This window comes from Vibrio crassostreae (assembly GCF_024347415.1).
GTDB lineage: Bacteria > Pseudomonadota > Gammaproteobacteria > Enterobacterales > Vibrionaceae > Vibrio > Vibrio crassostreae.
In genome coordinates, this window is record NZ_AP025477.1 from 173,015 (window position 1) to 288,357 (window position 115,343).

General features: G+C 42.7%; 96 protein-coding genes and 6 pseudogenes. 72 read left to right on the plus strand and 30 right to left on the minus strand.

Translation table 11 applies throughout. The annotated features are described in order from the left end of the window. Nucleotides 1-86 precede the first annotated feature (86 nt). The 11 genes from OC193_RS16550 to gntR all read left to right on the plus strand — a co-directional run bounded on the left by OC193_RS16550 (nucleotide 87) and on the right by gntR (nucleotide 12,801). Complete coding sequence (locus tag OC193_RS16550) at nucleotides 87-1,508, plus strand: FAD-dependent oxidoreductase (protein ID WP_048659105.1); 1,422 nt, start codon at nucleotides 87-89, stop codon at nucleotides 1,506-1,508. 227 nt (nucleotides 1,509-1,735) lie between these two features. Further along, the gene (locus tag OC193_RS16555; protein WP_048659106.1) at nucleotides 1,736-2,845 is read left to right on the plus strand and encodes a putative 2-aminoethylphosphonate ABC transporter ATP-binding protein; all 1,110 of its coding nucleotides are present in this window, start codon (nucleotides 1,736-1,738) and stop codon (nucleotides 2,843-2,845) included. Between the two features lie 20 nt (nucleotides 2,846-2,865). Further along, nucleotides 2,866-4,575: a putative 2-aminoethylphosphonate ABC transporter permease subunit gene (locus OC193_RS16560; protein ID WP_196299409.1), complete on the plus strand. Its 1,710-nt coding sequence runs from the start codon at nucleotides 2,866-2,868 to the stop codon at nucleotides 4,573-4,575. A 68-nt stretch (nucleotides 4,576-4,643) separates the two neighbouring features. Continuing rightward, a complete protein-coding gene (gene phnR / locus OC193_RS16565; protein ID WP_048663351.1) occupies nucleotides 4,644-5,348 on the plus strand; it encodes a phosphonate utilization transcriptional regulator PhnR in 705 nt (234 codons plus the stop codon). A 135-nt stretch (nucleotides 5,349-5,483) separates the two neighbouring features. Next, nucleotides 5,484-6,386 (plus strand): EamA family transporter, encoded by a 903-nt coding sequence (locus OC193_RS16570; RefSeq protein ID WP_048663352.1) that lies wholly within the window; start codon nucleotides 5,484-5,486, stop codon nucleotides 6,384-6,386. A gap of 200 nt (nucleotides 6,387-6,586) precedes the next feature. Next, nucleotides 6,587-7,603: a TRAP transporter substrate-binding protein gene (locus OC193_RS16575; RefSeq protein ID WP_019820432.1), complete on the plus strand. Its 1,017-nt coding sequence runs from the start codon at nucleotides 6,587-6,589 to the stop codon at nucleotides 7,601-7,603. A 64-nt stretch (nucleotides 7,604-7,667) separates the two neighbouring features. Continuing rightward, nucleotides 7,668-8,225 (plus strand): TRAP transporter small permease subunit, encoded by a 558-nt coding sequence (locus tag OC193_RS16580; RefSeq protein ID WP_017058622.1) that lies wholly within the window; start codon nucleotides 7,668-7,670, stop codon nucleotides 8,223-8,225. Beyond that, nucleotides 8,218-9,540, plus strand: a complete 1,323-nt coding sequence (locus OC193_RS16585; protein WP_048663353.1) for a TRAP transporter large permease — start codon at nucleotides 8,218-8,220, stop codon at nucleotides 9,538-9,540. Before OC193_RS16580 ends, OC193_RS16585 begins: the two co-directional genes overlap by 8 nt. 117 nt (nucleotides 9,541-9,657) lie before the next feature. Beyond that, a complete protein-coding gene (locus tag OC193_RS16590) occupies nucleotides 9,658-10,155 on the plus strand; it encodes a gluconokinase (protein ID WP_048663354.1) in 498 nt (165 codons plus the stop codon). A gap of 2 nt (nucleotides 10,156-10,157) precedes the next feature. After that, on the plus strand, nucleotides 10,158-11,660 hold the full coding sequence (gene gndA, locus OC193_RS16595) for an NADP-dependent phosphogluconate dehydrogenase (protein WP_048663355.1): 1,503 nt from the start codon (nucleotides 10,158-10,160) through the stop codon (nucleotides 11,658-11,660). Nucleotides 11,661-11,799: 139 nt separating this feature from the next. Further along, nucleotides 11,800-12,801, plus strand: a complete 1,002-nt coding sequence (gene gntR / locus OC193_RS16600) for a gluconate operon transcriptional repressor GntR (protein WP_080967371.1) — start codon at nucleotides 11,800-11,802, stop codon at nucleotides 12,799-12,801. Nucleotides 12,802-12,925: 124 nt separating this feature from the next. Here gntR and OC193_RS16605 read toward each other — a convergent pair whose 3' ends face one another. From OC193_RS16605 to OC193_RS16615, 3 genes are all read right to left on the minus strand, one after another. Then, nucleotides 12,926-13,708, minus strand: a complete 783-nt coding sequence (locus tag OC193_RS16605) for a siderophore-interacting protein (protein ID WP_048663357.1) — start codon at nucleotides 13,706-13,708, stop codon at nucleotides 12,926-12,928. Between the two features lie 203 nt (nucleotides 13,709-13,911). Further along, on the minus strand, nucleotides 13,912-15,390 hold the full coding sequence (locus tag OC193_RS16610; RefSeq protein WP_048669525.1) for a peptide MFS transporter: 1,479 nt from the start codon (nucleotides 15,388-15,390) through the stop codon (nucleotides 13,912-13,914). Nucleotides 15,391-15,805: 415 nt separating this feature from the next. After that, nucleotides 15,806-17,176: an L-serine ammonia-lyase gene (locus OC193_RS16615; RefSeq protein ID WP_017631269.1), complete on the minus strand. Its 1,371-nt coding sequence runs from the start codon at nucleotides 17,174-17,176 to the stop codon at nucleotides 15,806-15,808. Nucleotides 17,177-17,512: 336 nt separating this feature from the next. Between OC193_RS16615 and OC193_RS16620 the strand changes: the two genes are divergently transcribed. Beyond that, entirely contained in the window at nucleotides 17,513-18,391 is an 879-nt protein-coding gene (locus OC193_RS16620; RefSeq protein WP_048663516.1) for a YdcF family protein, read from the plus strand. 4 nt (nucleotides 18,392-18,395) lie between these two features. Here OC193_RS16620 and OC193_RS16625 read toward each other — a convergent pair whose 3' ends face one another. Together OC193_RS16625 and OC193_RS16630 are read right to left on the minus strand one after the other, a co-directional pair. After that, the gene (locus tag OC193_RS16625) at nucleotides 18,396-19,073 is read right to left on the minus strand and encodes a hypothetical protein (protein WP_048663358.1); all 678 of its coding nucleotides are present in this window, start codon (nucleotides 19,071-19,073) and stop codon (nucleotides 18,396-18,398) included. Nucleotides 19,074-19,284: 211 nt separating this feature from the next. Further along, entirely contained in the window at nucleotides 19,285-19,539 is a 255-nt protein-coding gene (locus tag OC193_RS16630; RefSeq protein WP_017079683.1) for a putative hemolysin, read from the minus strand. 302 nt (nucleotides 19,540-19,841) lie between these two features. Here OC193_RS16630 and OC193_RS16635 point away from each other — a divergent pair, with 302 nt between their 5' ends. The 5 genes from OC193_RS16635 (at nucleotide 19,842) to OC193_RS16655 (ending at nucleotide 25,112) form a co-directional block, all read left to right on the plus strand. Further along, a complete protein-coding gene (locus OC193_RS16635) occupies nucleotides 19,842-20,360 on the plus strand; it encodes an NUDIX hydrolase (RefSeq protein WP_048659118.1) in 519 nt (172 codons plus the stop codon). Between the two features lie 228 nt (nucleotides 20,361-20,588). Further along, nucleotides 20,589-22,352, plus strand: a complete 1,764-nt coding sequence (locus OC193_RS16640; protein WP_048663359.1) for an ABC transporter ATP-binding protein — start codon at nucleotides 20,589-20,591, stop codon at nucleotides 22,350-22,352. After that, entirely contained in the window at nucleotides 22,346-24,130 is a 1,785-nt protein-coding gene (locus OC193_RS16645; RefSeq protein WP_048663360.1) for an ABC transporter ATP-binding protein, read from the plus strand. The genes OC193_RS16640 and OC193_RS16645 overlap by 7 nt, the downstream gene beginning before the upstream one ends. A gap of 233 nt (nucleotides 24,131-24,363) precedes the next feature. Next, a complete protein-coding gene (locus OC193_RS16650; RefSeq protein ID WP_048659121.1) occupies nucleotides 24,364-24,630 on the plus strand; it encodes a hypothetical protein in 267 nt (88 codons plus the stop codon). Nucleotides 24,631-24,677: 47 nt separating this feature from the next. Next, entirely contained in the window at nucleotides 24,678-25,112 is a 435-nt protein-coding gene (locus OC193_RS16655) for a hypothetical protein (protein WP_048659122.1), read from the plus strand. Between the two features lie 77 nt (nucleotides 25,113-25,189). On the opposite strand, the gene OC193_RS16660 is transcribed toward OC193_RS16655, so the two are convergent. Then, nucleotides 25,190-25,705, minus strand: a complete 516-nt coding sequence (locus OC193_RS16660; RefSeq protein ID WP_080967372.1) for a cytochrome b — start codon at nucleotides 25,703-25,705, stop codon at nucleotides 25,190-25,192. Nucleotides 25,706-25,981: 276 nt separating this feature from the next. Here OC193_RS16660 and OC193_RS16665 point away from each other — a divergent pair, with 276 nt between their 5' ends. Together OC193_RS16665 and OC193_RS16670 are read left to right on the plus strand one after the other, a co-directional pair. After that, nucleotides 25,982-26,821, plus strand: coding sequence for a tetratricopeptide repeat protein (locus tag OC193_RS16665; protein WP_048657743.1), 840 nt, complete (start codon nucleotides 25,982-25,984; stop codon nucleotides 26,819-26,821). A 161-nt stretch (nucleotides 26,822-26,982) separates the two neighbouring features. Further along, nucleotides 26,983-28,239 carry a peptidoglycan DD-metalloendopeptidase family protein gene (locus OC193_RS16670; RefSeq protein ID WP_048663363.1) on the plus strand — a complete coding sequence of 419 codons (1,257 nt, stop codon included), beginning with the start codon at nucleotides 26,983-26,985 and terminating at the stop codon, nucleotides 28,237-28,239. Nucleotides 28,240-28,347: 108 nt separating this feature from the next. On the opposite strand, the gene OC193_RS16675 is transcribed toward OC193_RS16670, so the two are convergent. Together OC193_RS16675 and OC193_RS16680 are read right to left on the minus strand one after the other, a co-directional pair. Then, nucleotides 28,348-28,668: a heavy metal-binding domain-containing protein gene (locus OC193_RS16675; protein ID WP_004730185.1), complete on the minus strand. Its 321-nt coding sequence runs from the start codon at nucleotides 28,666-28,668 to the stop codon at nucleotides 28,348-28,350. A 71-nt stretch (nucleotides 28,669-28,739) separates the two neighbouring features. Continuing rightward, the gene (locus OC193_RS16680; RefSeq protein ID WP_048663364.1) at nucleotides 28,740-29,666 is read right to left on the minus strand and encodes a LysR substrate-binding domain-containing protein; all 927 of its coding nucleotides are present in this window, start codon (nucleotides 29,664-29,666) and stop codon (nucleotides 28,740-28,742) included. A gap of 91 nt (nucleotides 29,667-29,757) precedes the next feature. On the opposite strand from OC193_RS16680, the gene OC193_RS16685 reads away from it, so the two are divergent. Continuing rightward, a complete protein-coding gene (locus OC193_RS16685; RefSeq protein WP_048663365.1) occupies nucleotides 29,758-30,774 on the plus strand; it encodes a DMT family transporter in 1,017 nt (338 codons plus the stop codon). Between the two features lie 52 nt (nucleotides 30,775-30,826). On the opposite strand, the gene OC193_RS16690 is transcribed toward OC193_RS16685, so the two are convergent. Then, nucleotides 30,827-33,841 carry an HD domain-containing phosphohydrolase gene (locus OC193_RS16690; protein ID WP_048663366.1) on the minus strand — a complete coding sequence of 1,005 codons (3,015 nt, stop codon included), beginning with the start codon at nucleotides 33,839-33,841 and terminating at the stop codon, nucleotides 30,827-30,829. A gap of 247 nt (nucleotides 33,842-34,088) precedes the next feature. Here OC193_RS16690 and OC193_RS16695 point away from each other — a divergent pair, with 247 nt between their 5' ends. From OC193_RS16695 to OC193_RS16710, 4 genes are all read left to right on the plus strand, one after another. Beyond that, nucleotides 34,089-34,835 carry a phosphatase gene (locus tag OC193_RS16695; RefSeq protein ID WP_048663367.1) on the plus strand — a complete coding sequence of 249 codons (747 nt, stop codon included), beginning with the start codon at nucleotides 34,089-34,091 and terminating at the stop codon, nucleotides 34,833-34,835. 144 nt (nucleotides 34,836-34,979) lie between these two features. Next, nucleotides 34,980-35,375, plus strand: a complete 396-nt coding sequence (locus tag OC193_RS16700) for a cytochrome b562 (RefSeq protein WP_017100642.1) — start codon at nucleotides 34,980-34,982, stop codon at nucleotides 35,373-35,375. A 350-nt stretch (nucleotides 35,376-35,725) separates the two neighbouring features. Beyond that, nucleotides 35,726-36,076, plus strand: coding sequence for a hypothetical protein (locus tag OC193_RS16705; protein WP_048663368.1), 351 nt, complete (start codon nucleotides 35,726-35,728; stop codon nucleotides 36,074-36,076). 111 nt (nucleotides 36,077-36,187) lie between these two features. Continuing rightward, nucleotides 36,188-37,723, plus strand: a complete 1,536-nt coding sequence (locus tag OC193_RS16710) for a PepSY-associated TM helix domain-containing protein (protein ID WP_048663369.1) — start codon at nucleotides 36,188-36,190, stop codon at nucleotides 37,721-37,723. 113 nt (nucleotides 37,724-37,836) lie between these two features. Here the strand turns inward: OC193_RS16710 and gloA2 are convergent, their stop codons facing one another. Beyond that, nucleotides 37,837-38,220, minus strand: coding sequence for an SMU1112c/YaeR family gloxylase I-like metalloprotein (gene gloA2, locus OC193_RS16715; protein ID WP_048663370.1), 384 nt, complete (start codon nucleotides 38,218-38,220; stop codon nucleotides 37,837-37,839). Next, nucleotides 38,220-39,152, minus strand: coding sequence for a LysR family transcriptional regulator (locus OC193_RS16720; RefSeq protein ID WP_048663372.1), 933 nt, complete (start codon nucleotides 39,150-39,152; stop codon nucleotides 38,220-38,222). The genes gloA2 and OC193_RS16720 overlap by 1 nt, the downstream gene beginning before the upstream one ends. 430 nt (nucleotides 39,153-39,582) lie before the next feature. Between OC193_RS16720 and OC193_RS16725 the strand changes: the two genes are divergently transcribed. The 3 genes and pseudogenes from OC193_RS16725 to OC193_RS16735 form a co-directional block, all read left to right on the plus strand. After that, nucleotides 39,583-40,776 carry a glycine C-acetyltransferase gene (locus tag OC193_RS16725; RefSeq protein ID WP_048663373.1) on the plus strand — a complete coding sequence of 398 codons (1,194 nt, stop codon included), beginning with the start codon at nucleotides 39,583-39,585 and terminating at the stop codon, nucleotides 40,774-40,776. 110 nt (nucleotides 40,777-40,886) lie between these two features. Then, nucleotides 40,887-41,918 (plus strand): L-threonine 3-dehydrogenase, encoded by a 1,032-nt coding sequence (gene tdh / locus OC193_RS16730; RefSeq protein ID WP_017059546.1) that lies wholly within the window; start codon nucleotides 40,887-40,889, stop codon nucleotides 41,916-41,918. A gap of 117 nt (nucleotides 41,919-42,035) precedes the next feature. Continuing rightward, nucleotides 42,036-42,176 (plus strand): annotated as a pseudogene (locus OC193_RS16735) (L-threonine 3-dehydrogenase); the annotation flags it as partial. 110 nt (nucleotides 42,177-42,286) lie between these two features. On the opposite strand, the gene OC193_RS16740 reads toward OC193_RS16735, so the two are convergent. Then, entirely contained in the window at nucleotides 42,287-43,324 is a 1,038-nt protein-coding gene (locus OC193_RS16740; RefSeq protein ID WP_048657773.1) for a phage integrase, read from the minus strand. A gap of 133 nt (nucleotides 43,325-43,457) precedes the next feature. On the opposite strand from OC193_RS16740, the gene OC193_RS16745 reads away from it, so the two are divergent. Then, complete coding sequence (locus OC193_RS16745; RefSeq protein WP_048657759.1) at nucleotides 43,458-43,838, plus strand: hypothetical protein; 381 nt, start codon at nucleotides 43,458-43,460, stop codon at nucleotides 43,836-43,838. Between the two features lie 234 nt (nucleotides 43,839-44,072). Here the strand turns inward: OC193_RS16745 and OC193_RS16750 are convergent, their stop codons facing one another. Next, nucleotides 44,073-44,699, minus strand: a complete 627-nt coding sequence (locus OC193_RS16750; protein ID WP_048657760.1) for a phage repressor protein CI — start codon at nucleotides 44,697-44,699, stop codon at nucleotides 44,073-44,075. 90 nt (nucleotides 44,700-44,789) lie between these two features. Here OC193_RS16750 and OC193_RS16755 point away from each other — a divergent pair, with 90 nt between their 5' ends. The 5 genes from OC193_RS16755 to OC193_RS16775 all read left to right on the plus strand — a co-directional run bounded on the left by OC193_RS16755 (nucleotide 44,790) and on the right by OC193_RS16775 (nucleotide 47,892). Beyond that, nucleotides 44,790-45,002, plus strand: coding sequence for a hypothetical protein (locus OC193_RS16755; RefSeq protein WP_048657761.1), 213 nt, complete (start codon nucleotides 44,790-44,792; stop codon nucleotides 45,000-45,002). Between the two features lie 115 nt (nucleotides 45,003-45,117). Further along, nucleotides 45,118-45,666, plus strand: a complete 549-nt coding sequence (locus OC193_RS16760) for a phage regulatory CII family protein (protein ID WP_048657762.1) — start codon at nucleotides 45,118-45,120, stop codon at nucleotides 45,664-45,666. Between the two features lie 335 nt (nucleotides 45,667-46,001). Then, nucleotides 46,002-46,319, plus strand: a complete 318-nt coding sequence (locus tag OC193_RS16765; protein ID WP_048657763.1) for a hypothetical protein — start codon at nucleotides 46,002-46,004, stop codon at nucleotides 46,317-46,319. Beyond that, nucleotides 46,316-47,482, plus strand: a complete 1,167-nt coding sequence (locus OC193_RS16770; protein WP_048657764.1) for a replication initiation protein — start codon at nucleotides 46,316-46,318, stop codon at nucleotides 47,480-47,482. The genes OC193_RS16765 and OC193_RS16770 overlap by 4 nt, the downstream gene beginning before the upstream one ends. Nucleotides 47,483-47,655: 173 nt before the next feature. After that, entirely contained in the window at nucleotides 47,656-47,892 is a 237-nt protein-coding gene (locus OC193_RS16775; RefSeq protein WP_048657765.1) for a hypothetical protein, read from the plus strand. A gap of 11 nt (nucleotides 47,893-47,903) precedes the next feature. On the opposite strand, the gene OC193_RS16780 is transcribed toward OC193_RS16775, so the two are convergent. Further along, the gene (locus OC193_RS16780) at nucleotides 47,904-48,476 is read right to left on the minus strand and encodes a DUF2913 family protein (RefSeq protein ID WP_048657766.1); all 573 of its coding nucleotides are present in this window, start codon (nucleotides 48,474-48,476) and stop codon (nucleotides 47,904-47,906) included. A gap of 412 nt (nucleotides 48,477-48,888) precedes the next feature. Between OC193_RS16780 and OC193_RS16785 the strand changes: the two genes are divergently transcribed. The 4 genes from OC193_RS16785 to OC193_RS16800 all read left to right on the plus strand — a co-directional run bounded on the left by OC193_RS16785 (nucleotide 48,889) and on the right by OC193_RS16800 (nucleotide 51,306). Then, a complete protein-coding gene (locus OC193_RS16785) occupies nucleotides 48,889-49,662 on the plus strand; it encodes a ParA family protein (RefSeq protein ID WP_048657767.1) in 774 nt (257 codons plus the stop codon). A 16-nt stretch (nucleotides 49,663-49,678) separates the two neighbouring features. Beyond that, a complete protein-coding gene (locus OC193_RS16790) occupies nucleotides 49,679-49,978 on the plus strand; it encodes a hypothetical protein (protein ID WP_048657768.1) in 300 nt (99 codons plus the stop codon). 492 nt (nucleotides 49,979-50,470) lie between these two features. After that, nucleotides 50,471-50,980, plus strand: coding sequence for a hypothetical protein (locus OC193_RS16795; RefSeq protein WP_048657769.1), 510 nt, complete (start codon nucleotides 50,471-50,473; stop codon nucleotides 50,978-50,980). Between the two features lie 8 nt (nucleotides 50,981-50,988). Next, a complete protein-coding gene (locus OC193_RS16800; RefSeq protein WP_048657770.1) occupies nucleotides 50,989-51,306 on the plus strand; it encodes a hypothetical protein in 318 nt (105 codons plus the stop codon). A 21-nt stretch (nucleotides 51,307-51,327) separates the two neighbouring features. Here OC193_RS16800 and OC193_RS16805 read toward each other — a convergent pair whose 3' ends face one another. Beyond that, nucleotides 51,328-51,711 carry a hypothetical protein gene (locus tag OC193_RS16805; RefSeq protein ID WP_048657771.1) on the minus strand — a complete coding sequence of 128 codons (384 nt, stop codon included), beginning with the start codon at nucleotides 51,709-51,711 and terminating at the stop codon, nucleotides 51,328-51,330. A 231-nt stretch (nucleotides 51,712-51,942) separates the two neighbouring features. Here OC193_RS16805 and OC193_RS26065 point away from each other — a divergent pair, with 231 nt between their 5' ends. Beyond that, nucleotides 51,943-52,095 carry a JAB domain-containing protein gene (locus tag OC193_RS26065; RefSeq protein WP_376740319.1) on the plus strand — a complete coding sequence of 51 codons (153 nt, stop codon included), beginning with the start codon at nucleotides 51,943-51,945 and terminating at the stop codon, nucleotides 52,093-52,095. Nucleotides 52,096-52,338: 243 nt separating this feature from the next. On the opposite strand, the gene OC193_RS16815 is transcribed toward OC193_RS26065, so the two are convergent. Then, nucleotides 52,339-53,715, minus strand: coding sequence for an IS4 family transposase (locus OC193_RS16815; protein ID WP_048667530.1), 1,377 nt, complete (start codon nucleotides 53,713-53,715; stop codon nucleotides 52,339-52,341). A 528-nt stretch (nucleotides 53,716-54,243) separates the two neighbouring features. On the opposite strand from OC193_RS16815, the gene ltrA reads away from it, so the two are divergent. Together ltrA and OC193_RS16825 are read left to right on the plus strand one after the other, a co-directional pair. Continuing rightward, a complete protein-coding gene (gene ltrA, locus OC193_RS16820; protein WP_080967988.1) occupies nucleotides 54,244-55,887 on the plus strand; it encodes a group II intron reverse transcriptase/maturase in 1,644 nt (547 codons plus the stop codon). 46 nt (nucleotides 55,888-55,933) lie between these two features. Continuing rightward, nucleotides 55,934-56,071 (plus strand): annotated as a pseudogene (locus OC193_RS16825) (JAB domain-containing protein); the annotation flags it as partial. A 132-nt stretch (nucleotides 56,072-56,203) separates the two neighbouring features. On the opposite strand, the gene OC193_RS16830 reads toward OC193_RS16825, so the two are convergent. Together OC193_RS16830 and OC193_RS16835 are read right to left on the minus strand one after the other, a co-directional pair. After that, complete coding sequence (locus OC193_RS16830) at nucleotides 56,204-57,724, minus strand: ISNCY family transposase (protein WP_080967740.1); 1,521 nt, start codon at nucleotides 57,722-57,724, stop codon at nucleotides 56,204-56,206. A gap of 332 nt (nucleotides 57,725-58,056) precedes the next feature. Then, nucleotides 58,057-58,896 carry a DUF2971 domain-containing protein gene (locus tag OC193_RS16835; protein ID WP_048661531.1) on the minus strand — a complete coding sequence of 280 codons (840 nt, stop codon included), beginning with the start codon at nucleotides 58,894-58,896 and terminating at the stop codon, nucleotides 58,057-58,059. Nucleotides 58,897-59,381: 485 nt separating this feature from the next. Between OC193_RS16835 and OC193_RS16840 the strand changes: the two genes are divergently transcribed. The 4 genes from OC193_RS16840 to OC193_RS16855 all read left to right on the plus strand — a co-directional run bounded on the left by OC193_RS16840 (nucleotide 59,382) and on the right by OC193_RS16855 (nucleotide 61,303). Further along, a complete protein-coding gene (locus OC193_RS16840) occupies nucleotides 59,382-60,053 on the plus strand; it encodes a tyrosine-type recombinase/integrase (protein WP_048661532.1) in 672 nt (223 codons plus the stop codon). A gap of 58 nt (nucleotides 60,054-60,111) precedes the next feature. Beyond that, complete coding sequence (locus OC193_RS16845; protein WP_162200905.1) at nucleotides 60,112-60,501, plus strand: type II toxin-antitoxin system RelE/ParE family toxin; 390 nt, start codon at nucleotides 60,112-60,114, stop codon at nucleotides 60,499-60,501. Continuing rightward, the gene (locus OC193_RS16850; protein ID WP_048661534.1) at nucleotides 60,491-60,799 is read left to right on the plus strand and encodes a helix-turn-helix domain-containing protein; all 309 of its coding nucleotides are present in this window, start codon (nucleotides 60,491-60,493) and stop codon (nucleotides 60,797-60,799) included. The genes OC193_RS16845 and OC193_RS16850 overlap by 11 nt, the downstream gene beginning before the upstream one ends. Before the next feature lie 114 nt (nucleotides 60,800-60,913). Continuing rightward, complete coding sequence (locus tag OC193_RS16855) at nucleotides 60,914-61,303, plus strand: hypothetical protein (protein ID WP_048661535.1); 390 nt, start codon at nucleotides 60,914-60,916, stop codon at nucleotides 61,301-61,303. A gap of 17 nt (nucleotides 61,304-61,320) precedes the next feature. Here OC193_RS16855 and OC193_RS16860 read toward each other — a convergent pair whose 3' ends face one another. After that, entirely contained in the window at nucleotides 61,321-62,301 is a 981-nt protein-coding gene (locus OC193_RS16860) for an IS5 family transposase (protein WP_048660763.1), read from the minus strand. 292 nt (nucleotides 62,302-62,593) lie between these two features. Between OC193_RS16860 and OC193_RS16865 the strand changes: the two genes are divergently transcribed. After that, nucleotides 62,594-63,850 (plus strand): lipopolysaccharide biosynthesis protein, encoded by a 1,257-nt coding sequence (locus OC193_RS16865; protein ID WP_048659337.1) that lies wholly within the window; start codon nucleotides 62,594-62,596, stop codon nucleotides 63,848-63,850. Further along, nucleotides 63,843-64,205: pseudogene (locus tag OC193_RS16870) on the plus strand (outer membrane protein); the annotation flags it as partial. The gene OC193_RS16865 and the pseudogene OC193_RS16870, both read left to right, overlap by 8 nt. 657 nt (nucleotides 64,206-64,862) lie before the next feature. Here OC193_RS16870 and OC193_RS16875 read toward each other — a convergent pair. Continuing rightward, nucleotides 64,863-65,603 carry a hypothetical protein gene (locus OC193_RS16875; RefSeq protein WP_048659336.1) on the minus strand — a complete coding sequence of 247 codons (741 nt, stop codon included), beginning with the start codon at nucleotides 65,601-65,603 and terminating at the stop codon, nucleotides 64,863-64,865. Between the two features lie 361 nt (nucleotides 65,604-65,964). Here OC193_RS16875 and OC193_RS16880 point away from each other — a divergent pair, with 361 nt between their 5' ends. From OC193_RS16880 to OC193_RS16920, 9 genes and pseudogenes are all read left to right on the plus strand, one after another. After that, the gene (locus OC193_RS16880; protein ID WP_080967725.1) at nucleotides 65,965-66,897 is read left to right on the plus strand and encodes an IS5 family transposase; all 933 of its coding nucleotides are present in this window, start codon (nucleotides 65,965-65,967) and stop codon (nucleotides 66,895-66,897) included. 49 nt (nucleotides 66,898-66,946) lie between these two features. Then, nucleotides 66,947-67,084: pseudogene (locus OC193_RS16885) on the plus strand (JAB domain-containing protein); the annotation flags it as partial. A 103-nt stretch (nucleotides 67,085-67,187) separates the two neighbouring features. Beyond that, nucleotides 67,188-67,439 (plus strand): hypothetical protein, encoded by a 252-nt coding sequence (locus OC193_RS16890; protein WP_048659855.1) that lies wholly within the window; start codon nucleotides 67,188-67,190, stop codon nucleotides 67,437-67,439. Nucleotides 67,440-68,157: 718 nt separating this feature from the next. Next, nucleotides 68,158-68,541: a hypothetical protein gene (locus OC193_RS16895; RefSeq protein WP_048659854.1), complete on the plus strand. Its 384-nt coding sequence runs from the start codon at nucleotides 68,158-68,160 to the stop codon at nucleotides 68,539-68,541. 43 nt (nucleotides 68,542-68,584) lie between these two features. Continuing rightward, the gene (locus OC193_RS16900) at nucleotides 68,585-68,971 is read left to right on the plus strand and encodes a DUF7659 family protein (RefSeq protein ID WP_048659853.1); all 387 of its coding nucleotides are present in this window, start codon (nucleotides 68,585-68,587) and stop codon (nucleotides 68,969-68,971) included. 78 nt (nucleotides 68,972-69,049) lie between these two features. Further along, a complete protein-coding gene (locus tag OC193_RS16905) occupies nucleotides 69,050-69,385 on the plus strand; it encodes a hypothetical protein (protein WP_048659852.1) in 336 nt (111 codons plus the stop codon). A 55-nt stretch (nucleotides 69,386-69,440) separates the two neighbouring features. Then, nucleotides 69,441-69,884, plus strand: coding sequence for a lytic transglycosylase domain-containing protein (locus OC193_RS16910; protein WP_029203027.1), 444 nt, complete (start codon nucleotides 69,441-69,443; stop codon nucleotides 69,882-69,884). 352 nt (nucleotides 69,885-70,236) lie between these two features. After that, complete coding sequence (locus tag OC193_RS16915; protein ID WP_048666163.1) at nucleotides 70,237-71,364, plus strand: tyrosine-type recombinase/integrase; 1,128 nt, start codon at nucleotides 70,237-70,239, stop codon at nucleotides 71,362-71,364. Further along, on the plus strand, nucleotides 71,361-72,665 hold the full coding sequence (locus tag OC193_RS16920; RefSeq protein WP_048666162.1) for a tyrosine-type recombinase/integrase: 1,305 nt from the start codon (nucleotides 71,361-71,363) through the stop codon (nucleotides 72,663-72,665). Before OC193_RS16915 ends, OC193_RS16920 begins: the two co-directional genes overlap by 4 nt. Nucleotides 72,666-72,862: 197 nt before the next feature. Here OC193_RS16920 and OC193_RS16925 read toward each other — a convergent pair. Next, a pseudogene (locus OC193_RS16925) lies at nucleotides 72,863-73,320 on the minus strand (group II intron maturase-specific domain-containing protein); the annotation flags it as partial. A gap of 373 nt (nucleotides 73,321-73,693) precedes the next feature. Between OC193_RS16925 and dptF the strand changes: the two are divergent. The 5 genes from dptF (at nucleotide 73,694) to OC193_RS16950 (ending at nucleotide 83,743) form a co-directional block, all read left to right on the plus strand. After that, entirely contained in the window at nucleotides 73,694-75,283 is a 1,590-nt protein-coding gene (gene dptF / locus OC193_RS16930) for a DNA phosphorothioation-dependent restriction protein DptF (RefSeq protein WP_048666166.1), read from the plus strand. Next, nucleotides 75,280-76,692, plus strand: a complete 1,413-nt coding sequence (gene dptG, locus OC193_RS16935; protein ID WP_048666160.1) for a DNA phosphorothioation-dependent restriction protein DptG — start codon at nucleotides 75,280-75,282, stop codon at nucleotides 76,690-76,692. The genes dptF and dptG overlap by 4 nt, the downstream gene beginning before the upstream one ends. After that, a complete protein-coding gene (gene dptH / locus OC193_RS16940; RefSeq protein ID WP_048666159.1) occupies nucleotides 76,673-81,727 on the plus strand; it encodes a DNA phosphorothioation-dependent restriction protein DptH in 5,055 nt (1,684 codons plus the stop codon). The genes dptG and dptH overlap by 20 nt, the downstream gene beginning before the upstream one ends. Nucleotides 81,728-82,033: 306 nt before the next feature. Further along, nucleotides 82,034-82,576 carry a hypothetical protein gene (locus OC193_RS16945; RefSeq protein WP_048666158.1) on the plus strand — a complete coding sequence of 181 codons (543 nt, stop codon included), beginning with the start codon at nucleotides 82,034-82,036 and terminating at the stop codon, nucleotides 82,574-82,576. A 3-nt stretch (nucleotides 82,577-82,579) separates the two neighbouring features. Beyond that, nucleotides 82,580-83,743: a DGQHR domain-containing protein gene (locus OC193_RS16950; protein ID WP_048666157.1), complete on the plus strand. Its 1,164-nt coding sequence runs from the start codon at nucleotides 82,580-82,582 to the stop codon at nucleotides 83,741-83,743. A gap of 191 nt (nucleotides 83,744-83,934) precedes the next feature. On the opposite strand, the gene dndE is transcribed toward OC193_RS16950, so the two are convergent. The 5 genes from dndE to OC193_RS16975 all read right to left on the minus strand — a co-directional run bounded on the left by dndE (nucleotide 83,935) and on the right by OC193_RS16975 (nucleotide 91,402). Continuing rightward, complete coding sequence (dndE, locus tag OC193_RS16955) at nucleotides 83,935-84,282, minus strand: DNA sulfur modification protein DndE (RefSeq protein WP_048666156.1); 348 nt, start codon at nucleotides 84,280-84,282, stop codon at nucleotides 83,935-83,937. Next, complete coding sequence (gene dndD, locus OC193_RS16960; protein ID WP_048666155.1) at nucleotides 84,282-86,300, minus strand: DNA sulfur modification protein DndD; 2,019 nt, start codon at nucleotides 86,298-86,300, stop codon at nucleotides 84,282-84,284. Before dndD ends, dndE begins: the two co-directional genes overlap by 1 nt. 8 nt (nucleotides 86,301-86,308) lie before the next feature. Then, a complete protein-coding gene (locus OC193_RS16965) occupies nucleotides 86,309-88,114 on the minus strand; it encodes a DNA phosphorothioation system sulfurtransferase DndC (protein WP_017104391.1) in 1,806 nt (601 codons plus the stop codon). Then, complete coding sequence (dndB, locus tag OC193_RS16970) at nucleotides 88,111-89,190, minus strand: DNA sulfur modification protein DndB (RefSeq protein WP_048666154.1); 1,080 nt, start codon at nucleotides 89,188-89,190, stop codon at nucleotides 88,111-88,113. Before dndB ends, OC193_RS16965 begins: the two co-directional genes overlap by 4 nt. Nucleotides 89,191-89,374: 184 nt before the next feature. Then, nucleotides 89,375-91,402, minus strand: coding sequence for a DNA phosphorothioation-associated putative methyltransferase (locus OC193_RS16975; RefSeq protein WP_048666153.1), 2,028 nt, complete (start codon nucleotides 91,400-91,402; stop codon nucleotides 89,375-89,377). 685 nt (nucleotides 91,403-92,087) lie between these two features. Here OC193_RS16975 and leuA point away from each other — a divergent pair. The 7 genes from leuA to OC193_RS17010 are packed head-to-tail and all read left to right on the plus strand — an operon-like array spanning nucleotide 92,088 to nucleotide 100,104. Further along, nucleotides 92,088-93,779: a 2-isopropylmalate synthase gene (gene leuA, locus OC193_RS16980; protein ID WP_048666152.1), complete on the plus strand. Its 1,692-nt coding sequence runs from the start codon at nucleotides 92,088-92,090 to the stop codon at nucleotides 93,777-93,779. A gap of 39 nt (nucleotides 93,780-93,818) precedes the next feature. Beyond that, nucleotides 93,819-94,169: a cupin domain-containing protein gene (locus OC193_RS16985; RefSeq protein WP_048666151.1), complete on the plus strand. Its 351-nt coding sequence runs from the start codon at nucleotides 93,819-93,821 to the stop codon at nucleotides 94,167-94,169. Between the two features lie 38 nt (nucleotides 94,170-94,207). Then, entirely contained in the window at nucleotides 94,208-95,125 is a 918-nt protein-coding gene (locus OC193_RS16990; RefSeq protein WP_048666150.1) for a diiron oxygenase, read from the plus strand. 14 nt (nucleotides 95,126-95,139) lie between these two features. Then, a complete protein-coding gene (locus OC193_RS16995) occupies nucleotides 95,140-98,586 on the plus strand; it encodes a non-ribosomal peptide synthetase (protein ID WP_048666149.1) in 3,447 nt (1,148 codons plus the stop codon). A gap of 59 nt (nucleotides 98,587-98,645) precedes the next feature. Next, nucleotides 98,646-99,128 (plus strand): SRPBCC family protein, encoded by a 483-nt coding sequence (locus OC193_RS17000; protein ID WP_080968033.1) that lies wholly within the window; start codon nucleotides 98,646-98,648, stop codon nucleotides 99,126-99,128. Nucleotides 99,129-99,184: 56 nt separating this feature from the next. Then, nucleotides 99,185-99,673, plus strand: a complete 489-nt coding sequence (locus OC193_RS17005; RefSeq protein WP_048666148.1) for an SRPBCC family protein — start codon at nucleotides 99,185-99,187, stop codon at nucleotides 99,671-99,673. Then, nucleotides 99,670-100,104 (plus strand): 2Fe-2S iron-sulfur cluster-binding protein, encoded by a 435-nt coding sequence (locus OC193_RS17010; RefSeq protein ID WP_057620393.1) that lies wholly within the window; start codon nucleotides 99,670-99,672, stop codon nucleotides 100,102-100,104. Before OC193_RS17005 ends, OC193_RS17010 begins: the two co-directional genes overlap by 4 nt. On the opposite strand, the gene OC193_RS17015 is transcribed toward OC193_RS17010, so the two are convergent. Beyond that, the gene (locus OC193_RS17015; protein WP_080968032.1) at nucleotides 100,056-100,868 is read right to left on the minus strand and encodes an AraC family transcriptional regulator; all 813 of its coding nucleotides are present in this window, start codon (nucleotides 100,866-100,868) and stop codon (nucleotides 100,056-100,058) included. The genes OC193_RS17010 and OC193_RS17015 overlap by 49 nt on opposite strands. A 100-nt stretch (nucleotides 100,869-100,968) precedes the next feature. On the opposite strand from OC193_RS17015, the gene OC193_RS17020 reads away from it, so the two are divergent. Further along, nucleotides 100,969-101,688: a 4'-phosphopantetheinyl transferase family protein gene (locus OC193_RS17020; RefSeq protein ID WP_048666147.1), complete on the plus strand. Its 720-nt coding sequence runs from the start codon at nucleotides 100,969-100,971 to the stop codon at nucleotides 101,686-101,688. A gap of 663 nt (nucleotides 101,689-102,351) precedes the next feature. Here the strand turns inward: OC193_RS17020 and OC193_RS17025 are convergent. Continuing rightward, nucleotides 102,352-102,577, minus strand: a pseudogene (locus tag OC193_RS17025) (ISL3 family transposase); the annotation flags it as partial. 1,027 nt (nucleotides 102,578-103,604) lie between these two features. On the opposite strand from OC193_RS17025, the gene OC193_RS17030 reads away from it, so the two are divergent. Next, complete coding sequence (locus OC193_RS17030; RefSeq protein ID WP_048659851.1) at nucleotides 103,605-103,964, plus strand: hypothetical protein; 360 nt, start codon at nucleotides 103,605-103,607, stop codon at nucleotides 103,962-103,964. An 18-nt stretch (nucleotides 103,965-103,982) separates the two neighbouring features. Here OC193_RS17030 and traI read toward each other — a convergent pair whose 3' ends face one another. Continuing rightward, nucleotides 103,983-109,757 carry a conjugative transfer relaxase/helicase TraI gene (gene traI / locus OC193_RS17035; protein WP_048659850.1) on the minus strand — a complete coding sequence of 1,925 codons (5,775 nt, stop codon included), beginning with the start codon at nucleotides 109,755-109,757 and terminating at the stop codon, nucleotides 103,983-103,985. 154 nt (nucleotides 109,758-109,911) lie between these two features. Between traI and OC193_RS17040 the strand changes: the two genes are divergently transcribed. Beyond that, entirely contained in the window at nucleotides 109,912-110,628 is a 717-nt protein-coding gene (locus OC193_RS17040) for a hypothetical protein (protein WP_048659849.1), read from the plus strand. 737 nt (nucleotides 110,629-111,365) lie between these two features. On the opposite strand, the gene traD is transcribed toward OC193_RS17040, so the two are convergent. Then, the gene (traD, locus tag OC193_RS17045; protein ID WP_048659848.1) at nucleotides 111,366-113,471 is read right to left on the minus strand and encodes a type IV conjugative transfer system coupling protein TraD; all 2,106 of its coding nucleotides are present in this window, start codon (nucleotides 113,469-113,471) and stop codon (nucleotides 111,366-111,368) included. A gap of 561 nt (nucleotides 113,472-114,032) precedes the next feature. On the opposite strand from traD, the gene OC193_RS17050 reads away from it, so the two are divergent. Together OC193_RS17050 and OC193_RS17055 are read left to right on the plus strand one after the other, a co-directional pair. After that, on the plus strand, nucleotides 114,033-114,305 hold the full coding sequence (locus tag OC193_RS17050) for a helix-turn-helix domain-containing protein (RefSeq protein ID WP_048659846.1): 273 nt from the start codon (nucleotides 114,033-114,035) through the stop codon (nucleotides 114,303-114,305). A 413-nt stretch (nucleotides 114,306-114,718) separates the two neighbouring features. Next, the gene (locus tag OC193_RS17055; RefSeq protein WP_243657235.1) at nucleotides 114,719-115,306 is read left to right on the plus strand and encodes an ECs1377 family protein; all 588 of its coding nucleotides are present in this window, start codon (nucleotides 114,719-114,721) and stop codon (nucleotides 115,304-115,306) included. The last annotated feature ends 37 nt before the right edge of the window (nucleotides 115,307-115,343 follow it).

Genomic DNA, 115,343 nt, shown 5'->3' on the forward strand with positions numbered 1-115,343 from the left:
CCACTAGAAGTAAGAAATCAGCAAAGGAAGGCTTCGGTCTTCCTTTTTTAGTTTTACGCCTTTAGGTTTTAAGTAAGGTACAACAAATGACAAAGCACTACTCATATTGGTTCAAGCAAGCATTGGAACAGGAATTTGGTAGCATAAATGCGGGGCTAAAATCCGCTACACCGCTTCAAAAAGACGTTAACTGTGATATCGCCATTGTCGGCGGTGGTTACACTGGTTTATGGACGGCGATTTTAATCAAACAACAACAGCCCGAAAAACATGTTGTCGTGATTGAAAAAGGCTTGTGTGGCAGCGGTGCTTCTGGTGCGAACGGCGGGTGTATGCTGACTTGGTCAACCAAATATCCAACCTTGAAAAAGCTCTATGGAAAAGAGCAAGCCAAATGGCTGGTTAAGGAATCGGAAAAGGTTATATACGAGATCGAAGCCTTCTGTAACGAACACAAGATTGACGCGCATCTTTATCGAAGCGGTACTTACTACACGGCGACCAATGAAGCGCAAAAGGGGGGAATGGAACCTGTTGTGAATGAGTTGGTCAAGCAAGGCATAAATAGTTGGAAGAAGTGTGATAACTCTTTGGCTGAGAAAGCGGGATCGGAGCGTCATATTGAAGGTTATTACTCAGAAGCCGCGGGCAGTGTGCAGCCAGCGTTATTGGCGAGAGGCTTACGCCGAGTCGCTCTCGAACTGGGTGTCGAAATTCACGAAAACACAGAGATGACATCACTTGATTATGGAGCCCCGGCTCGAATCCAAACCAAAGGTGGCTCTGTTTTTGCCGACAAAGTGATTTTGGCACTCAATGCATGGATGCTCGATCACTTTAAAGAGTTCAAACGCAGTATAGTGGTTGTTTCTTCAGATATGGTAGTGACCAAGCCTATTCCTGAAAAGCTCAAGCAATTTGGCCCAGAGAAAGGGGCGGCGGTGGTGGATTCGCGTATCTTTGTCCACTACTACCGAGATACCCAGGACGGACGACTCATGTTGGGCAAAGGTGGTAATAAGTTCTCGTTTGCCAATCAAGTTGAAAGCATGTTCAACCAAACGACCAACTACCTGCCGATTCTCAATCAATCCTTTCAAAAACTGTTCCCTAAATTGCAACAAAGTGAATTCGATTACAATTGGTCTGGCGGCTCAGACCGTTCGGTCACCGGATTGCCATTTTTCGGTAATCTAAAACGCCAAAACAACATCTATTATGGGCTCGGTTACTCAGGTAATGGTGTTGCTCAAACTCGTATGGGCGGAAAGATTCTCTCATCTATGGTACTTGGAGCTGATAACGCTTGGACCTGTTGCGGATTAACCAACGGACCGCTTGGGCATTTCCCGCCAGAGCCATTTCGTTGGGTAGGTGCGATGATGGTGCGTGACGCGGTACGAAGAAAAGAGAACGCGGAAGATTCTGGTAAAACGCCATTGTGGCTGGATAAGCAATTGGCAAAGCTGGCTGGTGCGGCGGGCAAAGCCGACAAGGTTAAATCATAGATTAATCTAGCGTTTAAATTAGAAGTTTACATTTGGGCTCTCAGTGATCTTTGGGCAAGTCATTGAGGGCTTTCAACGTTGAATTAAGTTTCAATGCTGAACAAATAATGATCTTTAATGCTTATTATATCTGCAATATAACTGTCATTTAGCTTCTATAAATTTGTCACTTAACTGCAATGTTCTCAGTTTAAATTTGGTATATACCATATGGAGAGTGCTGTAGTATGAGCAACCAAACTTATTTGAATATTGAAAACGTTGTAAAGCAATTTGGCCAATTCACAGCGTTAAAAGACATTTCCCTATCGATAGATAAAGGCGAGTTCGTCTGCTTCCTTGGCCCATCTGGCTGTGGAAAAACCACCTTATTACGTGCGATTGCAGGTTTAGATTTACCTACTTCAGGTTCTATTGAGCAGAACGGTAAGGATACGACCTTCTTACCACCAGAAAAGCGCGACTTTGGCATTGTGTTCCAGTCTTACGCTTTGTTCCCGAACCTGACTGTGGAAGAAAACATTGCGATTGGCCTTAAAAACCAAGGCATGTCGACCAAAGAAGCTCTTGAGACGGTTGAGTCTTGGTTAGAGACCATCGGCTTACCGACGTCTGGTCAGAAATTCCCAAATCAATTGTCTGGTGGGCAGCAGCAGCGTGTGGCTTTGGCTCGTGCTTTGGCTTTGTCTCCAGGTTTGCTACTCCTTGATGAACCGCTTTCTGCATTGGATGCAAAAGTAAGAACACACCTGCGCGACGAGATCTGTCAATTGCAGCGTAAATTGGGCATCACCACGATTATGGTGACGCACGATCAAGATGAAGCTTTGACCATGGCTGACCGCATTGTGGTAATGAATCACGGTATTATCGAGCAAGTGGGTGCTCCGCAAGAAATCTATCAAAATCCAGTTAGCCGCTTTGTCGCTGAATTTGTTGGCAGCATGAATTTCATTCAAGCTTCTGTTGCTGCGAAAGGCAAAATGCGCATTGCAGAGTCGATGTTAGCGTTGCCAGTTTTAGATAATTTGACACCAAAGCATGGTGATCGTTTTGATATCGCGGTGCGTCCAGAACAAATTCAGTTTGTTGATCGCTTTAACGAGTCTTTACCCGTCAGAATCGTATCTAGCGAGTTCCTAGGGGCGTTCTATCGAGTTGAGTGTGAGCTGCAACATGACTCAACGGCTAAAGAGATCATCGTTGATGTGTCAGTCAAAGAGTTTAATCGATTGAAACTGCGTCGCAGCGATATTCGTTACGTAACGTTTGATGAAGAAGGTCTTAGAGCTTACCCATCTGAAAGCCTGCAAGTGATGAAAGACGAGGCGGCGTAACAATCATGGAATCGACTCAAATGATGCAATCTAAGCTGCTAATTCAACGACGAGTAACGCCTTTTCTTGCTCGGCTAAGTAAAGACAACGTAATCCTATTCGGGCTTCTGGCTTTTTTGTCAGTGGTCATGACGCTATTCATCCTGATGCCACTGTGGGCAATGTTGAAAAAGAGTGTTCAGAGCGCAGATGGTGAATTTGTAGGATTACAGCATTTCGCAACGTATTTTGCTTCGCAGAGCCTCTGGCAGTCGGTAGGTAACACGTTTACGCTTGGGCTGTTAGTCACGGTTGTCGTGGGTGTATTAGCGTTTGGTTATGCCTATGCGTTGACTCGCTCATGTATGCCTTTCAAGGGGCTTTTTCAGGTGTTGGGTTCAGCGCCGATTCTAGCTCCGTCGTTGCTTCCTGCGATCAGCTTGATCTTCCTATTTGGTAATCAAGGTATCGCCAAAGAAGTCTTGGGCGGCAACTCGGTATACGGCTTGATTGGTATCTCACTCGGCTTGATATTCTGGACTTTCCCACATGCCTTGATGATTCTAACCACTTCACTCAGAACTTCTGATGCTCGTCTTTATGAGGCTGCCCGTGCTCTAAATACTTCCTCGATTAAAACCTTCTTCATGGTGACCTTACCTGCAGCCAAATATGGCTTGATCAGTACTCTGATCGTTGTGTTTACGTTGGTGGTATGTGACTTTGGTGTACCAAAGGTCATTGGCGGTAGCTACAACGTTTTATCTACAGATATCTTTAAGCAGGTGGTTGGTCAGCAGAACTTTTCGATGGGTGCTGTAACCAGTATCTTGTTGCTATTGCCTGCGCTACTTGCGTTTACAGTGGATCGCTGGGTACAAAAGAAACAGAAGAGCTTGTTTGATACCCGTTCTGTCGCGTACCAACCAGAGCCAAATACCATGCGTGATGGATTGTGTTTCCTTTACTGCACGGTCATTTCGGCTGCTGTCGTTATCGTGTTGGGCATGGCGATATACGGTTCTATGGTCACCTTCTGGCCTTGGAACAAAGCGCTCACCCTGAATAACTACAACTTTGCTGAGATGAGTACCTATGGTTGGACACCGTTCTTCAACTCTCTGACGCTTGGTGCATGGACTGCCATTATCGGTACCGTATTGATTTTCTTAGGTGCGTATTGTATTGAGAAGGGCAGAGCATTTGCTCCTGTTCGTCAGGCGATGCAGATGCTCAGTGTTGTGCCGATGGCCGTTCCGGGTATGGTTCTGGGTTTGGGGTATATCTTCTACTTCAATGACTTGAGTAACCCACTTAACTTCCTGTATGGCACGATGGCGTTCTTGGTGATTAATACGGTGGTTCACTACTACACAGTAGGGCACATGACGGCGTTAACGGCATTGAAACAGCTACCTTCGGAAATTGAAGCCACGGCGGCCTCGGTTAACCTACCGCAATACAAGCTGTTTTTTAAGGTGACGGTGCCCGTTTGTTTGCCTGCGATTTTAGATATTGCGACATACCTGTTTATTAATGCACTTACCACGACATCTGCGGTAGTATTCTTGTATTCTACCGATACGATACCTGCGTCAGTTTCAGTGTTGAATATGGACGATGCGGGGCAAACCGGTGCAGCAGCAGCCATGGCGGTAATGATCATGATATCTGCAGCGAGTGCGAAGTTGATTCATATGCTAATCAACAAGTTTTTCGAGAAGCGCACCCAAGCTTGGCGCAAACGCTAGCGAACCATTTTATATTGCAGTTGGCCAAGGAGTGGCTGACGACAAGAACAAGAATGAAAGGAAATTAAGTGCAGTACGTAAAAATCAAAGATGTCATTGTAGAGCAGATAGAGTCGGGGATGTTAACGCCACGACAGAAGTTGCCTGCAGAACGTAAGCTGGCTGAATCGTTTGATACAACACGAGTTACCTTACGTGAAGCTTTGTCTTCGCTTGAAGCGGAAGGGCGTATTTACCGAGAAGATCGTCGCGGTTGGTTTATCTCACCAGCGCCGCTTCGTTACGATCCAACACAAACATTGAACTTCACTAATATGGCTTTGGCGCAGAATCGTAAGCCGAAAACTGAGTTAGTGGAGGCAAAAGGGATGTTGGCAACCAAGGAGGCGACTAAGCTTCTTGAGTTACAACCGTTTTCCGATGTTTATCGAGTCGACAGAGTTCGCTACCTTGAAGACAGACCGGTTGTGTATGTGACGAACTACATTCGACCAGAGTTGTTTCCTAACTTACTCGATTATGACCTGTCTAAATCACTGACCGACATCTACCGTGAGCACTTTGGTGTGGTGTATCAGAAGATTCGTTACCGTGTGAGTACAACGTCTTTGCTGGGTGAAACCGCGCAAGCATTGCGTGCGACTTCTGGCTCTCCTGCAATGGTGGTAGAGCGTGTTAACTACAATCAAAATGGCGATTTGATTGACTGTGATATTGAGTATTGGCGTCATGACGCGATCAGTATAGAGTCGATCGCGCAGTTAGAGCGTTAGTCGTACATTAGAACGCTGGCACATCTCACTTTAGGGATTTGCCCAACTGGAATGATCAAAGGTCTCTTATCTGGAGGCCTTTTTTATCCCCTGTTTTCAGCGACTGCTTTTATCAGTCAATAAGTTAGGAATGAAATGGAATTCTCTGCCATCATCATCGTGATTATTTCGGCTCTGCTTCATGCAGGTTGGAATGTCCTAGGTAAATCAAATCAAGGCTCAGGCTCATCTTTCTTCTTAGCGTCTGGCTTTGCCGCTGCCGCGATTCTTACTCCCTATTTGATTTGGTATGTTTACAGTGTCGGCTTTGTAAATATAACGATTCCATTCTGGCAGTTGCTCTTCTTGAGTGGCATTTGCCAAATCATCTATTTAATCGGCTTAGGCATCGCCTATAAACAGGCTGATATTGGTGTTATCTACCCGATGGCACGAGCACTGCCTGTGTTAATGGTTGGTTTGGGGACCGTATTGATTGGCTATGAGTTGTCACTGAATCAATGGGTTGGTTTTGCACTGATCACATTAGGCTGTTTGTTTGTTCCATTGAAACAGTTCTCTGAGCTGAGGCTCAAGGCTTACCTGAACCTTGGCGTGTTGTGGGCTCTCATCGCCGCTATTGGTACTACGGGTTACTCCATTATTGATAAAGAAGCGCTTTTGTTATTGGAGCCATTAAGCACGCCTACCATTACTAATAAACACACGGCTATTTTCTACCTAGGCATTCAATTTTGGGCGATCGTAATTCCGCTGAGTATTTGGTTATTGGTGACTAATCAAAGAGTCGAGTTTACCAACGCATGGACACTACGTAAGAAAGCCACGGTTGCAGGCATTATGATGGCATCGACCTATGGTTTGGTGTTGTTTGCGATGACCATGACAGAGAACGTCAGTTTGGTTGTGGCACTTAGGCAAGTAAGCATCATCTTCGGCTTAGTGATGGGGATCTACTTTTTAAAGGAAAAGTGGCACATGACTCGCGGTGTAGGCGTCGTTTTCATCATTGCCGGTTTAGTTATCTCACTGACTTAAAAAGAAATTAAATCATACCTCCAACCTATAATGTGACTTTCCAGTCACATTTCTCTTATTGATAGCAAACGTTTTACTAATGTTAAAGATGTGATCCTTCTCATAGACAAGGCTGTGAAGTTACCGGTAACATCCACCCCAACGTTACCGGTAACATATAACAACAAACCGGACTCTGTGAAACTCATAAGGATACCCAAATGAAAGCTCTGACTAAAACGCTGATTGCTGCTTCCCTCACTGGCCTATTTGCTACTTCAGCAATGGCTGCAGACTTTAAACTTAAGATTCAATCTTCAGATCCATCTGGTGATTTGAACTTCAAGGTTCAGCAGAAGTGGGCTGAGCGTGTAGAGACGATGTCTAACGGACGTATCGACATCGACCTTCTGCCTGTAGGTGCTGTGGTTAAACACACTGAAACGCTAGGCGCGATCAAGATGGGCATCCTTGATGGTCATATCACAGCAACAGGTTACTTCTCTGGTAAAGATCCAGCATTTGGTCTTATCGGTAACATGGTTGGTGCATGGTCAGACACAACACAACTGCTTCAGTACATGAACTACGGTGGCGGTAACGAGCTAATGACTGAGCTTTACAAGCCTTACGGTGTTCAGTTTGTTGGTGCTTCAACAACAGGTGTTGAGTCTTTCATTTCTAAAAAGCCAATTGACGGTGTCGCGGATCTTAAAGGTCTTAAATTACGTGCACCTGAAGGTCTAGTACAACAAGTGTTCGCAGCAGCGGGTGCGACTCCAGTAAACCTTCCGGGCTCTGAAGTATTTACCGGTCTAAGCAAGGGCGTAATTGATGCTGCGGACTACACAGTATTCTCTACAAACCAAAAAGCGGGCATGAACGATATTGCGACACACCCAGTTCAACCGGGTTTCCACTCGTTGCCACTTATCGACATCTCTGTTTCTCAGAAGAAATGGGACAAGATGCCTGCTGATCTACAAACAATCTTACAAACATCAGTGCGTGACTTCTCTTACGACATGACAACTCAGTTAAAAATGGCTGACCAAGCAGCAGTTAAAGAAGCGCAAGCGAACCCAGAAATCACGATTCATGACTGGTCTCAAGAAGAGCGTAAGAAGTTCCGTGAGATCGCAAAAGGTCAATGGAAAGTATTTGCAGAGCGCTCTGATAACGCACAGAAAGTTTACACCTCAGTTACCGTGTTCCTAGAAGAGAACGGCTTACTGTAATTCAAACTTAGCTTATTGATGGGGGAGGGCATTGCTCTCCCGTTTTCTCCCAGGAAATTTGGCCATGACAGACAAAATCCCTCACGCACCAGCTGAAAACGATGAAAAGCCAAGAAACGGGCTTGATCGTCTTATCATAAAATTCAGCAACTTAGTTAGCTGGTTGTTTATCTTCACTGTATTGATTTCATTTTACGAAGTTGTGATGCGCTATGCATTTGACGCCCCAACCACTTGGGTGCACGAGACGGCTTCATTTATCGGTGGTTCATTATTCATTATCGGCGGCATCTACGCTTTCGCGGCTGATAAACATGTACGTGTTGTTCTTATCTACGATTCAGTGTCTAACCAAACACGTAAGTATCTTAATCTTGTTCACCACATTGTTGGTTTAGCCTTTGCGGGCATGCTTGCTTACGCGGCTTACTTCACTGCAGAAGAAGCGTGGTTTGCACCTTGGGGTGAATTTCGTCTTGAGACATCAGGCTCAGTGTTAAACGCGCCTTATCCTGCGCTGCTTAAAGGTCTGATCTTTGTCGTTTTGTGTGTTCTTGTTGTCCAGTTTGTATTGCACCTAATCCAAGAGTTGATGGGTCTAAGGAAGAATGACGATGTTTGATTTATCTTCTATTGGTATCGCATGGGGCAGTTTACTCATGCTGGTTATGATGATTGGTTTGCTACTCACTGGTATGCAGCTGGCCTTCGTAACAGGCTTTGTCGCGATTTTCTTCACCCTGTGTTGGTTTGGCCCTGATGCCTTGCCTTTGATTGCGAGCCGCACCTACAGCTTTGCTTCTGGTTATGTATTCCTCGCCGTCCCAATGTTCGTATTGATGGCAGCGCTCTTAGACCGTTCTGGTATCGCACGAGACCTGTTCGATGCCATGAAATCGGTTGGCCGTAAGGTTCGCGGCGGTGTTGCGGTACAAACTTTATTGGTAGCCGTGTTATTGGCGTCAATGTCAGGTGTTATCGGTGGTGAAACCGTACTACTTGGTATTCTTGCTCTGCCTCAAATGCTTCGCTTGGGTTATGACCGTAAGCTTGCTATCGGTACAACCTGTGCGGGTGGCGCGCTAGGCACCATGCTTCCGCCAAGTATCGTACTGATCATCTATGGCATGACAGCCAGCGTATCAATCGGTGATTTGTTCAAAGCGTCTTTCTTACCAGCCTTTATCCTAGCGGGTTGTTACATCGGCTACGTATTGATTCGTTGTAAGCTAAACCCTTCTCTTGCACCGATTCCAAGTGATGATGAGACAGAAGAAGACATCGCTAATCAACCTAGCTACTTCAAGGCTCTGTTCTTCCCGCTGCTTTCAGTAGCAACCGTTCTAGGTAGTATCTACACAGGTATCGCTTCAGTAACCGAAGCTTCTGCTTTGGGTGTGGTTGGTATTATGATCAGTGCACTAATCCGTGGTGAGCTGAACTACAACATGCTGAAAGAGAGTGCCATCGCAACGATGCGTACCTGCGGCATGATCATGTGGATTGGTATCGGGGCAAGTGCTCTGGTTGGTATCTACAACTTGATGGGCGGTATTGATTTTGTTGAAGAAACCATCCTTGCGCTAAGTGGCGGCAATGCGACAGTTACGTTGTTAATCATGATGGCTATCTTGTTGGTACTTGGTATGTTCCTTGATTGGGTCGGTGTAGCACTTTTAACAATGCCAATCTTCGTTCCAATTATTACTGGCCTTGGCTTCGACCCAGTTTGGTTTGGTGTTGTGTTCTGTCTAAACATGCAGGTGTCTTTCTTGTCACCACCATTTGGCCCAGCGGCTTTCTATCTGAAATCAGTAGCGCCAAAAGACATCAGCTTGGGCGAGATTTTCACGTCACTGCTGCCGTTCATTGCACTTCAAGTCCTAGTTTTAGGCTTAGTTATCGTCTTCCCGCAACTCGCGCTTTGGTGGCAATAACAGCACAGGTTCCTGACCGGATTTAGCGTCAGGAACCGAACCGCAACAACACAAGTTTAACTATTAGATTCGATTGTCAGCCTCAGTTTTGGTTGGGGCTTAGGGAAGGCTTGCCTTATGAAAAGCAAAAAAATACTCGTGATGGGCGTATCTGGATGCGGAAAAAGCCTGATTGGTAGCCGTATCGCAGAAGCATTAATGCTCCAGTTTTTTGATGGAGATGACTTCCATCCGCAAAGCAATGTAGAAAAGATGCGTCAAGGTATTCCACTGACAGACGAAGATCGTCAAGGATGGCTGGAAACACTGAATAAGCAATATATCGAACAACCAAGCGCAGTGATCGCTTGCTCGGCTCTAAAGCCGCAATACCGCGATATTCTGCGTAACAACAATGAAGACTTGGTGATTGTGTACCTACAGGGCAGTTTCGATACGATTTGGAATCGTCACAAAGCGCGTGAAAATCATTATTTTAATGGTCAAGAGATGTTGAAAAGCCAGTTTGAAACCTTGGTTGAACCGGAGCTAGATGAAGCGTTATTTGTCGATATCTCGCAAGATGTCGAGCAAGTCGTAGAAAGTGCACTTAAACAAATTAAGCAGATAGGTTAACCATGACTCAGATAAAAAATGACATTGCGATGATTGGTTTAGGTGTGATGGGCAAAAGCTTAGCGCTGAACCTACTCGACAATGGATTCAATGTTTCGGGTTTCGATTTAAACGCTGACAACATTGAACGCGCAAATTCAGAAGCGAAACAGCTTAATGAATCTTTTGAAGGTAAAGGTCAGTTCACTAAAGGCACTAGCCTTGAACATGTGCTTCAGAGCTTAGCAAAACCGCGTGTTATTGCGTTATCGGTTCCTGCAGGAAAACCTGTCGATATCGTCGTAAATAATCTGCTTGATGCAGGTTTGGAGAGCGACGATATTGTTATCGATACGGGTAACAGCTTGTGGACTGATACCGAGACTCGTGAGTTGAACTATAAGGGCAAGCTTCGTTTCTTCAGTACTGCGGTTTCTGGCGGTGAAGAGGGAGCGCGTGTTGGCCCTGCGCTCATGGCGAGTGGTGATCAGTCTGCTTGGCAATATGTGAAGCCAATGTGGGAAGCGATTGCTGCAAAAGTGGATGCGAACGGATTACCTGTTGCTCAATTTGAAGCGGGTGAGGCGTGTGCTGCGTATGTTGGCCCTTCTGGCACTGGTCATTACGTTAAGATGGTGCACAACGGCATTGAATACGCCGATATGCAGCTCATCTGCGAAGTGTATCATTTCATGCGTGATGTTCTGGACATGCCAACTCAAGAGATTGGTCAAGTCTTTGAACAGTGGAATAACGGTGTTCTTAATAGCTACTTAATGGAGATCAGCGCCGACATTCTTCAGCAAGACGATATTGTTACCGGGAAGCCTTTTGTTGATGTTGTGCTGGATAAAGCCGGGCAGAAAGGTACTGGATTGTGGACAGCGGTGAATAGTCTACAAGAGGGTTGTCCAACGCCAACCATTGCACAGGCGGTCTATGCTCGTGCGATGAGCGGTCAAAAATCACAACGTATTCAAGGGAATCAGCTTCTAAAAGGCAATATTGCGGATGCCAGCCAGTTGGACAAAGCGGAGGTTGTCTCTGAGCTTCATGACGCACTCTACTGCGCCAAGCTGTCTGTTTATGCTCAAGGCTTTGACTTGTTGAAAACAGCGTCAGACAAAGAAGGCTGGAACCTAGACTTCACTCAAATAGCTAAGATCTGGCGAGCGGGTTGTATTATCCGTGCTGCTTTCTTGCAAAGTATCACGTCGGCTTACCAACAAAATAGTGAGTTGGCGAACTTGTTGTTTGATGAGACTTTCATCAAACAAGTAGAAGAGCGTGAGTTGGCTTGGCGTATTGCTGTGGCTAATTCGGCCTTATATGGTGTGCCGATGCCGGGGATCAGTTCAGCATTAAGTTACTTTGATTCGTTGCGCTGTGAAGTATTGCCAGCGAACTTACTGCAAGCGCAACGGGATTACTTTGGTTCCCACACTTATTCGCGAGTCGATAGAGACGAGGCTGAAAAGTTTCACGTGACTTGGAGTCAGTCTCCAAGAACGGAAGTTAACGCTTAAACAATGTATAACGCCCTCGCTATGAGGGCGTTTGTAATTGTGATGCTATATCAACCTTTTAGTAAATTAGGCTTCAAATTCCAAGTCAGTTGGATACACTGTTACCAGTAACATAACTCAAAAATAATAATTATTAATTATGTCGAATAAGAAAAAACGTCCCACATTACAAGATGTTGCCAACTTAGTTGGTGTCACCAAGATGACCGTGAGTCGCTGTCTGAGAGATTCTTCTCAAGTATCAGAAGCGCTACGAGACAAGATCAACGCCGCAGTCGATGAACTGGGCTATATCCCTAACCGTGCACCAGACATTCTTTCCAATGCAAAGAGTAATGCAATAGGTGTGTTGGTTCCCTCGCTAACTAACCAAGTTTTTGCTGAAGTTATTCGTGGTATCGAGCAAGTCACCGCACCAGCAGGCTATCAAACCATGATTGCCCACTACGGCTATAGCGCAGAACTGGAAGAACAGAGTATTGCTTCGCTGCTCTCATACAATGTGGATGCGATTATTCTGTCTGAAAATGTGCATACCGATAGAGCGCGTAAGATGCTACAGACCGCGTCGATTCCTGTGATTGAGATTATGGACTCGGTATCGCCAAGAATTGAACAAGCTGTTGGCTTTGATAACTTCGAAGCGGCTAGGGCTATGACTAAAACCATGCTCGAACGAGGGCGTACCAATATTGCTTATTTAGCAGCACGTATGGACGAGCGAACTCGCTTAAAAATGGCGGGCTACGAACATGCGATGCAAGAAGCCGACAAATCGCCCGTGACACTGCAAACGGAAGACGCTTCCTCGTTTACTCTTGGTGCAAAACTGATTGGCGAGTTACTAGAGAAGCACCCACAAGTGAATGGCATTTTCTGTACTAACGATGACTTAGCGATTGGTGCTTTCTACGAATGTGTGAGACGCGGTATTCAAGTACCAGAGCAGATGGCGATTGCCGGTTTCCACGGACACGACATCACAGTGGCGATGACACCTCGTTTAGCGACTGTAGTAACACCGAGGGAGCAGATCGGTAAAGTTGCGGCAGAACAAGTTGTGGCGCGTTTAAAAGGTAATAAAGAGTGGATTGCGAAGTTGGATCTTGGCTATGAGATTGAAGTAGGCGAGAGTATTTAATTTTTAGTCCGGTTTTGCTCTTTATCGGATTCAAACTAAAACGCCCTTAACGATATGAAGTCGTTAAGGGTGTTTCTATTTGTCTTTAATGCTTTTAGCTCAAGTGCTTGTGTCGCAAGGCTCTTCAGTTCGCTAAAGCTTGAGCATCTTGTTGTTTCAGAACTTTGTGGCCATCTTCAGTGACGCCACGTTTCCAGTAGCTACTGATGTAGATGTTCTCTTTGGCTACTTCTTTTTCGTTACGGAAGTACTGTCTTAGCTCACGCATGCTTTCAAATTCACACGCTGTCCATACTGAAATCTGACCGTCTAACCATTCAATGCTGCGAACGGTTTGTGATAGTGTTTCTTCTGTTTCATCTTCAATCAACCAAGTGATTTTGATGCCTTCAGGTGCTTCAAGCGCTTGCTTGTCTGCTACTGAATTGATTTGAACCACAGCGTGGCCTGTCGCGTGCTCTGGAAGTGATTTTACTTTTGCGGAAAGCGCAGGGAGTGAAGTCATGTCTGCGACTAAGAAGAACCAATCTGACTCAAGGTTGAGTCCTTGAATCAAACCTGGGCCTGCCACTGAAATAGTATCACCCACTTGTGCGCTCATTGCCCATCTTGCAGCAAAACCACATTGCAAATCTTTAGTGATGTGGCGAACGAAATCGACTTCGATAAATTGCTCTACTGGGTTGTACTGACGAATAGTGTAAGTGCGCATGGTAGGACGCTCACCTTCATTCAATTGGCTCAAATCTGTGGTGCCGAGTGGCGAGAATAAAAGCTTGATGTAGCCGCCGGCACATTCTGTCGGGTATTTACTTAATCCCTCACCGCTAAGCGTTATACGCTGCATGTTTGGAGTAATGGTTAAGGTTTGAGTAACGGTTAATGTGATAGGGCTAGGCTTGCTCATATAAGGCTCTCTTGGATTTTGATTTCGACATCATAATCCTGAACCAGAAAACTCTCAATACTAATAATTATCATTTACTATAATTTACATAAATGCAATCTAACCAGAACTCCTCGATCTGTGTGGGTTAAACTCATTGACAAAAAAAGCCCTTTAGAAAACTAAAGGGCTTGATGTGTTAGAGCGGTTGAACGTGAGAGTAATCAGCTGTTAGCTTGCTCTAGTTCAATTGTTTCATCAGCGGCTTTCGCAGCTTCTAGCATTTTACGAATAATGAACGATGCTGCCATCGCGATACCTACCATCACGACTGCAAGAACAGTCAGCATTTGGAAGTAATCACCGTAAACCGTTTGCACGATCTCTTGTGTGATCTCTTGGCCTTTCTCTAGTGCAATAGACGTTGAGAATACGGCACCAACAATGCCCGATAGCGCGATAGCAACAGAGAACAAGCTTACTGAGAAGTTCTCGATGTGCTTAGGTGCAACTGACAGGATGAAGGCTACAACCATAGAGCCAACAATTACTTCACCAAATGCTAGGAAGAAGTGAATCGCTAGGAATACTTCAGGGCGAATCAGAACGTCATCACCAACTGTGGTCACTGCCATTGTTAGGATACCGAAAGCGATAGCCGTTAGAATGAATGAGAAACCGACTTTCGTTGCCGTAGAGAAGTTAATGTTTTTCTTTTCTAGGTTAGAGAAGATACCCGCGATGATAGGGCCCGCAACCATACACCATAGTGGGTTCATCGCCATTGACGCTTCTGGTGCAACAGGAATGAAGCCAAATAGGTCACCACGCATGGTGTTGATTGCTACCATAGTCATCGACGTCATCATCTGGCCGTAGTACACGAAGAAACAGGTCGTCAGGAATGTGATGATTAAGATAGTGCCCATTTTCAGCATGTCTGACTTCTTCGATTTCATCATCAAAGAGACAAAGTAGATGATCGCTGCACCGCCAATTGCGTATACGATGTTTTGGCCAATATCCATGTTAGAGAACATGAAGAATACCAAGCCAATCATAGCGGCAGAAAGGCCAAGGAAGGCTGCCCAGTTTTTAGTGCTTACTGGTTGTTGATCGATTTCAGCACTTGCTTCAACAAGGCCCTTGCGAACAAAGATCATCATTAGAAGCGCAGCGCCTGCTAGAACAGCAGAAAGAAGGAAACCACCGTGGAAACCAACAACAAGCACTAGCATTGGGAACAGGTATTGACCTAGTAGAGCGCCAATGTTGTTTACTGAGTAGTTGATTGGGTAGCAGTTCTCAAAATCTTCTTGAGTTTTGAACGTGCGTTTGTAAAGACTTGGGTAAGAAGGAGACATCAAACCACGTGCATAACTTGCTAACGCAATACCACATAATGCCATCGGAACATTGGTTGCTGCTGCACCAAGTACCAGTAGAACGTAACCACTTGCGAACCCTAGGAAGGCAATGGTTAAAGATCGGTAAGCGCCTAAAAATTTGTCGGCGATAAAGCCACCTGCGATAGCAAATAGCGGTCCGATTGCAGAGAAAGCACCAACAACCATCATGGTGTCGGCTTCATTGTAGTTCAGATCTTCAAGGAAGAAACGAGTCAAGATCACCATGACGCCATAGAACGAAAGTCCGAACATCATTTGGCAGAACATCATTGATTTGTTTAATCTATTCCACATTATTTTATTCTCACATTTGTATTGATATGTAGTGTAATTACCCGATTATAATATCATTACTAGTAATACATAAACTGAAACATCTATCCCAAACAGGACTTTGCTCGATATATCTTTTCTTATGAGTGCATTCATATTTCTCATGAATGAAATTTGCAATGTTAGATTTTGCTAGTGGATGCGTGACTGTGTAAAAATTAGCCGTCTTGGTTTGTGGCTAAGTAATGAACTATTAAAGAGAAAGTTAGCGAGATTCATTCGGTAAATGTTTTTAAGTGAGTACCACTTTCAATTGGCGGTTGGGTTCTCGCCAACAAAAAAGCCAGCTTGGCGGCTGGCTTTGTTTTGATATTGAAAACTAAGTTTACAAGAATGCCGTCTCTAAAGGGGCTCTCTGTACTAGTCTTTTTGTCTGTTATTCACACGGTGGTGCCATGTGAATCACCGCCAAGCCGCCTAAAGACGTTTCACGGTACTTCTTGTTCATGTCTTTACCTGTTTGGTACATGGTTTCAATAACCTTGTCTAACGAGATAAGACACTTGCTGGTGCGCTTCAATGCCATACGTGATGCATTGATGGCTTTCATCGCACCCATGGCATTACGTTCAATACACGGTACCTGTACTAGCCCGCCGATTGGGTCGCATGTCATGCCCAGAGAGTGTTCCATTGCAATCTCAGCCGCAATACAGATTTGCTCGTTACTGCCGCCGCGTAGGGCGGTTAAGCCAGCCGCAGCCATCGAAGAAGAAACGCCAACCTCACCCTGACAACCCACTTCAGCGCCAGAAATAGAAGCATTGGTTTTGTACAGGATACCGATAGCACCAGACACAGCTAAGAAGTCTTTCAGTTGTTTGGTATCCAGTTCTTTGATGAAACGATGGTAGTACATTAATACTGCAGGAATAACGCCAGCCGCACCATTCGTCGGTGAAGTCACGACTTGACCACCCGCTGCATTCTCTTCGCTCACCGCAAAGGCAAACAGGTTAATCCAATCCATGATCTCCATTGGATCGTTTTCAATAGAGGCATTCGCTTCGAGCTTTTTCAAAAGCGCAGGAGCTCGACGTGTGACTTCTAGGCCACCATCAAGGATACCTTCGGTGTCAAAGCCACGCTGCATACACAGAGACATCACCTTCCAAATTTGGTCGGCTTTCTGGTCGATCACATCCATGCCTTGGAATGACACTTCGTTGCGTAGGACTAAACCACCAAGGCTCAGCCCATTTTGGTCGGACAGTTCAAGCAATTGATCGGCAGAAGAGAAGGGGAATTCAACTTGTGTTTCTGACTCTTGCTTGCCATTCTGAAGTTCATCAGCAGTTGCGATAAAACCACCGCCAATCGAGTAGTAGGTTTCCATGTCCAGAAGGCTGCCACTTTCATCAAAGGCAGAGATAGTCATGCCGTTTTCATGAAGGGGTAGGTTGGTTTTGTGGAAGAGCAGGTCGCTCTCTACATCGAAATGAATTTCATGGTTGCCACTCACCATTAAAGATTTATCTTCAATCGCTTTACGCATGGCTGCATTAGCGCTGGTTATTTTGATCGTATCAGGGCGGTTGCCAAGCAGGCCTAACAAGGTTGCACGGTCGGTGTGGTGACCAATACCTGTCAGTGACAATGAGCCGTATAAGTCAATTTGAATACGGGTAACTTGACCAAGTACAGATTCAATCTTTTGGGTAAAATTGAATCCAGCGATCATTGGTCCGTTGGTATGGGAGCTGGAAGGCCCGACCCCGATTTTGTAAATGTCAAAAATAGACAGCATAGTAACTTCCTGTGAAGACGGTTCGATGTACGAACTCTGTGTAAAATTTGTATTTTGTTCGTTTCACTTTTTATGAAACATTTTTAGTCGAGCTTGTTCTGTGCTTGAAACGTCTCTTTTATTGAAACTTGTGTTATCAAGCTCAGAGCAATGAAATGCAAGAGCGTGTTATTTTAGCTTTAAAGCGTCACGTCTATTCCCGCATTGCCTTAGGTGTTGTCATCAATAGTGAGCATTATTGCGAGCAACCTAAGAGAATTTAAAAATACTTTTGTTACTGGATATTGTATACATAATTCACTCTATCTAATCATCAAAACGAGACTTGAACATAAAATGAGCATTAATCACCTCCTTATTGTGCTGGGTAAGCGACTTAATGAGAATAAATTGACTGATGGAGGAATCAGTCGAGTTGATGCTTTAGTTGGGTATCTGGCGGAGCTTTTGGTCGAAGAGTCGAATCAGCAAACGGCCGTTGCATTTTGTGGCGGGGTAACAAAGGGGCAAACTCTCTCTGAAGCGGATGCAATGCACCAGTATTTTCGAGAACTTGAAGCTCAGCGCGAACATCCATTTAACTTAGGTGCAATCTTACTTGAGCAACGCTCAACAAATACGGTGGAGAACATTCAGAATTTGGCTTCTGAAATGATCGAGAGCGGGTTGTTTACTCGCGGGCAGAGTGTGAAAGTAACGTTTGTTTCTAACGATTATCACTTGCAACGTATCTTTGAGATTCAAGCGTTGATGGACGAGCAAGGCCTGCTTAAGGTGCTTATCGAAAAGTGTTCAGCACTTGGAGTCGATTTGCAGATAGATTGCCTGTTAGAGGCTCATGTTGCAGTGCCATACCCACATCAAAGTGCTCAAGGGCAATTGTTTCTGTTAATGGATGTACTGACGACCTATCGAGTTTATCTTGAAGGTGTTTGTGCGGGCGTATTTAAGCGAGATTTGGAGTTGGTGAGGCGGGAGCCAGAAAGACTGTCTTTGGAAGCACTGATAGCCGTAAAGGAACTCGTTGGGTGTTCATCTCACTTTGACATTGTGGCCGGTTTACTCCCCGTATTGGGGCGCTGTATCCAGCAGACTTCAGTGGATGCCGACATAAAAAAAGTCAGGGAATACCTAGCTCTACTAGATACTAACCTGACTTTATTGAATCGTTATTTAGATCCAGAATCCGATCACACACATCGCTGGTGGCGATAGGTGATCATTTCTTTCTCGTGATGCCAATAACGGTCTTTAAACTAGCAAAGGCAATCAGACAGTAAGCTAGAAGCTCAGTGCCTTCTTCAGCGATATTTTTAACCGCTCGAACGTAATCATCGCCCATAACATTGTGCCAGAAGCTGCCCATGCCAAATAGGCGCGAGAACACCAACAGAAGCATCACGCCAGTCACTAGCAAATTCATGTGTGGGGAAGCAAGAATAAGCGCAAGTTGATCAATGGTTCGTTTACCATTTTTAATCGCATAGAAGATTGCGCTACCAGCAACCAATAGGGCAGGAACAACCCAAGCGCCATGTACAATCTTGTCGAACCAAAAGTCCATTTCACGAATAAACATCACACCGAAAAATGCACTGATGAGCATAGCTGCATGCTTAACTTCGCGCTTCTCTCTTGCTAGATAAGCAAAGGACCCAGACGAGATAATAAGCAGTAACTGCTGCAGCATCTCGGTCACCGAGATCTCACCAACATTGCCATTCAACAATACGAAATCAATTCGAAGCGCAAGGTTTGCGACAATACCAATCGCTAAAACAATGAGAGCGGTTTGGCAGCGTTTGTAGATCACTTGAGATGTCGACTGAGAAAGGGTGAACTCTGGCAGTTCAAATGACATTTGAGTTTGTTCTTTCGTTTTTGATTGGCTTTTCATAATAATTCTATGTGTAAAATTTTGTAACAGGCGGGCATTCTATCGGTGTAGGTTAGGCTAATGTCAGAGCTGCGTCAGAAATAAAACAGTGTTCAATTGGTGTGTGTGTACGGTAAACCGCTGCCTTATGGCAGACAGTCTACGTAACATAATTGAGTTTTTAGGGGGAGGATTTTACAGCTTTGAGATTGGAAACTTGTAATAGAAGTGATTACTTTTCAGTTTCTTGCTCATGGTTATTGCGGTAGTACTCCCACTGTTCAATGCGCTCGCCGTCATCGAATACACAGTAAGTTGTACGCTGATTGTTTTCAGTAACCGTATCTAATTCACCGTCCTGTTGAACACAATAAACCGCTGCTGGGTTAGCGACTGAAACACGTTGGCCTTCGCTATATTCTGCATAGTCGTTTGCACAACCGCCTAATACAACGGCACATACAGCCATCAAACCAATTTTCTTCATGCTTATCTCCTACGTGATAACTCTATAATTGAATGTGTTAAGTTCTACAGAACCAAATGAGAAGCTCTATGAAATGAGTATATTTTAGATTTCAGAAAAGGTTGTCCTAATTTGGTCAAGATATTGAAATAGGTTGATATTTCTTCATGTTTAACGACTTTTTGAGTGTTAGATCAAGCTAAGTGGATTCAAGTTACCGTTGGAATATCCCCGTCCGATCAGTTCTTGTTGGCGGTTGTGAGCCTCGAATCTATTGATGATTATGATATGATGCCGCCAAATTCAGTAGAGCAGTCAGAATCATGAGACACCTAAAAACAACCATTCACCCTGATATCGACCATCTAGACAATAAAACGGTCTATAAGCGCAATGCTGCCCGTGCCATTGTGTTAGATGGTGAAGACATTCTGATGCTGTATACAGAGCGTTATCACGACTACACCATTCCTGGTGGTGGTTTGGATGAAGGGGAAGATGTGATCGCAGGTATGGTTCGTGAGCTCGAAGAAGAGACTGGCGCGAAGAATATCCATAGCATCAAGCCGTTCGGTATTTTTGAAGAGTTTCGTCCTTGGTACAAAGACGATGCAGACATGATGCACATGATTTCTTACTGCTATTCATGCAAGATTGATCGTGATCTTGGTGAAACAGCTTACGAAGATTATGAAGTGAAAAACGGGATGAAACCGGTGTGGATGAATATTCATGAAGCGATCGCTCATAACGAAAAGACCATGGCAGAGAGCCCTAAGAAAGGCATGAGTATTGAACGTGAAACCTTTTTGCTGCATTTGATTGCCAAAGAGATGCTTTAGTCGTTATCAATACAAGCCTGTTAAGCTCTTTCTTTGCCGCCACTTTTGGCGGCAAAGTTGTTTTTAGCAATGCTAAAATTTAATAACGTAAACTAATTATTGAATATGGTTGATATTGTCAACTAAGTATTTTTGATGTATCTTTACCTCAGCGATGGCCTTATCTAGCTTAACTGCCCGGTTATATCGTTAAATCTCGCTGTGATCCTGCCCTAAACAAAGAATACTATGAATAAAAGACAGTTTATTGCCCATTATCTGCGCATGAATCGCACCTCGTACTTATTGGCGATTGTGTTCATCTTTCTCGTTAACTGGTTACAAGTAGAGATCCCTCGTTATATCCAATTGGCGATAGATTTGATTGATGATGCCTCTTCAACTGGCCACCAACAGCTTCAAACCTATGTTTGGATTGTGGTCGGTATGTCGGTTGCCATGGTGGTGGTGAGAATTTTATCTCGTATTTATGCGTTGAACCCGGGGCGAATTACGGAGGCCGCACTCAAAAGTACCCTTTTACAAAAGCTGAACCGCTTACCAAGCAGCTTTCACGAACGCTTTGCTTCTGGTCGCTTGATCTCAATAATCAACAATGACCTGAGCGGCATTCGTTTAATGTTTGGTGTCGGCTTCCTGCAGTTCTTTAATGCGTTGCTAGCCCTTTCGCTGACTCCTCTGTATATGTGGCGTATTTCACCTGAATTAACGCTTTATTCGATTATTCCTATCTCAATCGCTTTTGTGATTTTCCGTGTGGGCTTCAAGCGTATGAAAACGCTGCATTTAGAGCACATGAAGCGTCTACAAAACCTGTCTGCTCAGCTAATGAGTTACCTGTCTGGGATTGACTTGATTAAGAGCCAGCAGATGTCACCTTGGGTGAAGGCTGAAACCGAAAAGCTCAATCAACTGTTGCTTGAATGTCGTCTTAAGATCACTCGTATTCAAGTCTTCTTCATGCCGGTGCTCGATTACGCTAATGACCTGATGAAAATCATCATTCTTGGTCTGGGTGGTTTCATGTTGATGAGACAGGAGCTCACACTTGGTGAGATAACCGCTTTCCTAACTTACTCAGTTTTGCTCGCCATGCCGCTGATGCAACTTGGTCGAATCGCGACGATCTATCAGCGTGGTATGGTTGGCATTCAGAGCGCGCAAACCATTCTTAACGCCAAAGTGCCAGAGCTAGATGAAGAAAAGCTCTCTGAGTTAGATGTTGAATCGCTCAAGGGAGAAACGTTTTCTATTCGCAATCTTAGCTTTAGTTACACGGGTGAAGAACGCTTGATCCTTGATGACATCAGTTTTGATATTCCAGCAGGTAAGAAAGTGGGTGTGCTAGGCGGAATCGGAGCGGGCAAAACGACATTAGTGAACTGTTTGAATCATCACCTAGACGTTCCAAAAGGTTCAGTGTTTCTTGGTGAAAAAGATGTCACTGGTTTCTCGCGCAGTGATTTACGTCGTTATGTGAAAACCGTGACTCAAGACCCTTACCTGTTCTCAGCGACTGTCGAAGATAATATCCGTTTTGGTAGCTTGGATACCGATTTGGCCAAGAGTCAGGTTGATGAAGTATTAGAGCTCAGCCAATTGGCGAGTGATGTGACTCGCTTTGAACATGGCGACCAAACCTTAGTTGGAGAGAAGGGCATCATGTTGTCTGGTGGTCAGAAGCAACGCCTGAGTATTGCACGCGCTTTGTTGCAGCCAACCGACTTAATTATCATGGATAATGTACTGTCTGCGGTCGATTATGAAACGGAAAGAAAGATCTTAGAAGGCTTGTTTAAGCGACTGGTAAATCAGTCGGTTCTGGTGGTGTCACATCGCGTGAATGCCCTTGAATATATGGATGAAATTATTGTGTTGAATGAAGGCAAGGTGATTGCCAAGGGCGACCATGCCACGCTACTCAAAACTTGTCCTTACTACTATGAGACATGGCAGCTACAGCAGAATGAAACGGAGGCTACAGCATGTTAAAGGGTGTTGATCTCAAGTACCTCAAGCACTTTTTTAAGTTTGCTAAGAAATACAAAGGCTCTGCCATTCTGGGTATTGCGATGCTTCCGCTGTCGGTCATCACGAGCTTGTTGTTTCCTTGGCTGATCATTCAAGTGATCGACGTCCATCTAAGTCATGGTGATATGGATGGTCTGCTCGAATACGTCTTCTATCTCGTTGCCGTGCTGGTGGCGAGCTACGTGGTGGATACCACCTATTCGTACAACCTGCGTAAAACGGGTCAATACACCATAACTGACATGCGCTCTGTGTTGTTTGCTCGCGTACTTAAACTGCCGCGCAGCTATTTTGACAATACGCCAATAGGTGTCACGCTTTCGCGCCTGACGAGTGATTTAGAGACCATCGGCGAGACCTTTGTTCAATCGGTTGTCGGTTTAGTGAAAGACAGTATCAACACCATTGCTTTGTTGGTGATGATGTTCTTCATTGATTGGCAGCTGACGTTGATTGTATTGATCATCATGCCACCCGTGATGTACTTAACGGTGTACGTGCGAAACCGACTTCGTGCTCTGTATAAAGTCACGCGTTCTTCACTCGCTCGTGGAATTGGCTTTTTACAAGAAGTTCTGTTTGGCATGAAAACGGTTCAGATGTACCGAGCAGAAGAGCAAGTCGAGCAGCGTTACCAAGGTTTTACCGATGAGTTTTTGAAAGCGCAGAAAAAGATCAATAAGTATGATGCGATTCTGTTTTCGTTTATCTCTGGCATTACCTCAATCACTATCGCGATCATGATTTGGTACGGTTCTGGGCAAGTGATCGAAGGGGCACTCACCTTGGGTGTGCTGATTGCGTTCATCAACACGTTAGAAAAGGTATTTGTTCCGATTCGAGACTTCACATCGCAGATCGCTTCGATTCAGAGCTCATTTGCAGCGTTTGACCATATTGAAGAGCTGTTTGTTGAGCCAACTGAAGAGGAAGGGCGTAACCTTTTGCCATCTAACAAGGTAGAAAAACAGCTCGAAAAGTTTGTGAGCCTTGAGTTTAAAAACGTGAGTTTCCGTTACAAAGACGACTCTCCATATGTACTAAAGAATGTCTCGTTTGTATTGGAGAAAGGGCATCAAATCGCGCTTGTGGGTTCGACGGGCTCGGGTAAGTCGACGATTCTGCGTCTGATCTCTAAAACCTACCAAGACTATGAAGGCAACATTTTGTTGAATGGAATAGAGCTCTCGCAGATCTCAAGCGAAGACTCTGCTCATTTGTTCTCAATGATGATGCAGGATGTGCATCTATTTGAGGAGACGATTTCGTTCAATATTGCGCTTGGGAAAGAACACCTATCAAACACCGTGGTTGAGCAGGCGGCGCGTTATGTTTATGCCGATAAGTTTATTGAACAACTCCCTCAAGGTTATGACTTCCACTTGGAAAAGAACGGCTCCAATTTGTCTGTCGGGCAAACGCAGCTTATTTCGTTCGCTCGGGCGGTTGCACAGGGTGGTCAATTGATGATGCTGGATGAGGCGACCAGTTCGGTAGATTCCATTACCGAAGACCTGATCCAAAAAGCCATGCAACGTCTGTTCAAAGAGAAAACCGTGATAGCGATTGCACACCGTTTGAGTACCGTTCGTCACTCAGACACCATTCTGGTGTTGGAAAAGGGTGAAATTGTTGAACAAGGTAATCATCAACAGCTGGTGGCGCACAATGGTATTTATGCTGGCTTGTTACAAGAATCGATTGTCGAAGCGGTCGATTCTCAAGCTACGATAGCCTGACTGCCTCAAATCAGACTGTTGCTTTCGATAAGACGAATTGGTCTTGTCTATGCTTCACCAGTTTCTATTGTTTTCTAATATTCCCAATAGGTTAGGGAAATTAAACATATTTTTCGATTATTAATATGTTATGATCCCCCTACTACTAAAGGGGTGTCTTCGGGCATCGGGATGTATGCGAGCAAAACGTAAGTGCTTGTGTCAGTCACTTTCTGGCGAATATGGAATCGAAAATGTTGTTGGAAGAAGTTGTAGAAATTATTGAATTAACCGACTCAGACCATTTATCTCAAGCAATGGAACTGTTTAACGAGCATGGCTTTGTTGACGCAGAGCACTTACCTTTTATGACGGTTGTTTTTGAAACAGCGCCAGAGCACCTTGCGAAAAAGTTGTCGCAAATAGGCTTTAAAGGTTTAGTAAAAGTAGAGAAGAGCGAAGACGCAACTGGTTTTATGATTGTTGATGCTGAACAAATCCAGTTTAGCAAAAGCGCGTAATTGGAATCGCTCCCTAACATCCATTATGACTATTTGAGGTTAACACAGTGACAACAGCTACCGTTTCATCAACAGAACAACACGTATCCAATGAACATGCACTTTTGGGTGCGTCGTTATTAGCATCACAAAAAGTAGAACTGGCGCTGTTTACTGTGATCTCTAAATTAACTAAAGCATTATCAAAAGAGCAGCAACAGTCATTAGGTTTGGACCTGGATACCTTTTTAAGGGAGACCTCAAGTGAACAAGCCTCTACGTTGAGCCTATACGAACAGACGTTTGGTGAGCAGCTTCCTTTGAAGACAAATGAACTTAACGATTTTATTTATCATCGAAACTTGGTAACTCGAGGCTTTTGGCGAGTGACTGGCGCCGATGTTAAAGGCGGCGAGAAGCTTGCTAACCCAGAACTTTATTTAAAAGAGTTCTTGGCAAAATGTGAATACTGGCAAGTGATGCTTGATACCCAAACCAAGTAAGCGAATTGAAATAAGAAAGCCATAGCGAACATGCTATGGCTTTTTTGTTTGTGTAAACCGTCCTGAGTTCTCTGATTCTAGAGCATCATCTTCAATACATAGTTCTTAGAGACAAAGTGGTGTTTAAGGGCGGCACTGATATGCAGCACAATTAAACAGGCGAGGGCAATACAACTGGCACGATGTAGATAGAAAAAGAAGCCGTTGATTGCAGAGTTGGTAATTAGGTTATTTACGCCCACTAGCCAAAATAAAGAGTACGGCTCCTTTAGCATTAAGTAACCGGTGCTGAAAACCATAAACATCACAAGGTACATCAAAGAATGTGCAAGCTTAGCTACACATTTTTGCCCTTCAGGCACAGAGGTTGGCATGTTTGGCGATGAGCGAAAGTGGCTCCAGATATAACGCACCACGAGCAGCGGTGTCGCAACGGTCGCCAATGACATGTTGAGCACTGACAAAAAAGAAAACAGCTCTGGATGGCTGGTGACATAGTGCATCACATACCCTGCTATTGTTGCGTAGATGATTACAGAAGCCATTACCCAGTGCAGTACACGGCTTAATAAATCGTATCGTGGATTATTCAAATTAACCTCGCTCTGATCGTTATTAATATAAGATTCATCTCGATGCAATAAATCAATTTTTGGTATATTCGCATCGCGAATTAATTATATAGAACAGTATTACGCGGTATTTTTATAATTTAGAAATTAATGATGTTGCTTCAGGTGTTTTATAATTATCAATGATGTTTTAGAGTGTTAATTCCAATATGGACATGGCAAAATTGTCGACTTCCTAGCTTGTATGCTTATTACGAGATACAGTTAGTCTAAAGATAAATATATAAGGAATGTATAATGCTTCGAATCTTATTGATTGCAGTTATCTCGGTGTTCAGCGCGATGAGTTTTGCAAGCGAAGAGGTTAAGTACTCTGAACAAGAGTATTTGGATAGACCGCTGATGGAGCGCTATATCTTGGATGAGCTGAAGCAACTACGAATGGAGCAGCAGGATCTTGAAAGGCGTCTCACAATCCAGATGACAGATCGTGAATTGTCAGTAGCGGATAAATCGCTGAACTATGCCAATGTGACTGTGACGTATTTTTTCTACATTATTGCTGGTGTAGCTTCTCTTATTGCATTGGTGGGTTGGCAATCACTCAAAGAGTTGAAACACACCACCAAAGAGATGGCTGACAGACGACTCAACGACATAGCCCAAGATTATGAGAAGAAGTTTAACGTTCTTGAAAGGGATCTTAAGCGTAAGACTCGAATCATCTCAGAGAACAACAGAGAAATCGAAATCATCAATGAAATTCATAATTTATGGTTGAGGGCTCAGAATGCTCAAACCGCCGAGCAGAAAATTGAAATCTACGATGAGATCTTAAAAGTTCGCCCGGGTGATTTGGAAGCACTAACTTACAAAGCCGATGCAGCAATGGACATGCAGGAATACCACTGGGCGATGAGCTTATGTAATCGCGTGTTGGAAGTGGACGATCAAAATGCTCACGCCTTGTATCAACGTGCTTGTGCCTACGCAAGGTTAGGTGCTGAAGGCCAAGCGATCGATGACTTAGAGCGCTCTATCGAAGCCAGTGGTTCAATGCGAGAGCTATTGGCTGATGAACCTGACTTTGAGATGCTGCGTGGCTTAGAACGCTTCGAAGCACTTCGTGAAGAATAATGCTAGATAAAGAGTAGTGTTAACTAAGATGGTGGGCCTTGCATGCCCACCATATTTTCACGCCTATCGCGCTGCGGTTTCTTACATTTCATTTATTTCTTTGAATGAATTGTTATGTTATAACACTTTCTAAGTTCCTCGTTATAACCGCTAAGTATTTTATGAAGTTCCTCCGTATTGGCCTGATCGTTATTGCTATCAGCGCATTTTCCCTTGCTGCTTTGCTCTCTTTTCATCCTGAACCAGAAAAAGAAATCTCGATAAAAGTCACGCCTTATCAAGAACTGCACACGGACGGTGAGGAACAGGCGCCGCCACAAACCAATTCGAACTCAATGATCAAAATTCACTACTTTGTGAAGGTTGGGGATACCCTCAGTAATATATTCGAATCGTGGAATCTGCCTTATGAAACGGTTCACAAGGTCATGGAAGCGGATCTTGAATCTTTGAAACTCGACACAATAAAGCCTGGTGACCATCTAGAGTTGCTATTGGATAGTGACTCTAAACAACTCGTAGAGCTCATTTTCCATGAAAGTCTCGTAGAACAAGCTGTCTTTACGAAAAATGATGATGGAAGCTTTAACTACCAATTTCATGAAATGCCTGGTGAATGGAAAGAAAAACTCTACGCGGGCAGTGTTCATGGTAGCTTTTCAACATCTGCATACAAAGCGGGGCTTACGACAGCTCAGATAGCCAATATTACTCGCACGTTGAAAGATAAAGTTAACTTCGCTCGTGAACTAAGAGCAGGTGACAGCTTTAATGTACTGGTCAAAGAGCAGTACACGAATGATCATTTAACGGGCAAAACAGAAGTTCAAGGTATCTCAATTCAATTAAGAAACCGAGAAGTGGCGGCGTTTCTTGCGCCTGACGGTCTTTTCTACGACAGAGAGGGTAATAGCCTAGAGCAAGCTTTCGATAGATACCCTGTAGACAGAAAATTCCGAAGAATTACCTCATCGTTCAACCCTAAACGAAGACACCCAGTGACAGGGCGTATTTCGCCACACAATGGTACTGACTTTGCGACGCCTGTGGGCGCCCCCGTATACTCAACGGGTGATGGCCGTGTTGTGGCGCTTCGTGACCACCCTTATGCCGGGAAATACTTGGTGATTGAACATAACAGCGTATACACGACACGTTATCTTCACTTGAGCCGCTTCCTCGTTAAGAAAGGTCAGCAAATTAAGCGAGGTCAGAAAATCGCATTATCGGGTGCAACTGGCCGTATCACAGGTCCTCATTTGCACTTTGAGGTATTGGTTCGTGGTCGAGCAGTCGATGCGATGAAGGCTAACTTACCGATGGCAAGCTCAATTATGCCTAAAGATAGGAAAGAATTTTTGGCTCGAATGGCCTCTTTTGATGCCATGATCTCTGAGCCAGCAGGTCGTGCAAGTTAGAGCTATTCAAGCCTAAGTTGTCCAACGAATACAATAACGCCCCTTAGCTAACGATTTAGCTAAGGGGCGTTTTTTCTAGGTAATCACACGATTTAGCGAGTGATTCAACTAAGCCACAACCACTGCTGTGCCGCTTGCTGAAACCATCAGCATACCATTGCCTGTGCCAAGTACTTCGTAATCAATATCTACGCCTACCACTGCGTTGGCACCCGCTTCAATCGCTTTCTGCTCTAACTCTTTGAATGCGTAGTTACGTGCTTTTTCCAGTTCTTTCTCGTAGGTACCAGAACGTCCACCCACAAAGTCACGAATACCCGAAAACATATCTTTGAACACGTTCACCCCTAGGATAGCTTCTCCGGCAATAACCCCTTTGTAATCGACAATGCGTTTGCCTTCGACAGATTGTGTAGTGGTAATAATCATAATGGCCTCTGTAAGTTAGATGCGTTGTAACTAGCTGAATAACGGCTAGCTGTATTTGGGCTAGAGCAGTTTTATTCCTGAATATCACCGCTGATTATTGTCTCTGAGCGTGTGAATTCATGTCTCAACCATGTTCTCAGTTTTAGCACACTTTCTTGTTTTAATTTGTTTTTCGGGCAAACAAAGTAGAAATCTTGGTGCGGGTTAGCTACTGGATCGCCAAGCTCTACCAGCATGCCGTGGCTAATATCATCTTTCACAAACAAGCGATGCGTTACTAATACGCCTAATGAGCGAATTGCAGCTTGCACGGCTTGAATGGAGACATCGAATGTTAGATTGCTATGGAATGTGGGCAGTGGGATTTGGTAATTGTCGCACCATACCTGCCAGTCGTGTTGTCGCCTTAGGTTAAAAACACCAATGGTCGGGTTTTGTTTGACGAGTTGTTGAACGCTTAACTCACTCTGGTTTTTTAGCAGAGTTGGACTGCATACCAAGACCAGATCATCATCGCCAAGCTTTTCGCTGTAATACTGATCCCATTCATTCGGTTTGCCGTGCACAAGGGCAATATCGACACCTTCCTGCTCTAGATCAAAAGGGCCAGTTAACGTGGAAATACGGATATCAAGTGAGGGAGCAAAAGCTTGGAAATCGGGGACGCGGGGAATCCACCAGTGCATCGCGAGTGAATTGACCATGTTAAGGGTAATGCGGTGCTCGTTAGGTGTTCTGGCAAGCTCTTCGGTAGCCTCTATCACTTGCTCAAGTGCGGGAGCGACTTTTCGGTAATATCGCTTACCTGCAGCATTAAGCACAACACGACGACCGACTCGTTGAAACAACGGTTTGTTGACCAGTTGCTCCAGGGACTTGATAGCTTGGCTTACCGCAGAGTGGCTAACATACAACACCCGAGCGGCGTCGGTCATGCTGCCAGTTTCAGCTACAGCAATGAAAGCATAAACGGATTTAAGCGGAACGAGTTTTTTCATTGGTAAGTTTTCCTTACAGTTATAGTTAATATTACTCGCTATTTTTCATCACGTCACGCCTCTAAAATAAATGTTATAGGAGGTGATAATTATGTCTGATATTACCAAGGCGACGACTTTCATGTTGTTGTCGACGTTTAGTTTGTCTTTAAGTGGCTTAATGGCCAAATATCTATCTGAAGTGATGCCCACTTCGTTACTCAGTTTTGTGCGGTTTTTGTTACCCAGCCTGTTTTTATTTCTTTTTCTGACCTTTTATAAGATCAGTAAGCCGACACGAGAAATGTGGAAACCTTTAGTGATGCGGGCGATCTTTATGGTGGCGTGTCAGTGGTGTTTCCTTACTTCACTACAAACTTTAACTCTCGTTGAAGGGGTAGTGTTGTTCAGCACTGGTCCTCTGTTTATCCCATTGTTAGAAAAATTAATATTTGGCACCAAGATTCATACAACGACGATAGTGTGTTTAGCTGTCACCTTTGTTGGCGTAGTGATGATGGCGGGGGATTGGTCGCAGTTTGAGTTAGGTTCGGAGTTCTTTAGACCTGCGCTTCTGCTTGGGCTTCTCGCGGGGGTATTTAATTCTGGCTCGCAAGTCAGCTTATACAGAGCATCCAAGACGAGCCTTTCGCCAGCAGAGCTTAACGCGTGGACCTTTTTAGTCGCGGCAATCATTGTGATTCCAATGGTGGTGTTTACTTCAGTTTCTGCGGTTCCCGAGGTACGTGAAAGTGCTGAAAAAGGCTTCCTGTCGGCGTTGTTGTCTTTTGACGATTTACGTTGGATTGTTCTCGGAGCTTTCGGCCTTGCACTGTTTACCATCAATACCCAAATCTTCCGTTCCAAAGCGTATAAGCTGGCAGATAGCGGTTCCCAGTTGGCCCCTCTGATTTTTACAAACATGTTGTTTAGCGCGTTATGGCAGGGGTTATTCTTTGATGATGTGTTTTCTACTCAGCAGATGATTGGCATTAACCTCATTGTCGTGGCGAGCATCACCAATACATTGCTGGCAAAAAGACACAGCAAGGCGAAAGCCAAACAAAAACCACACACCACAATGGTGGTAGCGAATACTGCGGTATTGGACTCAGCAACTAAAAGCTAACCATTGAGCTTATGAAGCTTATGGTCTTCAGCCTGAATGGTTAGCTTAAAGCTTAGAATAATGAGCGTATGTACTCTTTTACTCGGTCGATGTGTTCGTTTGGGTCAATCTCGCAACGCTGGTTCATTTCTAGGAATCGCTCAGCATATTTGTCGTAGATCTTGTTTTCCAAAAACAGCAAATAGAGCTTGGGATCAATATGACCGCTAGTCGCCATATCGGTCATGATGTTGAGTGATTCACTCAGGAGTTTGCCTTTCTTATATGGTCGATCACTAGAGGTGAGAGCTTCGAACACATCAGCAATTGCCATTGCTCTTGAAGGTAGAGGCAGTTGATCTTCGCTTAAGCCTCTTGGGTAGCCCTTACCGTCAATACGCTCGTGATGCCCGCTCGCGATATCCGGAATATTCTTGAGGTAAGGTGGGTAAGGCAGCTTGTTAAGCATGGTGAAGGTTTGGATAATATGATCGTTGATCATAAAACGTTCTTCATCGTTTAACGTACCACGGCGAACTTTCAAATTGTGCAGCTCCCCTTGGTTGTATTTCACCTCTCCAGGCTTAAGGACGAACTCTTCTTGCCACAATTCTGCTGGGTTAAAGCCATTATCCCATGGGATCTTGTGCTCTGGCTTGTCCGCAAGGAGTGGTTCCATCACTGGTAATGTCTGTTCACTGTTATCTGGTTTAGCGTCGGCAGATTGCGACGATTTCTGCCACGAGTTGTACCTCTCTTTTTCAGCCCAAGATATTCCAAGTTGATCATCTAACGTTCGTTTCCATTGACGCTTGGCTATTTGGTCCAATCGTTCTAACTGTTCTTGTGTCATTGATTCGCCGCCAAGGTTGCATTGTGCAACAAAGGCAAACTCCTCATCCAGTTCGGATAAGCTTTGTTCGAGTATTTTTAGTTGCTCTTCTTGTAGCGCACCGTTCGCCATGGCTTTCCAGTAATCGGTTTCTGCTTGCTGTTTCAACAACTCAAAACGCATTCGTACTTCGTGGATTCGGTCGTAAATCGTTTCTAGTTTTGTTGCCTTGTCTACCACATATTCAGGCGTGGTCACCTTACCGCAATCATGAAGCCAAGCGGCGAGCATCAACTCTTCCCACTGTTTACTATCCAATGAAAATTGCGGGTAATAGCGGTCATCATCAATGGTTGCTTGGGTCAGCCATTTGGTGAGCTCAGGTACTCGTTGGCAATGCCCTCCCGTGTATGGTGACTTGGTATCAATCGCCGATGCGATCAACTCGATAAAGGCGTTGAGCATGTCTTTCTGTTGCTGCATTTGGTCAATGTTGTCTTTGGCTATTTCCGCGAAGCTCAATAACTCTCTTAAAAAGGCGTGTTTATCTGCTTGAGCTTTGGTAATCGGTCTTTCATAGCCAATCGCCACAATACCAACCAACAGTTTTTCACGGTTCAACAACGGAAATAGGTACAGATCTGAATTGAAGATTGAGTCTTGATAGTAATTGAGCACATTATCTTCTCGATTTAGGTGGATGGTCTCTCCTGACTTGAGTTTGCACAGTAACCAAGGTGTGTGTTTGATGAAGTCATTGATGTCTGCTTTGAAGGGAATGATCGCTAGGTTGGCGGCGGTATCAAACACATCTTTCTTCTCTGATTGAGTAAACAGCACAATGGTTTCGGCTTTGGTTATCAAATAGCTTTGGTGAGCGATGTTCTTGGCAAGTATCGAGAACTCCTGATTCCCTGCTGTGTCTCGCAGCAAGTTGATCAGGTCATGAAGTGTGTGTTCCATCAATTCAATGGAGTGGGCGAGGTTTGCGACCTCTTTAATCATGCTCTTTGGATAATGAGTACGGCGGAAATCGAATCGTGCAATGTTATCGGTAAGCTGCATCAAGGTATTGAGAGGCTGGGACAGCCGATTAGCTACTAGCCACACGATACCAAAGCAGATAAACAACATCCCAATCGCGACCGCGACTTGTTTGTCACGCATTGAAATGAGGTCAGAAAGCAGTTCATTGTGTGGTGTCGCCTCTGCTAGATAGAGGGTCACGTTTTGGGTGAGCTCAACCGGAGTTAAGGTCAGTGCCCATGTATTCAGGTTGTACTCGACGTTTTTGAGATTGAGGTTAAACTTTTCCTCATCTGAGATTAGCGGACCCAATACTGAAGATTTTAACGCTTCCATTTGCTCTCGTTTGGGGATGTTAAAAAAGCTCTGCTCCTGCTCACTACCAGAGAGTTTGCCTGCGCCATTTACATTATTAGTATCGTCATGGTTAGCTTGGAAGGTGAGGTTTGAGGTCGTTAAATCCAGTTGATGCTGACCCAGAAGGTTAAAGTGTTGGTCAAATAGAGCCAGTCTGGTCTGCGGAGAGTAGGCCAGCTCACTGACCTGAGAAGAGAGTGAACTCAGCGTGAAGTCGGCGCCTACCACGTGCTTGCCATCAGCTGAACGCCTAGACAGTGTAATGCCATTGGTTTTAAGAAAATAAAAAAGATAGGGCTCGGATAGGTGGATTGAACCATCGGGCTTTGCATTGCGATACCAAGTACGAGTCGTTGGGTTAAATTTACTCTCGCTTTGCACCGTGCTGATGACCTGATGCGCACCATCGAGGTAGGTAATAAAGTTCTCACCATCCAAATTAGTGCTACTGACCATCATGGTCGCTTTGGCAGGGGCATTATTTTCGGCCCTTTGTTTATTGGTGCTCAAGGGGCGGAATATTCTAAAGTTGCCATCCTCCGAGCCATAGAAGAGCGCAACTAAATTAGTATTCTGTTTGAAGATGATATCGACTGATGCTAGCCAAGACTCCTTCTCGGTAGAGGAGCTTTGTTGATTAACAAACGGACTGACCGCCATCACGTTCAAAGTGGTGATGACAGGCGCTACTGCTTGCTTGAACACTGATTCCAGTTTATCACGATGCTCATTACTGACCTCACGAACTGTGCCCAATAGCAGCTCTTGAGAATGCCGATAGCTTATTGATATCAAAACTGCACCGACAAACGTTGTCAAAATTAGGAAAAGGCTAGTGATGTGGATACTCAGCGGATAACGTCTTCGTCTCATCTAACACTCCAGCGTGTGAACTGGTTTAAGTATTGACGAACTTGGGTAGGTAGCAAGAAATTGGCTCAATTACCGGTTTACGCGCTACTATGCCATTAAGCAAAAATTAAGCGTTAGCTTATGGTGCTAATTGTCACTTTCTGCTGATAAACTGGTTTTGTTGTTGCCACAAGGCACACCTTTCCAGAAAGAGATTTAAGGTTATTTTCTGAAAACGTTTAGAGAACAAGCTAGAGGGCATTGATTCATGGAACTCAAAGTAGATACTCACACCCACACATACGCAAGTGGTCATGCTTACAGCACGCTTATCGAGAATGCCAAGTCGGCAAAACAAAATGGCTTAGACATGTTTTGTACTACTGATCATTCAGAATCAATGCCAGGTGCGCCACACTACTGGTTCTTCAGTAATCAGCGTGTGCTTCCTCGCTTTATCGAAGACGTTGCAATTATGCGCGGCGTTGAATCAAACATTATGAACACTCAGGGAGAAATCGACATTCATCCGAGCGTTGATAAGAACCTAGATTGGGTGATTGCAAGCTTCCACGAGCCCGTGTTCCGCCCATCAGATATCGCGACCCATACAGAGGCTCTCGTGAATGTGATTAAGGGCGGTCGAATTGATGCGCTTGGTCACTTAGGCAATCCTAATTTTGATTTCGATTTTGAAGCCGTTATTCAATGTGCGGTTGAGAACAACGTGGCGATTGAAATCAACAACACCACACTCAAAGGCAATAGCCGAGTTGGTAGTGTCGACCGCTGTTTTGAGATCGCAAGAATAGCGAAGGCGAAGGGGGCATTTATTACAACAGGGAGCGATGCGCATTTCTGTTTAGATGTCGGTGGCTTGGATTTAGTCGCCGCATTGTTAGATGAAGTGGGTGTCGATTCGAGTAAAGTGATTACCCATTCGCCAAAGCAATTCCTGGCCTTTTTGGCCTTGCGCGGTCGTAATGAAATCCCAGAATACTCAGCTCTTGTTTAAGAGAATGTCGGCGGGTTTGCATTTCGATACAATCAATTTTTGTGCCTGACCGATTTTTGTATACACTAGCCGAAAATAATAAAGTCGAAGTGCCACAGTAATGATGGCGCTATCTTCAAAGTCACAGCTTCACTTGGAGAAACAATGAAAACTCGCTCAATCCTTTTATCTGGTTTAATCGCTGCTTCAGTATTGTCTGGCAACGCATTTGCTAATGTTGACCTTAAGAAAAACATGCAAGAAATGAAGCTTGCGTTCAAACAAGCGGCAGAAGCTCAGAGCATTGAAGAGATGCAAAAGCCTATCGTTCGTTTAGATACGCTAGTGGCAGAGCTGAAAACGGGTGTTTACCCTGTCGAGAAAGAAGACAATTTCATGGAAGGCTTCAAAAAGATCAGTGCATCACTGGATAGCATTGAGCAGAAGCTAGACCAAGGTGACTTAGAATCGGCACAGCAAGAACTTCGTACTATTGACGGCCTTCGTGAAGAGTACCATGAGAAGCGTAACCCAAGCATTTGGAGTAAGATCTTCGGTTAATTCGCTTATTTGTTCCGTTTGCCTAGTATTATATTTGTTTAGCTATCACTGCCGATAGCCATCTTGTTCGCTAGAGTGACCAAAACAAGTTAGTAGATAACAAAGTTCAACTTCTAAAACGCCGCTTATATTTCCCTTTGTTGGAAAATGTAGGCGGCGTTTTTTATTGTCTTTTTTCTAATCAGTTTGATGCACTGAGGTGCGTAATATTTTTTAGCGCTTCTGTTGTAACCAGTTTTTAACTAAATAGAGTGTGCGTTAGCTTCAATTTTTTAACTTGATGTTAATCTTTACGTTTACCTATATAGCAAGTGCCTCATAATAAGGGAAATTTATAAAGATTTGGAATAATGCGCCGAACTTCGTTCAATCTCTCCATGTTACTTGCCACAGCGTTAAGTTGGGCTTTAGTGACATTAATGCCTGTTATCAATGCTCATGGTAACAGTGCGGGAGTATGGGCGTCGTTGTGTACGGTCAACGGCTTTGAACTGGTTCAAATTGAAGAAGGCGAACCGAATACTCACAAAGGTAAGCCGTGTCCGTTTAGCCATTTTTCCACATTTCACCAAGATGAACTTCCAACTACACTACTGACAACTCGACTGAGTTCTATTGTCTCAGACAGCTACGCTTTTTTGGCTCTAAGCGAACGCTACACGAGGCAAGCCCCGCGCGGCCCTCCCTTTGATATTGCTTAAACCTAACCTTCTAACATAATTAAAAAACAAAGTATTAAGTAAAGTTAAACATGCCTAAGTGACTTTCTGATTTTTCAGAAGGTACGTTTGCGCATGTCAAAGGAAATAATAATGTTGAGAAATGAATCTCAAACTACTGCGAAGGCACAAGCGACTTCGCAACCTACAAGCAGTGCAACAATTGGTTCGAAAACCAATATTAAAAGCAAAGAGCGCAATAAAACCCTCTACTTTCTCACCTGGCGCTGGCACTTCTATGCTGGGCTATTCGTTATCCCTTTCATGCTGATGTTAAGTATTACTGGCTTAGTGATGTTGTTTGACGATGAAATCGAGTTAGCTTTCCATCACGATGCGATCGAGATTGTTGCATTGGGCGACCCGATTAAAGTGTCACAACAGCTAGCAGCAGTGCAGAATCAATATCCGCAAGGTTCAGTGACACAATTTGTACCAAGCAAAGTGCCTGACTTGGCGAACCGTTTTTCAGTCTCTCTGGAAGACGGCACATCGGTTTTCGCAACAGTGAATCAATATACCGGTGAAGTCGTCGGTGAGGTGCCACGCAGCGACAGCCTGTATCAACTGGCAAATGACATCCACGGAACTTTATTGATTGGTGATTGGGGGGATTATCTGATTGAAGTGGCGATAAGTTTATCCATTCTATTGCTAGTTAGTGGCATTTACTTATGGCTACCAAGAGATAACGCGAGCCGTGCTGGCTTTCTTAAGCTGAGAGTGTCATCCGGACCGCGCGTACTGATGCGAGACTTGCATGCGAACATAGGTGGCACGTTATCTCTTATTCTGCTGCTCTTTATCCTATCAGGGTTAGCGTGGACAGGTTTCTGGGGCGGTAAGCTTGTTCAAGCATGGAGCACTTTCCCGGCTCAAATGTGGGATGATATTCCGCTGTCTGATAAGACACACGCATCGCTTAACCATGGCTCAGAAGAAGAACTGCCATGGAATCTGGAACAGACACCACTGCCGTTGTCTCAAGATAAGCCTGCAGAACACGTTCATCATGTGGAAGAGGCGTCCGAACCTCATGATCATTCTAAGATGGGAGAAGACCACTCTCGACATGTCATTGCGGCGAGCAGTTTCGCGATTGATGATGTTATTGAGAAAGCACGATCTCTTGGTTTCACGCATTACAAGGTGAATTTCCCACGTTCAGAAACGGGTGTTTACACGGTGACAGCGAACACTATGGGTGGTGACATCATCGATCCAACTCAAGATCGCACTACGCACCTAGACCAATACTCAGGCCGTATTCTGGGTGAGGTGACATGGCAAGATTACAACTTCATTGCCAAGACGCTAGCTGTTGGTATTTCTCTGCACCAAGGTGACATCAGTATCATCAATAAGCTTCTAAATGCCTTGTTCTGCTTGGCCTTCATCGTTGTGTCAGTGACTGGCGGTGTGATGTGGTGGATGCGCAGACCTTCAGGTCAAAGCAAGTTGGGAACGCCACCGAAGTTTGGCGATGCTGGCTTATGGAAAGCGGGTTTAGTGACTGTGGTTATTATTTCGATATTGTTTCCACTCGCGGGTGCAACGATTGTGATTGCAATGCTATTGGATTGGTTACTGTTTTCACGCGTTGAGAGATTCAAGACCGCGTTGAGTTAATTGACATGTAAACGGACTTTCTCGACTTGAGAAAGTCCGTTTTATTAATCAGATGATCGCTTCTTTTATGAAGAAGACTTTAGACTTGATACCGTTCTAGATTTGATAAAGCTTTAGATCTGATAAAGTTCTAGCGGCAGGCCGTCTGGGTCTGCGAAAAACGTAAATGATTTCCTCGTGAACTCATCAACTCGAATCGGTTCGACGTCAATGCCTTGTCCTTCCAAATAGGTTTTGGCATGTTGAACGTCATCAACACAAAAGGCCAAATGTCTCAGCCCTTGAGCTTCAGGAAAGCTAGGTCTTTCCGGTGCGTTAGGGAAGCTAAATAACTCAATTTGAGCACCATTAGGTAGCGCTAAATCAAGCTTGTACGACTGGCGAGCCTCACGATAGTTTTCGGCAATTATCTCAAGTTTTAAAACTTCCGTATAAAAGCGTTTCGACAATTCGTAGTCTGAACAGATTATTGCAGCGTGGTGTATTCCCTTTAGCATTAGTTTATTTCTCCTGCCAGCTTGTCACCTAAGTGCTCCATCGCGTAATCAATAAACACGCGTAGGCGGGCGGGCATGTACTTGGTTTGTGCAAACTGCATAGCGATGGCGCCATGGTAATTACTCTTGATGGTCCAATCTTCTAATACCTGTACAACAGAACCTTCAGCCAGCGCGTCTTGAATCACGAAGTCATGGAAAATACCGACGCCTAGACCTTCTTTCACACCTTTGAGTCGCATTTGCGAGTGGTTAACTGCGTACCGCCCACTGACGGGCACCGTGTGAAATTCATCATCTTTAAGGAAGTCCCAAATGTGGTCTTTGTCTGTCTCTGCAAGGTATAAACAGTCATGTTCAGAAAGGTCTGTTGGGTGGCTTGGAACTCCTTTGGCTTTCAGATAGTAGGGGCTCGCACATAACACGAGGTTTGTCTTTCCAAGCTCTTTCAAAACCAAGCTTTCATCGGGCTTATCGGTAAGGCGAAACGCAATGTCGATACCTTGGCGCAATATGTCGATGTCGCCGTCAGCCGCTCTTAACTTGAGTTGGATCTCTGGATACTGATTTAAAAATGGAACAACAAAAGGCTGTAGCACTGAGTTTAAGAAAGCTTCAGGCGCCGCTACCGTTATGGAGCCTGCTGGTTCTGTGTGATCAGAGGTCGACAACTCAACCGCTTGCTGTGCAGCGTTAATCATGACCACGCTTTGGTCATAAACCAGTTGGCCTGCTTGTGTGATGATCAAAGTACGAGTCGTGCGTTCAAACAGCTTCACTGAGAGCGCTTTTTCTAAGCGTGTGATCAGTTTACTCAACGCAGAGGGTGTCACCCCTAGATGCTTTGCTGCAGCGGTAAAGCTCCCTTCATTAACCACTAAGATGAACGAGGCGAGATCAGGAAGTAGGGCGATGAGCTTAGGATTAATCATAAGTATCCAGTTAAACAAGTTTCAACGATGAGCGTAATGGCAATTGTGAGTGATTTCGTGTGATTTGTGAATCAATTTCATCAATTAAACGGCTGGATTTTCTGAGATAAACCTAAATTCATCACTATATCGTTCTGAGATGAAAAATTGATATTTGATATGGCAGCGAAATTAGACCGAAATGGAGGGCGATTTGACGTTAAAAAGAACAGGTAAGACGCGTTTATGTGCCCTGTGTCACTGGGATGAACTATTATTAATGCCTCAGGTTCACTAATGTTTTTCCAACTAAAGGGATAATCGGAATGCGGATGTTCAACTAGAATATAGGCATTAGTTTTACAGTGTAAATGATCGTTTTGAGATCGTTTATATCCCTACATAAAGCGGCGCGTGATGCTGCTGAATAATAATTAGGAAGGAATGAACAATGTCTTCTGCATTTTACCAACAGATTCAAACTCAAATCGAAGAAGTTAAAGAAGAAGGTCTTTACAAGTCTGAGCGCATTATCACTTCTGCTCAAAAAGCAGCGGTTTCTATCTCGACTGGTGAAGAAGTACTAAACTTTTGTGCAAACAACTACTTAGGCCTTGCTAACCACCCTGACCTTATCGAAGCTGCTAAAGACGGTATGGATCAACACGGTTTTGGTATGGCTTCTGTTCGTTTCATCTGTGGTACTCAAGACTCTCACAAAGAACTAGAGCAAAAGCTATCTACGTTCCTAGGTAAAGAAGACACAATCCTATACACATCTTGTTTTGATGCGAACGCTGGCCTATTCGAAACGATTCTAGGCAAAGAAGACGCAATCATTTCTGATGCTCTAAACCACGCATCTATCATCGATGGTGTTCGTCTGTGTAAAGCAATGCGCTTCCGTTACGCGAACAACAACATGGAAGAGCTAGAGCAGCAACTTATCGCAGCTAAAGAAGCTGGTGCTCGCCACACGCTAATCGTAACTGACGGCGTATTCTCAATGGACGGCGTAGTAGCTAACCTTCCTGCTATCTGTGACCTTGCAGACAAGTACGATGCACTAGTAATGGTTGATGATTCTCACGCTGTGGGCTTCATGGGTGAAAACGGCGCTGGTACTCACGAGTTCCACAACGTTGTTGATCGCATCGACATCATCACTGGTACGCTAGGTAAAGCAATGGGTGGCGCTTCAGGCGGTTACACGTCTGGTAAGAAAGAAGTGATCGACTGGCTACGTCAGCGTTCTCGTCCATACCTATTCTCTAACTCTGTTGCACCTGCAATCGTATCCGCGTCTATCCGTGTTCTAGATCTTCTAGCTGAGTCTGGTGACCTACGTACTCAACTATGGGAAAACTCTGCTCACTTCCGTACTCGCATGGAAGAAGCGGGCTTCACTATGGGCGGTGCTGATCACGCAATCATCCCAATCATGCTTGGCGATGCAAAAGTAGCGGCTGAATTCGCAGAGCGCGCTCTAGAGAAAGGTATCTACGTTGTAGGTTTCTCTTTCCCTGTAGTACCAAAAGGTCAAGCTCGTATCCGTACGCAAATGTCTGCAGCACACTCTCGTGAGCAACTAGACCGCGCAATCGATGCGTTCATCCAAGTTGGTAAAGACATGGGCATCATCTAATTTTAAAGGGGTGCCACGAGCATCCTTTAATTAGATAGAACACCACCCAGTCGAACATATAGATTTTTGATTCTCGCCTTACAGTTAGGCGAGATGAACTAGGTAACATTATGAAAATTAAAGCACTTTCTAAACTTAAGCCTGAAGAAGGCATTTGGATGACCGAGGTTGAAAAACCTGAAATGGGTCATAATGATCTTCTTATCCGTATTAAGAAAACTGCAATTTGTGGTACAGACGTACATATCTACAACTGGGATGAGTGGTCACAAAACACAATTCCAGTACCTATGGTAGTAGGTCACGAATACGTGGGTGAAGTTGTTGGCATCGGCCAAGAAGTTCGTGGGTTTGAAATCGGCGACCGTGTATCTGGCGAAGGTCACATCACATGTGGTCACTGTCGTAACTGTCGTGGCGGCCGTACTCACCTTTGTCGTAACACAACAGGTGTTGGTGTAAACCGCACTGGTGCGTTCTCTGAGTTCCTTGTGATCCCTGCGTTCAACGCATTTAAAATCCCTGCAGAAATTTCTGATGATCTAGCATCAATCTTTGACCCGTTTGGTAACGCAGTACACACAGCGCTTTCTTTCGACCTAGTAGGCGAAGATGTGCTAATCACTGGTGCGGGCCCAATCGGTATTATGGCTGCAGCTGTTGCTAAGCACGTTGGTGCTCGTCACGTTGTAATTACTGACGTAAACGAATACCGCCTAGATCTTGCTAAGAAAATGGGTGTGACTCGCGCAGTAAACGTGATGGAAGAGAAGCTTGAAGACGTAATGTCTGATCTTGGCATGACTGAAGGCTTCGATGTAGGCCTAGAAATGTCTGGTAACCCATCTGCGTTCAACAGCATGCTGACTAACATGAACCACGGCGGTAAGATCTCTCTACTAGGTATTCCACCATCAGACATGGCAGTAGACTGGAACCAAGTAATCTTTAAAGGTTTGGTTATCAAAGGTATCTACGGTCGTGAGATGTTTGAAACTTGGTACAAGATGGCTTCTTTGATTCAGTCAGGTTTAGACCTAACGCCAATCATTACTCACCACTACAAAGTGGACGACTTCCAGAAAGGCTTCGACATGATGCGATCTGGTATGTCTGGTAAGGTAATTTTAGACTGGGAGTAGGTTACTACCGGTTTTGAATATCAGAAGGCAACAGGTAAAACTGTTGCCTTTTTTATCGCCATTCATAATTGATAAATAATTTAAACTATTGATATTTAGTGGTTATATTTGTTTTTGTATATAGTGGCAAGTTTGATTCAATCAGGGTTAGACCTATCACCAATCATTACTCATCACTTTAAAATTGATGATTTCCAAGCTGGCTTCGATGCTATGCGTAGTGGGCTTTCTGGCAAGGTTATCCTTGATTGGGAATAGAAAAAATTAGGCTCTAAATAGCAAAGGCGACAGTGAAAACTGTCGCCTTTTTTACGAATAAAACCGATAAATAACGGTCGATTACAGTGTCTGCCGCCACTTTGTCGCCATTAATTCTCTAATGGATTGAGGTGTACAGCTTGTATCAAATGTTCTGGTGCAAAATGGGAATACGCCATTGTCTGCTCAATTTTAGTGTGTCCAAGAATACGCTGTAACACCAAAATATCCCCTTTGTTCATCATAAAATGCGAAGCAAAAGTATGCCGTAAAACATGCGTCGCTTGTCCACTCGGAACGTGGCCAGGTAGAGCCCTTTTAATGTAGCGCCAGGCATCCTTGTAAGTAGTGTTGAAAATTTCATGGTTGCTCACTGCGATATCTAAGATCTCTTGATATAAAGCAGGTGAGATGGGCACACTTCGATTTCTCTTACCTTTTGTCTCGGTGTAAGTCAGTTTGAATTCAGATACCTGTGAACGGGTAAGAGTCAGAGCTTCACTTATACGAGCTCCGGTGGCCAAGCAAATCTTAGAGATTACAATAAGTTGTGGGATCGAGACTGTAATAACTCGGTTGCAATTCTTCAGGTTAACCAAGAACTCTTCAATTTGTGGCTTGGTTAGATATGCCAGATTCTTCTCACTGGTTTTGATTGTCTCGATAGCTTCAAGCGGATTGGGGTATTTCCATTGATTGTACTTAATCAGTTTCTTGAACATCCCCTTTAGGTAAATCAATTCCATGTTATGTGTTGTTGGTGAAATCTCAATAGATTTATTTTTGCCACGGTAAGGTATTCGTGCTGCACGATAGTCTAAGTAGTCTCGTTCTTTAAGGTGATAGGCAATCGGGTTACCTAATCCTTCAATTGTTTTGGCTATTAGCTCCCGAGCTTGTTTACCTGATTTCAACGTATGACCGTGTATGCTCCACCAAGTGTCTAACAGCTCGCTCATTCTACGGTGATCCGGTTTAATACCCATCCATGGCTTATCGTCAATTTCTCTCATTGTGTGAAGCTCAAAAGCCTTGGCTTCGCCTTTAGTCGCAAATTTCTTACGAACACGCTTCCCCGTTCGCCCGTTTGGGTAACATTCGCAGATCCAAGGTTTGGTAGAACCATCTTTTAAATTGCGGACAGACATAATAAAGCCTAATATAACTGTATATAAAAACAGTGTAAGTTGGGCTGGAACGTAGAACAATGTTTTATTTAGGACAAAAAGCACAGGCTGGGCACCTATCTCAAAGTGCTAAGAAAGTTAATAGGTTTTTGCTATGTACCAATCAATTCATGTGACTTCTGGATACAGCCATTTCAAAATTAACAGCGATGGTCCAATTGGGATAAGTAAGAAGAACCAAGGGATGATTGATGCGCTTTTGAAGTTAGGTAATCGTTTTACTGCGCCATTTGGTGGGTTTATAGAAGCAGAGAATGTGATCGGTTTGAAATGGGTGAAGCTGGTTGATATTAAATATCTGTGCACCGATGAGGAAGCCGAAACTGTCGAGTACGTCATACAAAAAGACCACTATGTAGTGGGGACGTACCAAGACCGGAAGTTGTATATTTTATTGTTTGGTGGAGAACCAAAGCACCATCAGATTAGAGGCCTTGAACAAGACGGGAAGAACAATGTGTTCGGGTTGTTTTAATGTTAGACGTTCAACCAGCGCATTCTTGCCCAAAAATGTTTCAGGACCACTTAGAGGTTGCACAACGAGCAACACTGAGCCAAAGAAGAAGGCTACTATAAGGCAGCCTTTTTTGTTTGTATGCGAAAGTGTTAGTGCTACACCCCGAGGCCTGGGTGATAATAGGCTGTTAAGTATCGGTGACGCTATTAATCAAATTAGTTGCGAGTGCTCTTAAACAGATGAGTGCAACAGTTAACGCTTTTCCATTACTAACGCAACTCTACCTACAACCCTTACTTCATCTTCTTCGACTGTTAGAGTCGAACCGTTAAAGCTGATAGCTAGTTTTTTGCCTGGTAAACGTTGAATTTCATTTAGAGACAACAGCCCATCCATATCTACTAGGTACGTACCGCTTACTGCTTGATGGGATTCTTTATTTATAAGGAACGTAGTAGTGCCATCTTTAATTGCCATCACATTAATAACGCCAAGCTCGTCTAGGAGAGCTTTATCGAATGCAAGTATCCCTTTCCCAACCAATTTACCGTCATCAATAGAGAAGCAGTCTATATCGAAGAGAGTCTTCGATTCGTTCTTCTTATTAATGTGCTTTTGAGTTGGTGTTTTAGGATACGGGTCGCCTTTATCGAGAAGTAACCATTCAAGTGAGACGCCTGTGCTCAAATGAGTTCTTACTGCAATCTCGAATGGAGTTAGATTTCGTTGTCGCCAAGTCGCGATTGTTGATTTTGGGATGCCAAACACGTCTGCAACATCCTGTTGACGGTCTGAATTCGTGATATCTATCAATTTCTTGATAATATCTTTCCCTCCCAAATACGATATTTGGTCTATTTTAAGTTGCTTGTTATTCATATGTGATCAATAATCGCAATTGAGATCGAAACGGTGAGGTGCAACTCGTCATTTCGAAATTAAACATAAATGACTAGACAGGATATCATTATGCTCTCATATCAAGTAGTCCTAAATACGCCTTTCATGACGTACGATCAATACTCTCAATTCTCCGGTATGCCAAAGCGCACAATCATAGATTGGGTTAAAGATGGTCGCTTACCCATTAAAACCAAAGCAAAAGGAAAAGAAACCCCGTTAATTAATATGGTCATGCTGCTAGAAATGGCAACGCGTGAAACGATGGAGAGAATGGGGTAGTCGCTCATGCGTTTATCTTCCCTTATTTCGACCAAAGAGTTTTGTCCGTTTGGGGGTAAACATTCTTGGTTTGAGTTTCGTTGTCGTCTCGTTTGTCTTCAAGTGAGTATTGGTTATGAACGAAATTGACTCAATAGGCGAATTTTCTAGCACAAAACAAGGGGCCTTTAATGAGGCGTGTTGCGTGTTCGCTAGGTCAGAGAATATGGCTAGGCTAGCAGAGGCCATAGGGATGAGTCCGACCATGCTGCGGAATAAACTTAATCCTGAGCAGCCTCATGTCCTGAGTTGTGTTGAAGCCATCACTCTCGCCAAAGTGAGTGGCAATCATACCATCGTAAACAGCTTGCTTCTTGGGTTGGGAGTGGTCACCGCTCATATAGCATCTGATAGCACGGAAGACACCTTTGTTCAAAGCGCATTAGAGAACTCGCTCTATTCGGGTGAATTGTCTCGAATGGCGTTGGAGTATGCAGGAAATCATCGCCTAACTCGCACTCAAAAACATAAGATTATTCATACCGCACACACCAGTATCAGCATTCAGGTAAAACTCATCAGGAGCCTGGAAAAACTGAATCAAGGTGGTTGTCTGCTTAAAGCCATAGAGGAGGCGGCAGACGCTAATGGTTTATTTGCTTCAAACATCAATTCGGAGCAATGATGTCTGTTACTCAGTGCGATAAGTCATGTCCTGAAACGTCTGGTCATGGATTGACGGAGGAAGATAAGCGTAGAGGCCTTAGGTATATCAGGATCATTCGACGCGAGTTATGCGCTCGTCAACTTTCTTCATTATGGGTTGAGCAGGCGAGGTTAATGACCCAATTAAGGCGTTCGAACCATGTGTTTGAACAAGTACGACTGCGAATTCGTTTATTCGGCCTTGAGAAGCGAATACAAAGAATCAGACAACGTTGGCTTTGATGCATTTTAATTTTCCAGAGTTGCGTTATTGGTTTCTCAGAAGGTGAGCGTTATTTAGCCGAGGTCAACTTTATGAATCATCATGTGTTTGCGGTCGTACAGGGTAAAGTTATTCAAACCAGTATCAAAGCAGTCTCCAATTTAGTCTTAAAAGGTAAAGAAGAGTGGCGTGATGCAGTCAGTTGTCCTTCGAAAAGGTGTTCGATAAAAATTGACACCCGTGGCGGCTACGAAAGCTCGAAAGGAATGGCTTTGACCGGCTCTCGAATCTTGTCAGAGAGAGTCAATAGTACTGATTCAGTAACGGCGCTCAACGCTCAAGACAATCTCTCTTGCTTTGTTTTTTCTAAAGGTGAGTATGGGCAAGGTGCACTGAGGATGAAGAGATGACGGCTCATTCTGAATACGCTGCGTCTTCATCCATTTCGTGTTTGAGTCGGCTACTTGAGGAAGCGCCTTATTTGTCGAGGTGCAGTGACAATAAAACCGCGATGCTCATAAGACCTCGAAACTATGCGGTCAGATGGCCGTATATGCAGGTTAATCGTAAAGATATGCAGGCGTGGATGGTGTTTGACATCGATCATGACCATCGATCTGTCCCCAACCCCTATATTTGGCAAGATGAAGGCTTGCCACCCCCTAATCTAATCGTTCGAAACCGCACCAGTAATAAAGCCCACCTTTTTTACGCTATTGTGCCGGTTTGCACCAGCGATCAAGCACGATCCAAACCCATTCAGTACCTCAAAGCCATTTATCGCGCCTTAGCATTACGACTTGAGGCGGACTTGAGTTATTCAGGACCTGTTGCCAAAACGCCCTTTCATCCTTGGTGGCAGACAACTGAACTCCACCGCAGTGTCTATGAACTCAATGAGTTAGCGGATTCTCTTGAGCTGGAGAGAACGCGGCCATGGCTTCGTCAAGATATGGATTTCTCTTATTCACGAAACTGTACTTTGTTTGAACACACTCGCCGGTACGCGTATGACATTGTCGACGAAGAAAGAGAAAAGGGCAGTTATACGAGCTTTAAACGCCGTGTCGAGAGTTTCGCTCATTACAAAAATACCGGCACCGCGGATAAGCCGCCTCTGAAGTGCAGTGAGGTGTTGGCGGTGGTGAAAAGTGTTTCTCGTTGGACCTGGGATAAATATTGTGCTCGGTCAGACTGCCAACGAGGTGTGATGAGGTTGGATAGTGGATTAAGTCTGCAGGAAAAGCAGCGTAGAGCGGCCAGAAGAACCCATAACCTTCGTCGGACGAAGACCACTCGTCGAATTATCCGCACATGTCAGGTTCTGTTACGCAAAAATCAGGAGCTCACAATTGGGTTGGTGGCGCGTAATGCGGACCTGTGTCGCCAGACCGTCAGTCGTTACGTCTATTTGTTTGAATGGGTCAAGTCTGCTTTATCCGAAAGTCGGCAAAATGGGCCAGAGCATCGTGGTAATTATGCTGTTCATCAGATATCTGCCCCTATAACGTTATACTGGGCGGAGTCTGAATTAGGTAAGAAGAAGGCGGTGCTTGAGTCAGCTTTTCCTTGAGTTGAATAATAATGAGTAACTATCGGGTCAAAATAAGCTCTCTTGGTAAATTTAATAATGAGTTTGAGTCGACATAACCCCATTTAATGCGATTAATGTCTCAATTCGTGCAAATATGGATTTACATACTTTATGTTGCTGTATATTTATACAGCAATGTGAGAGGGGGAGTTATGTCTTTTAAAGATACAGAGACACTGTCAACAGGAATTGAATTCATTGTTGAAGCCGTGGCGGTGAAGACAAATGGTCAAGATCATTCAGCGTTAGGTTTATACCTGATCAGCTTACTGCTCGAAGATCAAAAGATTTCCCTTGATTGTGATGATAAAAGGAAAAGGGTGGTAGTACCACTTGGTAAATCGCGTCAAACACATCTTGATATGGGTTGGAAGTGCCCTGCTTTTTAGATTTGGTTGTGTTAGCTAATTGGATGAACTTGATAGTGATAGTTCTTCAACTCTTCACTTCTTTGGCACAACTCAAATGTGAAATAAGGCTGGGTCACTAAACACTGAGTGAACCTGTCTAATTCATTCGTATGTATAAACAGCGAAATAGGTGCAATCTGACGGTTTTCATTATCGAAGCAGTTATCAATATGTGCTCTGTCGATATAAACAACGTCCATTTCCTGTTTAGGGGTCTCTTCAATAAGTTTTGTTTCTAATCCGCTCTTCTCAAAGCGTTCTAACAAGGCATAAAATTTATCAACGTCGTTTTGACTTTCTATCGCTGAATATTGAGATAGAACGCTTTCTAAGTGTTTTTCGATTGAGCCAAACTTATTCTTCATCAAACAAACCGTTTTAAGCTTTTTCTTGATAAGGCTATATCGAGCTTGTTTGATTTTTGGCTTCAAGAAGTCAGTGATGATCTTGTTTCGTTGCTCTTCTTTAACAAAGTGACTGGCAATGTTTACTTTGAAGTAAAGGTGAAGAAGAGTGTTTTCGAAGGTCGACTTAAGAAGTTGATGGTATGAATGTTCTGACATTGTTCACATGGATTATTTATTGATGAGGGTATCTTATCATGAAAATAGCAAGGCTCTAAGGCTGAAAGCAAAATGACGTAACTTGCTAGTTGTTCGTTGTTATGCTTAAACCGTGTACCCATCGTAGTCACAATATTTTCAATTTTGAAACTCGACTTTGATTCTAGTATTGGGATTAACTTAACCAAGAAGTTTTGGTTGCTGAGAAGCCTAATCATTTGAATTCCGCGGATAGTGCTTTCGCTGCTGGTGTCACTTTCTTTAGGATTTTTACTGTCTCGATATCATCGATTGGTAACGGAGGGATAACTTTAGGCGTTGATAGAAGAAGTGTATTACCTATGTAATACGTTGACAGGGCGCCTTTTGTTTTTTATTGTGTACTACACATGTAATACATGAGGTGTTTGTTATGAAGACTAAAATCATCAGCGTTGCGAACCAAAAAGGTGGCGTTGGAAAAACCACTACTCTTGTCAATTTAGGGGCTGAGCTTGCACGAAAACGAAAAGTGTTAGTGATTGACCTCGATCCTCAGGGTAACTGCTCTAAAACGTTAACAGGACAACGGGATTTTAAGTTTGAAGAGACGGTAGCTGCTTTATTTGATAAACCTAAAGTTGTGTCCATTGTCGATTTAATTCAACCTGCAAAGCTTAATGGGAATTCCATTGAAAACCTCTATGTTGTTCCCGCTGATGTTCAGTTGTCACGTGTCATCGAAACATCACTGACAAAGATTAATCGTGAACGAATTTTAGAGAAGCAATTGGTGAGGTTAGGTGATACTTACGATTTCATTCTTCTTGATACGCCACCAAACCTATCCCTAACGACTCTTAACGCAATCCAGGCCTCAGACCTTATTTTGATCCCTGTTGATTCTGGTGCCTTCTCATTAGACGGCATTAGTTCTTTACTCGAAGCTGTATCTGAAATTAAAGAAGACGAAGGTAATTACCTGATACTGAGGAATGAGGTCGACTCAAGAAACACTATCATTAATGAGTTCATTGATGAGGAATTGGAGGTAGTACAAGATAAATTGTTACCAGTATCTGTCCGCCGCTCTGAGCATGTCGGACAAGCTAATGCCGTTTCCTCTCCGGTGCGCTTTTATAAATCGGGCTCACTTGTGAATAACGATTACCGTAAACTCGCTGTGTTTCTTTTAAATTTAATGTAATACATAGGTAATACACATGAGCAAGTTAAAGAAACGAGGAGCGATAACCGCTCTCTCTACTGAGAAGAACGAAGGTTCAAGTAAGCCGACTGGAATTACGACTGTTAAAAAGAAAGTAACGACATCTTATAAAGTGCCTCCTCTGACTCTTAGAATGTCATTGAAGGATAAAGAACGGATCACTGATTGGGTAGCAAGTCTGCAAGAGCAGACAGAGAGAAATGTGTCTGCAGCGAAATTGTTTCGAGCGTTGGCTTTATATCGAGACAAGATCGATGATGAAGATCTCATCGAGTTGATCAACAAAATGAACTAAATATGTATTACACATGTAATACACGATTATTTTAAAGACTCTAAATATTTAAAGAGATGCCATAGAGCCGGCTTCGGACTCAACTTCTCACACTGATGAACATGACACTTTGGGAGTTTTTTACCTGTTCTGAGCCTTCTCTCCTTGTAAAGACAAACACTTTAAACGTGTCTCTATCACGATTCTTATCGTTGCCTTGGGCGTCACCCTGCGGGCTAGGCTTTACTGCCCTAAGAGTCTTAGCGTCTTGTCGTTTCCTCCTCGTTGTTCTCTCTGTCTTTGAATAAGTTCGAATAAGGGCTTGTTTTCTTATGCGCCGATTTCTTTCACTCGCCTCATTTTCGGGCTCGCAGGCTGTTAACCGTCTCTCCCCACAACCTGTTTTTCAAGGGAGGCTTCGCCGCTGCGCGCCCTTGCAAAGCAGAACGATGTTGAGAGAGCGGACCGCCAAGCGGCTCCGAAAAGTGATACTCAAACAGAAAGGAAACTCTCATGGCGCAACAAAACTCAACCCCAACTCTCTCTAACTCAAATTCAGCGACCAGCGTTTCGCCGCTGGGGCACGAAAGCTCACCAAAAAATGATATCTCTAGTCCTTTAGCGGTCTTGAAGTTGCGCTATCAAGTCAAAAAGTGTTGTGATGAGGTGAAAAGAAAGTCTGAATTTGTTTCAAAAATCCAGCGTTTAAAAATGTTCAGTCGTCGTCAGTCGACAGAGCAACTGGCTGATATCGCAGCGTTAAAAGACCAAGGGTTCGTTGACGCTATCAAGCAGCAGTTTCCGCAATTGGTGTCGCGTCGTTTTGCTTTCCATGAAATCCGTGACTTTTTCATCGAATTAAATGGTGCTGGCTTTGGTGAATGGTTTCTTCACGAGCGAGTGGATCACATCATTATGTACACCAACTACGGGTCTGTGTTTCCAGCGTTGCGCTTTGTGACAACGGGGGAGGGAACGTTTAAGTGCTCAGGATTTTGTTTTGATGTGCGTTTTGGCGCTTAGGGGGTCAAATGAAAGTGCGTTCTACAGTATCCGCTGACATATCCCTGCACGTGATTTGGGTGAATTCGACCGACTTTGACTCCACCGTAAAGGCCGTCAAGGTTCATGAGATTTTGGTGAATGAGTTTGGGTATACCGACTCTTTAACACTAGAGCAAGGCAACCGAGGGAAGGGGGGGAGTATCAGTGTGTGTGATAACACTACCACCATTAAGCAGATGCGAGAAGACTACGCCTACGCGAAGAAAACGGAAAGGACGAGAGAAACTACCTCCGAGCATCGCGAGTCGGCTAAGGCTTTACTCTCTTGTCTGTATGACGACTAAAGTCAGCAGATGCGTGACGGCTCAAATACTCATCAGATCATCAAGCTGTCTGAATTTTGTTTCGATATTCCAACTGTTTGCGGTATTCAAGCGGTTCGTGTTTTTAGACGAGCAACGCCCTGTTCGGTCTTGTCCTAAGTAGCCAAGGTTATCGAGTGGCGCAAGTCGAGTAACCAGCAGGGCGCTCTCTTGGTGGGGAAGGGACATTTCTACCTGGGCGACGTACTTTGGGTTGAGATATTGGCTTAGGCTGTCCTTTTGGCTTGTTGTCGCGACTTCCTTTAAACCGTCCCATTTGAGAACCCTCACGCAAGGGAGGCTTCGCCGCTGCGCGCCCTTGCGCTGCAGAACCTGCAACTGGGTACGGACAGTCAGACGCTCACCAAGACCGAAAGGAAATACCATGTCAGCACATGTTCAATACTCAAATGTTTCGTTATTCACATCAGAAGAAAAGGGCATCCTTGACCAGGCCGCAAGCATTCTCAAATCCAAACTGTTTATTTCAGAACAAACGCCATTAACCTCGCCTGAATTGGTGAAATCGTTCTGCCAAACGTCCATGGCCGCTTGTGAGTCTGAAGTGTTTGGATTATCTTCCTCGATAATCAACATCGAGTGTTGCGCACCAAAGAGATGTTCTACGGTACCGTTAATGCCGCTTCGGTCTATCCGCGTGAAGTCGTGAAAGCGTCGCTGGCCGCGAACGCGAGTGCGGTTATTCTCTATCATAACCACCCAAGTGGTGCGCCAAGAAGCGCATATGTAAAACGCAATGTAATTGCTTGATTTCAAGGAGTAATCAATGATTAGAAACGCATGCAACTTCCATTAGGCTGGCTGTTGTGTGAAGCCGTTTTGACAATGTGGCTGACATTTCCCCTACGAAATGGAGAGCTGCTAATCAGAGTCTTGCTAAGACTACGAAAGAAACTGATGTTTGACGCCTCGAAGGTTGGACTGTCTGTTATGAAGGTAGGGACAAGACAGAGTCACTGGATCTCCACCTATGACCTGTCTCTTGATCACAAGTTACATCTCAAGAGATTTGGCGAGTAGGTAGCCTTCAAGGATAATTTGCAACTTGAACCATCCTTCCCAGAGCCTTTCCCAGCCAACTCGCCCATTTCGCTTAGAGTCGTGCCAACCAGCAAGCTTTCCAAGATTAATATACGCCCAGTAGATACTTGGTGCTTGGCGAGGCGGCTTTGTCTTTTCTTGCTTTGACCATAGTAATTTCCACGCAAGAGGACTTAACAACTTCTCACAGCTTTGCTTCTCAGCTTCTGGTCGATTTAAGCCAACGTATCGTAGTTGGTGCACTCTTACCGCTATGAAAGCCAGTATTACGACCATCTTTTCGAGGTTGTCTTTACTTTGCATACGAAGGTCTTCCACATGAGTTCCTCCCGTCTTCCATGCTTTGTGGAACTCTTCTATCAGCCAACGTTTTTCATAATAATCCAAGATTTGTTCTGCATCTTTCGCATTGAGAATAGGTTCAGATGTCAGTATGTGCCAACATAGTGGCTTGTCGTGGTTTAGCTCTTTGCAACCAACGTAATATAAGGAAATAGGCTCCCCTTCTTTATTAGAAGGTACCTTGAGAGTGACCGGAGCATACTTCACTTCACAGGTAGCTTCACGCGCCTTTCGTCCACCACGCTGCTTCACCTCGACGACTCTATTTCCAGCTGACTTTAGAGCACTGCTGAACGTATAAAGAGAGTCTGTACTTTGCTCTATACCTCGGTTATGCGTGGAACGAACAACAAAGCGCTGTTGATGAGTAGTCTTATATGTAAGGTACTCGATGATATCTGCTTCTCGGTCACAAACGGAAATCACATTGTCGAGTACACCACCAAGGCGCTGTGCCATATGCCTTGATGCCCGCTCCCATTTGAAGCTTTCTTTCGTCTCATAAGCGCGCGTCTTCCGCTTGGATTTTTGTCCATACTGGTTAATATCTCTTACCCAGCGCTCTTGTTCTATGAGACCAACCACGTGTTTCTCTTGAGGAGCGAACAGCAAGACCGAGTGGACTTGCATCCCTCTAGAGGACTTTGTAGAGCTCGTATGTCCCATCTCATCTCTAACGGTCTGATGAGTAAACTCCAGAGAAGTCGTATCCTCTAAGGCGAGCAGACAAGAATAGGTGCGGGCAGCTTTAACTGTTGCATTAAATCCAGCCTCAGCAATAGCTTGTGCGTCAATGGCGTCGTTCCGACTAAAGCGGTAAGCTGCTTCAATATCTGCAACTGATTCAAGAGACTGCACAATAGACTGACCGATATGGTTAGCAAGGGATGCAGTCAGTTTAACGAGTCGCTTGGTTCGCCTTAGGTCTCCCAACTCAGCGTCCGAAAATGTATCTGTTGCCCATTGTTCTGCATTGACTGAAAACATCATACCTACCTTCAACTGTTTATTTATAGTTGAGATCGGAAGTATGCAAAAAGGTTCAAAAAATCCTGAGATGAAAATCGCAGGATTTGTGTATGAAAGACAGACCTATGACGGGGGGAGAAATCTCGCTTGGATAGAGACTGAACGCTCCTACAGAAATAGGAGTTCAAGTCTCCCAGTGACGAGCCGTGCAAGGGGTACAGTCAGAGTCTAAGGCAAGATGGTGACGTTACATATGTGAACTTGGGAACTTTCTATTGTTATCTTGGCAACAAGATCTGGGAGCCTGAACCTACATGCAATTAGAAAGGGCGGAGCCTTCGTAGTAGTCCGAGGTTAGGAAAGCTAATCACATGGCGAAGGGAGGCAGTTTGACAAAACGTTTGTAAAAGTGAATTAAGCAGGAGAACAACGGTAATGTTGCTTTCAACGATCGCCCAAAAACAATAAACACTTGCAAAGAAAGCAACTGAGAATCCAGAGTATAAATTTAATCGTTTATACGATCTTCTTCATTGGGAGACATGGATACATCAGGCTGCTATTAATGTGTTATCTAGGCCAGGAAGTAGGACAGATGGCGTAGATGGTAAAACTCGCGACTACTTTAAACAAACCTATGAAAGACAACTGTCTTTGATCATAGAACAGTTAAAGTCAGGGAATTACCGTCCACTACCTGTAAAGAGGGTCTATATACCAAAGCCGAATGGAACCAAACGTCCTCTCGGTATTCCGGCTTTACGAGATCGTATTGTTCAGGAAGGTATAAGAATGGCACTCGATCCTATATACGAAACGGGTTTTCATCCCTATTCCTTTGGGTTTAGGAAAAGTCGATGCACTATGGATGCGATTGCAGTGTTGATGCCCTTAGCTAACTCCATATCAAAACATTTCTATGTTATTGAGGGGGACTTAAAAAGCTACTTCGACACTGTTAATCATCGAATATTACTCAAATTGTTAAAAAAGCGGATAGCAGATAGGAAACTCATCTCTCTGCTCCATCGCTTTCTTCGTGCCGGTGTCATGGAAAAGCAGCTATTTGCTCAAACTCGTGAAGGGGTACCGCAAGGGGGGATCATTTCCCCACTGCTAGCAAATCTATACTTGAACGAATTTGATCAATGGGCAGCGAAGAAATGGCAGCTATCTCAATCAGAAAGACAAAATACGAGGAAAGCGGGTCGCGGTAATTATACCATGGTTCGCTATGCCGATGATTTTGTTGTCGTATCAAATGATGGGATAGCTGGAGTAAGGCAAGCTAAAGCTGAAATTAAGGAATTTCTGGAGGAAGAGCTAAAACTTACTCTTTCTGAGGAGAAAACTTTAATTACACACGTTAACAAAGGATACGACTTCTTGGGGTTCTATATTAAACGGAACTACTCGGAAGGACGATGGGTGGTACACTTGCGCCCCTCAATGAAAAGTGTGAAGCGTGTGAAAGCCAAGCTTAAAAGTCTTACTACACGAAACCAAACTTTATATGATGAAGTTACGAAGATGAAACAAATAAATCAAGTAGTTAGAGGGTGGTGTGAATATTACAAACATACATCTTTACTCAGTGATTTAGAAGCGATCAGTCGCTATGCGTGGCACAGATACCACAAGTGGTTACTGGCAAAATACAAAGGAAGTAGAAAGGTGCAACTCATCAAGGACAAAACATGCACAATCATGAAACGTCAACGATGGGTAGCGAATACATTCGGTATTCAAGTACATCAATGGCTGCCATCAGCAAAAGAGCTCAATCGTTCTCGTTATTGGAATCGGGGCAGAAATGGATTTGAACATCCCTATCTAGTCGCGTCCAGTAACGAAATCCAACCACCACTAGGACTCAAAGGTCCAGAGCTTTCGATATATCTAACAGCACGGATGAGCCGTGAAGATAATAGAGAGTATCCAAAGGACTGGCACTATAGACGACTAAAGGTACTAAAGCGAGATAGCTTTGCATGTGTGATATGCAAAGAACAAAATGACATCCAAGTTCATCACCGTAGAGGCGTTAAATCGTGGGCGGTAAAAGACTTGGTAACATTATGTCGAAAGCATCACATGATGGAACACAAGAAACTGCGAGTTGATGATTGTCAAATGGAGAGCCGGATGCGGGGAAACTCGCACGTCCGGTTCGGAGAGAGGAGTGAGTAAAACCGCCAGCTGTGAAGCTGGTATGGCGTACTTGCCCCTACTCTACGCCACCCCAAGTCAAGCTGACCGACGCATTACTCGTCAACTGACGGATGCGTTGGCATTGGTTGATATCCGAGTACTGGACCACTTTGTGGTTTCATTTGAGTGTGTGGTGTCTTTTTCTGAGCGAGGCTGGATTTAAAAAAGCGGCTTATGGCCGCTGATTGAAACAGGGTAGGAGACTACCCTGTCATTACTGAGGGATCTTGACGGGATAAGTACCAACCGATTCTGTCATGCTCTTACATTTTAGTGCCGATTGATACTTTTCGCCTCACACGTCGATATTCAGTGATTGGGATTTCTTTATCCTAAGCTCTTTGGTGCTGAGGTTCTCTTCCTTCCAGATGTTTTTAATCGTCCCGATACTCACGGTGATATCGTATTGTTTTAACTCCATTGTCAGTTGCATTAATGTAAGGTGAGGTTTCTGCAACGTCAGCTCGATAATCTTGTCTTCTGCGTGCTCTGGGATACGATTTTTACTGCGGTTTAGGGGCTTATTGATCCGCTTCAGTCCCATAGGCCCTTCCTCAGCCATGATTTTCTGATAGGTGTAAAGGGATTGGCGAGAGCAGCCAAGGATGCGGGCTGCTTTAGATATACTGCCTAGCTGTTCAACGAGCTCTAAGGCTTCTATTTTCCGCTGAACCTCTTTGCCATATTCGCTGCATTTACGAGGCTCAACCAGCTCGGTAATATCGAGCCGACGGTGGCCAAAATAGGCGGAGAATGTGCCATCGAACTGACATCTAATCTCTACTTTTTGGTTTTCAATGGAGTAGCGGATGGGCGAGTCGATAACGTACCTTTTGTTACCAAAGCCAAACGTATGATCACGTCGTATGGTTCGATATTCTTTCTGCACGCAGATGCTGTTCAGATCCAAATCAACGGGCAAACGCTTAAAGGCCGTCCGTGAACTTTTGGGCCGAACGCGAACCTTTTTATCCCAATAATTTGGGATAAACTCGTCTTGTAAATAGCGATTCGCCCCCTCCATATCGGTAATGTTGTGCAGTCGTAGTTCTGGTACCAGCCTATCTTGGAACGTATCGAATGAGCGTTCAATGCGTCCCTTTCCTTGTGGTGAGTTAGCAAAGATAATTTCAATACCGAGCTCTTCACACGCTCGTTGCATCTGAGAGAAGTTACTTCGCTTGGGACCGCCGAAGATACCCGCTCTATCGACGTAAAGCGTCTTAAATATCCCTCGTTTCTCAATATAAGCTCTCATCACCTTCATACAGCCTTCGGTGGTCTCAGAGGGGAAAAACTGAGCATGGATATCACTGGTGGCGTCGTCAATCATAGCAATCAAACAAGATTTTTCATCACCAAACCAGCGATGAGGACTCCCATCCATTTGAAGCATTAGTCCAGGCAGCTCCATACGCTCTCGATACTTCCTAACTCGACTTCTACGTCGCTTAGCACGTTTAACATGATGAATATCGTGTGCCCAAGAGCGTAACGTTTCGCGCTTAATAGCGATCCCTTCATTCTTTTTGAGGACTTCAGAGAGATGCTGCAAATTGAAATCGTAGTACTTAGTTTGTATGAGACTTTGGACTTCTTTTTTGAGCGAATCAGGGATCTTATTGACTGGAGAACGGCCTCGATTACCATGAATGATGAATCGAATGCCTTCTTTTCGGTATCGGCTTAGATAGCGCTCAACCGTTCGCCGAGACTTGTTGAGCAAGGTTGTGGCACTATTGATGCTGATTTTGCCATCGATAATTTTGCAGATAATATCGACAGTAAACTGGGATTTAGAATCCATATAGAACATCCTTAGCCCCTTCCAAAGTTTAATTAATTACTTTAAAAGGTAAGCCAAATGAGTCCCGTCAAAATCCCTCGGTAGTTATTGTAATGACAAAGTCGCTTGGTAATTAAGGTACGACAGAATCGCTTGGTGATCACAGGGTAGGAGACTACCCTTTAACACATTTTTGGACAAAAGTGTGCCAGTGACTTTGCTAAATTAGTATTTAACGGATTATCTGAAGTATTGCAAAACCTCTTATCGATTGGCCTAATCAACTAATCCACTACAGGAGACACATGATAGAGAGTATAAGTTTGGCTTTAGCAAGCTTGAATATTGATTCCATATATTATTTATTCAGGACACTCCTGCCAATAGCGAGAGCCTATAGGCATTTCAACAGCTTCGATTGCTAGACCTTCGCTGGAACGAACCATTTGATAATACCGAATTGGATTACTTTCAAATATATTGCGAATGGTCATCTTTACATCAATACTAGCTTTGAGACCAAAATAGACAGCATGGACTGCATTAGCTCCTGCATTAAGGTTTCCAAGTTGTCCACAAATCACACGCCACTCATGCTCATACTCCCAGTCTTTCGACTTGGTAGTGAGCATCTCTCTTACTATCGAGTTAAACTCTTCATTGTCATTTCCACAGCAACACTCTGCATACTTAGCATATTGATTTACAGAAATTTTATCAGCATCAACATAGTCAACTTTGTGAGTAATCATAGTTGTATCAGCTGTACCGAATAACTTACTCATATCATACGCAACACATATTCCTTGATGGCAATCAGCATAATGACTCCACATCGTGGTATTCGTATTATTTTCAGATAAAGAAAGCACACTAGATTCCGACATAATTGTTTCTATTTTTTCTCTAAAGTCAGAAATTTTTTCCATGTAATCAGCAGAGAGTTCTTCACCCACAAAAGCAGAGTTAGCGATACTCAAGGTTACGTTTCTCCCTATTTTGTTTTCTCGCTTTAATCGAGCCTGCTCGATCATTTTCAAGTAAGCATCCTTGGACGGTTTGGCTTCACAAAACTTAATCTGACAATCAAAAGGATCATTGAATGTTGTTGGCTTAGAAAACCAAACTGAGCGATTTATCAGAGACATGACAGTAAACTGATTGAAGGCTCTATATTTATACAAAACTTCAGGGATAGACATAGGGAATGCACTCTTGAAAATAAAACCCAATAACTTCGCACGACTTGAAAGATCGAAATCATCAACTCAGCTTAGCTTCTAACATTAGAAATAGTTGGTCAATATGAACATATATGTTTAGTGAAGATAATCTCTCCCAAATGATAATGGTCGGGTAGACGACACTTGTTACCAAGTGCCGTCTACCCGACAAAAGTGTCTTAGCTTACCTTCCCCCGTCTGACTAGATACAACCCAAAATCGATCAATCTTTATTGTAAATGATCAGACTTAATTGGAATCGACAAACTATATTGTCTTCCGACACCAACGGTTAAGCGAAAGTTTACCATCACTCTATCTAGTGGCTTTTGCACGAACCGGTTACACCACATCTTGTGCTTTATCCGTTTTCCCCCAAAGGCTTATGTACTGGTGTGTTATCATCACTAACACGCCTAAAAAGGTGATGTGTGTATTTTCCTCTCTCGACCGGAATCGCACACATGATTAAAGCAAAATCAAAAGCTCGTATCCTCACGACATCCCAAATTAATAAAGTCCTCAAGCGGTGTTTTCTCATGCAAAACGCAGAGCTAAAACGTGTGGTTATCGCGCTGTCTTTTTCTACTCTAAGGGTAAGTGAACTCGCCCAAATCACTGTTGCAGATGTGATCATGCCTACAGGCAAGATTAAAGACGAAATCCATCTTAGAGCTTCGCTGTGTAAAAGGAGAAAACCCCGTTCAATCTGGCTTGGTCGGATGGCAAAACACATGATCCAAGAGTGGATTGATTATCGCAAAGCGCGTAATTGGGCGACTACATTTAATAATAGTTATCAGGGACTAAACCCAAGTAGCAAGCTAGTGCTCAACAATAGAGGTCGAAGCTATTCAATGAAGCGTAAGACTAGGATTAATCAGAGTGGGGATAGGGTTGATTACTCTGTTTGTGATGTGCTTGAACTGATGATTCGAAATATCTACCAACGGACAGGATTCAAAGGTTGTAGCAGTCACTCAGGGCGGCGCAGTGCTGCAACTATCATGAATAGCCAAGGGGTGGCTTTGGGCATCATACAGCGCACTCTAGGACATTCAGAACCGTCAATGTCGCTAGAATACATTGATGTGTTACCAGAACAGCTAACAGAAGCAGCAGAGATGGCGTTTTGAAGTTGTTGTCAAAATTGAAACTATGGTATTCTTTACTACACTTTGGGGGGTGGGAATAGTGAGAATTTATGTCACTGACGAATTTGAAAAATTGATGATTAAAGCCAGATTAGATAATGAAATTATCGTTAAGGTGGCGAATGAGCTTAACAATGGTTTGCATGATGGTGAGCTACAAAGTGGAAAGCTATATAAAAAGCGTGTTCCGTCACCAGGTCAAGGTAAACGAGAGTCAAACCGAAGTGTTATAGCTATTCAAAAAGGTAATCGGGTGTTCTTCATAGATGGTTGGCGAAAGAAAGACGTCCCAAAAAAAGGTAAAGAAATACCAGATAAGTTATTGGAAACCTACAAGTTACTCGGTGAAAGCTTCCGTAGCTTAACGGATGAACAGATTGAACAAAACATCTTAGATGGTCTGCTAAGAGAGGTTAGAAATGATGGATGATCGTTTAGAAAGAATGCAAGCAATGGCGAAGCGCTTTAATGCCAATGGCTCAATTGATCAGTTAACCATGCGTAAAATTGATGCCTTGGCTATGAGTGCTAAGCGTGAAGATATGACCGCAGCCAAAATTCAGAAGTTGAGAAAGCGTGAGCATATAAGCCAAGCTGTTTTAGCAACTGTGCTGAATATGAGTAGCGAAAGCGTTCAAAAGTGGGAGCAAGGTAAAACTAAACCTCAAGGGGCTGCATTGCGTCTTTTGAATATCATTGATGAGAAAGGTATAACGGCAGTTATATAGTCGTTATTCATGTATGGCGATAGTTTAAAAACCACTTCACTTATGAAGTGGTTTTTTTGTTAACGGTTGTGTTTATAATTTATTTATCGGTTAAGCAAACAACGGTAAGTAACTATGACGGACGCAACTATCAACCCAATTATTAGCCAACTAAAAACGGAGGAGGAACAACTTACTTCCTTGGATTCTAAGTTAGAGAAAACGGCACAATGGATGATGGAAGCATCAGGAACGCCAGAATTTGGTGATAGACAAACCGTTTACTATCCGCAGTTGAATGAGTGGAGAGAGCAGAAAGCAAAAGTTAACGCTCTTTATATACAAAGAGCGAACCTATCTTGTATTGATGAGCCGACTTCACCTACAGCGGTGGCGAATATGATGGAAGAAAAGTGTGCAATAAAAGAAGCCACAGTTACCAGTACCACTTATGAGAGAGCGCAAAGGCGCTTATTTAAACAGGTTAATGGCTTCCTTAGGGCTTTGTTGCAATACTCAACCTAGGTGGTCTTTTGATATGGTTAGGCGACTCGGTAGCTCTTGGGCATCCCGAGATGAGTAAAGCGATTTAAAATAGAACAACCGAGTAACATTTCTTTTGACTGATTTTCAAACTCCCTGCTGTGTAATGTATTACCGATTATATTTTTGTAACGTTGCATGGCGGTTTCTGAGATATTCCTTTTTCCGTATTGCCGCACGCTCTGCCAACCTATAATACCAAGGGCGAAGCAACCTATCAGGTTGCTCATCCTCTTAGGATGATGAGCCTCATCGGCAAATATATTGTCTTTCGGCGGAATAACAATCTCAGCATTCGGGAAATGATTTTCTAATGTCTGGTACACCGCATTGGTATCATACATTTTATCGGCACTGACGTGCTCGACATCCGTAATGATGGACTGACATAGCACCCCGACAACCTGATCATCCATCGTGTTTTTATCGGTGAGGACTGCGCCTTGAATGAAGTGAGCTTCATCAACAGCAAAGTGCGCCTTTCGCCAGCTTCGTTTTGCATTAACCTTATGTTTTTCCTGGTGCCATTCATCCATACCAAACCGTTTGAGCCCCGTTGAATCAATGGCTATCGCTGCAATTTTGTCATCTGGCCTTTCATGCTTTCTAAAGCGTGGCGCCGTGAAGTTGAGCTGCTTCAGCCGTTTTGACAGCAGCGTATAATCAGGGCATTGAAGTCTGGTCATGCCAAGCTTCGTCAGTAAACTTTCAATCAGCCCCTGAGCTTGACGTAAGGGAAGTTTATACACCAATCTGATGTAATGGCAGGCTTCGATGGTGCTGTCAGGATACTTAACGGATGAGCCGGTACCGTCATAAACGCGTTCGTCGTATTGCCAATTATTGATGATATCTTCAGATATCCAAATATCGAACCGCCCGCGTTGCTTGAGAGCCTGATTGTACTCACCATAGTTATTTAAGGCGTAGATATGCTTCTTAAAATGATGGCGTTTGGCGTCATTGTATTTGTAAGGAATTTGTTAATAAGCCAACCTGAATGAAAGGCTGGCTATGATAACTGAATTCAATGTTAATGGAATGATTGAGTGTTATCTGAGCGATTCAACAAAGCCGTGCATGAAAGAGCTAGCAAAAGCAGAGCCCGATATCGATGCACTCCTACCTTGGAACTTCAAACATTAACAACATCGCCCTGTGGGTTCATGGGGCGCATACGAAATGTCGTAGGAGGTGCAACAGAGTTTTGTTGTAAATGAGAATAGCTTTCAATACTATAAGGAGATCTCACCTATGACAGTAGTCTTCGAAATGCATTCACAATCAGTCACCAAGGTAAAGAAGGCGTTTCTTTCCGGTATATGGGCAACATTAATCAGCATTGCGATAGGTTTTACCTTCAAGATCTGGCTTGCGGGGTGGGTAGCAAAAGCCGATTTGGCGCTCTTTCATACTGTCGTTGATATCATTTCTCTGTCCATGATTCTGATGACGGGCTTCCGCTCATCCATGGTCGTGACGTATTCTCAAACCAAGAATGATATCGATATTATCAATATCTTCCGCTTTACCCTTATTTTCGTCGTTCTAATGACGTGGGGTGGGGTGATTCCTTACATCAAGCACAGCTTAGATATTGGTGTCGAATACTTACAGTTGGTGGGCATCATTTTTGGTTTGGGGCTTAAGCTCTACTTTACCAATTTAGTTGCCATGTATCGTTTGTACGATATCACTAACCGTACCACTTGGCTTGATCCTGCGTTGAACGTGGCTCTGTTTCTATTCGCTTACTATATTGCTGGATTCAGTACGTTAACGGCGTTGTTCTATGGTTTGACCATATCTTCGTTAATAACGGCACTCTATATGTATATCAGCCGAAGAAAAGAGATATCGACCCTGCCAATTAAGCCTGTGCTGCTTAATTCAGACATGTACGGTTATGTGAAAAACAGCTTTACTGCGACACTCGAAGCAGGAGCAAGCATTCTTATGATTTACATTGCTGTGTTGTTGACTATACGCTACTTCAGCGTCGATGAACTGGGTGATTTTCAGGTTGTAGTGCGTCCGGTCTTCACATACATGACGATGTTATTCGTATTCCCAATTTACCGCTTTGTTCTGCCTGAACTGTCTGTGAAGGTACGAAATGGTGAATTCTCTGAGATTCAGCTTATCCGTCGATGGGTGTTTAAGTTGTCATTTATTGTCAGCGGTGCGTTTTTCTTGACGATGCTGCTGTTTGGTTCGAACCTTGTAGAAGCGCTTTTCCCTGCTGAATATATCGGAGCGGTACCAGTACTGTTCCACTTCTCGATGTTCTTCATTTTTATGATGCTGAACGCCTACCAATTGGCCTACATTAAAGCAAACGGGCACTTTAAAACGAGTCTATTTATACGCCTCGCGGGTATCGCAATGCTCGTCATTATGTTCTATGTAATATCGGCGTTTACTGACAATGTCGTGGCAATCATTACCGCATTGTGCTCTGGATACATGATGATGTTTATATTATCGAGTTTCAAAGAGAAGCAGATTCGTGAGTCTCATTGGTGCTGAACTTGGCTACAACGATTACGCAAACTACAAAAAGGGTGCTGAAAAACTGTCGCCGACATCTATCTATGCATCTGCAAACATCGGTTACACATTCGACAACACGATCCGTCCATTCGTATTGGCTGGTTTAAGCTCTGTTGACCTAAACGCAAACAAGAGTGCTGGCTACGCTGGTGACAGCGGTACCGGTTTCCACTTTGGTGTTGGTGTTGAATACACGCCAATAGACCACCTAACATTACGCCTGATTTCGCAAGCAGATGCAGTAAGCGTAGAGAACGATTACGGGTCTAAGAAAGAAGACAAAACACTAGCATTCAGCAGCATTAGCTTCGGTGGTTCATACAATTTCTAATGTAGTTTGCCTACTTCGAACAACTTGACGTGACTAATTCAACTTTTTGGGGTATTGCGCACATTTCCCCGAAAAGTGGTTCTGTCACGCCTCTAAATTTAATTGCGCAACAAAGCCGTAGACGACACAAACGTGCCTGCGATAGTCGCGTTGGCATACCTCTGGACATAAATGTGGTCAGTGACTTTACTAAATGAGCAGTTGACGGATAATCTGAGGTATTGCAAACCCTCTTATCTATTGGCCAAAGCAACTCACCCACTACAATCAAGACTCCTTCTGATCTTGATGATTATGTTCGAAGACCGACTAACTGAATACTTGTAACCAAGATCAGTTACACAGAATTATTTACAGGGTCTTTTTATTGACATGTAAGTAATATTTGGTTATCTTTTGATTATCGATTTGAACTGATTGAATCGATAATAGTAAGAGTAGGATCGTTCGGATTGACTGGAAAGCATAGCTTACCATATATACCCTACCTCCCGCTGCCTTAGTAAGCTTATGCATATACTGTATTAGGGATAAGATGGTGATACATCATATCTTATAATTTCAGATGGTAGCGCCATGCAAGACATGGATAAACAAAGATTCATTTCTTTCAATAGGGATCACGGAACTTTATCAATGGCTCTTCTAACCTAGCGGTTATGAAGAGCCGTCTTGATCTTTAGCCTTCATTTTTGCTTTCTTCTTTTTCTTCTTGTAACTCTTCTTCGCTGCTTTTTTAGCTTTCCCTTCAAATGGTTTTCTTCCAGACAGAATATTTTTAAGCAAAACTAGAAACGGCTTACTTGTATCATCTGGTGTGATTAGTTTTTTGGCACGAAAATCATCATCTGTAACAACGAATGCTGTTTCACAAAACATATTGATGTTTTTGTTGTTAGTTTTATGTAGTGTGAAAAGTACTATGTAGTTTTTATCTTTTTCTACTGATAAAAGCCCTGTAAGTGTTTTTCGGTGATCTCCTTTCTTCGAATGAGGTAAGACACAAATGTTATGGAGATTGCTTTTTAGAAAGTCGATAAAACTAGGAAAAAAGCTTCGGTTCTCTGTGTATTTGTCATTGCAAAAAACGCGCAATTCATTGCTGAGAGTTCTTTCTTGGGTTACTGCTCTATAATTGTTAGAGTAGTGTTCATATCTTCTAAGAAGCTCGCCTGTTTGATCTAATGCTTGAATGCTATCTTTGTCTTGATCAAATGCGCGACTGTATAGGTGGTTTGTGGGAACAATGTTTATATTGAGTTTGATTAAATGCTTTGACTCTGTTTCGAATTCATCTATAACAAACCCCTTATCTTTAAGGTGTGTTAAATCATAGCTAACCATGCTTCCTTGTTCATTTTGAATATTTACAACCCAATGTCCTTCCTGAATATGCACAAGTTACCTCTTAGCATTTGATTTAATGAGTTATAATACTAGAGTGAGTATTGCTTTGTCTTAAACTTTTTATATCTGATGGACTCATTACGAAATCGTTCCAATGTAGAATTGAGCTTGATATTATTTAACGAGGAAAAATCGTGTCACGTCTATTACTTGATGATGCTGTATTAAAACTGATTGATGCAAAGCTAATGCTCAATGGTCACGTTACGGCTTTGTTGAATCGCTCAGATAACACTCAATTATTCCATTAACATTGAATTCAGTTATCATAGCCAGCCTTTCATTCAGGTTGGCTTATTAACAAATTCCTTACAAATACAATGACGCCAAACGCCATCATTTTAAGAAGCATATCTACGCCTTAAATAACTATGGTGAGTACAATCAGGCTCTCAAGCAACGCGGGCGGTTCGATATTTGGATATCTGAAGATATCATCAATAATTGGCAATACGACGAACGCGTTTATGACGGTACCGGCTCATCCGTTAAGTATCCTGACAGCACCATCGAAGCCTGCCATTACATCAGATTGGTGTATAAACTTCCCTTACGTCAAGCTCAGGGGCTGATTGAAAGTTTACTGACGAAGCTTGGCATGACCAGACTTCAATGCCCTGATTATACGCTGCTGTCAAAACGGCTGAAGCAGCTCAACTTCACGGCGCCACGCTTTAGAAAGCATGAAAGGCCAGATGACAAAATTGCAGCGATAGCCATTGATTCAACGGGGCTCAAACGGTTTGGTATGGATGAATGGCACCAGGAAAAACATAAGGTTAATGCAAAACGAAGCTGGCGAAAGGCGCACTTTGCTGTTGATGAAGCTCACTTCATTCAAGGCGCAGTCCTCACCGATAAAAACACGATGGATGATCAGGTTGTCGGGGTGCTATGTCAGTCCATCATTACGGATGTCGAGCACGTCAGTGCCGATAAAATGTATGATACCAATGCGGTGTACCAGACATTAGAAAATCATTTCCCGAATGCTGAGATTGTTATTCCGCCGAAAGACAATATATTTGCCGATGAGGCTCATCATCCTAAGAGGATGAGCAACCTGATAGGTTGCTTCGCCCTTGGTATTATAGGTTGGCAGAGCGTGCGGCAATACGGAAAAAGGAATATCTCAGAAACCGCCATGCAACGTTACAAAAATATAATCGGTAATACATTACACAGCAGGGAGTTTGAAAATCAGTCAAAAGAAATGTTACTCGGTTGTTCTATTTTAAATCGCTTTACTCATCTCGGGATGCCCAAGAGCTACCGAGTCGCCTAACCATATCAAAAGACCACCTAGGTTGAGTATTGCAACAAAGCCACGTGATGCCACACCCAGCCAAGCCGAACGACGTATTACTCGACGACTGACTGACGCGTTAGCCTTGGTTGATATTCGAGTACTCGATCACTTCGTGGTGTCTTTTGAAGATGTGGTGTCGTTTGCGGAGCGTGGTTGGATATAACCATTAGTTAGTGAAAAATGTCTCTCATTCACGCCTATTCTGGCGTGAATGACTTCGGTAACGTAATGCAGTAAACTAAAGACAATTAAATAAGGTTTCTATTATGTCTGAATCAAGCAAAGTCACATTAAGCGTTGAAGAGCTGATCAACCTAACCGCTCATTCTGCCACTCAAGAGCAGTTAAATGATACGCGTAAAGAACTCGATCAGAAGATCGAAGCGGTTCGGAATGAGGTCCTGGGGGTTCGTAATGAAGTGAGTTCCCTTAAAAACCTCATTATTGCAACAGCCTTCGCGATGATTGCGACGGTAGCCGGTGCCGCGTTTTGGGTGGGTAGTCATATCAACGTTTAATGTTCAAATATGTTTTCTGAAATGCCTCTTATCCTAGAGGCATTTTTTTTATCTCGTGATTGCTGTGTACGCTTGGGTTTCTGCGCTAAAAGAGGTTGAGCCAAAGGCTCGACCGCAAGCGGTCGTCAAAACGGCTCTCAGGACCACAGTACGCCCATTTGCTCTATGTTTGATTATATTGCTTTGTCATGGTGTCGCTTTGTTGATTTTTGCCTTATAGGGCTTGATAGGCGGCTTTTTTATTATGACGGTTTAAAGCTGATTTGAAGCACAGTGTCATGGTAAGGGCTTCGATTGGGCGTTACCCTTCGGGCAAGGCTCTCCGCTTGTATCTTTCATCTATGGCCTAAGAGTGGCATCACCCTGGTGAGTCACTGCGTGCCGCCCCAGGATGTGCCTCTCTACAGCCCCTATCTAAAAGAATATCGCTGCAATCCTGAACGCCTGCGCTACTGCGTAGCTGCGCCTCGTCGTGCCTCCTCGTTACCTTTCACTGATTTCAATTAAGTTCGAGTAAGGGCTTGCTGTCTTATGTGCCGATTTCCCTTTCGACTCGCATCATTTGATGGGGCTCGCAGGCTGTTAACCCTCCTCAATCAGAACCTTCTCTGCAAGGGTAAATGAACGCTTCGCGCCCCTGCAGAGAAGAACCATGTTTGAGGTAGGGACAGCCAAGCGGCTCCATAAAAGTGATACTCAAACAGAAAGGAAACTCCTCATGGCACAACGACAATCAACCCTAACTCTCTCTAAATCGAATTTCAGCGACCAGCGTTTCGCCGCTGGCCACGAAAGCTCACCAAAAAATGATATCTCTTTGGGCGTGCACCCAGTAGGGCTAAGTCGTGATGTTGTCCTATCAGGATCAACATCTGTGGAAAATATTGTCGTGATTGCCGCTCATGTAAAAGCAAGAGCTAGGCATTCCAGTGTTTGGCTAGAACTGACGGTTTTGTTCCCAGAAACAGAACTCAATAAGCCGTACTGGGGGCAAGGCATCGCGAGAGGTCATGTGATTACTGAAACAAATAAGGTAGGGCTGAATAGTCGTGCTGTCGTCATAGGATGGGTGACAAACAACCATCAATACATCGAAACATAAAAGAGTGGATCATCCCCTTAATTATAAAATGGAGACTTAAAAGATGAAATATCTCTCACACTATATTCAAGACAAACAAACTCAGGCTTTTAATGATGCTGGGGCGTTCTTTGCTTTTTCTAATCAACAGTTCGATGAGGCAAAAAAAGATAGCGTGAAATACGCATCACTAGGTATGGGGTTAATTTGCCCAGTTGATAATGCCAAGCAATTAATGACTCGTTTAGATTCCATCGCTCAAGAAGGGATCGCCGAAGATATCAAAGAGAACGGGAAAAAGGTGATCATTCGCCGTGAGTTATTTAATCACGAATGTTTCTACACCAATGATATTTGTGATTGTGTGGAAAAGCTCGAAGGCTATGGCATTTCATACGATGAGATTTATGAAGTGTTTAATCATATTCGTAAAACGGAAGACGTTTATTAAACGTGAAAATTAAAGCGCCTTGATATTTGTTCCATCAAATATCAAGGTATGTTCAAGTCAATTATGGTGAATATTCGAATGAACATTCTGAATGCTACACAAGATAAAGAAGAAACGAAAGCAAAATGTTACTTTTGTACGGCCGTGCCGTTTTCGTTGGGTAAAGTGGTCTATACGCAAGGTATTGAGCAGTTATTAGATAATAATGTCGGTGCTAACTTGTCGATTTATTTGCAGCGTCACCAAAGTGGAGATTGGGGAGAGACTTGCATTGAAGATAAAATCACCAATGACGAAGCAACCAAAACAGGCGAGAGAGTGATATCGAATTATACGATTTGTGATCAATCGGTTTGGATAATAACTGAACGTGACCGCAGCGTGACCACAATTTTATTACCTTGTGAATATTGATATCTCAATGGGATGGCATAAAATGAGAGTCCTATTATTAGGGCTCTTTTTTATTATGAAACCATTACTTTATCTTTCGCTGTTATCGCCGTGTTTCAGTTGGGCTTTTTGCTTTGATGAGGCCGGGCGATTTTATAATGTCGATCCACAGCTTTTAAAATCCATTGCCACGGTAGAAAGTAGCCTAAAGCCGAACGCGTACAATGAAAATAAAAATAGAGTCGGTGAGGTGGTTAGTCGTGACTTTGGATTGATGCAAATCAATTCCCATTGGTTTGTTCGACTATCCAAATTTAATGTGAATGAAACAAATATCTATCATCCTTGCTTTAATGTTCATCTTGGCGCGTGGGTATTAAGTTCTAATTTTTCTAGTCATGGTTATAACTGGAACAGTGTCGGCGCGTATAATGCGGGTTTTTCCAAACGCACTGAGAACGCCAGAAAAATATACATCCAAAAAGTCCAATCGGTTTATTTTAAGATGAACGTTCAATAAAAGACCTTGCACCATAACGGTGCAAGTTCTTTCGCTTTTCTTCTCGCTTTCTTCCTTCAATTTCCAGATCCCCCGCATCCCTCGTTCGTCAGATTCATTCGCCACCTGGTCGGCTTTTGTCTTTCGCTGTCAGTTTTTCCCGTCGCTTTGATTAAGGAACTCAGATCATTCGTTCTGAGTTGTTGGTTAGTTGAGTTGGTGACCACACACCACGCCATAATCTAGAGATTATGAATGGTTGTCTGTAGTAACTAATTGAAATTTATTGGTATTAAGTTTTTGTTTTTTAGTGTTATGGCATGTTTGATAGCGTTCTACGGTTCAAAAGTGCCTCTGTAAACAGGAGCTTGAAATGAAAAAAATATCTCTTACTCAGCGATTTGTCGAGCGCGTTAAACCGACTTCGACCACACAAGAATACTATGATACCAAGGTGTCTACGCTGTATTTACGAGTCTACCCGTCAGGGAGGCGCGTGTTTTTCGTTCGTTTTCAGCACAACGGGTTGAGGAGGAATCATAAGTTAGGTGGCGCGTTAGATTACTCTTTACGTCAAGCAAGGCGAGAAGCCTTGCAGCTTGTTCAGCAAGTGCGTAGCCCAAAAATGGAAACCTTGCCCTCCATAACGCTACAGGCTTTCGGCCAAGAGTTTTTCAAGCGTTATCCTCGTCATTGGAAACCTAATACTTTGAAAAAGAACGAAAGTGCCTTTCGTCTTCAGATCGCGCCTTATCTTGGAGATAGGGAAGTGCAATCCATTGTTCGAAAGGATGTTGAGCAGTGGTTTACCCAGTTAAGCCATGTGAAAGGGTCAGCCAACCAAGCGTTAGTGTTGCTGTCGGTTATGATGCAGCAATGTGAAACGTGGGAATATCGTCCTAAAAATACCAATCCTTGCCGTGGTTTCAAGCGTTATAAAGCAGGAGAGGTAGAGCGCTATCTTAGTAAAGACGAATTGCGTCAACTCTGGCGAGTGTTAGACACGTTAGAGGGCGATAACCCAGCGAAGGTCATGATAATACGTCTGTTGATATACACAGGGTGCCGCTCATCGGAAGTGAGAACCTTGCAATGGAAAGAGTACCGAGGTAATCACTGGCATTTACTAGACAGTAAAACGGGGGCGAAAACGGTTTACCTTTGTTCACAAGTCAGGGCTTATCTTGATGCATGGCAATCAGAGAGTCATTACCTGTTTCCGGCCCCTTGTAACACCCAACCCATATCAACCAATCAGTTGGGTATCTTCTGGCGACAGGCTCGCCAGTTGGCAGGATTGGAAGGCGTACGCTTGCATGATTTACGTCACACCTACGCCAGTATTGCCATTCAGTCGAAGGTAAACTTGATCGTGCTGAGTCGTCTTTTGGGGCATGCTGAAGCAGAAACGACGTTAAAGTATGCGCATTTGGGACGAGAGGACGTGTGTCAGGCGGCCTCTCATGTGTCGGGAGTACTCGTTAAGGGGATGTGCTCATGAAGTCACTGTTATTCACTTCTAAAGTCATTCAATCACTGAATTCAAAAACTAGAACGTATACGGTGTGGGATACCCAAGTTCCAGCGTTAGGGGTTCGAGTTTATACCGATGGTCGCCGTTTCTATGTGACTCATTTATCCATTCCCAATCAGACGTTGGCGGTAGTGGGGCAACTGACACTAAAAAAAGTGAGACAACACGTACGCGCTTTACAGGCCTCTTTTTTAGACAAAAAGACGAAACCGATACGGTTGATCCGCTTTGATGCGTTGGTGAAAGAAGAATGGGCGGATAAGGTCTGCAAGGGATGGAAACTGAGTACACAAGGGACTGCGTCGAGCGCCTTAAAAAAGCATTTGTTGCCCGAGTTTGGACGTTTTCCTGTCAGCTGTATTGATTCGTGTCATGTACATCGCTGGTTTGATGAATTGAGTCAGAGTTACGCAGGGACAGCTAATCGTAATCTTGATGTGCTTCGTTCTATCTTCAAATATGCGGTGAAACAAGGTTATTGTATAGACAATCCTTGTGATGGCCTCAAGCAAAATCGTAAAAGAAAGCTCAATCGTTTTTTGAGTTTGGACGAGTTAGCGCGATTACATAAGGCATTAACGGTGGTCAGCCAGCAAGGTGATATGGAAGCGTGCTGTTGTCAGGTGCTAGAGCTGGTGCTGTTAACGGGGTGTCGAATTTCAGAGGTAACAGGCCTGCAATGGTCTTTTGTTAAAGGCAGGGAGTGGCACTTGCCAGACAGTAAAACGGGTGCGAAGGTGGTGTATGTGGGCAAGGAAGCGCAACAGCTCCTTTCAGACATACCACAGCAAGTATGGGCGCATCGTAGCGAATCACACGATGATGTGTTTATGCCCTTGCGTCGTTTTGTGAGTCGGTCGACTAAGGTTAGTATGGTCTGGCAACAGGTGCGAGCCTTAGCCCATATCGAGGATGTTCGCATTCACGATTTACGTCATACCTTTGCCAGTTATGCGGTGTTAGAGGGGTACCCTATTCCGATGGTGTCGAAACTGTTGGGTCACACGCGTATTTCGTCAACACTTCGCTATGCACATGTGAATGATGCGCAAGTATCGCAATCTGCTGAGGTGATAGGGGAAGTTATTAGTGGAATATTATCAGGTCAGTTTGTGAGTAACCCTAAAACTCGAAAAGTGAGAGCCTCCAAACCTAAGCCGACGAAATCTTCCCCTAAACGCAGAGAAAGACCTATCAAAACAATACCGGAACTGACCGATGAGGAGGTTGAACGGTTTAGATATGAAGTGGATTTTTGGGAATGGTGATTAAAATATCTGTCGGAATAACATAAGTACATCAAATTAAAGGTTAAGATTTTTTGTGAATTTGATTTAAGTCTCTCTTGGAAGCGCAGTTAACTGAGTCGTGTATATTAGTTAGCTTTGTAACTAGGTTTTTCGGATAGGCGACACTCGTTACCGAGTGCTGCCCTCCAAAGAACGTGTATTAAGTTACCCAACAATCACAAGGCAGCTAGATCAGATTCAAACCATGAGTTTCGTCCCCGTTGCTTAACCTTGCGCTCTTTGAGGAAAGGTTCATAAAAGGGTAATAAGGCGTAGCCTTACTCATGATTTTTACATGCCTCTTAATCTGCGTTTTGGCTATCTGAACCAGATTAAAGAGATAGTCGATATTAGCGATCTTTTGCCATCCATGAAATTGTCCTTCGTCTCGTTGATTCAGGTAATCTTTTCGACGTACCTAAGCCTTGTTTTTCGTTGGATGACGCCTTACCGCCCAACGCCATAACAACCAGAAGAGTTAATGACTTACATAGTTGAAAGTTCGCTTTGCCACGCAATGACGATAGTAACTCGCCCAACCTTTAAGTTTCGGAACCAGTATTTTAATCAGATCGTTCATTGGGGTTGTTGCGTGCTTTTTGATGAGTTCACGTAAGTTACCCAAAAATGATAGCTTGAAAGTGACATCAATGAATGGCAGGAATGGCGAGTGCGAGTAAGAGGTAGCGGTTAAAGGCTTGTTCAGTTGAGGGAGCTCATGCTTTGTTACGTAAACGACAGTTACATATGGCGTTATCAAAAGTCTATTTGTTGGCTTTCATCCTTAGCGATAATGCAAGTTACTGAAAAAGCAGATAACTCGCTATTTCGTAAAAACATAAAAGATGTGAATTTCTTCAGGAAAATTAGCGGAATATGAACACGTGCACACTAAATTAGGTAGAATGCTGAGTTATACAGTATTGAGTCTGAGTAACAGCGTAAGCTATCCTGGTTATCACCTGTACTTCTGTCTACCTAATATTTTCATGGGGTTATAAAACTTGATTGATTTACGAACCGCACTTAGTGTGATGTCAAAATCGTCGCCATATGCAGTCTCTACAGAGCGAGACGCAACAATATCAACTGACTTAGATGCTGTAAAAAAGTATCTATATGTACGAACAGATATAGAGGCTGACTTTGTTAAACAATTGAAAGGACTATCCTCAACCGATAAGAAAATCATTTTTTTGTGTGGTAGTAGTGGTGATGGCAAATCCGAAATACTAACAAAGTATAAGAAAGAGTATCAGAATAGAGCTGACTTCCATCTCGATGCAACCCACAGTTTTCGTCCGAGTGATTCGGCTATTGAAACGCTGGATGAATTGTTTACTGAGTTTAACACTACACCGAAGCCGCTAGTTGTAGGCATCAATACAGGTATGTTGGGTAACTATGCTGAAGAAGGCGCGGTGACCGAAGTAACATCATCAATCAAAGCTTTTTTAGAGAAACAGCCGACCTCAGAAAATCATATCTTTTTAGATTTTGAAGACTATCCTAAATTTACGTTAGAAATTGACGGTCATACTTCTAAGTTTGCAAAAGAGCTGCTTCAGAAAATTACTGAAAAAGATGAAAACCTAATTCGCCAATACTTTGATGTTGAAATGCAGAAACAAAGCCCTGATAAAAAGCTTTGTGCTAACTATCAATTACTAGGGCGTGAAGAGGTTCAAGATGTCATTGTCGATCTATTGTTCAAAGCGCGTTTAATGAAAGATCAATTCTTAACGGCGCGAGCATTATTGGACTTCATTTTTCATCTGCTTGCTGGGCCTGGCTATTTGTTTGATAACCTATTCAAAAAAGGTGAAAACGAGCTGACCAATATTATTTCAGACTTTGACCCATCGATTCAACGTACACAAAAAATCGATAAATTTATTTTGTCTCACTCACTGCAGCTACCAGACGTTAACTTTGAAGATTATAAAACCGCATTGACTGCTTTTGGTATACGAAGGGGACTAAATGCCGAGTCCTACTTGCGATTGTTTTATATTCTAAGGAAGTCGGACTATGGGAATGAATACCATAAGCAGTTTTCGAATGATTTTGATGAGCACCTAATAGACAATTACTCAGAAGTTTGGCAGTTGCATACTGCTTTTGATAGCTCACCAGAGCAAAAAGAAAAACTGCGTCATTTTTATCGCCAAACAGCAATTACAGCTATCCATAAATATAACAATCGAAATGCACCTAAATTGGCGAAAGGGGAGTTTTTCATTTCTGAGCATAATGGTTATTTTTTAGCTTCATCCCTAGAGTTAAAGGCTGACGTTAAAGCGATTAACAATGACCACAAAAAAAATACTGGCTATTTCACTGCTTATTTTCGAGTTGGAGATAAAACCTTATCGTTGATGGTCAATATCAATTTGTTGAACTTAATGCAACGTATCGTTTCCGGTTATCGCCCTAACAAACATGATAAGAATACTGTCGTGTTACTGGATGAGTTGGTTGATGAAATTGCGGATATCGCAAATAGTGCAGATACCCTATATATCGTTGGGAAAGGTAACAAGCAATACAAAATAACCAACGTAGATAATGAAGATTTTGAGGTGAGTGGACTATGAGTTTAATGCTAAGAGCTGACTTGCCCCAGTCTAAAGATGGGGTGAAAAATAACACTTTAACTACCTACTTCCCAATTAACACAAAGGATAGAAAAGATATCTTTAATTGGGACAGTGTATTAGGTTATGTGGTTAAAACATCATATCGAAAAGAATTGTACCTAGAAAAATTAACTGATGATGAAAAATTAGCGATTAAAGAGGGTGAAACAACTGAATCAGAAATAGCGCTCGCAACATTTAAGTTGAGCTGCGAGCGTAGTTTTAAAACAAAGTTAGATGAAAGTGATTTCTGGCCCATCCTAGAAAAAATGTACTTTGAAAATGACCAGCTTTTTAAAATATCGCCTGAGTTTTTATTGTTTAAGACTATTAAGCAGAAAGGCAGTGCAAGGGATGCAAGCTTAGGTGGAATGTTTTCTAATTTATTGCAAAACTTCTTCTTTAATGAAAAACCAAACAATCAATTTAACTTCTTAGAGGAGCAGCTGTACTCAGAACTATTGAAGTTAATGAAGCCAAGCAATAAAGAGAAAGATGGAGTTTTGACTTTTTCTGAACCGAGTGAAGCGCCATATCTACCATTTATAGCAAAGCAACTACAGCAAGATCTTCGTTTTCTAGGCAAAAGACCCAAATACCTGTTATCAATCTTCAAAGAGTTTTTACACCTTTACGCACATCTTTATACGGCGCAGCTAGCGCTTAATTTAACAAGGTGGCAGAAGGGGGAGCCGGAAGCGCAACTATGTTATTACATATTAGACAGTGAAAAAGCCAGTGATGAGCGTTATCTGATAAAAGAATATGGCTTTAAACAGTTGTCAAAGTCGTTGTGGAATATCTTTCCGTACCTCTCAATGAATGAAAGCCTGCAATCTAAAAAGATTGATAATGCAGTGAACACCATTCAGCCATTATGGGCCTTAGCTGAAAATCTCCAGCAAACTCCTAGCTCCGCTACTTTACTGAAAAACTATGCAGAGGCATTTAAAGAGAGTCGAGATTTAACCCTCGACTTGAGTGACAGTGAAAACCCACATGATGTGCTAGCAGATTTACTTCAGTTGAGCAGAATGCAGTTTGGTTCAAAAGAAACGCGTCATGAGATTAATAAGCTTTACGTCAAAGCAACAGAATCTGAGTTTTGTAGCCATTTTGCACAATCCCGTGGCCGTGCTGGTCGCGTATTAGTATTCAATCAGGACTATCTATTGTTATTGACCAACTTAGCCATTGGTGAGCAAGATAAACTTCGTTTCCACGAGTTAATCAAAGCCTTTGAATCAAGAGGTGTATTTTTCGATAAACAGAGCCAACAAGCCTTAATTAAATTCTTTGAACGTATTGGTAATGTTGAACGTATGAGCGATAGTGGAGATGCAGTCTATGTTAGAAAAACAATTTGAGATCTTTTTAACTGAGCAGTTTTTAAAGTTAAACGAGAAAAAACTGCAGCATGGTTACCGTTATCAGTTCCAGTCGCCGGATAACAAGAATAGCCAGCGTTTATACAATGCGTTTATCCAAAAATGTGATGATCAATTAACGGTCAAAAACACTACCATCAGAGCGTTGAAGTGCGGTAATACCAAGCTTTTACCTGTACTACACAGTGAAAATGACATTGGTTATTCTGAGAACTTTATCTCACATTTACGTGATGAAGTGGCTGGACAGCAAGGTGATTTTAAAGGTTGTGCATTGTTAGTTATTCATAACAGCATGCTAGACACACTAATCAACTCTGCTGAAGATATAGCTCAAGACAATAGTGTTTGGCACCCAGAAAAAATCAAAGATGCTTTAAAAAGTCTAATTGATCCCAACGCAAAAGACCGCAAAGTTTCTGAATGTTTGCTAGATCACCGTTTTTCACAAATAGTGGATGATGGTGCAACTATGTTTGGCTTTGAGGAGCTTTACAAAGCGATCTTAGATGGGGATTTGAAGTTTCATGAGCTTGGTTTGTTAGATGACCCTGAAATATTGAATTGGAGTGGTAAACCAGAGCAGATTAACAACCGTTTAGAAGAAAACAAAAAGCTATTTGATCGTATCAATACGGTAACTGAACGTTTTTCAACAGAGCTTGAAGAGAAGTTTGCGGAGAATGATTTTAGCGACAAGTTTGTTGCTAAACATTTTAATGATGAAAAATTGGAAAGTTGGAAAACAAAGCTTACTTTTGCTGATTGTTTAAATGAGAAAAAAAATAACGTAAGCAATGTCCTAGAGCTCGAGTCGATTGATTCTCAGCAAATAGATAGGCTAGCGAAGAAAAGTAAATCAGACAGTAAAGCAGGGAAACGTGAACAACATATCATATTGCCGTTACAACAGGGCCTGCAGAGCTTTGATCTGTCACTTACCTTTTTAGGTGGTAAGGTTGAGAAAAATCAACTTACTCTACAGCATACCAAAGATCCAAGTATTGAAATCCAGCCGCCTAATAATAGTGGTGGAAAACGTAGTAAGGTTACTGTTACGGGGGCATTTACAGGTGAGCCAACGTATTTTAGTTTGGTCTTAAAAAGAGACAAAACAGCAGAGTGTTATAAATTCCGTGTTTTGGTCTTAACAGCAGATAGTTTTTACTTACCTTCGTTTGAAAATATCTTCCTAATTGAACCAAATAAAAAACGTATAACGCTACAAACAGAAGATAACAGCTTTGTAATTGCAGAGCAGGGCAATAAAGCTAAATTAGAGCAGTCTGGGCAATTATTCGACAATCAAGAAATCAAAGAGATCGACTTTGAATTATTAGCCAATGAGTCAAATGATGTGGTCTTTGAAGTGACTAGTCCGGCTGGTAGCTTAGCCTTTAATGTCGAAGGGGCTGTAGCATCTGATTCACTCTCGTTACCGCTTATGTTAGATACAGATCGTTTCGTACAGCTATTTAACGACGACTATTTTGCATGCTTTAACCGCAACAAAAACAAAGTGCTACTAGACAATAAAGAGGTTGCACCTAAAGGACGACGTTTAACACTGTTACAACGTGAAGCAGACTTTTTAGATAAGCAGTTATTAAATCAACATGTTGACCCACAAAACAGCGTAGAGCTCAAAGCGATTGAAGCAAACTACCCTGAAGTTTACCAGTCATACCTAAAGCTATTTGAATACTGCACAATCAATAAAACACTACCGAGTTTATCTAGTTGGGGTGACGAGTTTAGAAAGGTTGTCTCTCAATTGGTTGATGCATACAACCAAACGATAGCTGAAATTGGTTATGATGTAATGTTAACCAAAGCAGAAAAACTGCTCGTTAATATCGGATATGCACAATACCAAGAAAACGAAGAGTATCGGGAATATATCACTCCATTCCACCCCTTAGTGTTGGCTTATCACTTGAGCCTAGCTGAAGCAATAGTTAGTGATAACATCAACGATAACAGCAGTTTTAAAACACTACCCAAAGTGACGTTAAAGCGCTTGAATGCGCGTGGTTTATTACCTTTTCTGTATCACCCTAAACATGAGTTTGCTTTTACCAAGCTAGAAAAAGACAACTGTATGTGGCTTGAGCTAGTGCCTCATCAAGAAACAAGTTACAGCTACGTCCGTAAATTGGTGAAAGATAAGGTCACAGAGTTTAAAGATGCCTTTAGTTCACTATTTACTGCAGGTAGCAAAGCTACACTGATTATTAACTCGGTAAATAACCATAAAAATGTTGAACTGTTTATGGGGCTGGTGGATTACGTTAAAACGCAAAAGGACAAAGTCTGCCATATTCATGTGAACTTATACGATGATAAAGAGACACGCTGCGAATTTGACCGTTTTGCAGAAACAGCCAGTTACGACGAGTTAAAAACGCTATATGGATTAGATAAAGGTGCGGTTCGTGAGCAAGCAGATGCCATTATCGACCTGCTACGCACTCGTTTAACTTACAGTAAGTTCCGTAACGATGAATGTGATACCAAACCGCAGGCGTATGCGCATCTGAGTTTTTTTAGAAATCATCATAAAGTAGAGCCAACAGATGTAAACGTGCTAGAAGAGCTTAGTGGCGTAGTTTGTCACGGCTTATTGGCGGGCGAAGCAGCCGACAACAAAGAGGAAAGCTACTTCACTGCATTTGGTTTGAAGAATGTTGAAACTAAAGATAATTCGCACCTTAGCATGGCGCAGCGTCTTAATGGTTTGATTAAACCTGCCCGTAAAACGAATGTGCAACACGGTCGTGCTAACTCTTTAGCTTTAGCGGTGAGTGATGACTTTAAAACACTACTTGAGCGCTCTTACGATAATTCAATATGGACCACAATTATTGACCCTAAAGTCACCTTAGACTTTTTTGAAAGCGCTAAAGATATGGTGCTGATCCATTACTCAGATAATTACACTAATTCAACTAACTACGATGCGATCACAGTTACCAAAGAAACGGACCTGTATAAAAAAGTATTAGAGCAGGACGAAGGTGGCATTATTGAGGAGTTCAACGCCTTCAACGGTGAGTGGTTACTCAAAATGATCACTGCTAATAGCAATGAGCGAAAAGAGAAAAAGGGTATTATTGGCGCCTATAAATACATCAATTGCTTATTAGCAAAGTCCGACATTATTTGGGTTCCGTTATCAGTTGCTGAGATGGTTCGTGTAGCCGGTAATATTGGCTTGAAAATGAATGACAGTGATTTTTCACGTAATGTAAATGGTTATAAATCCGGTGCAATTTCAGACGATGTGCTGTTTGTTGGCTTTAAAGACAATCAACTTTACTTACTTCCACTTGAAGTAAAAGCAGGGCTAAAACAAACTCACAATAAAGGGGTAGAGCAAGCCAAAGAGCTAAAACGTTATTTAACTGAAGATATTTTAGGTCGTGATGATTTAGCAGGGCATCTTTACCGCGGTTTGTTTATGCGTCAGATACTGATGCAGATTGATAAATACAAGCTGTATAACCTTTATCAACCAGATTACTTTGAGCAACTCTTAAAACAACGTGAATGGTGGCTACAGGGCGATTACCAATTAGCTGAACTGCAAGACTACCCTGAAGGGTTCTTAGTAGCGATGGTAGAGAATGACACCTTCTTTGAAGCAAGCTTTAAGGAGGTTCAAAACATTCTTAAAATTCAATTGCCAAGTGCTAGTTTAAATTACTTAGTAAGTACGCCGCTAACCGAATTAATGGCAGGTGCTTGTTCTGATACATTAAGTAAAATACCTGAAGAATATATCCTATTGAATACGTCTCATAAGGAAACACCTACTAGAGTTTCTGATGAAGAACCTAGTACGGATCAAGATGGAGGTGAGGTAGAAAAAGCAAGCTTTGACGAATCAAAAGTGATGAGAGTACAAGAAAGTGCTCGGATATTGATAGGTGAAGATATTACTAATGGAAAAGGTGTCTTCTGGGAATATCAGCATCCCGATCTTGCCAATAGACACCTAATTATTTTTGGTAGTTCTGGACAAGGCAAAACTTACTGCATACAAGGGTTATTGATGAGTATGTTCAAATCATCAATTGATCCACTTGTGTTTGATTATACAAATGGATTTTTGCCAAACCATTTGGAGTCAGAGTTTAAAGAGCTAGTTGACCCTCATTCTCATGTTCTATGCCATAAACCGTTGCCCATGACGCCATTCCGCCAACAGTCACAAGATTTTGGTGGTATAGAAATCAAAGAACCACCTCATACTGTCGCTGGTAGAGTAGCATCCGTATTCAATAAGGTTTATTCAAGTATTGGAGAAAGGCAGTTAGCTGTTTTAAATAATGTAATTGAGTGTGGTGTACAGCGACATGGTCAAAAATATAACTTTCAATGCATGCATGACGATTTACTTGAGGAAGGTCAAATTGGAGAAGCTTTAGCTAGCAAAATATCTCCACTAGTTAAATCAAATTTATTTTCATCAGAAAGTACTGGTGGTTGGGCTGATATGCTCAATGGCTCACAGCAATTAAATATAATGCAATTGGCTTCATTGCCTCATGATATTTCAATGTTGGCAACTGAATTCATGCTTTGGGACCTGTACGCATATGCTTGCAGTTATGGTACTAAAAATAACCCGATCCCTATCGTTTTGGATGAAGTTCAGAATCTAGATCATCGCTTAGAAAGCCCACTAGGGAAGATGTTGACTGAAGGGCGAAAATACGGCTTGTCGTTGGTATTGGCAACGCAAACTCTAAGTATGCTTAAAAAAGATGAGCAGGATAGACTTTTTCAGGCATCACATAAATTATTTTTTGCCCCTGCGAAAACAGAAACAAAAACATATGCAAAAATTCTCGAGCTTTCAGTTTCAGGTACTAAACAAGTCGATTGGGAAGAAAGGTTAGGGGAATTGAAAAAAGGGGAGTGCTTATCTGTTGGTTACCATCTTAACGATAATGGTGAATTAAAAATGGGCGTTAAAAAAGTAAAAGTTACAGCATTACAGGCTAGATAACACGTGAACTCTGAAGAGCTTATATAAGCCGTTTTAGGTGTTAAGCGTTGGTCGCGAAACGACCAACGCGACGTTAGTAATGGATTAGCACTTCGCCTGTTACACTGTGAAGAGATTGATTAGGGATTATTTTTAATCACAGACCACTTTAAAGTGAAGTTATCAGACGGCCTCAATGGCAGAGAGCAAACTCAGCGTTTGGTTTTTGATATTGAAAGCAAATTAATACGCTTACTAAAAGAGAGAATTGTTTGCCAAACTTGTTTCGTTTGAGTTGGTATCAGCAAGAGGTGTTTAAGTATAAATATGAAAAAACAACTAAGTGAAAGAGGAAACACATTGTGGGTGTTTATTAAACATTTTGGTCGGGTCTCTAAAGAATTTGTAATAACTATTTTTTTCTCTTTGGTTCCAATTTTAATCAGCTCAGTAGTTGCTGCATCATGGTCTTCTATTGCATTCAGTGAGGCATTTATTGACAGTTTCGAAAGTGGGGAAGCATTCTTATATACGGCTGCATTTTTAGCACCATATATTGTTAATAGGTTAAAAGAAGGAACTAAAAACATATGGAAGGAGTTTTGTTTTTATCTGTTCCTAGGTTCTCTGACAACAGGTGCTTATATTTTTGTGAACTTGAGAATCGAAAGCTTACTCGGAATAGAAATGAAGATAAGTCCTTTGACAATGGATAAGGCAAGTTTGTTTGTCGTATTTGCAACTCTGATTGTTTGGTATTACAGTATTTGGCCAAACCATCTAGAGACACTTGGAAGTAACCCAAGTAAAAAGAACGAAGAAGAGATCGAAGAAATGAATGAAAATATCACGAATAAGTTGGGTGGTTAATATATGAATGTAATTAATAGTAAATATTTAAAGTTAACTCAACCTATTGGTGAATTTTATTGTTGTGTTATGAAAGCTAGTGAGTTAACTAGTATTTCATTCTCTGATGTTAGAAAGTTGAAAGATGAAAACGAAGATGGAATTGATAGCTATTTAGGAATACAGCGTAAGCTTTCTCCTCCTAGAGTGAAGAAAATTAAAGAATATATAACGTCTGTAGATGCGACCTTCCCAAACTCAATCATCGTAGCAATTCCTGAAAAGTATATTTCTACAAAAGACGGTGTTTTAAGTATCACTTTTTCTGAGGAATACAGAGGAAAAGTTGCCAAAGTATTGGATGGACAACACCGACTTGCTGGTTTTGAAGATACAGATGGTAAATATGAAAATAAAAAAGGAAATAGAAAGGATTTTGAGTTACTAGTAACTATTTTTGTTGAAGCTGATTTACACACTCAATCTCAAGTCTTCACTATGGTAAATCAGAGTCAAACTAAGGTTAATAAAAGCCTTGTATATGATCTGGAAGCTCTTGCACTAGCAAGAAGCCCTTTTCGGAGCTGTCATCAAATTGCGATTGTTATGAATGAAAGAGATGACTCTCCTTTTTATAGGAGAATTAAACGATTAGGGATAAAAACTAAGGGTGTTGACGGGGAACTTCTTACACAAGCTGCATTTGTAGATAACCTTGTTAAACTAATAAGTAAGAAGCCTAGTTTAGATAGAGATATCTTATTGGGGAAAAAGAAAGGTTTTTTAGGGCTCAAAGATGACAAATTACCCGATCGTAAAAGAAATGACTTTAAAGTCTTAGTCTTTAGAAAGAGTTTTATCGAAAAGGATGACGCTGCAATTGCTGCAAATGTTATTAATTATTTTTCAGCAGTTAATGAAAGGTGGCCAGATGCATGGGATAAAAAAAATAAAAAATCAGTGTTGAATAAAACTGTTGGGTTGATTTCATTAATGCGAATGTTGAGATTAATAGTTAATAAGTTGGTTGATGATGGTAAGGTTGAGTATGGTGATGTAATCAAAAAGGATGAATACATAAAAGTGCTGAATAAAGTTAAAGTTGAATGTGAATACTTTACTAATGTAGATGCAGTCTCAAGAAATGCTGGATTAATGTATAAAGAAATGACTAAATATATTAAGTAATAGGGTATGTTAAATCTAAACAACCATAATTCGTAGATTGGGTGTTATGGTTGTTTAGATCCCATTCTTGGTTTATCTAGTTGTGCGTGTGACCAATTTTAAGCAGTAATCGAAATTGTACGGTTTTTCGATTCGCACATTGGATTGAAATAATAATGGTACATACACCATTGTTTAAACTAAATAAGTAACTATAGCTTTCTAGCAAGCGCTTCTATAGATTTGTGGTTTCTCAGTGAAGCAATACCATCTTCAACATGAGCAGCCCAAGCTTGTTGGTATTGTTTAGTATCAAATTCTGGGTAGTACATCTTTAAAACTAACTCAGTCACATCACTGGTTTCACCTAGCCACGTAAACTTATCCAATACTAATGAGCCATCGAGTTTCGCTTCGATGAAGTTGTACCTAAAATCACTCTCTACAGAGCGAAAAAAAGCAATACGCGCAGATACGTTTGGAGTAACCCCTGTATAGCCTTTTAGCTTCTTCAGCTGTTCTTCTGTAGTGCGAGTCAAGTTCATGCGATTAGGTAGCATTATACAGCCTCCTTGGTAGGCTCTTTCCAGAAGTAACCTTGTTTCAGTGATGAAGACTTGGTTGCACCATCAAAGCAGATTTCATAAGTACGAGCGATATCATCTTGAATCATATTGGTATAGTTCTTATCAATCTCAGTATCCGTCGACAATATAACCACTTGGTGACTTGCAGTAGGGAAGTAGTTTTCTACTAGCTTATCTCTGTGGTGCGAATCCAAACGTCCAAGTGGAGTATCGATAATAATTGGCAATTTGCGACCTGATGTTTTACCTAGCGCTTCAAGGATTGAAATCGCATAAATTTGTTTTTCACCAGCTGACATCGCTTTGCGATTGATCTTAATACCGTGCTCGTCAATTAACTCAACATCAAATGTTGCTGGGTTAATGGTTGCTGAAATTTTTAAATCTTCTTTTCGGGCAAGCTTTTTATATGAAGCCACAAATTCGGATTCAAGTTGTTTTACGCGAGCTTTAGTTAGCTGCTCTGCAAACTTGTCTAGAAGTAGCATTGCATTTTGGGCATTAGCGACGCTGCTATCTTTATTAGCCAGATCTTTATTTTTGTCATGAAGTTTTTGAATTTGTTTTGCTGTTTCAAGCGCTAAGCGAAGTTCACGTTTCGCTTTTTCTAACAAGTCATGATACTTAATAATCAGTTTTTCTTTCTTCTTATCAAGCTCTCGTACGTCAGAAAATAAGCCTTGGACCTGCTCTTGCTCTGGTGCGCGTGCAATATTGTTAGACGCATTATCGATTTCATCTTCAACTAATTTTAAGCGAGTTCTAGCTTCGTTAAATCGGTTGAATGAGTCCGAAGATTGCTGGTTTACTTGGTAGTCTATAGTCGTCGATTGACGGTCTGATATATCAAGTAATAGATCTTGCTGTGAAACATTACCTAAGTGGTCCGCAAGACTATCAGTGATGGCTTCCATTGCTGCTGGGGCTGAACCACTTAAGTTGAAGGATAGCTTAGCTCGTAGTGTCTCAAGGAATGAGTCTAACTCTTGGCCAAAGTTTTGTTTTTGCTTGATGCTCTGTTCTTGCTTGATCTTCTCAAGTAAAGAAAACATTGTATTTGGAGCAAGTGAAAACGGTAAGCTAGTTTCCATTTCCATACGGATCTGTTTTTCTAACTCGACTTTCTCTTTTAACAACTCATCAACTTTTAGTGTTTCGGCTTCACGGGTTTTCGCCCATGCGCCACCACTTTGTGAAAGTTTGTTCTCTAAGTTGAGAATGTCATTTGATGTGAGCTCTATTTGAGCGTCAACAATATCAGCTTCTCCACGTAGCTTTTCCGAATTACGCTCATGTTCGATACGCTTGGTATCGAGCGAATCCATTTCTTCGCGGATTGATTGAGTAAGCGTTGAGGAGCCCTGTTTCTTTAGGTAAATACCTAGGTCACTCTTAAGCTTCCCAATAACATCTAGCCCTAGTAGGCGACGAACTGCAGTCTTTAAAACTTTCCCTGATTCATCTTCAGCCAAATCAGCGATTTTTTCACCATCAAAGAAGAAAAGATCAGCGATGCCAGTTGGGATTAATTCGTTTAAGAAACCTTGGCATTGTTCGTAATTGAGCTCGGGAATGGGAAGGCCATCTTTTTCGAGGCACAAATTGTCCTTCTTGTCTTTTTTCCAACCACGAATCACTTTGTATGTGTTTTCTTCACCGTTTTGGCTGTATTTAAATTCAAGCTCAATAGATGCATTGTCTTGAACACCACCGTGCCCAACACCCTTATGGATCAAATCACCTAAAGCTTCAATATACTCGCCATTCGACATCAATTGGCCAAACGATTGACGACCAAAAAGAGCCAAACGAACGGCAGTAAGAATTGATGTTTTACCTGCACCGTTTAAGCCACCGAATAAAATGATCGGGCGTTCGGTGCCTTCAATAGCGCCGTTTAAACTAAGACGAGCAGGCGCCGGACGTAAATCTATTTCGTGGTATCCACGAAATACTCTGAAGTTGTTTAACGTTAATTTAGTAATCAGCATGACTTTAATTAAAACTCTTTTAGTAGCTGCTTATCGATATCAATCAATTGTTGATTGTAACGGTCAATTTCTTGCTGGTGAATATCAAACTCTGCCTTGCTTTGTAGTGAGGCATGCTTTTGTTTGATCTCTTCAAGGCTTCCCCAGTCTTGTTTCAGTAGTGAAGCAATCTTATTGTTGATTCCGCTACGTCGACTTAGACCTTCCATTGAGACTTCAAGCTCAATTAGCTTCATTATCATTTCAGGTGCAATATCGAAATCTTCACTTAGCTCGTTGATAATTAGGGCATCATCTTTACCAAAACTTGCATTGTCGTCATAAACCCAATCAAGATCGTAGCCATAAACCTCATTGAAAATAGTCGGTAGGGAGTCATCCCAGTCAGGCTCGTTTGGATCGTGGATCCATTCTTGGCGAATAGCATGTAACTCTGGAACTGTTATAAGCTCAATTTCACGACCTTCAGATTTGTATTTCTTATCGAGCTCCAACAATTCACGCAACCACTGGCGACGATATTTTAGCCAGTAAGGGCCGGGAATAAATCGGATTAAATGCCAAGCAAGTTCTGTAGGATTCGGGTGAGCAGGGGTGCTTTTAACTAACTGATAGGAGTAGTGTTCAAGCAAGTGACCGTCTTGATACAGTCGAACCTGGGTTCCATCATCAGAAATTTCAAGGTGTTGCCCTTCGCCAAGAGTAATGCTACTTTTTACATCCTCAAGAGTTTTTAGCTCGTTACCTTTGTATGATGCTTGGTTTGTCACTTTCCCTGTACGACGCTTAAAGTTTCGGTATTCATCCTTATTTTTTGGAATCCCCGTTTCAGCGAGCATATCTCTGAATTCTAATAAAGGTGACATCCAAGATTCACCGTTTTGAATCAAACTTTCCATAGCGCGGTCTTTAGTTACCACGGTACATGTCCAGCATCCAAAACGAGAATTACCACAAGATGGGGTGGTTTCGTCAATAACCATTGGGCATTCCCCCTGGCCTGAAGAGTCTTTATAAAGATTCCAAAGAACTAAGTTTTTCCCTCCCCAAGGGTTTTCCCACTCAAGATCGTACCGATTGCTCCAGATGTTTTTGATGCCATAAGGTGTTTTTTCGGTTGTTAGATGGCAGAGCCTTAAAATTTTCCACACGTCATCCACCCCCCAGGTATCGATGGGTGTAAAGATAAACGCATTGGAAAGAGTTGTATGGCGAGCCAGACGAGAGCCGTCAATTTTATGCTTTGCAATTACTTGAGCACGAGAAGCACTTTCATCACTACGCGAACCTAAAACCACAATAACTTCATCAAACTGAGATACTTTAGATTTGATGAAATCACTGACAGGGTTTATTTTCATTCGCTCTGTACACCATCGGAAAGAACGTGTGGGTGCAGGGTAACCTTTGCCTAATAGACTAGACCAAAAGGTTTGAGAATCTTCAGGGACAACTTTGTGACAAGTGATCGGCAGATTGTCTCGCTTGGCCCCTTTGCTAATAGCGTCTAAAGAATTGTTAATATGATTAACAACCACAGGGGTTTCGACAAGCGTATCGGAGGTCACAACAAAAACAGGTTTTGAGCGTTCTTCCTCTTTAAGGCCAAGTAGTGCCATATAGATCAAGGTCATTATTGCAGATGAGTCTTTACCTCCGCTGTAACCAATCACCCACGGTCTTTTATCTGCACAATAAACACGTTGTACGTCAGCAATATAGTGACTGAGTTTATTGTTTGCGAAATCTTCAGTGTTGATAAATTCTTGATATTCTTCGGCGAGATCTTCCGCCAATTGTAGCTCGTGTATCATGATAACTGCTTCTCTAGAGCTTTTTCTTCTGGGGTTAGTGGTAACCCAAGTTCAATTTTTAGTGCGTTGGCAGTTAGCTGAATATTCATTGTCGACTTACTCAGTTTGCCATGGTTCATACTGCGTTTTATCCATTCAGGATTGGTCTTTAACCAGTCTACGTCAGCTAGTTTTTGTAATTTCTTTTTCCAATCTTTAGGCTCTTGGCACAGAAGGTGTTTTCCTAATACGCCAATTGCATGTAAACCAACACCGTGTGCATGCAAGTACTCTTGACGAAGTTGTGCTGGTGAAATTTCTTTATCGATAACTAGTTGCCAATCTTTGATGTACCGTGTCACTTCTTCCCAAAATTCCGCAGCTAATTTTTTTTCTTCTTCGGTAAAGCCGTCTTTTGGTCCTTTGCTTAAAAGTGCTCTAGTAGATTGCTTAATGCTACTTAAGGTAAAAAGCTTATTCGATTTAGGACTGATGTTGGATTTTTCCATTTCGGTTAGACCAACAAATGGCTTTATTTTTTTTGCCAATTCCCTTGCTAGTTCTGAACTTTCATCACGATGATCGTACAACGTGCCCAACGATGGGCTTGGTTTAACCGCATATTTATTTAAGTCCGCGAACATTTGTTGGCTGCGGCCCAAACCTTCATCAATGAAAAACAAAACAGGGATATTGTCTTGACCTAAATCAGGGTTTTCTCGAAGTGCTTCTTCAATCGCTTTGCGTCGGTGTTGCCCATCATTAATCAAAATTTGAGCATCCATAGGGATCTTAAGTGTTCCTAGATTTGGTGCTCCATCATGATCATCGAACGATATATCAACACCTACCGATGCGGTCAAAGCGGAGAAGACGTACTCTTTGGGGTTGTCTAACAAGTATTTGACCATCTCAGGAATACGAGTTTTATTTAGGGTTCTTTGAGCCCTCAGCTCTGGTGGAACGTCATCTTCGTTATAGCTGAAAATTTTAGGGATAATCCTAAGAGGGCAAGTCGCAATATAGAAGGGGCGTCCTGCTTGAATACCTCTGACGGCAGGGAAAGAGTAACAGTAGCCTGAATCCTGATTTAGCATATTAGCCTCTATGTATGTCATTTTAATATGACATACATATTAGTCGGTATGTTATTTTTTGACAAACTAAAGTTTGAGTTTGTTATGTTAGGGCTAGTTTTGTGCGATAAATAACATGAGTATGCCAAAATTAGCGTTGTATTTTACAGCGATGTAATTGAGATTTCCATGTTTTACCTAATTTTTATGAAGGTTTCTTCGTTACCAGATTGAAGCCTTTAATGTGCTTCTTGTGTTTACCCAGCAGCGCTTCAAACTCCGCTCTGTTCATTTGCGCTTCTTCATTGGAATCATAATCCATTAACAACGCTAAACGCTGGTCCAAACTTTTCTGTTTTTTATACTTCTTATCGTCAGTTTGCATGTATAAGTGTTTGTTGAGTAGTGGCGGCCTACGCTGTTCATTTACGTAATCGAAGAAGTCGATGTCTTGATCAGCCATCTTGATTTTTATACGCTCAGTTAAAAAGGGCACCGACTTTTCAAAGGCATCATAAGCGGCTAGGGTGAGTTTCCCTGATGTGATGTGAATCTTTATGAGGTCAATTTCGTTACCTAGTTCGCCATACATTTGCAACCCTGAACCTACGTATACTCGTAGCAGTAGTGGTAAATCATCGATAAGGTCTCGATGTAGGATCAGTGAGTGCCCTTCGTTTAGCAGGCTTGTTGGTAGTTGGCCGTGTGCTTTCTCGCATTGCTGATGAATTAAGTCGGTGTCGGCAATCGCAAACAGTAATTCCGCAGCCAGGTTGATTGCGGTTTTGTAATCATCAAACAAGGCTTTGATGTCGCGCTTTAGGGGCTCTGGTTGCTGCGTATAGGGTTTTCTTTTCTCAAACAGTCCCATAGCAAAGTAGAGGAGAAGATCTTCTTTTCGGCTCTTTTCTGCTTGTTCAAATTCTTTGGTATCAAACATCTCTTGCAGTAAGTTGAAGGTTTTTCTGTGTGAGCCTATTAACTCAAGAATTTTGTCAGATTGTTCAAATTCATCATTTGCAGGAATACGCCCTAGCTCTAAACAGGTATTCCAAAAGTTATTAAACAAGCCTTGATGTTGAGTAATAAGCAGTTTGGCTTTGTCTTTGGCTTCAATAGGCTCTGGTGACGTCAGTTGCTGCCATTTGTGGTGGCGTTTGTATTTATTTTGCAGGTACAGTTGCTCTTCCAATTTGTCTTTGAAGATATAAAAAATACCAGGCGCGACGGTAATTGCGTCTTCTTGTAGGCTTCTCTCTATGTACGCTTTGATTTCTGATTGCGCATAGTATTTTTGGAAGGTGTTACGAGAGGTGATGACCCCATCTTTATAAGGTTTGAACTGAGCAATATAGTTTTCGTTAGCCAGCATGACAGAAACCACCAGAAACTTGTCTGCTAGCTCCCATGCGTCTAGTAGGGCTTCGAGTCTGTCATCTTGGTCTTCTATTACGTTAAGAACAAACCCTATGTTTACGATATCAGAACTGGATTTGTCGTTGTCGGGTTGAAAGTTCGGATCCCAACCCAGAGCGTCGAGGCCATGTGCTTCGAGCTCTCTTAAATCGTCTCCGCGGCCACAGCCATAATCGAAAATTGAGTGCTCGCCTTTTAAGTAGCCATGTTTAACGAGAGTCTTCATTGGTGCGGAGAGTTCATGACGCACGATGGCCGTTCTGTACCTATCAATCCCAGTTTCTTCTTGCGTTGTTACAGAGGAGCATCGGAATAGTCGACCATCGACAAGCTCGTAACCATTGCGTGCTATTAGGTTTTCCCAAGAACGTTTAAAACCAATCAAACGGCTGTTTTCGTACAGGCCTGCATTCTCGCCTTCTTGTGTGAGTGAAACGAAATGTTCGTAATATTCACTCGTTGGCAAAACCATGGTCTCTTTTCTATGTAAGATCGGTGGATTTTCAGATTCGCGATAACCTGTAATTTTGTGGCTTAATTTAGAGAGGTCGACATTGAGGCTTTGTTCTAATGCGGGATAGGAATCAGTATAAAAATTAGGGTAGTGAAGAAGAGATAAGCGGAACTCTTTTTTAAACAGTTTAACAAGGTTCCAGTTTTCGTCATCTAAGTTCACTGCTTTTGCTACGGCGGGGATGAACTGTGTCAGTGCATTAGGTAGCGCACTGAATGCATCTTTATGGAGGTAAATCGCATTGGGCAGTTGTTTGCCTATGTTAACCTCAGCCACTAATTTGGAGAATTGCTCCACATCCATGTTAGGTGCTCTTTTTAATGTTTATTAGTTAAAACTACTGAAACCCAAAATCGCCGAACGTTAACTGTCTCATTAAGCAATTTGTTAGCGGCTGATTCTGGGATATTAGACCAGCCAACCCATACGTGAGCCTTGGGTTGAAAATATCGTCATTATACATTTTAGTTGGCTTGAGTTTGAATTTTACCGTCGAAGGTTCATCTGGATCCTATGCTTGACTGTTCTATATAAACTAAGAAAGGCAGCTAACTCTTGCTTGGGTATAGTTATTTTAAATAATTTATCTATTAATAATTTAAGGTATTACCTCCTGTCTGAGAATATGTTTACTGACATGGAGCATGGCTAGCTCCAACAATTAAGGTTAAATCAATGCGATAAGTGGGTATAAAAGGAATTTCGATAATGGCCAAGAAAAAATATTTTAATGGTTACCATCTAAAGCATAACCCTCTATTAACGCTAACCCTCTATTAACGCAAAGATTAGGATGGTTAGCTATTGGATTATATTGTTTAGCGACTGCTGTGTCATCCGTTTGGGTTAACTATTCATTCTCGACTTTTAATTCAGAGGCATTAATATTTTTTACTGTATTGGTTGCTCAGCTTTCATTCTTTACATTAGCGAAAGAAAATTCAGTTCTCAACTTTAAAATGAAATGAACTAACGCGAGGTAGCAAACATGATTTCTGAACCATCTCAAAAATATACACCAGCATCTATTGTATCTAATCCGGAACGAGTATGGCCTAGCAAGCGACTTGAATCAGCACCTCGTTGGTGCTCAACCGACCTACGGGATGGAAATCAGGCCCTAGCTAACCCTATGGATCACGATAGAAAACTTATGTATTTCGACCATCTTGTGCAATGTGGTTTCAAAGAAATCGAAGTCGCGTTTCCTTCTGCGTCAGATGCTGAGTTTCAATTCGTCCGTAAGCTAATAGAAAAGGACCACATACCTGATGATGTTTGGGTTCAAGTAATTACTCAGGCACGTCCGGATCTGATTCGAATGACGATGGATTCTTTGAGAGGAGCAAAACAGGCAATTGTTCATGTCTACAATGCCACCGCTCCCGTATTTAGGGATGTGGTTTTTCGAAATTCAAAAGAAAAAACCATTCATCTTGCTTTAGACGCTGTTGAATTGATTAAGCAGTTATGTGAGGAACAACCGGAAACTACATGGTGTTTGGAATACTCTCCGGAAACCTTTTGCTTTACAGAGCTTGAATTTGCCTTAGAGATCTGTGAAGCAGTAAAAGACTTATGGTGCCCTAATGAATCCAGACAATTAATACTAAACCTACCGACTACGGTTGAAGTCAACACTCCGAACGTGTTTGCCGACCAGATCGAACTATTCATTAGAAATTTTAGCGATCTCAATAATGTAACTATCAGTATCCACCCACACAATGACCGCGGTACTGGCGTTGCTACTGCTGAACTTGGTGTTCTTGGTGGCGCTCAGAGAATTGAAGGCTGTTTGTTCGGCAATGGTGAAAGAACAGGGAATGTTGATTTAGTAACACTGGCCATGAACCTATATAGCCAAGGTGTTAACCCAAACATTAAGTTTGAAAATATCAAGAAAACCGTGGAAGTAGCTGAATATTGTAATCGAATTCCGGTACATCCTAGGCACCCATATGCGGGTGAGTTGGTCTTTACGGCATTTTCAGGTTCACATCAGGATGCCATTAAAAAAGGGTTTGCAAAGCGGTTTGAAACGGGGCAAGTCACTTGGGATGTCCCATATCTACCAATTGATCCCATTGATATTGGTTGTGCTTATGAAGAGGTAATTCGGGTAAATAACCAATCAGGTAAAAGTGGTGCAGCTTGGCTCATAGAGCAGAACCACGGATTGAGGCTTCCTAGGTTACTACAAATCGACTTCAGCGAAAAGGTTAAATCATTTACTAACCACTCAGGTTGCGAAATGAACCTGAATGAAATTTGGCGGCTATTCCGAGAGTCATATGGCGTTTTAGATAAACCAGATCTTCAACTGATAGATTATGAAAGCAAGTCTGAATCGGGTGAGCTATGCATCAGTTCAACTTTAAATCACAAGGGGCGCAGAGTTGATGTTGAAGGGCTTGGTTCTGGAATCATGAGTGCTTTGGTTAATGGCATAAAACAAGCCTTCGATATCGATATAAATATCAAAGATTATTCTGAGCATACGCTGGGGCTTAGTACTGAAAGTAGAGCCGTCACTTACGTTGAGATCCAATCCAATTTACAGCTGAGTTACTTTGGCGTCTCAATTAATAGTGACTCATTAAAAGCTCTTCTGCAGGCTACTCTAAATGCGGTTTCTTCATTTTTGGATCAGGACGAATCCTTTAATCGGCTCGACTAAGCAAGGCCTTCTTTTTAATACACACTGAGTTTGGAAATTATGGAAAAAATCTTAAATATCCCTTCAGAGAATTGGACTAGCCCAACTAGTTTTGACCCTGGCATCGAACAGATCATTATCGAAGACACCCTAGATACTGAAAAGAAAACTGGGATAAGAACTCGCTTTGTTCGCTTTAACCCTGATGCTGGGACCAAGGAAGTATTTCTTCATGATTACCATGAAGAGGTATATCTGGTTTCGGGTGACCAAATTCTTCTCGATAAAGACACCTTAGAATTAAAGCATAAATACACAGCAGGTGAATACTTTATAAGACCAGCAGGTACTCATCATGGACCGTTCAAAAGCTACGACGGGTGTGTCCTTCTAGAAATTCACTATTACTAAACAAATAAACTAACAAGGCAGTTGAAAGGGAACATAAAATGGCTTATCAATCACACGCAAATTCATGGGAACAACGAGCGACAATCCGGACAAGACCAAGACGCATTATTGAGGATGATGAACTTTCATTTTACCCAAAGGAAAGACAGCCATTGTGCTTTGATCCGGTAATTGAGAAGTTGGGTTTAGAGGTACAAAATACGATTTTGCTTCAAAGCCTATACAAATATATCAATGATATTGTAATTTTTGAGACTGAAATTGTTAACAAAACGGCACTAGATATTGCTAAAGGTCGTTTTCCTTTTGAGTTTTCATTCGAGGCTAGATATGACGCAATGTCAGTTGTTCTTGATGAAGACTACCACGCATTTGTTGCAATGGATTTCCAGAATCAGATGGAACAACAAACTGGTTCAAAGCCCTTTCAGGTATTTAATGAAATTGAGCTTAGTCGAGCAATCCCGAAAGCAATCGCCTCATTAGATGACGCTAACCATAAAGCCGGCGTTGAACTGATTGCTGTGGCCATCTCTGAGAACACTGTAACTTCTGACGTTGCTGCTTTTGCTAGTGACGACAGTGTTAAGCGCTCAATTAAGGGTCTTATGGCAGATCATCTTGCAGACGAAGGTCGCCACTCAAAGTTTTGGACAGAGCTAGTCAAGATTTACTGGGCCGAGATTGATGAATCATCTCGATTGGCTATTGGGTCTGCATTGCCAAAATTTCTTGAAGAATATCTTACAAATGATATCCAGAAAGAATTTGATACAGCGTTGATCAACCAACTATCCCTTCCAGGTGTCGTTAAAGCTAAAGTACTTGAAAACCTTGTTGGTGGGTACCCTATTACTGGACAGCACCCTATGGTTGCAAATATCCGCCGATTCCTAATTGCGTCAGGCATTTTTGAGCACGCACCGACCCGAAATCTTCTTGCTCAATATTCATAGATCATGGAAAGACAATGAAACTTTATTCTATTGCACTTGATAGCAAGTGTCCTTGCTCGCATGAACTAGCCAATCTTATTTACGAGCTTGGTCATAATATTATTTCATCAAAACCCGACGAAACTGTTTCTGAAACTGAAGACTCAATGAAGGTCGATTTCACTCTTAAGCGTTACCATCCTGATGACATCGATTTAGGTTCAAGGTCGTCAGTGTATATTAGCGTGGCTCATGAGAGTGATAATGAACAATACATTGTTTCTACATTAGCACCATTTGACGGGCAGTTGGTGCTAATTACTAAGTCAGTCATAAAGAACGGATTCACACATAATGGGGCAGATATTCACAAAGAAATTTGTACAGTTGTAGAACAGTGTGTTTCTTTGACGCTCACACGCTTGTCACAAGGTTTAACCAAAGATAACACAATTCCTAGTGATGAATTAGTGCACTATTCAGAGGTTGACCTTCATGAATTAAAATTTTGGCACAAGTCTAATGAGACGATCGAGAACGGAAAGTATTATCAAGGTTTATACGAAGCTTATGAAAATACGGTTATGTTGTTCCCCCAAAAGGCAGCGGTCAAATTTGGTGATACCTCGATCTCTTACAAAGAGCTGGAAGGTAAGGTTGAAAGATATGCGTCAAATATTCAAAATCTCCTGTATTCAGGTAGTTGTGCAGAACAACAAGTCATAGCAATCGCATTACCAAAGTCCATCGAATTATATGCAACGATTCTGGCAGTGTTAAAACTAAATGCTTGTTATGTGCCCATCGACCCCGAGTACCCAGAAGACCGAATTAAGAACATATTGAAAGGCTCTAAACCTCAATTATTAATTGGAGCGTTAAATTTTGAGACAGAAACGCGAGCTACTTCAATAGATGCCCTAGAGCAAAATATTGATATCGGAACAACAGCGACGTCGTTTAAATACGAAGAAAACACAAGTCAAAATGCTGTGATGATCTATACGTCAGGTTCAACGGGTGTTCCAAAAGGCGTGCAACTCACTCATCAGAATGTGGCTCATTTCTGTCACTGGTATATCACAGAAACGAATCTATCATATGATTCTCGTTGTCTTCAGTTCACAACAGTTTCCTTCGACGCATCTCTATTAGATATCTTCCCTACATTTACAACTGGGGGGACACTTATTGTACCTTCATCAGAGCAGCGACATGACTTCGAACAACTAAACAATTTAATCTTAGAAGAGTCAGTCACACACTGTTTCATACCACCAGCAATGTTATCGGCAATGCCGCAGTGTTCATGGCCATCTATGGAATACATCATCACCGGTGGCGATGTCTGTGACAGTGCAGCGATCGATCATTGGTCCGGACAGTCAAATTTGGTCAATATATATGGGCCTACTGAATGTACTGTGCTGGCTACCTTTAAACGACTAGATCAAGGCTGCAATAACAAAGTCATTGGACAGCCAATCAATAATACTCAGGTTTACCTGATTAATGAAAAAGGCGATCCTTGCCAGACTCTGGAGCAAGGTGAGCTGTATATAGCAGGGAAAGGAGTTGGACCTGGGTATGTACGAGATATTATTCAAACTAATGAACGATTTGCCCCGATTGAATCGAACTCAAAAGCAGGCAAAACGTATCGCACGGGTGATATTTGCTTTTGGGACAATAATGGTGAAATTAACTTTATTGGTCGTCGGGACAATCAGCTTAAAATTCGAGGATTTCGAGTTGAGCTTGGTGAGATAGAAAACACGATTCTTCGATTAGACCTTTACACTGGGTGTGTAGTTATAGCCGACGATAAAAAACAGATCAGAGCTTTTGTTAAAGGTCCGAAATCTAATGTTTCTACCGACCAATTACGTGTTGAGTTGGGCGAATGCTTACCAGATTATATGATGCCAGTATTAATCAAAGAGCTCCAAGAATTTCCTTACACGGTCAACGGTAAAGTTGACCGTAAAAAACTTGCAGAATTCAAAGTGCGTTCGGTTGGTACCACCAAAGATGAAGTTTGGACTAAATTACAAACGGAATTGAGAGAAATATGGGCTGAATCACTCGACGTTGACCCTGAGGACTTATCTCTGAATTCATCGTTTTTTGATATGGGAGGTCATTCATTACTTGTATCAAAAATGCTCCTCACGGTAAGGAATACCTACGAAGGAAGCTTTACATTAGCTCGCTTCATGGAAAAACCAACGATCGAAGCACTAAGCAAACTTTTAACGTCGGACCACCTCACGAAAGGGGCGCAGATTTCAGACCGAATATATGCAGATTTGGTACTGGATCAAAAAATCGCCCCCTTTACTGAAGAGAATCTTAACGCATTTAATCCCCGTGCAGTTTTATTAACAGGGGCTACAGGATTTTTAGGTGTTCATATTTTGGAGCAATTGGTTCAAAAGACTGATGCGATTATCTATTGCCACATCCGAGCAAGCTCTCAAGAATATGCACTCAAGAAACTGGCTGAAAATTATAGAAAATTCGGGGTCAATGACTTTAATCAGAACCCTCGAATCAAAGTGGTATGTGGTGATCTAGCTGCCCCGCAGCTAGGTCTAACTGACAGCGACTACCAAATGCTATGCGGAAATGTTGATGTCATTTATCACAACGGTGCGCAAGTGAATCATATCTATGATTACACTTATCTTTACAATGCTAATGTTCGCTCGACCATCGATCTACTACGTATGGCTTGCACTGGTCAGCAGAAGCAAGTGGTCTATGTCTCAACATTAAGTGCTGCAAGTAATCTAAATGAACAAGGACACATTGTGGAAGAGGGGCCAGCAGGGCAGCTACCGGCTTTCGTAAACAATGGATATAACCTCACCAAATGGGTTTCTGAACAATTGGTTTGGCAAGCTTATGAACGAGGCGTCCCAATAACACTTGTTCGACCAGGGAACATTACTGGGCATTCTCAAACTGGCCATTGTTTCCCTGACCAGAATCGAATTTTGTTGCTATTAAAGGGGGCTGCACAAATGGGGGTCGCCCCAAATTGGGATTTACAGTTCGATCTGTGCCCCGTCGACTTTATCGCCCAAGGTCTTGTGGAAGGTTCATTAGATAAAGTTAAACATACACCTGTTCTTCACTTTCATAACCCGAAACCACTAACTTGGAAACAATATGTGGGTCGGCTAAATCATCATGGGATACCAATTAAATTTATATCGGATGATCAGTGGAGAAGCATGCTGCTAACACTAGATGAATCAAATGCTTTATATCAAGTAGTGTCATTTTATCTCGATGAAAATTCAGAGGATATTGGTGACATCTCAAATATAGATTATAAAAAAACCTTAAACCGTTTAAATCAATCTGGATTGGATTATCCGGAAAAAGACAACAAGTTGATTGACGCCAATTTAGGGTATCTCATTTCAAGCGGATTTATTGCAGAAACTGTAAACATCAAATTAGTAACTTCATAAACCCAAGTAACCTGTAATTTTCAGATATTTTTCAGTTTTAATACCTTAAGGATATATAGATGAATTATTCAGAAAAACGCTCAACACTAATTAATGTTCCAAATACAAAGACCATTAGTACCCCCGTTACTATTAAAGCATCGGCTGCTGAGGTTTGGTCAATTGTGGGAGATTTCTCAGGCTTCCATAAATTTGTTGATGGATTAGAACGAATTGAAATGACTGGCGAAGGGGCACGTTCCGTTCGTAAAAAGTTATTTGAAGATGGGCATGTCGTTATAGAGCAGCTCAATCACCGTGATGAACAAAGTATGCTAATGGACTGGAGCTTGATTTACACAAATATGGATATTGGAAATCTATGGTCATCAATGCGAGTTAATCAGATCGATAATGACCACTGTGAAGCTATCTGGGATATTGCCGGTGAACCTTACAATAACGAAACCAACCAAACTGATTTTGAATCGTTTGTCGAAGGCTTTGCCCGAAGCTGTTTGAATAACGTTAAAGAAATCGCTGAATCCACGAAAGCAGCGTAACAAAAGCCAAAAATAAAAACCAGATGGGTTCTATACCCGTCTGGTAGGGAGAAAACATGGAAAATACTATATGTCATCGACACTTCTATCCTGCCATTCCTCAAACAAAAACCTTAAGAATGGAAAAGAAGATTGAGGCTCCAGCCGGTGTTGTCTGGAGTGTTGTAGGAAACTTTTCAAGATTTGACCGATTCACTGATGGGCTAAATAAATGCCAGATGATAGGTGAAGGATTAGGTCAGGTTAGGGTTAAGACATTCGATTCGGGTGATTATGTTGTTGACCAAATCTCGTTTAGAGATAACTCCAACATGAAAATGCACTTCAATATAATTTCCACTTCTCTGAACCTCAGAAACCTTTGGGAGCTCATGAGAGTTGAAGAGCTTACTGACTCGTGTTGCAAGGTAGTGTGGGAAATGGCAGGAGAGCCAAAAACAGGGGCTCAACAGGAACTGGAAGTATTTTTATCGGACTTTGCTAATGCTGCGTTAGCTAATGTCGAAAGCATTTGCAGTGAAAGGTTAAATGAGGTCAGTTCATGAGCACTTTATGGTTTTTAGCTGCCATTGGGGTGCCTTGTATTTGGGGTATCTATGTTGCTGATATGACCAGTAACCTTCTAGCTCTGAAAGTTGAGCCGAGTGACATTGCCACAGAGCATTTTTCACTTATGAGTCAAACTCCTTTGGCACAGGAAACCCAAATTAAAGTTCATCTAGATAATGAAGTGCTTTGTGATAAAGCAAATGGCGAAAAATCAATACTGGAGTTGGCCGAAGATGCTGGTGCTTACATCAACTCAGTATGTAGGAATGGTTTATGCGGCGCATGTGTGGTTAGGGTGGAAGGGAATACTCGAGGAGGATGTACCGACGTATTAGAAACGCATAGTATCGAGAAAGGGATAAGGCTCGCTTGTTGCACTTATCCAATTGATGATTGTTCTGTGTTCAGTGATACGTCACTTTCTTGAACCAGACTTGGGAAGGCAACGAATGAGTTTGGTGAAATGCTAGTACGCTTCTTAAACATTGTGCTGAAAGCACTGTGGCTATCGTAACCAACTGCTACTGCTGCATCCGTAACAGAATAGCCACTAGCCAGTAGCTCCATACTTTTAAGTATCCTAAAATGTCTGAGCCATTCTCCAAAGCTCAAACCAGTCTCTAAGTGGAATTTACGGGAAATAGTTCGTGCCGACACATTCAGTGAGAGCGCAACATCGGCTAGTTCCCAGGGGCGCTCTAAATGAGCGGTCACACGTTTACAGAAAGATTTAAGTTCTTTCGATGAAGGCATGGGTACATTAAAGTCTGTGAGGTGAATTAAGCGCAACTCATCAAGAATAAGTTCGTTGATACGTTCTTCGCGTGAACCTGTTGTAAGATTATCAGAGAAATCAGAAGCTGCATTAATCAGCTCTCTAAGCAGCGGGTTAACTTGAAATATACCTAACTCATTACCAAGATCAGCACGTGCTAAGGGATCTATGAAAAGAGTTCGTACTTCAACTCGGCCTACCGCGACTAAGCTGTGAGGTACCCCTGCTGGAATCAGCAGGCCCCGAGATGGAGGAATGACCCAACAATTATCTTTGGCATAGACTCGAATTGCCCCTTCCAGTATGTGTAAAACCTGAATAACCTGATGGTCATGAACAGGCTCTTTAATACCGTTTTGGTAGGTGTACTTAATAGCCCGAATTGGTTTTTTGGGTCTGTCAGTTTGGTAAAACATACTTAATTCAATCAGAAAATAAAATTCATCTTAAAAAAGGGTTATTGATACGCAAGATGTTTTATATTCACTTTTGCTATAACTAAATCAAAGTGATGGAATGTTCAAATCTATGAAATGCACGCCCATATTTCCATTTATTACTGCTGTCGAAACGTTAGAATTCGATGGCATTCCTATTGTTTGTCTTAAATGTCATTTTGACCCTATCTATTATTCGGATACCTTAGCAGTAAAACTGTTAGGGAGGGACTTATACAAGAAAATATCAGGCTCAGTACATAATAGAAAGGCAGAATTTTTGGCTGGTAGGGGACTGGCCATTTCAATATTAAAGCAGCTCGAACATACGAATACGATAGTTGGTATTGGTAATCAAAGAGCACCTGTATGGCCTGAAAGTGTAAAAGGGTCCATAAGCCATGCCGACCAAGTAGCAGTTTGCGCTATTTGTAGAGACAGTTTGTATAAACGAATAGGCATTGATATCGAATCGCTGAATGCTGAAGTTTCGGAAAGCTTGAAACAATCAATTATAAGCCCGCCCGAAATAAATCTATTAAATAAATGTGGTTTTGTTAAGTCAACTGCATTCTCTTTAGCTTTCTCGGCCAAAGAGAGCCTATTTAAAGCCATCTTTCCTGAAGTTAATTACTATTTTGATTTTGATTCAGCAACTCTTACCTATATAAATACAAATGAAAAAACACTTAAAATATCTTTAAATGTAGATTTAAATGAAACCTTTAAAAAAGGGAAGGAATTTTATGGGAAATATATTTTTACGGGAGGATATATTCTTACATTGATAGTTGATTGATTACTATTTTAGTGAAATGAGTTTTTACGATAGCGCTAGTTATGTCACCAAAAGTCTAGTTTTTCGAGGATAATGCACAATACGTTCTAGTGTTATCCAGTAGGTTTTTAGCGTTAGTCCGGCGATCTTCTGTTAAATGGCTCTGCGAATAATATTACTGGTTTGATAAAAAAACTTATTATAAAAACTTTAGTAGAGCTTATTTAGCGAAAAGACGGGTACACTTATGCATGATTAAAATGAGGCTACAAAGCGAGAATAAGCTAATGTTTCTACCGGGCTTCTGCTGTTTCTGGCTTCGGTGGCTTAGCTATGGGTCCTTTTATTTAGGTCGATTGGCTATAGGATCTAGCCTCATGGCATGAACAATTGTCCAATTTCTGAAGGAGTAAGTTGTTTAGTTGTAGAATTAGCCCTTTCAATATTGATTAAATTGGGATCAGCTTAATCAAAGTAAATTAATGCTGGTTTTCATTTATCCCTGATTTCAGATAATAACTGCGACACTCATGGAAAGGCGTAGAAGAGGAAGCCAACTGCGAAAGTGGTACGCTCTTCTCGCCAAAGAAACAAGCAGTACTACCATGAATTTTCTGCTTTGCCGTCTTTGACTGAGAGTTATCTTCGACCAGAGTTTACAATACCTAAATGGCTCTTCTCCGCTTAGATGAGCTTGATTTCTGGGTAAATGGTAGAGTGAGTTTCTAGGATTGAGGTTTGTCTAATCTTCAATTTAAAGTAATCAGTATCCCTGACTCCTCGGGCTAAGGCCTATCGATACATTCCCAGCTTCCACTTGGGCATTCGTCAGCTTATATTTTGCATAATTGCAGCTCCCAACTCTTCTCTCCCAGAGCGCGTCTGCAAAGTTGATGAGAGATAAGATCTGAACCAGATTAAAGAGACAGTCGATTTTGCCATCCATGAAATTGTCCTTCATCTCGTTGATTCAGATAATCTTTTCTACGTACCTAAGCCTTGTTTTTCCTTGGATAACGCCTTACCGCCCAACGCCATGACAACCAGAATAGTTAATGACTTACAATGACTATAGTAATTTGCCAACCTTTAAGCTTCGTCCTCATGAGAAAGTTGATTTGATACTAATTATGTTTACTTTAGGGACTGCTGCTCCTTTTCTCTTCAGTGAAAATAGTTTTATTTGTCTTTCCATGACGAATTCCATTATTGTTTTGTTACTGATTGCCAGAGTAAGTAGATAGTTACGTATTCTTAATTTATATTTGTTAAGGGTTTATAATGAAAATCATAATTAGATACTGTTCACGAAATGCCTCCAGTATATAATGGATATTTGATTGATTTGATGCGATGGTGCGTTCTAAAATTTTTTCATTTCTAGCCTGTATTTTTGGGGTGAAAGTGCCCCTGTATAAGAGTAACTTGGCGTTAATGTAAAAACAGTGTGGTCAAATCTACACCCCAACCCCTTCCAATAGGGGCGTTTTTCATCGATAATTTAGCCTCTTAGCGAAAACAAAGACTAATTGGAAAGCGCCCCCAAGATGCCCCTGTATTTTCAATTCTTCACCACACACCACGGCGCATTGATTACAATGCGAATGGTTGTCTGTTAAGAATATAAAGACAATAAATACAAAAAGTTATATTTAATGATGAAGGGGGGGTAGAGTGTAAAAAATTTTCAAAATCTCAACTAATTAGCCGCTGAAATCGTATTTAAAAATATGTTAAATGTATTTAATATCCATTTAACCCATGCATGGTAAGGTTTACAGGCTATTTGATTTGAAAGTGAGTGTATTTGTATTTGATTTCAATTTAGCCCTTTTCTGGCTTTGTTTGTGAGCGATTGTTAGGTTGTGATAATATGATATCGTATTTAAATATACATTAAATCGTATTAACCCAATTTGGTGGGAGAATATCTAAAAATGGCAAGAAGCACAGTATTACAAGCCACAATCAAGGGGCCGCTAGAGCAAGATTTTCGCAATTTTAAAAAGAGAGAGGGTTTAACTGATGCTGATGCGATTCGTCAGCTTTTGACATTGGCATTGCGTATTAAACTGAATGACAGTGACGATGAAAGGCCGTCGAACCGTGAGTTGATGGAAGAAACGTATCGTAGAGTTAGGCAGGTACAAGGTGTGCTAAATTTAAATTTGGCGCATAGCTTTGATGGGGAGGGGTATTATAAGAATAAATCGGATTCGATTGATCAAAGAAGATCCAACACCGCTTTGGTTGATAAAAGCGTCGACGAGTATCTTGACGGCGAAAAAAAAGGGTAGCCATTGGCTACCCTTTTATTATCGCTCTAACTCTCTGTCGATTTCTTTGTCTTCCCAATAGCTCTCTTTCTCTGGTTGATTAAATTCCATTTCTTGTTGAGGTGAATGTTCTTTTGGCTCAAAGTGTTCGAGTGATTGGCTGTCGAGTTCTTTTTTTTCATTATAGTTGAGTGTGTCTAATTCATTCTCTTGATGAGAAGAGTGTGCTTCACTGAATTCAATGTCATGTATGCTGTTATCCCTCTCTAATTTATCAAGGCACGATTTGATGTCCCCTTTAAGGTTGTCTTCTGATATAAATTGAATGTCTCTTCCATTAAATTTCTCGACAATTTTTTCAATATTGTTGGGGTTTAAATCGTGATTTCCGTGGTTTAATACAATAATGATGTTCTGCCTCAGTTCGTCGGTAGAAATGTTTTGAATGTCGTTCTTGTGATTGACATTAATAATATCAATCTGCCCTTGAGTTTGGTCTCGAATTAAAAAAGAGTTTTCAATTGAGGTACTGATGATGGTGGTGTTTAAATTCTCTCCTTGATGGAAGTGGGTTAATTGTTTGGATTTTGTTCCTAGGGTTCTTGGATTAATATCTAGGGAGGTATCTTTATTTCCTTGGGTGTCTAAATAGGTCACTTCAATGGCTTTGGTTTCACCTTCTTTATTGTGGATGTTGGTTAGCATCGCAGGGTGAAAGGATTTGTCTTCGGATGAATACACCGCAGGGTGAAATTTAACATGGTGATTTTCAATATTATTCACACCGAGCTTGTTTAAGTACGTTTGCGCTAATGTGCCATCCATTGGCAGGCTTTGGCTAATGTACTCTTTGGCTCTTTGTTCAAACTGTGCAATATGCCTTGGGGTAGTGTTGAGCAATTTTTCATGTTTGCTGTTTTCCTCCAGTTGGTATTTTTCTGGTTCGTTGAGCATCTTGTGTGCTTCATTCATGGCCTCTTTGTAGCTTATTGCCTTATGGTTCATAATCAGGTTAATTAATGCGCCTTTTTCGCCTGTCGTGTAGTCTTTAAAATAACCACGGTACGCTCCGGTCAGGGTGATTTTGGTGGCGGATTGGCCAAGGCCAAAGGTTAAGTAATCCCTGTCTGATTTGGATTGATTCGGCTGGCCTAATAACTGAACGGCGAGACTTTCGGTGTATTTGGGTAGTTGCGTATTGATGTGCTCCCTAAATTTGTTGTAGTCAAAGTCACCGCTTTTATTTTGGAATCGGACGTCCTCATGAGGCAGAGCATTACGGTTAAAGTAGGTGGTGTTCTTGGGTGGGATTTGGCTGAGGGTTTCTATCGCACTGGCTTTATGACTTTCTTTGGATAACCAGCTTTTGACCAGTTGTTTTGTGTTGTCGGTATAGAGTCGGATGTGCTGGCTGGCACGGGTGACATCGATACCAGCCCGTCTCAGGTTCGTCAGTGCGGCTTTGCTTTGTATCGCGGTAATGACGTGGGGATAGGAGGCCCCTTGTGCCATGTCTGCAGTTCGACTGTAAGCGTAGTCCCAATGCCCATCTTTAAGCTCGTTGGGGTGAATGGTGAGCGTTTGCCCTGTTTTGGATTGCGCTTTGATGCCTTCCTCATTGGCTTGCGTGATGCGGTATTCGACGTTGGCTTTGATACCGCGGTCTTTATCGGTAAAGCGGGTGATGATTTTATCGCCCGTTGAGAGTGGCTTTTCTGACGAAGAGAACAGTGTGGTGAAACGGTGGTCACGGTTACGCGGTAAGAACGGTCTTGTCTTACCTGTACTCGCGTCTTGAAGTGTTACTACGCCATGCTCTGAATCCACATGGGTAATCGTGGCGTACTCGCCTCGTTTAGTGCTCAGTACCAAGCCCTTTTGATAAGGCATCATGGTGGTGAGTTCTTCTCCGGTTGCCCCGATAGAGCGCAGTCTGGTTGCCATGATATTTTCTTTGCCAATGTCATTATTTTTCATCAACCCGACACGGATGTAGTTGGTGATGGTGTCACGTTCCTTGTTGGTGTAAGCGATGATAAGCGTGCTTTCTCTGGTTTCTGGGGTGCGCTCTAGATAATCCTTTGCCACAACGTAGGGCAGCTTTTCGGTGGCGGTCAGCTGCGCTTTGCGTCGGTTTTTATCGTTTTCATCCAGCGTGGAAATCACATGTTGGTTATTGCCTTGAGTGTCAGGCGCTTGGCGTTGAAGTTTGTCCAGAGCGCTTTGTGGCTGTTTATCAATGGTATTTTGCTGTGCATTGTGCAAGGTATCATTTTGTGGACGCACCATATCGGTCATGTAAGCGGTTTCGATGCGACCTTGACTCATGGCAAGTTCAAAAGGCTTACCGGCACTGAGGGATAACAGCTGCTCTTTATCGCCCAGTAGGGCTGTTTTGGATTGACTGAGATTTACCAGTGCGGTGAACTCGTCGGCTTGCTTATTGCTGACCATGGAGCTTTCATCGAGAAAGAACAAAGTGTGTTGGTAGTCGCTGGCATCGCGGTTTCCTTGTCGGATGTCAGAGAGCAAGCTTTCCAGGGTTTGCGCTTTCACGCCTTTGCTTTCGAGCTCTGCTACCGCTGCGTGCGTAGGCGCAAGACCGATGACATTTTGCTCTGGTTGCTGGCTGGCTTCTTTCACTAACTGGATAAGTTCAATGTTGGATTCAAGCATGGTGGACTTCCCTGTGCCGGCCAACCCTTGGATGGCCACAAAGCTGTCCTTGGTGGTTGAGATAAGGGTGATGGCGTCCTTTTGGCCTTGGGTTAAGCGAGGCTTGGTATCGAGAAAATCTTGCACCTGCTTAGGCGTCGCAAAAGGCTGATGTTGGTCTTTACCCTCTGTGATGTTTTGCAAGATGCGCTTTTCAGTCTCCAGCGCGGCTTGCGTCGTCCAGCGTGTGCCGTCACTGTACTCTGCAGAGAGGGTGTCGCTGCGTTTCGTTAGCTCTGTTTCAACCTGCTCTTTAGTAACAGAGCCACCGGCTTCTTCAAAGGCGTAGCGCACCGCTTCCACGACTAACGCTTTTTGGCTAAATGCCGCTTCTCGCTCTGAGAGGTGGTTCAGGGCAAAGCTGACCGCTTTTTCAAGGAGTGGGGTGCTCTGCGCTTTTGCTAGTGCCGATAGTGCCTGACTGACATCGTGCTTTAGCAAGTCTTGGGTGGCGTCGTTTAGGTAGCGGTCGTTGACATTTTGCGTCTGCAATACGCGCTCAATGGCTGATGGGGATACTTGCTCTTTCTCAAGTGCGCTTTGGGCTTTGTCCGGTTTGTCGGTGAAGATATCAAGGCGCTCTGTTTTTTCAGTCAGGTCGTTTATCAGGGGCTTAGATAAGGTAAACGCTTTGCCTGACAGCAAGGTATGGGCTTTTGGCTTAATATGGTGGGCGCCGTGAACATAGTCGTATTGCAGCGGCGCGTCTTTTAGGCTCTCTAAGTTGACGCGCTGCGTTTTCCCTTTGCTCTCAAGCGTGAGGCTTTCTTTGTCAAGGTGAGTGACAAGGTAGCTTTGGTTCGCGTCCAAGCCGGCAGGGAAGTGTTTGCCTAGCGTTCGAAGACGTTCGCCTTGGGCGATGTTGAGACTTTGCGGTTTACTGATTTGCATCTTCATGCGCTTAAAGGCGCGATTGGACGGGTTAAAGGTGTGTGACTGTCCATCGTGTTTACTGAGTGCGGTCATGGTGTTGCTCTCTTTATCGATACTGGCGATGACAAAACTCTGAGGTTTGTTTTTCTCCCAGTGGGTGAGTGTCATGCCTGGTTTGTAGTGTTGAACGAGTGGTTGTTGCGCTTTGGAGAGGTGGTGAGGGGTTTGAGTGAATAGGGTGGTTTCGTGTCTGGCGAGGGCGCCGGTATTTTTGAGCTGGCCCCGTATCGCTTCGGTTAACCGCCGCTGCTCGACGCCGGAGGTGGCAATCACTTGCGTGTTGGCTTTATCGGGGAGGTCGGCGTACACACGCGCTATCCTATCGGTGTCATTGTCATGCAGTTTCACGTTGGTGTTGCTGGCTCGCTTGCCAACCCAAGAATGACTCTCCACATTGCCTTTTTGATACAGCGAGATAGCGTTATTGGCTTTAAATCCCTGACGGCTTGATACGCGATTAAGCATCACCACTTTACTGCTCGATTGTTTGGCTTTATCGGTGAGGGCTAACAATTCATTCGCGCTCATCTTATTGGCGTCATCGATGAGCAAGACGTCTTTATTGGTCAGCGGCGTATCGCTTTGCAATAAGCTGTGGGTGGTGTGGCGCTGCTCTGGTGAGAAGGTGTTGGCTATCCACGCGCCAAGCGTTTTGCTTTGTCGCTGTAGGCTCTCCATCCCTTCCGCTTTTGTTTTGGCGCTTTGTGAGACGAACTGGACGCGTTTACCACTGTGATTGCCTACATTGAGTAGCAGCTGCGCAATATCTTGTGATGAGCCATGCACATTCACCACGTGGAACTGTTTGGTGGAGTGGTAAAGGTCGGTAAGCATACGTTGCTGACTTTCAGGAATAGCGAGCTTGTCTAGGACTTTGGGTGCAACGTGGGTACGCATGTGATGTGCCCGACCTTGGGTGCTGTCGATAAGCGCTTTCTCGTTATCAATTAAGCCTTTGGTGGTGTATTGCCCTTTCTCTGCCAGAGGGATAAGTGTCCCTTCTTTTATCCATTGGTCTGCGACCGCTTTTAGGTCAATGGCATTGGCTTGAATACCGCCTTTGGTAAATTCTGAGGCTGCCCGTTCAATGACTTTTTCCAGTTGCAGGGCAGTGCGGTGTTGACCAAGGTGTTCGATGGCACGCTCAAAGGCGTCTTGGGAGATGTGCTCAGGATGATAGGGCTGCTTGGCGATTTGCAGTGCATGTTGCACTAAGGTTTCGGGGTTAAATCCGGCGGCTTTCGTCTGCTGTTGCCATTTGGCATTTAGGGCGGAGTCACTTTCATAGGTTTTGGGTTTTCGAGTGTCGAGGTTTGCTACGTCTTTCGCAGCGCGGGAATCAACGCCGAAATCTAAGGCTTGTTGGTTGATTTGCTGCGTTCGAGTAGAGAAGGTGTCGATGAGTACTTGAGGCACACCCTCTACATCAAATTGCCCGTTGCCGACGCCTCGCGTTGTATAGCCTAATTCTTGCGCCTCTTTAGCCAATTGACTCTGGTATAAGATGCCGTAGTATTTTTGGAAGTTGTAGATGCGTTCCCCAGTACCATTAATTGCCCCGCCTTTTTGTTTGATGCTGGAAGCCAGTGTGCGCAAGACGCCTTCTTGGTCGCGAGTCATATTAGCGGCAAGAGAGTGGGAGTGGATTTGTGGATCGTTTTCACGGCTGGTCTTATGGAGAATAACCGCAAAGGCCATGTTTTCGGTGTTGGAGAACTCACGTACGCCGTCTTTGTTAATCGATACGTTTTGCGCTGCGTCTTTTTCTAATTGAGATAGCGCAAATTTAACCGCATTGGTATGTGCGTCAATAAGGCGAGTATCGCCTCCAACAAGTGCCAGTGTGCTTAATCTTTTTGGTGCTGAAAAAGTTAAATCAAAACCTGATTTATGGTCATCACGCTTCCCTTTGATAGTCTCGTCACCGAGGTGCCCAGATAAGACGGATTCTAGTGTTTTTTGGTCAACAGGCTTACCAAGCAATCCTGCTTCTTCGGCGAGTTTGCCGTGCCAAAAGCTGTTTGGCTCAGCGCTCTTTTCTTTAAGGTAGTAGTTGTCGTTGTTGTCTTGCTCAAGAGATAGGGTGGACTGGTTTAAGTCTTGCTCTTCTTTTAGGTAATACCCCGCTGCGCCCGCAGCGGATTTTAGGGGGCTGATGGAAAGCATGAGTTTGTCCTTATGCAGTTTGAGTGGTGAAGTGTTAATCGAGTGGATTGAGAGCCAGTTTCACTAGATGGTGAGAATGCGCATGGGTTCCTTAGGTGGAAGTTTGGGGTATATTGAGGTGAGTGTTCTACGCATCAGTATTAGGAGTCACGCAATGTTTAGTTTTCTCAAGCGAAAACCAGAAAACCCATTAAAGTTTTATAATGAAATCCCTTTGGTCGAAAATGGTGTTACCAAACCGGGGAAGCTGTTTGTTATTGAACAACAGTTGATGAAGGAATTTATTGTTAGAGCGTTAGATGATAATAAAGTTAGGCGTGGCGGTGTCATCAATACATTTGAAGGACCTTATGCTGATGAAACCGATTTTCGCATCCAATTGGACTTTGAACGTGCTTTTGACTTATTGACAAAGCAAAAAGAAATGAGAAGTTGCAATCCATTTTTTCTGCCTGAAAAACCTTCTTTTCAGCTTGGGGCTGTTGATATTGTCACATTCCCTTTTCATCATGCTTTGGTTTCTAACATCGATATAGCAAGTAACACATCTGAAATTCTGTGGAGAATAAATAATAATTTGGTAAATCAGTTTTTACCTCATAACTATCGCAATTTAGGGGCTCTATCTGTTTTTCATTTTAATGAGGAGCCAATAGATGACGCCCCTATTCACAATATCTTCTTGTTTGAGGAAAAGGTGACCGACGAGTTTAATCGTAAATATAAGACTATTGTAAATTCATCATTGCTCCCGATTTATGTTGATGTGGACAGTTCTGTTATGGATGACAGATATGTTTATCAAGAGAGAAGAAAAGAGGATGGTCCTCCTTTTAATCTAGAGTTGATAACAAAGGCTCTTTTTTCATAGTTGTAAATGTTTCGTTATTGAACCATAAATTCAAGGGTTATATTTCTATTGAATAGCAAAACGCGCACCGTTTAATCGTCCTTGACGCATCAATTCACATCTTCTTAAAATTAGAGCGTATCAGTACGTGTTGATAGTGATAACAGAGATTTGAGTTTGTCTTTGATTGACATGGTGATGCTCCTTATACAACGTAAATTACCGCTAGCAGAAAAACTGAGCGGTAGTCAGGACGAGAGGCGGAGTTTAAAAGCCTTGCAATGGCAAGGCTTGTGGCGGTCTAGTGATTAGCGGTTATCGTAAGGTTCTAGGGTGTAGCCTCTATGGTGCGTGCGTTGGATTAACCTTTTAGCGTCTCTATAAGTCAGCACGAGATGTCGCCAGTCGTTGCCGTCGAGCATATCAAGAACAAAGAGTGGTTCAGGTTGTTTTTTAGGTGGTGTGTTTTGGTGAGTGTTCGGTTTTTTTACTCGCGCTATGTTGGCGCTTGTGTTGGGCTCTTGGTTTCATAATCACCTTCCATTGTTGAGGAAACAACGTAAGGCAAGAAAGAAAAGCGGCATAGATTAGTATGCCGCTAGCTAAATAAATTGAAAAATGGGAGCTTTTCAAGATTAAGCTTGAAATTACACTGGAAGCAATGTGAGCAATGTCGTTTGAGTTATAGTAAGCCCATAATTCACATTCAGATATCCCCTCCAGAGTGTTTTTTAAGTTCCTCAAAACGTAATGACTATTCATTCCACCATTTCTCCCGAGTCCATTTCGATATCTTGAGATATCGCCGACTCTTCAAGCTCTTGCTGCGCTCGCTCTTTATGGTCACTGTCTGATTTGAGCTTTTCGGTCTCCTTGCTGGTTAACGCTTTGACCGTCTCACTTCGTTGTGCTTGTTGGATTTGGTCGGTTTCCAGCTTCATCTCTTCCGGCGTTTCAAACTGCTTGGCTTGGATTTCGGTGAGTGCATTCCGCTCTTCTTCGTTGAGGAGCATACCCGGGGCGACACACTCAAAGTAAATCGCTTTTTGATACGCCTTGGTCATGGCGGGCGATGGGGTGTAATTACGTTTGATAAAGGCCGGTGTCACATCTCGCATTTTATCAAAGTGCAAATCCAGTTGAGTGATGAAGCTGCTTCCTGGTACGCGAAGGTAACATTGCAAATCATCCATGGCTTGGATTTCACTGCTAGAGATAACCGGTCGTGTCACCGTCTGGTGGCCAATCGATACCCCATCACGCAGTGCATTTGCACCGTAAGAAATGTGCTCTCTTGAGACGTCCACCTCTTGCTCACCCAAATCTTTGGATGAGATTTGCGCCATCTGCGCTGATGGTGCGCGAAAGTAAAAGCGAGAGTTGAGTAAATCAAAAATGACGTCCGCGGTATTTTTGCCGTAGGTTTTCACGAGCTGCGCATATGATTGGAGACCAATCACATAACAGCCCCCAAACTTACGCACTTCTGAAATGATGTTATCAAGCTCAGGTAATTTATGTAGACTCGGCATCTCATCCATAATCACCCAGATACGGCGGTCTTCATCGGCTTTGAGTCCCAAGATAGCGTTAGAGGCAATGGCAAGCCAAGTCGAAATCAAAGGACGCAGAGAGGCGTGTTGCTGCGCGTTACTGGATAAGAATAAAAAGCCTTTTTGTTTATCATCTTGTACCCAATCGGTGATGGAAAACGGCTTGCGTTTGGGTTGGCCTTTATCGCCTTTTTCATCCAGTCCATCTAAAAAGCGTAGGCTCTTAATGTAAGTGGCCAACACGGACTTAATCGAGATGGCGGTCTTTTTGATGTCCTTGGAGACTAAGGATGCCGACTCCGTACCTTGTAGGAAATTACCCAACGCTTCGAGCTCTGAGGTTAAAATCAGGCTAAGTAGCCTTGCGGTCGAGCAGGGCTTGTCATCTTGGCTCATGCGATACGCCGCACTTGAAAAGATAGTCCGAGCGGAATCAACCCAGAACGGATCGCCTTCCCCATGTTGCGGGATAAGCGCGTTCGCAATGTTTTCAAAATCAGGGGCATCCTTAGCATCACACCAGACGTTCCAATTGGCGCAGCGTTCATCAAAGGGATTGAGTAAGGTGTCTTGGGTAGGGTCAAAGAACTTGCTGGTAAAGGTGCAGCCTTTATCATAAATAATGGCTTTATCCCCACGTTTACGTATCCAGCGTAATAGTTTACGAAGCATGACGGATTTACCGACCCCTGTGGTGCCGTCGATGAGCATATGCTGAACTTCAAACTCATGTTTAAACAAGGCCTGCCCATCCACTTTGAAATCAGAAATCCGCCCGTTACCTACGCCCTGTTTTTTGAGTTTCTTTGCCCGTTTTTTTAAATCGTTAGTGAGCACTTTGGGCTCGGCGTATTGAAAGCCTCGGACGTGAAAATCTTCACTTTGTTTTTCGCCTTGTCGTTTAAAGAAAGTCATGACGAGCAATAAGATGGTGAAAGCAATACCGATGCCAATCAAAAAGTTGATTTGTGCCTGGCGTATCACGTTATCGTAGAGATTGATGAGTTGGGTGTTTTCCAGTTGGGAAGCGAGAGTGCCAACGTAGCGTTTCCCGCCCCAGAAAGTCGTGACTTCGCTGTTAAGATCGTGCCCAAAGTTGGCATAGATATGATTGCGCCAGTAGTAGAACACAGACCAAAAGGCGTTATCGGGCGCGCGTAGCCAGGTAAGAACGCCAGTGAGCGCTATCACCGACCAAATGGCGGCGTAGACTAAAGTATTGTTGACTTGAAAGAACATCCGAATGGAGTGAAAAGTAATTTGTCCGCCACGGGTAAAGTGGTTGCCGGACGCGCGTTTAGGTCTAGGCATCGTGGTTCCTTTAGAGTGAAATGGAGTACTTTTTTAGATAATTACCTGCGTATGCAGATGAGCTGGCCAACAATTGAACGGTTTTTGGCTAATGGTATTGCGGTGTAGGGCTCTGAGATGAAAAAAATTTACGCATGCAGAAGGTAAGTCACGGATGTTCACCTCTCCGACGGGGTGGGGAGTCTAGAGCCCCGACATGCTGGAAAAACTTGGGTGGTTTTATTTCCTTGCGCTGATAATCCTCACGGTCTCGAACTTGGTCAGCGTTATGCTCGAAACCTTCAAAGCAATCCTGATTACTATTTTTAGGAAGAAAAGCGAAATTGGTCTCTGTGTAATAGAGATGGTGATCTTTATGCTAATGATGGGCATTACCGGACAGTGATTGGTCGAGTGTTTTTGGAAACGAATGGCTTTGAGCCTATGATTAAAAATGTCCTCGTTGCTTATTACGCTGGGTAGTGTCCATCGTATTCGTATTTTCCCGCGTCGGCTGATTTTAAGGCGATTTCACGGTAAATTTGTTAGAATGATAACGTTCCTTAATGACCTTCAACTTCTATGAATGACCAACTAACCCCAATCAACAAAGACCATTTAAAAAAACTTATCCGAGCAGAACTGGAACCGACATGGTTTGATAAACAATCAGTTAGCCCTGATATGTCTTGGGTGACTCCTGCTGTGTTTGAAATATTGTTTACTGAGTTGATAACTCATACGCGCGGTAATCAGTCTAAGGCTGCTAGGGTTTTAGGGATTAACAGAGGTAATTTCACCAAAAAGTTAAATCAGATCACAACTCGTGAATTTGGAGCGGATGAGAGCTTATAAGTAGGTATCCGCCTATTGGTACCCTAACGAGGGTGAAGAGATTAACCAACCCCCCATTACCTCTCAAGAAATCAATGGCAGTTGCTCTAATTCTCGCTTCAAGGAGCACTGGCGGTAATATACTCCAATTGCAAAGTAACCATCATTGGGCTCTTTTAGAAGTCAACTAATATACCCGCCTATTAGTGTCGCGGTAAGTTTTATAATTGGCGCTTTTTACTTCAATTTGAAAACAATTATCGGCATTTTTAGGTGATTTCGATCTATTTAGTACCATGAGTATAAACTCAATCTACGAAGGTTTTAGACAGGTCACGCCCAAACTTTGTGGATAACTGCTTTAATTTGTTATAAAAAAAATAATGTTAGGTTGGAATTTAACGAAGCAAGCAAAACGGAAGGCCAAATCAACCATGGAAAAGATAATTCATTACGATATTCAAAAGGTTAAAGTTAGAAGCGATAAAGAAAGCACTCGACTGACCAGCCAATGGGATCAGGTTCTACAAATCTGTTGTGACAAGCCACTCGGAGAGATCGCGAGAGCAAGATTAGCGTTTAACCTTGTCGATTACATCACAAGTGAAGATCTACCTTTTCGCTTATTCATCACACGCGCACCACAAGCTATGGCCACCATAGGCGAGGAAACACGAGTGTATAAAGAGCATCGAGTTATTAATGGTAAACAAAGCGGAATGATTTACGCCAAAAGCGAACAAATGTTACCAAAAGAAATTCACTATACGAATGAGTTTGTGGCAACCCGCTACGTTGCTGGGACAAAAACACCACTCTCTGCCACCTCCCTCGTTGATTGCCTCAAGGCTGGAGATGTCATAACACCACTCGATGGTATCTTGTTTTTAGGCTGTAAACGAATCGCCAGTGATATAGCACGTCTTAAAAAAATCGAACCCACCATGAACATCGAAATGAAACGTATCGAAGTATCAGACAACTTCACAGGCACAACAAGAAAGATGGCAAGTTACGAATGAATAACGAGGCGTAAACGATTGCCACATGCATTAACGA

Coding starts and splice junctions, on each gene's coding strand:
- OC193_RS17015 (WP_080968032.1), bottom strand. CDS start 100,868: ATGTTTTACCAAACTGACAGACCCAAAAAACCAATTCGGGCTATTAAG.
- OC193_RS16605 (WP_048663357.1), bottom strand. CDS start 13,708: ATGAGCAAGCCTAGCCCTATCACATTAACCGTTACTCAAACCTTAACC.
- OC193_RS16765 (WP_048657763.1), top strand. CDS start 46,002: ATGAATCATCATGTGTTTGCGGTCGTACAGGGTAAAGTTATTCAAACC.
- gloA2 (WP_048663370.1), bottom strand. CDS start 38,220: ATGCTAAAGGGAATACACCACGCTGCAATAATCTGTTCAGACTACGAA.
- leuA (WP_048666152.1), top strand. CDS start 92,088: ATGATTTCTGAACCATCTCAAAAATATACACCAGCATCTATTGTATCT.
- OC193_RS16645 (WP_048663360.1), top strand. CDS start 22,346: ATGTTAAAGGGTGTTGATCTCAAGTACCTCAAGCACTTTTTTAAGTTT.
- OC193_RS16785 (WP_048657767.1), top strand. CDS start 48,889: ATGAAGACTAAAATCATCAGCGTTGCGAACCAAAAAGGTGGCGTTGGA.
- OC193_RS16805 (WP_048657771.1), bottom strand. CDS start 51,711: ATGGTATTTCCTTTCGGTCTTGGTGAGCGTCTGACTGTCCGTACCCAG.
- traD (WP_048659848.1), bottom strand. CDS start 113,471: ATGCCTAGACCTAAACGCGCGTCCGGCAACCACTTTACCCGTGGCGGA.
- OC193_RS16990 (WP_048666150.1), top strand. CDS start 94,208: ATGGCTTATCAATCACACGCAAATTCATGGGAACAACGAGCGACAATC.
- OC193_RS16835 (WP_048661531.1), bottom strand. CDS start 58,896: ATGTCTATCCCTGAAGTTTTGTATAAATATAGAGCCTTCAATCAGTTT.
- OC193_RS16670 (WP_048663363.1), top strand. CDS start 26,983: ATGAAGTTCCTCCGTATTGGCCTGATCGTTATTGCTATCAGCGCATTT.
- OC193_RS16710 (WP_048663369.1), top strand. CDS start 36,188: ATGTTGAGAAATGAATCTCAAACTACTGCGAAGGCACAAGCGACTTCG.
- OC193_RS16995 (WP_048666149.1), top strand. CDS start 95,140: ATGAAACTTTATTCTATTGCACTTGATAGCAAGTGTCCTTGCTCGCAT.
- dndE (WP_048666156.1), bottom strand. CDS start 84,282: ATGCTACCTAATCGCATGAACTTGACTCGCACTACAGAAGAACAGCTG.
- OC193_RS16775 (WP_048657765.1), top strand. CDS start 47,656: ATGTCTTTTAAAGATACAGAGACACTGTCAACAGGAATTGAATTCATT.
- OC193_RS16760 (WP_048657762.1), top strand. CDS start 45,118: ATGAACGAAATTGACTCAATAGGCGAATTTTCTAGCACAAAACAAGGG.
- OC193_RS16910 (WP_029203027.1), top strand. CDS start 69,441: ATGAAACCATTACTTTATCTTTCGCTGTTATCGCCGTGTTTCAGTTGG.
- OC193_RS16695 (WP_048663367.1), top strand. CDS start 34,089: ATGGAACTCAAAGTAGATACTCACACCCACACATACGCAAGTGGTCAT.
- OC193_RS16895 (WP_048659854.1), top strand. CDS start 68,158: ATGGCACAACGACAATCAACCCTAACTCTCTCTAAATCGAATTTCAGC.
- tdh (WP_017059546.1), top strand. CDS start 40,887: ATGAAAATTAAAGCACTTTCTAAACTTAAGCCTGAAGAAGGCATTTGG.
- OC193_RS16790 (WP_048657768.1), top strand. CDS start 49,679: ATGAGCAAGTTAAAGAAACGAGGAGCGATAACCGCTCTCTCTACTGAG.
- OC193_RS16755 (WP_048657761.1), top strand. CDS start 44,790: ATGCTCTCATATCAAGTAGTCCTAAATACGCCTTTCATGACGTACGAT.
- OC193_RS16555 (WP_048659106.1), top strand. CDS start 1,736: ATGAGCAACCAAACTTATTTGAATATTGAAAACGTTGTAAAGCAATTT.
- OC193_RS16770 (WP_048657764.1), top strand. CDS start 46,316: ATGACGGCTCATTCTGAATACGCTGCGTCTTCATCCATTTCGTGTTTG.
- OC193_RS16615 (WP_017631269.1), bottom strand. CDS start 17,176: ATGCTGTCTATTTTTGACATTTACAAAATCGGGGTCGGGCCTTCCAGC.
- OC193_RS17040 (WP_048659849.1), top strand. CDS start 109,912: ATGTTTAGTTTTCTCAAGCGAAAACCAGAAAACCCATTAAAGTTTTAT.
- OC193_RS16830 (WP_080967740.1), bottom strand. CDS start 57,724: ATGTTCTATATGGATTCTAAATCCCAGTTTACTGTCGATATTATCTGC.
- OC193_RS16815 (WP_048667530.1), bottom strand. CDS start 53,715: ATGTTTTCAGTCAATGCAGAACAATGGGCAACAGATACATTTTCGGAC.
- OC193_RS16630 (WP_017079683.1), bottom strand. CDS start 19,539: ATGAAGAAAATTGGTTTGATGGCTGTATGTGCCGTTGTATTAGGCGGT.
- OC193_RS17050 (WP_048659846.1), top strand. CDS start 114,033: ATGAATGACCAACTAACCCCAATCAACAAAGACCATTTAAAAAAACTT.
- OC193_RS16685 (WP_048663365.1), top strand. CDS start 29,758: ATGTCTGATATTACCAAGGCGACGACTTTCATGTTGTTGTCGACGTTT.
- OC193_RS16920 (WP_048666162.1), top strand. CDS start 71,361: ATGAAGTCACTGTTATTCACTTCTAAAGTCATTCAATCACTGAATTCA.
- OC193_RS16585 (WP_048663353.1), top strand. CDS start 8,218: ATGTTTGATTTATCTTCTATTGGTATCGCATGGGGCAGTTTACTCATG.
- dndD (WP_048666155.1), bottom strand. CDS start 86,300: ATGCTGATTACTAAATTAACGTTAAACAACTTCAGAGTATTTCGTGGA.
- OC193_RS17010 (WP_057620393.1), top strand. CDS start 99,670: ATGAGCACTTTATGGTTTTTAGCTGCCATTGGGGTGCCTTGTATTTGG.
- OC193_RS16795 (WP_048657769.1), top strand. CDS start 50,471: ATGGCGCAACAAAACTCAACCCCAACTCTCTCTAACTCAAATTCAGCG.
- dptH (WP_048666159.1), top strand. CDS start 76,673: ATGTTAGAAAAACAATTTGAGATCTTTTTAACTGAGCAGTTTTTAAAG.
- OC193_RS16675 (WP_004730185.1), bottom strand. CDS start 28,668: ATGATTATTACCACTACACAATCTGTCGAAGGCAAACGCATTGTCGAT.
- OC193_RS16740 (WP_048657773.1), bottom strand. CDS start 43,324: ATGTCTGTCCGCAATTTAAAAGATGGTTCTACCAAACCTTGGATCTGC.
- OC193_RS16985 (WP_048666151.1), top strand. CDS start 93,819: ATGGAAAAAATCTTAAATATCCCTTCAGAGAATTGGACTAGCCCAACT.
- OC193_RS16750 (WP_048657760.1), bottom strand. CDS start 44,699: ATGAATAACAAGCAACTTAAAATAGACCAAATATCGTATTTGGGAGGG.
- OC193_RS16550 (WP_048659105.1), top strand. CDS start 87: ATGACAAAGCACTACTCATATTGGTTCAAGCAAGCATTGGAACAGGAA.
- OC193_RS16560 (WP_196299409.1), top strand. CDS start 2,866: ATGATGCAATCTAAGCTGCTAATTCAACGACGAGTAACGCCTTTTCTT.
- OC193_RS16720 (WP_048663372.1), bottom strand. CDS start 39,152: ATGATTAATCCTAAGCTCATCGCCCTACTTCCTGATCTCGCCTCGTTC.
- dndB (WP_048666154.1), bottom strand. CDS start 89,190: ATGCTAAATCAGGATTCAGGCTACTGTTACTCTTTCCCTGCCGTCAGA.
- OC193_RS16590 (WP_048663354.1), top strand. CDS start 9,658: ATGAAAAGCAAAAAAATACTCGTGATGGGCGTATCTGGATGCGGAAAA.
- OC193_RS16965 (WP_017104391.1), bottom strand. CDS start 88,114: ATGATACACGAGCTACAATTGGCGGAAGATCTCGCCGAAGAATATCAA.
- OC193_RS16610 (WP_048669525.1), bottom strand. CDS start 15,390: ATGTGGAATAGATTAAACAAATCAATGATGTTCTGCCAAATGATGTTC.
- traI (WP_048659850.1), bottom strand. CDS start 109,757: ATGCTTTCCATCAGCCCCCTAAAATCCGCTGCGGGCGCAGCGGGGTAT.
- OC193_RS26065 (WP_376740319.1), top strand. CDS start 51,943: ATGTTCTACGGTACCGTTAATGCCGCTTCGGTCTATCCGCGTGAAGTC.
- OC193_RS16890 (WP_048659855.1), top strand. CDS start 67,188: ATGTCTGAATCAAGCAAAGTCACATTAAGCGTTGAAGAGCTGATCAAC.
- OC193_RS16850 (WP_048661534.1), top strand. CDS start 60,491: ATGATGGATGATCGTTTAGAAAGAATGCAAGCAATGGCGAAGCGCTTT.
- OC193_RS16865 (WP_048659337.1), top strand. CDS start 62,594: ATGCATTCACAATCAGTCACCAAGGTAAAGAAGGCGTTTCTTTCCGGT.
- OC193_RS17055 (WP_243657235.1), top strand. CDS start 114,719: ATGGAAAAGATAATTCATTACGATATTCAAAAGGTTAAAGTTAGAAGC.
- OC193_RS16945 (WP_048666158.1), top strand. CDS start 82,034: ATGAAAAAACAACTAAGTGAAAGAGGAAACACATTGTGGGTGTTTATT.
- OC193_RS16840 (WP_048661532.1), top strand. CDS start 59,382: ATGATTAAAGCAAAATCAAAAGCTCGTATCCTCACGACATCCCAAATT.
- OC193_RS16690 (WP_048663366.1), bottom strand. CDS start 33,841: ATGAGACGAAGACGTTATCCGCTGAGTATCCACATCACTAGCCTTTTC.
- OC193_RS17000 (WP_080968033.1), top strand. CDS start 98,646: ATGAATTATTCAGAAAAACGCTCAACACTAATTAATGTTCCAAATACA.
- OC193_RS16635 (WP_048659118.1), top strand. CDS start 19,842: ATGAGACACCTAAAAACAACCATTCACCCTGATATCGACCATCTAGAC.
- OC193_RS16700 (WP_017100642.1), top strand. CDS start 34,980: ATGAAAACTCGCTCAATCCTTTTATCTGGTTTAATCGCTGCTTCAGTA.
- OC193_RS16800 (WP_048657770.1), top strand. CDS start 50,989: ATGAAAGTGCGTTCTACAGTATCCGCTGACATATCCCTGCACGTGATT.
- OC193_RS16665 (WP_048657743.1), top strand. CDS start 25,982: ATGCTTCGAATCTTATTGATTGCAGTTATCTCGGTGTTCAGCGCGATG.
- OC193_RS16650 (WP_048659121.1), top strand. CDS start 24,364: ATGTTGTTGGAAGAAGTTGTAGAAATTATTGAATTAACCGACTCAGAC.
- OC193_RS16780 (WP_048657766.1), bottom strand. CDS start 48,476: ATGTCAGAACATTCATACCATCAACTTCTTAAGTCGACCTTCGAAAAC.
- OC193_RS16575 (WP_019820432.1), top strand. CDS start 6,587: ATGAAAGCTCTGACTAAAACGCTGATTGCTGCTTCCCTCACTGGCCTA.
- OC193_RS16915 (WP_048666163.1), top strand. CDS start 70,237: ATGAAAAAAATATCTCTTACTCAGCGATTTGTCGAGCGCGTTAAACCG.
- OC193_RS16745 (WP_048657759.1), top strand. CDS start 43,458: ATGTACCAATCAATTCATGTGACTTCTGGATACAGCCATTTCAAAATT.
- OC193_RS16905 (WP_048659852.1), top strand. CDS start 69,050: ATGAACATTCTGAATGCTACACAAGATAAAGAAGAAACGAAAGCAAAA.
- OC193_RS17020 (WP_048666147.1), top strand. CDS start 100,969: ATGTTCAAATCTATGAAATGCACGCCCATATTTCCATTTATTACTGCT.
- OC193_RS16580 (WP_017058622.1), top strand. CDS start 7,668: ATGACAGACAAAATCCCTCACGCACCAGCTGAAAACGATGAAAAGCCA.
- OC193_RS17030 (WP_048659851.1), top strand. CDS start 103,605: ATGGCAAGAAGCACAGTATTACAAGCCACAATCAAGGGGCCGCTAGAG.
- OC193_RS16855 (WP_048661535.1), top strand. CDS start 60,914: ATGACGGACGCAACTATCAACCCAATTATTAGCCAACTAAAAACGGAG.
- OC193_RS16725 (WP_048663373.1), top strand. CDS start 39,583: ATGTCTTCTGCATTTTACCAACAGATTCAAACTCAAATCGAAGAAGTT.
- OC193_RS16570 (WP_048663352.1), top strand. CDS start 5,484: ATGGAATTCTCTGCCATCATCATCGTGATTATTTCGGCTCTGCTTCAT.
- OC193_RS17005 (WP_048666148.1), top strand. CDS start 99,185: ATGGAAAATACTATATGTCATCGACACTTCTATCCTGCCATTCCTCAA.
- OC193_RS16975 (WP_048666153.1), bottom strand. CDS start 91,402: ATGGATGTGGAGCAATTCTCCAAATTAGTGGCTGAGGTTAACATAGGC.
- OC193_RS16620 (WP_048663516.1), top strand. CDS start 17,513: ATGAGCATTAATCACCTCCTTATTGTGCTGGGTAAGCGACTTAATGAG.
- OC193_RS16625 (WP_048663358.1), bottom strand. CDS start 19,073: ATGAAAAGCCAATCAAAAACGAAAGAACAAACTCAAATGTCATTTGAA.
- OC193_RS16950 (WP_048666157.1), top strand. CDS start 82,580: ATGAATGTAATTAATAGTAAATATTTAAAGTTAACTCAACCTATTGGT.
- gntR (WP_080967371.1), top strand. CDS start 11,800: ATGTCGAATAAGAAAAAACGTCCCACATTACAAGATGTTGCCAACTTA.
- OC193_RS16680 (WP_048663364.1), bottom strand. CDS start 29,666: ATGAAAAAACTCGTTCCGCTTAAATCCGTTTATGCTTTCATTGCTGTA.
- gndA (WP_048663355.1), top strand. CDS start 10,158: ATGACTCAGATAAAAAATGACATTGCGATGATTGGTTTAGGTGTGATG.
- dptG (WP_048666160.1), top strand. CDS start 75,280: ATGAGTTTAATGCTAAGAGCTGACTTGCCCCAGTCTAAAGATGGGGTG.
- OC193_RS16900 (WP_048659853.1), top strand. CDS start 68,585: ATGAAATATCTCTCACACTATATTCAAGACAAACAAACTCAGGCTTTT.
- OC193_RS16705 (WP_048663368.1), top strand. CDS start 35,726: ATGCGCCGAACTTCGTTCAATCTCTCCATGTTACTTGCCACAGCGTTA.
- OC193_RS16640 (WP_048663359.1), top strand. CDS start 20,589: ATGAATAAAAGACAGTTTATTGCCCATTATCTGCGCATGAATCGCACC.